The sequence below is a fragment of the Shewanella sp. QJM3NY_23 genome, assembly GCF_056173105.1.
Genome location: NZ_CM149657.1, coordinates 1,672,476 through 1,787,818 on the forward strand (window position 1 = coordinate 1,672,476; position 115,343 = coordinate 1,787,818).

103 protein-coding genes, 2 pseudogenes, 1 CRISPR repeat array and 1 riboswitch (2 of these 107 cut by a window edge) are annotated in these 115,343 nt (G+C 47.7%); of the genes and pseudogenes, 70 read left to right on the forward strand and 35 right to left on the reverse strand.

The features are described from left to right. Window positions 1-419, reverse strand: partial view of an adenosylmethionine--8-amino-7-oxononanoate transaminase gene (bioA, locus tag AC0VXX_RS07665; protein ID WP_475516616.1) — the 5' end (the start) only. Its footprint begins 919 nt before the window's first position; 419 of the gene's 1,338 nt are visible here — the first part of the coding sequence; it begins with the start codon at window positions 417-419; its stop codon lies off the left edge, out of view. Window positions 420-569: 150 nt separating this feature from the next. On the opposite strand from bioA, the gene bioB reads away from it, so the two are divergent. The 26 genes from bioB to AC0VXX_RS07795 all read left to right on the forward strand — a co-directional run bounded on the left by bioB (window position 570) and on the right by AC0VXX_RS07795 (window position 23,993). Continuing rightward, window positions 570-1,622 carry a biotin synthase BioB gene (bioB, locus tag AC0VXX_RS07670; protein ID WP_475516617.1) on the forward strand — a complete coding sequence of 351 codons (1,053 nt, stop codon included), beginning with the start codon at window positions 570-572 and terminating at the stop codon, window positions 1,620-1,622. Between the two features lie 39 nt (window positions 1,623-1,661). Beyond that, window positions 1,662-2,837, forward strand: a complete 1,176-nt coding sequence (locus tag AC0VXX_RS07675) for an 8-amino-7-oxononanoate synthase (RefSeq protein ID WP_475516618.1) — start codon at window positions 1,662-1,664, stop codon at window positions 2,835-2,837. Between the two features lie 230 nt (window positions 2,838-3,067). After that, complete coding sequence (locus AC0VXX_RS07680) at window positions 3,068-3,832, forward strand: methyltransferase domain-containing protein (RefSeq protein ID WP_475516619.1); 765 nt, start codon at window positions 3,068-3,070, stop codon at window positions 3,830-3,832. Between the two features lie 3 nt (window positions 3,833-3,835). Beyond that, a complete protein-coding gene (gene bioD / locus AC0VXX_RS07685; protein ID WP_475516620.1) occupies window positions 3,836-4,519 on the forward strand; it encodes a dethiobiotin synthase in 684 nt (227 codons plus the stop codon). Window positions 4,520-4,808: 289 nt separating this feature from the next. After that, complete coding sequence (gene htpX / locus AC0VXX_RS07690) at window positions 4,809-5,672, forward strand: protease HtpX (RefSeq protein ID WP_475516621.1); 864 nt, start codon at window positions 4,809-4,811, stop codon at window positions 5,670-5,672. A 406-nt stretch (window positions 5,673-6,078) separates the two neighbouring features. Next, the gene (cctA, locus tag AC0VXX_RS07695; protein WP_475516622.1) at window positions 6,079-6,429 is read left to right on the forward strand and encodes a tetraheme c-type cytochrome CctA; all 351 of its coding nucleotides are present in this window, start codon (window positions 6,079-6,081) and stop codon (window positions 6,427-6,429) included. 541 nt (window positions 6,430-6,970) lie between these two features. Further along, window positions 6,971-7,597, forward strand: a complete 627-nt coding sequence (locus AC0VXX_RS07700; protein ID WP_475516623.1) for a LuxR C-terminal-related transcriptional regulator — start codon at window positions 6,971-6,973, stop codon at window positions 7,595-7,597. 281 nt (window positions 7,598-7,878) lie between these two features. Beyond that, a complete protein-coding gene (hinT, locus tag AC0VXX_RS07705) occupies window positions 7,879-8,238 on the forward strand; it encodes a purine nucleoside phosphoramidase (RefSeq protein ID WP_110458119.1) in 360 nt (119 codons plus the stop codon). 18 nt (window positions 8,239-8,256) lie between these two features. After that, window positions 8,257-8,754 (forward strand): PaaI family thioesterase, encoded by a 498-nt coding sequence (locus AC0VXX_RS07710; RefSeq protein WP_475516624.1) that lies wholly within the window; start codon window positions 8,257-8,259, stop codon window positions 8,752-8,754. Then, entirely contained in the window at window positions 8,751-9,212 is a 462-nt protein-coding gene (locus tag AC0VXX_RS07715) for a PaaI family thioesterase (protein WP_475516625.1), read from the forward strand. The genes AC0VXX_RS07710 and AC0VXX_RS07715 overlap by 4 nt, the downstream gene beginning before the upstream one ends. Before the next feature lie 60 nt (window positions 9,213-9,272). Then, window positions 9,273-9,659, forward strand: a complete 387-nt coding sequence (locus AC0VXX_RS07720; protein ID WP_475516626.1) for a YcfL family putative periplasmic lipoprotein — start codon at window positions 9,273-9,275, stop codon at window positions 9,657-9,659. A gap of 170 nt (window positions 9,660-9,829) precedes the next feature. Next, window positions 9,830-9,966, forward strand: a riboswitch (TPP riboswitch). Between the two features lie 90 nt (window positions 9,967-10,056). Continuing rightward, complete coding sequence (locus tag AC0VXX_RS07725) at window positions 10,057-12,198, forward strand: TonB-dependent receptor (RefSeq protein WP_475516627.1); 2,142 nt, start codon at window positions 10,057-10,059, stop codon at window positions 12,196-12,198. A 128-nt stretch (window positions 12,199-12,326) separates the two neighbouring features. After that, window positions 12,327-12,587: a hypothetical protein gene (locus AC0VXX_RS07730; RefSeq protein ID WP_475516963.1), complete on the forward strand. Its 261-nt coding sequence runs from the start codon at window positions 12,327-12,329 to the stop codon at window positions 12,585-12,587. A 47-nt stretch (window positions 12,588-12,634) separates the two neighbouring features. Then, window positions 12,635-13,294 (forward strand): nicotinamide riboside transporter PnuC, encoded by a 660-nt coding sequence (gene pnuC / locus AC0VXX_RS07735; protein WP_475516628.1) that lies wholly within the window; start codon window positions 12,635-12,637, stop codon window positions 13,292-13,294. Window positions 13,295-13,303: 9 nt separating this feature from the next. Beyond that, the gene (locus AC0VXX_RS07740) at window positions 13,304-14,311 is read left to right on the forward strand and encodes a phosphotransferase (RefSeq protein ID WP_475516964.1); all 1,008 of its coding nucleotides are present in this window, start codon (window positions 13,304-13,306) and stop codon (window positions 14,309-14,311) included. Between the two features lie 158 nt (window positions 14,312-14,469). Continuing rightward, window positions 14,470-15,057, forward strand: a complete 588-nt coding sequence (locus AC0VXX_RS07745) for an HvfX family Cu-binding RiPP maturation protein (RefSeq protein ID WP_475516629.1) — start codon at window positions 14,470-14,472, stop codon at window positions 15,055-15,057. 106 nt (window positions 15,058-15,163) lie between these two features. After that, window positions 15,164-15,712: an NAD(P)H nitroreductase gene (locus AC0VXX_RS07750; protein WP_475516630.1), complete on the forward strand. Its 549-nt coding sequence runs from the start codon at window positions 15,164-15,166 to the stop codon at window positions 15,710-15,712. A 500-nt stretch (window positions 15,713-16,212) separates the two neighbouring features. Further along, window positions 16,213-16,806, forward strand: a complete 594-nt coding sequence (locus AC0VXX_RS07755) for a GNAT family N-acetyltransferase (RefSeq protein WP_475516631.1) — start codon at window positions 16,213-16,215, stop codon at window positions 16,804-16,806. A 100-nt stretch (window positions 16,807-16,906) separates the two neighbouring features. Continuing rightward, window positions 16,907-17,359, forward strand: a complete 453-nt coding sequence (locus tag AC0VXX_RS07760; protein WP_475516632.1) for a GNAT family N-acetyltransferase — start codon at window positions 16,907-16,909, stop codon at window positions 17,357-17,359. A gap of 53 nt (window positions 17,360-17,412) precedes the next feature. Further along, complete coding sequence (locus tag AC0VXX_RS07765) at window positions 17,413-17,826, forward strand: hypothetical protein (RefSeq protein ID WP_475516633.1); 414 nt, start codon at window positions 17,413-17,415, stop codon at window positions 17,824-17,826. Window positions 17,827-18,055: 229 nt separating this feature from the next. Beyond that, window positions 18,056-18,445: a hypothetical protein gene (locus tag AC0VXX_RS07770; RefSeq protein WP_475516634.1), complete on the forward strand. Its 390-nt coding sequence runs from the start codon at window positions 18,056-18,058 to the stop codon at window positions 18,443-18,445. Between the two features lie 199 nt (window positions 18,446-18,644). Next, on the forward strand, window positions 18,645-19,331 hold the full coding sequence (locus AC0VXX_RS07775) for an ABC transporter ATP-binding protein (RefSeq protein WP_475516635.1): 687 nt from the start codon (window positions 18,645-18,647) through the stop codon (window positions 19,329-19,331). Then, window positions 19,321-20,316, forward strand: coding sequence for an HlyD family secretion protein (locus AC0VXX_RS07780; protein WP_475516636.1), 996 nt, complete (start codon window positions 19,321-19,323; stop codon window positions 20,314-20,316). Before AC0VXX_RS07775 ends, AC0VXX_RS07780 begins: the two co-directional genes overlap by 11 nt. Next, the gene (locus AC0VXX_RS07785) at window positions 20,303-21,481 is read left to right on the forward strand and encodes an efflux RND transporter periplasmic adaptor subunit (RefSeq protein WP_475516637.1); all 1,179 of its coding nucleotides are present in this window, start codon (window positions 20,303-20,305) and stop codon (window positions 21,479-21,481) included. The genes AC0VXX_RS07780 and AC0VXX_RS07785 overlap by 14 nt, the downstream gene beginning before the upstream one ends. A 77-nt stretch (window positions 21,482-21,558) precedes the next feature. Next, on the forward strand, window positions 21,559-22,749 hold the full coding sequence (locus AC0VXX_RS07790) for an efflux RND transporter periplasmic adaptor subunit (RefSeq protein ID WP_475516965.1): 1,191 nt from the start codon (window positions 21,559-21,561) through the stop codon (window positions 22,747-22,749). After that, the gene (locus AC0VXX_RS07795; protein WP_475516638.1) at window positions 22,746-23,993 is read left to right on the forward strand and encodes an ABC transporter permease; all 1,248 of its coding nucleotides are present in this window, start codon (window positions 22,746-22,748) and stop codon (window positions 23,991-23,993) included. Before AC0VXX_RS07790 ends, AC0VXX_RS07795 begins: the two co-directional genes overlap by 4 nt. A gap of 95 nt (window positions 23,994-24,088) precedes the next feature. On the opposite strand, the gene AC0VXX_RS07800 is transcribed toward AC0VXX_RS07795, so the two are convergent. The 13 genes from AC0VXX_RS07800 to hyaA form a co-directional block, all read right to left on the reverse strand. Beyond that, window positions 24,089-24,331, reverse strand: coding sequence for a hypothetical protein (locus AC0VXX_RS07800; protein ID WP_475516639.1), 243 nt, complete (start codon window positions 24,329-24,331; stop codon window positions 24,089-24,091). Window positions 24,332-24,735: 404 nt separating this feature from the next. Continuing rightward, the gene (locus AC0VXX_RS07805; RefSeq protein ID WP_475516640.1) at window positions 24,736-24,900 is read right to left on the reverse strand and encodes a hypothetical protein; all 165 of its coding nucleotides are present in this window, start codon (window positions 24,898-24,900) and stop codon (window positions 24,736-24,738) included. 27 nt (window positions 24,901-24,927) lie between these two features. Then, a complete protein-coding gene (gene hypA / locus AC0VXX_RS07810; protein WP_475516641.1) occupies window positions 24,928-25,275 on the reverse strand; it encodes a hydrogenase maturation nickel metallochaperone HypA in 348 nt (115 codons plus the stop codon). After that, window positions 25,275-26,300, reverse strand: coding sequence for a hydrogenase expression/formation protein HypE (gene hypE / locus AC0VXX_RS07815; RefSeq protein WP_475516642.1), 1,026 nt, complete (start codon window positions 26,298-26,300; stop codon window positions 25,275-25,277). The genes hypA and hypE overlap by 1 nt, the downstream gene beginning before the upstream one ends. Before the next feature lie 3 nt (window positions 26,301-26,303). Then, window positions 26,304-27,419, reverse strand: a complete 1,116-nt coding sequence (hypD, locus tag AC0VXX_RS07820; RefSeq protein WP_475516643.1) for a hydrogenase formation protein HypD — start codon at window positions 27,417-27,419, stop codon at window positions 26,304-26,306. A gap of 2 nt (window positions 27,420-27,421) precedes the next feature. After that, entirely contained in the window at window positions 27,422-27,661 is a 240-nt protein-coding gene (locus tag AC0VXX_RS07825) for a HypC/HybG/HupF family hydrogenase formation chaperone (protein WP_110458100.1), read from the reverse strand. A 2-nt stretch (window positions 27,662-27,663) separates the two neighbouring features. Continuing rightward, window positions 27,664-28,467, reverse strand: a complete 804-nt coding sequence (hypB, locus tag AC0VXX_RS07830) for a hydrogenase nickel incorporation protein HypB (protein ID WP_475516644.1) — start codon at window positions 28,465-28,467, stop codon at window positions 27,664-27,666. A gap of 126 nt (window positions 28,468-28,593) precedes the next feature. Next, window positions 28,594-30,951 (reverse strand): carbamoyltransferase HypF, encoded by a 2,358-nt coding sequence (gene hypF, locus AC0VXX_RS07835; RefSeq protein WP_475516966.1) that lies wholly within the window; start codon window positions 30,949-30,951, stop codon window positions 28,594-28,596. A 7-nt stretch (window positions 30,952-30,958) separates the two neighbouring features. Continuing rightward, window positions 30,959-32,713, reverse strand: coding sequence for a NiFe hydrogenase (locus AC0VXX_RS07840; protein WP_475516645.1), 1,755 nt, complete (start codon window positions 32,711-32,713; stop codon window positions 30,959-30,961). Further along, a complete protein-coding gene (locus AC0VXX_RS07845; protein WP_475516646.1) occupies window positions 32,694-33,257 on the reverse strand; it encodes a HyaD/HybD family hydrogenase maturation endopeptidase in 564 nt (187 codons plus the stop codon). Before AC0VXX_RS07845 ends, AC0VXX_RS07840 begins: the two co-directional genes overlap by 20 nt. A gap of 10 nt (window positions 33,258-33,267) precedes the next feature. Continuing rightward, window positions 33,268-33,939 (reverse strand): Ni/Fe-hydrogenase, b-type cytochrome subunit, encoded by a 672-nt coding sequence (gene cybH / locus AC0VXX_RS07850; RefSeq protein ID WP_110458096.1) that lies wholly within the window; start codon window positions 33,937-33,939, stop codon window positions 33,268-33,270. 10 nt (window positions 33,940-33,949) lie between these two features. Beyond that, window positions 33,950-35,656 (reverse strand): nickel-dependent hydrogenase large subunit, encoded by a 1,707-nt coding sequence (gene hyaB / locus AC0VXX_RS07855; RefSeq protein WP_475516647.1) that lies wholly within the window; start codon window positions 35,654-35,656, stop codon window positions 33,950-33,952. Window positions 35,657-35,660: 4 nt separating this feature from the next. Next, on the reverse strand, window positions 35,661-36,797 hold the full coding sequence (hyaA, locus tag AC0VXX_RS07860; protein ID WP_475516648.1) for a nickel-dependent hydrogenase small subunit: 1,137 nt from the start codon (window positions 36,795-36,797) through the stop codon (window positions 35,661-35,663). Between the two features lie 613 nt (window positions 36,798-37,410). On the opposite strand from hyaA, the gene AC0VXX_RS07865 reads away from it, so the two are divergent. Next, window positions 37,411-37,827, forward strand: coding sequence for a CBS domain-containing protein (locus AC0VXX_RS07865; protein ID WP_475516649.1), 417 nt, complete (start codon window positions 37,411-37,413; stop codon window positions 37,825-37,827). 165 nt (window positions 37,828-37,992) lie between these two features. Beyond that, a complete protein-coding gene (gene hrpA, locus AC0VXX_RS07870) occupies window positions 37,993-41,868 on the forward strand; it encodes an ATP-dependent RNA helicase HrpA (RefSeq protein WP_475516650.1) in 3,876 nt (1,291 codons plus the stop codon). A 63-nt stretch (window positions 41,869-41,931) separates the two neighbouring features. Here hrpA and AC0VXX_RS07875 read toward each other — a convergent pair whose 3' ends face one another. Beyond that, window positions 41,932-43,221, reverse strand: coding sequence for an alpha/beta fold hydrolase (locus AC0VXX_RS07875; protein WP_475516651.1), 1,290 nt, complete (start codon window positions 43,219-43,221; stop codon window positions 41,932-41,934). Between the two features lie 160 nt (window positions 43,222-43,381). On the opposite strand from AC0VXX_RS07875, the gene AC0VXX_RS07880 reads away from it, so the two are divergent. The 5 genes from AC0VXX_RS07880 (at window position 43,382) to AC0VXX_RS07900 (ending at window position 48,902) form a co-directional block, all read left to right on the forward strand. Next, window positions 43,382-44,026, forward strand: a complete 645-nt coding sequence (locus AC0VXX_RS07880; RefSeq protein ID WP_475516652.1) for an MBL fold metallo-hydrolase — start codon at window positions 43,382-43,384, stop codon at window positions 44,024-44,026. A 361-nt stretch (window positions 44,027-44,387) separates the two neighbouring features. Continuing rightward, window positions 44,388-45,425 (forward strand): XdhC family protein, encoded by a 1,038-nt coding sequence (locus AC0VXX_RS07885; RefSeq protein WP_475516653.1) that lies wholly within the window; start codon window positions 44,388-44,390, stop codon window positions 45,423-45,425. After that, a complete protein-coding gene (locus AC0VXX_RS07890) occupies window positions 45,422-46,087 on the forward strand; it encodes a nucleotidyltransferase family protein (protein WP_475516654.1) in 666 nt (221 codons plus the stop codon). Before AC0VXX_RS07885 ends, AC0VXX_RS07890 begins: the two co-directional genes overlap by 4 nt. A 68-nt stretch (window positions 46,088-46,155) precedes the next feature. Then, complete coding sequence (locus AC0VXX_RS07895) at window positions 46,156-46,659, forward strand: (2Fe-2S)-binding protein (RefSeq protein ID WP_475516655.1); 504 nt, start codon at window positions 46,156-46,158, stop codon at window positions 46,657-46,659. Further along, window positions 46,656-48,902, forward strand: coding sequence for a xanthine dehydrogenase family protein molybdopterin-binding subunit (locus tag AC0VXX_RS07900; RefSeq protein ID WP_475516656.1), 2,247 nt, complete (start codon window positions 46,656-46,658; stop codon window positions 48,900-48,902). The genes AC0VXX_RS07895 and AC0VXX_RS07900 overlap by 4 nt, the downstream gene beginning before the upstream one ends. A gap of 108 nt (window positions 48,903-49,010) precedes the next feature. Here the strand turns inward: AC0VXX_RS07900 and AC0VXX_RS07905 are convergent, their stop codons facing one another. After that, window positions 49,011-49,136: a hypothetical protein gene (locus AC0VXX_RS07905; RefSeq protein WP_475516657.1), complete on the reverse strand. Its 126-nt coding sequence runs from the start codon at window positions 49,134-49,136 to the stop codon at window positions 49,011-49,013. A 311-nt stretch (window positions 49,137-49,447) separates the two neighbouring features. On the opposite strand from AC0VXX_RS07905, the gene AC0VXX_RS07910 reads away from it, so the two are divergent. Then, a complete protein-coding gene (locus AC0VXX_RS07910) occupies window positions 49,448-50,896 on the forward strand; it encodes a methyl-accepting chemotaxis protein (RefSeq protein ID WP_475516658.1) in 1,449 nt (482 codons plus the stop codon). A 313-nt stretch (window positions 50,897-51,209) separates the two neighbouring features. Here AC0VXX_RS07910 and xthA read toward each other — a convergent pair whose 3' ends face one another. The 7 genes from xthA to AC0VXX_RS07945 all read right to left on the reverse strand — a co-directional run bounded on the left by xthA (window position 51,210) and on the right by AC0VXX_RS07945 (window position 55,132). After that, window positions 51,210-52,016 carry an exodeoxyribonuclease III gene (gene xthA / locus AC0VXX_RS07915; protein WP_475516659.1) on the reverse strand — a complete coding sequence of 269 codons (807 nt, stop codon included), beginning with the start codon at window positions 52,014-52,016 and terminating at the stop codon, window positions 51,210-51,212. A gap of 20 nt (window positions 52,017-52,036) precedes the next feature. Continuing rightward, complete coding sequence (locus tag AC0VXX_RS07920; protein ID WP_475516660.1) at window positions 52,037-52,336, reverse strand: YciI family protein; 300 nt, start codon at window positions 52,334-52,336, stop codon at window positions 52,037-52,039. Next, the gene (locus AC0VXX_RS07925) at window positions 52,336-52,881 is read right to left on the reverse strand and encodes a septation protein A (RefSeq protein WP_475516661.1); all 546 of its coding nucleotides are present in this window, start codon (window positions 52,879-52,881) and stop codon (window positions 52,336-52,338) included. Before AC0VXX_RS07925 ends, AC0VXX_RS07920 begins: the two co-directional genes overlap by 1 nt. A gap of 186 nt (window positions 52,882-53,067) precedes the next feature. Then, window positions 53,068-53,790: a CIA30 family protein gene (locus tag AC0VXX_RS07930; protein WP_475516662.1), complete on the reverse strand. Its 723-nt coding sequence runs from the start codon at window positions 53,788-53,790 to the stop codon at window positions 53,068-53,070. Between the two features lie 97 nt (window positions 53,791-53,887). Continuing rightward, window positions 53,888-54,493 carry an HAD family hydrolase gene (locus AC0VXX_RS07935; protein ID WP_475516663.1) on the reverse strand — a complete coding sequence of 202 codons (606 nt, stop codon included), beginning with the start codon at window positions 54,491-54,493 and terminating at the stop codon, window positions 53,888-53,890. Between the two features lie 17 nt (window positions 54,494-54,510). Then, on the reverse strand, window positions 54,511-54,807 hold the full coding sequence (locus tag AC0VXX_RS07940; protein WP_475516664.1) for a DUF3081 family protein: 297 nt from the start codon (window positions 54,805-54,807) through the stop codon (window positions 54,511-54,513). Window positions 54,808-54,835: 28 nt separating this feature from the next. After that, window positions 54,836-55,132: a DUF6482 family protein gene (locus AC0VXX_RS07945; protein ID WP_475516665.1), complete on the reverse strand. Its 297-nt coding sequence runs from the start codon at window positions 55,130-55,132 to the stop codon at window positions 54,836-54,838. Between the two features lie 261 nt (window positions 55,133-55,393). Here AC0VXX_RS07945 and AC0VXX_RS07950 point away from each other — a divergent pair, with 261 nt between their 5' ends. Then, window positions 55,394-57,463 (forward strand): S9 family peptidase, encoded by a 2,070-nt coding sequence (locus AC0VXX_RS07950; protein ID WP_475516967.1) that lies wholly within the window; start codon window positions 55,394-55,396, stop codon window positions 57,461-57,463. 147 nt (window positions 57,464-57,610) lie between these two features. On the opposite strand, the gene trpA is transcribed toward AC0VXX_RS07950, so the two are convergent. From trpA to AC0VXX_RS07980, 6 genes are all read right to left on the reverse strand, one after another. Beyond that, window positions 57,611-58,420, reverse strand: a complete 810-nt coding sequence (gene trpA, locus AC0VXX_RS07955; protein WP_475516666.1) for a tryptophan synthase subunit alpha — start codon at window positions 58,418-58,420, stop codon at window positions 57,611-57,613. Then, a complete protein-coding gene (gene trpB / locus AC0VXX_RS07960; RefSeq protein WP_475516667.1) occupies window positions 58,413-59,624 on the reverse strand; it encodes a tryptophan synthase subunit beta in 1,212 nt (403 codons plus the stop codon). Before trpB ends, trpA begins: the two co-directional genes overlap by 8 nt. A 74-nt stretch (window positions 59,625-59,698) precedes the next feature. Further along, entirely contained in the window at window positions 59,699-61,144 is a 1,446-nt protein-coding gene (gene trpCF / locus AC0VXX_RS07965) for a bifunctional indole-3-glycerol-phosphate synthase TrpC/phosphoribosylanthranilate isomerase TrpF (RefSeq protein ID WP_475516668.1), read from the reverse strand. A 14-nt stretch (window positions 61,145-61,158) separates the two neighbouring features. Next, window positions 61,159-62,196, reverse strand: coding sequence for an anthranilate phosphoribosyltransferase (trpD, locus tag AC0VXX_RS07970; RefSeq protein ID WP_475516669.1), 1,038 nt, complete (start codon window positions 62,194-62,196; stop codon window positions 61,159-61,161). Continuing rightward, window positions 62,197-62,811 carry an aminodeoxychorismate/anthranilate synthase component II gene (locus AC0VXX_RS07975; RefSeq protein WP_475516670.1) on the reverse strand — a complete coding sequence of 205 codons (615 nt, stop codon included), beginning with the start codon at window positions 62,809-62,811 and terminating at the stop codon, window positions 62,197-62,199. Continuing rightward, window positions 62,808-64,361 carry an anthranilate synthase component 1 gene (locus AC0VXX_RS07980; RefSeq protein WP_475516671.1) on the reverse strand — a complete coding sequence of 518 codons (1,554 nt, stop codon included), beginning with the start codon at window positions 64,359-64,361 and terminating at the stop codon, window positions 62,808-62,810. Before AC0VXX_RS07980 ends, AC0VXX_RS07975 begins: the two co-directional genes overlap by 4 nt. 422 nt (window positions 64,362-64,783) lie before the next feature. Between AC0VXX_RS07980 and rnm the strand changes: the two genes are divergently transcribed. The 17 genes and pseudogenes from rnm (at window position 64,784) to AC0VXX_RS08065 (ending at window position 84,782) form a co-directional block, all read left to right on the forward strand. After that, entirely contained in the window at window positions 64,784-65,644 is an 861-nt protein-coding gene (gene rnm / locus AC0VXX_RS07985; protein ID WP_475516672.1) for an RNase RNM, read from the forward strand. Continuing rightward, on the forward strand, window positions 65,641-66,261 hold the full coding sequence (locus AC0VXX_RS07990; protein WP_110458066.1) for an L-threonylcarbamoyladenylate synthase: 621 nt from the start codon (window positions 65,641-65,643) through the stop codon (window positions 66,259-66,261). Before rnm ends, AC0VXX_RS07990 begins: the two co-directional genes overlap by 4 nt. A 121-nt stretch (window positions 66,262-66,382) precedes the next feature. Continuing rightward, entirely contained in the window at window positions 66,383-67,171 is a 789-nt protein-coding gene (locus AC0VXX_RS07995; protein ID WP_475516673.1) for a segregation and condensation protein A, read from the forward strand. Window positions 67,172-67,187: 16 nt separating this feature from the next. Beyond that, window positions 67,188-67,811, forward strand: coding sequence for an SMC-Scp complex subunit ScpB (scpB, locus tag AC0VXX_RS08000; protein WP_475516968.1), 624 nt, complete (start codon window positions 67,188-67,190; stop codon window positions 67,809-67,811). Between the two features lie 181 nt (window positions 67,812-67,992). Continuing rightward, on the forward strand, window positions 67,993-69,255 hold the full coding sequence (locus AC0VXX_RS08005; RefSeq protein WP_475516674.1) for a tyrosine-type recombinase/integrase: 1,263 nt from the start codon (window positions 67,993-67,995) through the stop codon (window positions 69,253-69,255). A gap of 178 nt (window positions 69,256-69,433) precedes the next feature. Then, window positions 69,434-69,964: pseudogene (locus tag AC0VXX_RS08010) on the forward strand (BrxR family helix-turn-helix transcriptional regulator); the annotation flags it as partial. Window positions 69,965-70,113: 149 nt separating this feature from the next. Further along, window positions 70,114-70,278: a BrxR family transcriptional regulator gene (locus tag AC0VXX_RS08015; protein WP_475516675.1), complete on the forward strand. Its 165-nt coding sequence runs from the start codon at window positions 70,114-70,116 to the stop codon at window positions 70,276-70,278. A gap of 121 nt (window positions 70,279-70,399) precedes the next feature. Next, the gene (gene cas3, locus AC0VXX_RS08020) at window positions 70,400-73,156 is read left to right on the forward strand and encodes a CRISPR-associated helicase Cas3' (RefSeq protein ID WP_475516676.1); all 2,757 of its coding nucleotides are present in this window, start codon (window positions 70,400-70,402) and stop codon (window positions 73,154-73,156) included. Then, window positions 73,153-74,733 (forward strand): type I-E CRISPR-associated protein Cse1/CasA, encoded by a 1,581-nt coding sequence (casA, locus tag AC0VXX_RS08025; protein ID WP_475516677.1) that lies wholly within the window; start codon window positions 73,153-73,155, stop codon window positions 74,731-74,733. The genes cas3 and casA overlap by 4 nt, the downstream gene beginning before the upstream one ends. Next, window positions 74,730-75,293, forward strand: coding sequence for a type I-E CRISPR-associated protein Cse2/CasB (gene casB / locus AC0VXX_RS08030; protein ID WP_475516678.1), 564 nt, complete (start codon window positions 74,730-74,732; stop codon window positions 75,291-75,293). The genes casA and casB overlap by 4 nt, the downstream gene beginning before the upstream one ends. 60 nt (window positions 75,294-75,353) lie before the next feature. Further along, window positions 75,354-76,388: a type I-E CRISPR-associated protein Cas7/Cse4/CasC gene (gene cas7e / locus AC0VXX_RS08035; RefSeq protein WP_475516679.1), complete on the forward strand. Its 1,035-nt coding sequence runs from the start codon at window positions 75,354-75,356 to the stop codon at window positions 76,386-76,388. A gap of 11 nt (window positions 76,389-76,399) precedes the next feature. Beyond that, window positions 76,400-77,152, forward strand: a complete 753-nt coding sequence (gene cas5e, locus AC0VXX_RS08040) for a type I-E CRISPR-associated protein Cas5/CasD (protein WP_475516680.1) — start codon at window positions 76,400-76,402, stop codon at window positions 77,150-77,152. Beyond that, complete coding sequence (gene cas6e / locus AC0VXX_RS08045; protein ID WP_475516681.1) at window positions 77,139-77,810, forward strand: type I-E CRISPR-associated protein Cas6/Cse3/CasE; 672 nt, start codon at window positions 77,139-77,141, stop codon at window positions 77,808-77,810. The genes cas5e and cas6e overlap by 14 nt, the downstream gene beginning before the upstream one ends. Window positions 77,811-77,820: 10 nt before the next feature. Beyond that, window positions 77,821-78,741: a type I-E CRISPR-associated endonuclease Cas1e gene (gene cas1e, locus AC0VXX_RS08050; protein WP_475516682.1), complete on the forward strand. Its 921-nt coding sequence runs from the start codon at window positions 77,821-77,823 to the stop codon at window positions 78,739-78,741. 9 nt (window positions 78,742-78,750) lie between these two features. Continuing rightward, entirely contained in the window at window positions 78,751-79,044 is a 294-nt protein-coding gene (gene cas2e / locus AC0VXX_RS08055; protein WP_475516683.1) for a type I-E CRISPR-associated endoribonuclease Cas2e, read from the forward strand. 104 nt (window positions 79,045-79,148) lie between these two features. After that, a CRISPR array of direct repeats spans window positions 79,149-81,923; the repeat unit is 29 nt; unit sequence GTGTTCCCCGTACCTACGGGGCTGAACCG. Between the two features lie 256 nt (window positions 81,924-82,179). Next, complete coding sequence (rluB, locus tag AC0VXX_RS08060; protein ID WP_110458064.1) at window positions 82,180-83,046, forward strand: 23S rRNA pseudouridine(2605) synthase RluB; 867 nt, start codon at window positions 82,180-82,182, stop codon at window positions 83,044-83,046. Between the two features lie 728 nt (window positions 83,047-83,774). Then, on the forward strand, window positions 83,775-84,782 hold the full coding sequence (locus AC0VXX_RS08065; RefSeq protein ID WP_475516684.1) for a sialidase family protein: 1,008 nt from the start codon (window positions 83,775-83,777) through the stop codon (window positions 84,780-84,782). A gap of 49 nt (window positions 84,783-84,831) precedes the next feature. Here AC0VXX_RS08065 and AC0VXX_RS08070 read toward each other — a convergent pair whose 3' ends face one another. Then, window positions 84,832-85,188 (reverse strand): TraR/DksA C4-type zinc finger protein, encoded by a 357-nt coding sequence (locus AC0VXX_RS08070; RefSeq protein ID WP_475516685.1) that lies wholly within the window; start codon window positions 85,186-85,188, stop codon window positions 84,832-84,834. 154 nt (window positions 85,189-85,342) lie between these two features. Next, entirely contained in the window at window positions 85,343-86,272 is a 930-nt protein-coding gene (dusC, locus tag AC0VXX_RS08075) for a tRNA dihydrouridine(16) synthase DusC (RefSeq protein ID WP_475516686.1), read from the reverse strand. A gap of 356 nt (window positions 86,273-86,628) precedes the next feature. On the opposite strand from dusC, the gene AC0VXX_RS08080 reads away from it, so the two are divergent. From AC0VXX_RS08080 to AC0VXX_RS08135, 12 genes are all read left to right on the forward strand, one after another. Further along, complete coding sequence (locus tag AC0VXX_RS08080; RefSeq protein WP_475516687.1) at window positions 86,629-87,084, forward strand: HvfA family oxazolone/thioamide-modified RiPP metallophore; 456 nt, start codon at window positions 86,629-86,631, stop codon at window positions 87,082-87,084. Window positions 87,085-87,316: 232 nt separating this feature from the next. Then, window positions 87,317-88,159: an HvfB family MNIO-type RiPP peptide maturase gene (locus AC0VXX_RS08085; protein WP_475516688.1), complete on the forward strand. Its 843-nt coding sequence runs from the start codon at window positions 87,317-87,319 to the stop codon at window positions 88,157-88,159. Beyond that, window positions 88,160-88,906 carry an HvfC family RiPP maturation protein gene (locus AC0VXX_RS08090; RefSeq protein WP_475516689.1) on the forward strand — a complete coding sequence of 249 codons (747 nt, stop codon included), beginning with the start codon at window positions 88,160-88,162 and terminating at the stop codon, window positions 88,904-88,906. Between the two features lie 285 nt (window positions 88,907-89,191). Further along, on the forward strand, window positions 89,192-89,560 hold the full coding sequence (locus AC0VXX_RS08095) for a YbaN family protein (RefSeq protein ID WP_475516690.1): 369 nt from the start codon (window positions 89,192-89,194) through the stop codon (window positions 89,558-89,560). 234 nt (window positions 89,561-89,794) lie between these two features. Next, window positions 89,795-90,349 (forward strand): adenine phosphoribosyltransferase, encoded by a 555-nt coding sequence (apt, locus tag AC0VXX_RS08100; protein ID WP_475516969.1) that lies wholly within the window; start codon window positions 89,795-89,797, stop codon window positions 90,347-90,349. Between the two features lie 271 nt (window positions 90,350-90,620). Further along, on the forward strand, window positions 90,621-93,500 hold the full coding sequence (dnaX, locus tag AC0VXX_RS08105) for a DNA polymerase III subunit gamma/tau (RefSeq protein WP_475516691.1): 2,880 nt from the start codon (window positions 90,621-90,623) through the stop codon (window positions 93,498-93,500). A 132-nt stretch (window positions 93,501-93,632) separates the two neighbouring features. Continuing rightward, entirely contained in the window at window positions 93,633-93,962 is a 330-nt protein-coding gene (locus AC0VXX_RS08110) for a YbaB/EbfC family nucleoid-associated protein (protein WP_069672062.1), read from the forward strand. Window positions 93,963-94,341: 379 nt separating this feature from the next. Beyond that, complete coding sequence (gene recR / locus AC0VXX_RS08115; RefSeq protein ID WP_475516692.1) at window positions 94,342-94,941, forward strand: recombination mediator RecR; 600 nt, start codon at window positions 94,342-94,344, stop codon at window positions 94,939-94,941. 162 nt (window positions 94,942-95,103) lie between these two features. Continuing rightward, window positions 95,104-97,023: a molecular chaperone HtpG gene (gene htpG / locus AC0VXX_RS08120; RefSeq protein ID WP_475516693.1), complete on the forward strand. Its 1,920-nt coding sequence runs from the start codon at window positions 95,104-95,106 to the stop codon at window positions 97,021-97,023. 71 nt (window positions 97,024-97,094) lie between these two features. Continuing rightward, on the forward strand, window positions 97,095-97,940 hold the full coding sequence (locus AC0VXX_RS08125; RefSeq protein ID WP_475516694.1) for a co-chaperone YbbN: 846 nt from the start codon (window positions 97,095-97,097) through the stop codon (window positions 97,938-97,940). Between the two features lie 220 nt (window positions 97,941-98,160). Beyond that, window positions 98,161-98,805 carry an adenylate kinase gene (gene adk, locus AC0VXX_RS08130; protein ID WP_475516695.1) on the forward strand — a complete coding sequence of 215 codons (645 nt, stop codon included), beginning with the start codon at window positions 98,161-98,163 and terminating at the stop codon, window positions 98,803-98,805. Between the two features lie 328 nt (window positions 98,806-99,133). Continuing rightward, the gene (locus AC0VXX_RS08135) at window positions 99,134-100,438 is read left to right on the forward strand and encodes an inosine/guanosine kinase (protein WP_475516696.1); all 1,305 of its coding nucleotides are present in this window, start codon (window positions 99,134-99,136) and stop codon (window positions 100,436-100,438) included. Between the two features lie 142 nt (window positions 100,439-100,580). Here the strand turns inward: AC0VXX_RS08135 and AC0VXX_RS08140 are convergent, their stop codons facing one another. Further along, window positions 100,581-101,900, reverse strand: a complete 1,320-nt coding sequence (locus AC0VXX_RS08140; protein ID WP_475516697.1) for a dicarboxylate/amino acid:cation symporter — start codon at window positions 101,898-101,900, stop codon at window positions 100,581-100,583. 265 nt (window positions 101,901-102,165) lie between these two features. Here AC0VXX_RS08140 and AC0VXX_RS08145 point away from each other — a divergent pair, with 265 nt between their 5' ends. After that, window positions 102,166-104,580, forward strand: a complete 2,415-nt coding sequence (locus AC0VXX_RS08145) for a hypothetical protein (protein WP_475516698.1) — start codon at window positions 102,166-102,168, stop codon at window positions 104,578-104,580. Window positions 104,581-104,692: 112 nt separating this feature from the next. Here AC0VXX_RS08145 and astB read toward each other — a convergent pair whose 3' ends face one another. Further along, window positions 104,693-106,030: an N-succinylarginine dihydrolase gene (astB, locus tag AC0VXX_RS08150; protein ID WP_475516699.1), complete on the reverse strand. Its 1,338-nt coding sequence runs from the start codon at window positions 106,028-106,030 to the stop codon at window positions 104,693-104,695. Window positions 106,031-106,378: 348 nt separating this feature from the next. Here astB and topA point away from each other — a divergent pair, with 348 nt between their 5' ends. The 5 genes from topA (at window position 106,379) to AC0VXX_RS08175 (ending at window position 111,779) form a co-directional block, all read left to right on the forward strand. Continuing rightward, on the forward strand, window positions 106,379-109,036 hold the full coding sequence (gene topA, locus AC0VXX_RS08155) for a type I DNA topoisomerase (protein WP_475516700.1): 2,658 nt from the start codon (window positions 106,379-106,381) through the stop codon (window positions 109,034-109,036). 159 nt (window positions 109,037-109,195) lie between these two features. Beyond that, on the forward strand, window positions 109,196-109,771 hold the full coding sequence (locus tag AC0VXX_RS08160) for a YceI family protein (protein ID WP_475516701.1): 576 nt from the start codon (window positions 109,196-109,198) through the stop codon (window positions 109,769-109,771). Window positions 109,772-109,890: 119 nt separating this feature from the next. Next, window positions 109,891-110,238 (forward strand): DUF3802 family protein, encoded by a 348-nt coding sequence (locus tag AC0VXX_RS08165; protein WP_110458045.1) that lies wholly within the window; start codon window positions 109,891-109,893, stop codon window positions 110,236-110,238. Window positions 110,239-110,469: 231 nt separating this feature from the next. Next, window positions 110,470-110,841 carry a SpoIIAA family protein gene (locus AC0VXX_RS08170; RefSeq protein WP_475516702.1) on the forward strand — a complete coding sequence of 124 codons (372 nt, stop codon included), beginning with the start codon at window positions 110,470-110,472 and terminating at the stop codon, window positions 110,839-110,841. Between the two features lie 68 nt (window positions 110,842-110,909). Further along, window positions 110,910-111,779 (forward strand): putative ATP-dependent zinc protease, encoded by an 870-nt coding sequence (locus tag AC0VXX_RS08175; protein ID WP_475516703.1) that lies wholly within the window; start codon window positions 110,910-110,912, stop codon window positions 111,777-111,779. A gap of 341 nt (window positions 111,780-112,120) precedes the next feature. Here AC0VXX_RS08175 and AC0VXX_RS08180 read toward each other — a convergent pair whose 3' ends face one another. Both AC0VXX_RS08180 and AC0VXX_RS08185 read right to left on the reverse strand, forming a co-directional pair. Then, window positions 112,121-114,772, reverse strand: a complete 2,652-nt coding sequence (locus tag AC0VXX_RS08180; RefSeq protein ID WP_475516704.1) for a PAS domain-containing protein — start codon at window positions 114,770-114,772, stop codon at window positions 112,121-112,123. 125 nt (window positions 114,773-114,897) lie between these two features. After that, window positions 114,898-115,343 (reverse strand): annotated as a pseudogene (locus tag AC0VXX_RS08185) (methyl-accepting chemotaxis protein); it runs 1,057 nt beyond the window's last position.

Consider the following 115,343-nt stretch of genomic DNA (forward strand, 5'->3'; position numbering starts at 1 on the left):
CGTTGCTTATTGGGCAGCTGCTGGCCTTGCCAATATTGCAGCGCCATTTTCATGGCAACTTCAACGGCAATCGAGCCAGAGTCGGCTAAAAACACCTTGGTTAAGTTATCACTGGTCAAATTGAGCAGCTTTTTACACACGTCGATGGCGCTGTGATGGGTGATCCCGCCAAACATAACATGGCTTAAGGTGTGCAGCTGCGCTTGCATCGCCTCAAGAATATAAGGGTGACTATAACCGTGGACACAGGCCCACCATGAGCTGGTGCCGTCGATCAGTTGCTGTCCATTGTCGAGGGTGAGTTCACAACCATCGGCTGACACTACGCCAAAGGTAGGCTGGGCGTGGGTCATAGAGGTATAAGGATGCCAGATGTGTTGTTTGTCAAAATCATAATCGATAGGGGGTGTCGCGGTCATAGCGTCTCCGTGGTTAATTGTTGACCATTAGTCAACTTGGCGCACTGGTTGGCGTTGACAGATTAAGACCTAAAGGTATGCTAAGCAACATAAATGTCGATGAATGGTATGACTTCATCGCGATCATATTCAGAGTAAGGGCCGCTATCAATGTCACAAATACCACTACGTCATGACTGGCAACGTGATGAAATAGAATCACTTTTTGCATTGCCGATGAACGACTTATTGTTTAAGGCCCACAGTATTCATCGTCAAGTGTACGATCCTAACGAAGTGCAGATCAGTCGTCTACTGTCAATTAAGACGGGGGCTTGCCCAGAAGACTGCAAATATTGTCCTCAGAGCGCCCGTTATGACACCGGACTTGAAAAAGAGCGGCTGATTGAAATTGATAAAGTCCTTACCGAGGCTCGCGCCGCGAAAGCCGCCGGTGCATCGCGCTTTTGTATGGGCGCGGCGTGGCGTAATCCCCATGAGCGCGATATGCCGTACCTTAAAGATATGGTGGCAGAAGTCAAAGCCATGGGTATGGAAACCTGCATGACGTTGGGGATGTTGTCGCCCTCGCAAGCGGAAGAACTGGCTGGGGCTGGGCTTGACTACTACAACCACAACTTAGACACCTCGCCAGAATATTATGGCGATATCATCACCACTCGTACCTACCAAGACAGATTAGACACCTTATCGAATGTGCGCGCCGCAGGCATGAAAGTGTGTTCTGGCGGTATTGTCGGCATGGGTGAGCAGGCGAGCGATCGCGCTGGCTTATTGCAGCAATTGGCGAACATGGAGCAGCACCCTGACTCTGTCCCTATCAATATGTTAGTGAAAGTGGCGGGCACGCCATTTGAGAATTTGGACGATCTTGATCCGTTAGAGTTTGTGCGCACCATTGCCGTTGCGCGCATTATTATGCCTCACTCACGTGTGCGTTTGTCGGCTGGACGCGAGAGCATGAGCGATGAGCTACAAGCCATGTGTTTCTTTGCCGGCGCCAACTCGATTTTTTACGGTTGCAAATTACTCACCACCAGCAACCCTGAAGAAAACGATGATATGGCGCTATTTAAACGTTTAGGCTTGCACCCAGAACAGGGTAAAGCGGCAACCATTGAAGAAGAAAAAGCGGTATTTGCCAAGGCCGAAGCCATCAAGGCCAAGCAGACACAGCCTTTTTATGATGCGGCGGCGCTCTAATTTAATGTTGAACGTGTTAAGTGCCTTGATGTTGGCCATATGAGTGCAGCCACACCTAAGGTGAGTCGACTGAGCCAAAAAATCGATACCCAGATGGCGCGCGCCCGTCACGCAGGGTTACTGCGTCAGCGCCGCGCCTTGGCAATCGCTAAGGCGGGCGATGAGACGCCAAATGAGTTTATGCTCGCAGGTGTCAGCTTTATTAATTTCAGCAGTAACGACTATTTAGGCCTGAGCCAAGCTTCTGTGCTGGTGGAGGCCATGAGCCAAGGTAGTCAGTTATATGGCGTGGGAAGCGGTGCATCTCCTTTAGTCACGGGCTACAGTGAGGCGCATCGTCAACTTGAACAGGCCTTGTGTGAGGCCAGCGGACATGAAGCTGCCTTGCTATTTTGCTCGGGCTTTAGCGCCAATAGTGCATTGATGAAAACCTTGTTTGACCGCCATGATACCGTGGTGGCCGATAAGTTGATCCATGCCTCACTTATCGATGGCTTACGCGATAGCGGCGCACATTTAAAGCGCTTTGCCCATAACGATATTGATGCGGCGGTTAAGCTTATTGCCACTCATCAGCCGCAAGCGGTGATCACCGAAAGTGTCTTTAGCATGGATGGTGACTGCGCGCCGTTGGGGGCGCTGTATCAAGCATGCCAACAGGCACAAAGCTGGCTTATCGTTGACGATGCCCACGGTTTTGGGGTGTTACCAGTGGCAAAGCAGCCGCGGGCGAGCGTTAGCAACTGCGACGTGCAGGTGGTCACTTTTGGCAAGGCGCTGGGGTGTCAGGGCGCAGCGATTTTAGGCTCGCAAGCGTGTATCGATTTTATGGTGGCCAATGCCCGCCATTACATCTATTCGACGGCGCTGTCTCCTGCTAATGCCTATGTTGCCTATCGCGCGGTCAAATGGCTTGGTGAGTCAAGCAAGGTCGCAGACACCTTGCACGGCATCATTGATGCCTTTAGGCGGCAATGTCAGCAAGCGGGGATCACGCTGAGCGACTCGGTTACGCCAATTCAACCCATAGTGATAGGCGAGCTTGAGCGCTTACAAGCGGTAACCGATGGGCTTAAAGCGCGAGGCATTTGGGTCGGGTCGATACGGCCGCCAACGGTGCCTAAAGGCAGTGCCCGCCTAAGAATTACCCTTAATGTGAATCACACTCAGGCGCAGCTTGACCACCTGATAGCCAGCTTGGTTGAAGTGCTATAACGCGCTAGCCAAACAATACTGCGCATGCGGTAATGCTAAGGTCTGTGTGGGTCAATCACCTTAATCCGAAATTTATAGCGCCTAAATTAAAAGTCTAAATTAAAAAGCTTAAATATTTAACGCGTCAGTCATTAATAAAGTGGTACAACAAACATGCTTATCTCCTCTCTCTCTGCTGCCTATAACTTGCCAAGCATAATGGGTCAGCGCTGCCCTCTGGCGATGATGTTATGACGCTGAATGTGAGTGCCGTCGATAAGATTGCCCAGCAGTTCTCCCACGCTGCGCAGCAATATCAGCAACATGATGTGTTGCAACGTATTACCGCCCAGGTACTGCAAGAGGCCATGGGCTCAACGTCGCGGCTGTTAGATATTGGCTGCGGCCCTGGCACCGATTTTTCATTTTTGGGGCCAATCAAGCAAGTGCTGGCGGTTGATATTGCACCAGGCATGTTGCAGCAGATGCGTACGCGCTACCCTGAGTATCTCAGTGTTTGCGGGGATGCTCAGTGTTTGCCCTTGCAAGATAACAGTGTTGATGCCATTTATTCGAATCTGGCGTTGCAATGGTGCGCCACACTCAATAGTGCAGTGCAAGAGATGGCCCGCGTGCTATCACCTAAGGGGGAGTGTTATTTGGCGATTGTTGTCGATGGCAGCTTGCAGCAACTTAAGCAGCTGGGGTTGCGGGTTAACCGCTTCCAGTCGGCAAAGGAGATCTTGGCCAGCTTTAACCATGAGCAGTGGCAGCTGCGGGAGCAACAGGTGATGCCTATCACGGTGCACTTTAACCACCTTAAACCTTTGCTCTATTCAATCAAAGGGGTTGGAGCGTCAGTGCGAGGCGAGGGCGATACTGGCCAAGCGCAGCCGCTTTTGCGCGGACGCCAAGATTGGCTGGCGCTCAATAGCCAAGCAGAGCAGATGCGCCAGAATGCGGGATTACCGCTCACCTATCAAATTTTGTTTATTCGCGCCAAATTAAAGGGGTAATTTATGCAGTATTTTGTCGCAGGGACCGATACCGATTGTGGTAAAACATTGATCGCCTCAGCCTTACTGTATCGGGCCAAGCAAACCGGCACGACCTTGGGGATAAAACCTGTGGCGTCAGGATGTGAGTTTACCCCTGATGGGCTGCGTAACAGCGATGCATTGAGCTTAATGGCACAATCGACACTTAAGTTGGCGTACTCGCAGGTTAATCCATTTGCTTTTGCCCCTGCCATCGCGCCCCATATTGCGGCGTTGCACAGTGGCGAAAACCTAACGGCGGCGGCTATTATCGAGCACTTGGCAGCGCTACCGTTAACAGATGTCGATTTTGCCATTGTCGAAGGCGCAGGAGGCTGGCGCTTACCTTTAAATCAAGAAGAGTTTTTATCTCAGGTGGTGCAGCGTTTATCTTTGCCTGTGATTTTAGTGGTGGGGGTGAAGCTGGGTTGTTTAAACCATGCCTTACTCACACAGGAGGCGATACTTGCTGATGGCGTGCAGATTGCTGGTTGGGTAGCTAATATGGTGGATCCGGCGATGAGTGTCGCACAGCAGAATCTCGACAGTTTACATCACCTTATGTCGAGCCCCTGTCTGGGCGTGGTGCCGCATTTATCAGCGCACGATACCCAAGAGCATGTCAGTCAGGCGGCCCGTTATTTGTCGCTTGATGCGCTCTGTTAATGGTTACTCGATAACATCATGGCTTACCAGTCAATATGATGTTTCACTTATTTGTTAATATTAACCAAGATTAATGCCATATCTTATTAAAAGTAGTGCAATATTAATTTTGGCTTAATACTCTCGCCCTAGACTGCGGCGACGGCCGTTGCGGGTGATTGATGCTCGATAACACACCGGATATTATTTTTTTACGTTTACCCCTTGATATCTGCTCTTTCAGACATATTATGTCATCAAGAGAGTTAAAGATGGCACCAAGGGTGTCTTACCGGAGCAGGAGATTAAAATGAAGCGTATTTTCCTATTGATAGCAACAAACATGGCAATATTGTTGGTTGCATCAATTGTTATGTCCCTTTTAGGGGTGAATACCTCAACCATGAGCGGCCTATTGGTGTTTGCCGCGATATTTGGTTTTGGCGGCGCGTTTATCAGCTTAGCTATCTCAAAATGGATGGCGAAGAAAACCATGGGTTGTGAAGTGATCACCACCCCAAGAGATCATACCGAACGTTGGTTGCTTGAAACCGTAGCACGCCAAGCAAAACAAGCGGGCATTAAGATGCCTGAAGTGGCGATTTATCAATCTCCAGAGCTCAATGCGTTTGCCACAGGCCCGAGCAAAGATAACTCGCTGGTTGCGGTCAGTAGCGGCTTGCTTTACGGCATGACGCAAGATGAAATTGAGGGGGTGTTAGCCCACGAAGTTAGCCATGTGGCCAACGGTGACATGGTGACCTTGACCTTAATCCAAGGTGTGGTGAATACCTTCGTTATTTTTGCCGCACGCGTAGTGGCAGGCATTATCAACACTTTTGTGTCGAGCAACGATGAAGAGGGTGAAGGTCTGGGTATGTTCGCCTATATGGCGGTGGTGTTTGTGCTCGATATGCTGTTTGGTATTTTAGCGTCAATCATTGTGGCGTACTTCTCACGTGTACGTGAGTTTAAAGCCGACGAAGGCGGCGCACGCTTAGCGGGCAAACACAAGATGATCGCGGCGTTAGACAGATTACGTCGTGGCCCAGAAACTGGTGCGATGCCAGCTCAAATGGCTGCATTTGGTATCAATGGTAAAAAATCGATGGCTGAATTACTCATGAGCCATCCACCGCTTGAAAAACGCATTGCCGCTTTACAAGCGAAATAATGACCTAGGGTATCTCTTAAGTCATAGCATGCAATAACACTGCGTAGATAAAACGGGAGCCTAAGGCTCCCGTTTTTTATGGGCCAATGTCGTAAATTGGCTAATACCGCTATACTGGTTAAGGATTGTTCACTTGTTGATGCCAAGTCGATTCCATTTTGCATAGACGGGGTGTGACAAGTGTCACTTTTGTCAGCTCGTAGGGTGTTTGGGCTATAGATATTTGATTCAGTGCACATTTTTAGTAATAAGCTGTTGTTACTATCGCCGCCACATAAAGCGTTGCTAATTTGTAAGGTCTCGGCTAGCTTAGGCTTGGTCACGTACAGACAAATTAGGACATGGGCAAGATGGGCCGTGATTAAAAACAAACACCCACTATGCCAACCATAAAGAGGATATGATTGTGAGCAATAAAATATTAAGCGCATTATTTGGTGCAGGCTTAGCCGCATTGGCATTATCGCCAGCGGCAATGGCTGAACCACAAGAATTAGCAGAAATGCATGCTGAAATGGATGGCTGTGAAGCATGCCATGCCGATGGCGAGCCATCGGCAGATGGTGCTTATGAGGTTGAGCAGTGCCAGAGCTGTCATGGTACCTTAGCCGAAATGGACGCAGTGCATAAGCCACATGATGGTAATTTGGTGTGCGTAGATTGTCATGCTCCCCATTCATCGAATGTGGGTGACAAGCCAGGTTGTGATAGCTGCCATGATGATGGCCGCACCGCAGAATCAGCGTTGAAGCAGTAATGTCATAGCGCATTATTTTCGTTAAAAACACCAGCAATATTGCTGGTGTTTTTTTATCTGTTTTTAACCTCAATATATTAGTGTTATCGAGTGCATTGATTAAGAGGAGGGCACAGTTACTCAATGGGGGAGTCGTGACGAGATGATAGTTCACCCAGATGTTTGCTGTAATGAGGCCGCGCTAGGCTAAAACAGACGATGAACTGGGCCTTTATTAATTGGAATAATTGTTCAGCATTGTTGAGTTATTAGTTGGATTGAGTAAAATGAGCGCTATCAAAGTCTCAAGCCCATCCCGATGTGGTCACAATGAGTGTTTTAGCCTAATAATCAACTGAAGCAATGCTACACATTTCACTTTATGCGTAAAAGCTGGTCTAATCTTGCCCATGTTCTATGATTACCCTTACTATTTACAGGCTTTTATGTGTAATAGGAGCAGGTCGGAGCAATCAGGGAGTTATTATTTGGTGTTTAAGTTGTTATCATAAACATTGGTTGAATGGAATACGCCATTGGTTGGCGACATGGAGTGTACAGGATGTTCAAAGTAATCAAGTGGGTAGTGGTTTCACGTTCGCAATTGTTGAATGATTTACTTGAAACACGTTGGCCGCAACAATTTTTAGTCAAACTCGCTAAAGTGGCGCCAGAAAGTCTAGAGGCGACCATGAATGAAAGTAGTTATTCACTGGTGGTGATTGATTTAGCCACTGTGGATGTGCAGCGAGCTTACCAACTACAGAAACAGATAAAAAAGCGTCATTCGGCACGAGTTGTTTTTTTGCATTATCCTGAGCAGATTGATGCACGCTTTTTGATTTCTCCCATCACGGCGGCGGTGTTCTTTCGTCATGCGAGTCTTGAACAGGTCGGCCAATCCTTAATCGATGTATTGAGGGGGCAGCGCATTATCCCTGCACAATTACTCTTGGCTGAGACCGATGCTACGCTCGATGATGGGAGCGATAATTTAACCATACGCGAGCGAGAAGTGCTGCAGGCATTGTTAAGCGGTAGCACCAATATCGATATTGCCAATCAGCTTTTTGTCAGTGAAAGTACCATTAAAACCCATCTTTATCGGGTGTTTCGTAAAATAGGCGTATCGAGTCGGGGGCAGGCTATCGCGTGGGCCCAGACTCACCTGCACGAAGTGCAGCAATAATATAACGGATACTTCTCTGGCCACCATTGCTGAGCGGCCAGAGAGGTTTTGCCATTTCCCACCTCTTTTACCCAAGTGTTATTACCATTTTCTTTGGCGATAGCGACTAATGTCTCTGTCTGCTGTGCTTACTCGATTTTTGCCATCTCACTTGCTAGGATTTTAGCGTTAGAGTTAGCTATAATCAGTCGCGTAAATAATAAGTGGTTGTTATAGATGCCGATCGCAAATCACTGATTTGTGGGTATACTGGCAGACCCAAATAGAGAGAGGACGCGAAGATGGCCGAAGAAACAATTTTTAGTAAAATCATTCGACGAGAAATTGCTGCAGATATTTTATATCAAGATGAGCTAGTCACAGCATTTCGCGATATTCAACCTAAAGCCCCAACGCATATTTTAATCATCCCTAATCACCTTATCCCGACGATTAACGATGTGAAATCATCTGATGAAAAAGCCTTAGGCCGGATGATAACAGTTGCCGCCAAACTTGCCACTGAAGCGGGCATTGCCGAAGATGGCTACCGATTAGTGATCAACTGTAATAAGCATGGTGGCCAAGAGGTTTTCCATATTCATATGCATCTGCTAGGTGGCCAATATTTAGGGCCATTAGTCACGCAGCCGCTAAGCTAACGCCTGATTGAGCATCTCATGAAAACGAATCCCGAGTTTTTTCCCTTAACGGATTTAGCCAGCCGCTTTGTGGATCAATTAGTACAATGTCGTCGGCTAAAGCTCAGTGTGTTAGAAGCCAGCGAACATCATGTGCTAATTGAGTTGCCATATAGCAAAGCGTTAATCGGCTATCCCGAAACGGGCGTCATTCATGGTGGAGTGATCACCACACTCATGGATACCGCCAGTGGTACTGCAGTGGTGTGCAGTATTTTCGATAAATACAAATCATTAGAACTGTCGCCGACGTTAGACTTGCGGGTCGACTATATGAAACCCGCCGCGCCCAATAAGAGCGTGTATGGTTTTGCTGAGTGCTACAAACTCTCGTCCAGTGTGGCTTTTACTCGTGCAATAGCTTATCAAGATTCCATTGATGACCCGATTGCCCATGCGGTGGGATCGTTTATGCGGATAAGCCCCGATATGGTTGGCGAGCCCTTTAGGCGGGCGCTGATGGGAGAGGTATCATGAGCGAAACGGATATCCCTAGCGGCGAATTAAATGTTAAAGATCTTGTTAAAAAAGCCACCGAGTTAAATGACTTTAGCCACTTACTCGAACATGTGCCTTATGCTCAGTTTATCGGCATGCAGGTGTCGCGCTTTGGCGATGAGTTAGTATTTCAACTGCCCGCTAAAGATGACAATATCGGTAATCCGACGTTGCCCGCATTGCATGGTGGCGTGATAGCTGGGTTTATGGAAATGTCGGCTATTTTGCAATTAATGGTATTTATGCAGGCGACCAAGGTGCCAAAGGTAGTTGATTTTTCAATTGATTACCTAAGAGCTGGTCATCACAAAGACAGTTTTGCTGAATGTAAAATAACCCGTCAAGGCAGACGGGTTGCCAATGTAAGTATTAACTGTTGGCAAACCAATCGAAAAGCCCTTATTGCCACGGCAAGGGCGCATTTTCTGATTGAATAATCATTAGGCTGAGATCATCGTGCGCCGAGGTCAATAGATCCTAAATTAAGCGAGGCGAGTATGAAAAAACGAATACTATTTACCGCGTTATTGATGTTAACGGCTTGCGCAAACCATACCGCAGGGGTGATGGCCAGCTCAACCGGCGAGGTGAGGGTCGACAACAACGCCTTTCATCGTCAAGTGACTGTCGATAATGTGCAAACGCGTTATGAGGGGGCGCAACTGACGGCTTCTGGCACCCTTACAAGCCAAGTGGCGACAGATGTTCGAGTACAATATAAATTCACTTGGTTTGATATTAATGGCTTTGCTATTGAAGATGAAGGCAGTAGTTGGAAGCCAGTCAAATTGCATGGCAAGCAGCAGTTACAGGTTCGCGCAGTAGCACCCAATAATACGGCAGTGCGCTGCCAGTTGTATGTGCGTGAGGCTTTTTCTAACTAAGATGTGCGTACGACGCTGCTCATCTAAGGTTAAGTTTGAGTATTGCTGTCGCTTGAGGCATGGATGCGATAAGAGTTATGGCTCACAGGTCTGATGACTCGTCATTATCATTAAAAATGGCCTAAATTAACGTTAAAGATGTCAAAGACTTGTATTGTTGATGTATAATGTTCGGCGCCAAGGGGTGTTAGTGACTTACGATCGGTTTTTATATTGATCCCATAGTTGACTCACTGAGATGTCTATCGACAAACCCTTAGAACCTGATCCGGCTAATACCGGCGTAGGAATGGGCCACACTAACTGCATTATATGATCTATCTGATTACTATAATCTCACTGTGCTTTCTTTCTCGCTTATTTAACTGCCGGATCTCAAAAATTTATTTGAGGTCCTATGTTTACAATAAAATCTTTATCTCCAATAGCGTTAGCGATCACTGCGGCGTTAACTCATTCAAGCCTTGCGGCAAACACGACTCCAATTGAAACCGATGAGATGGAAGTCATTGTCGTCACATCCGATTTTCGTCAATCAGCCCTAGATAAAATGCCGTCGAGCATCAGCGTCATCGATCAGCAACAGATCGAAGATGAAGGCGCACAGCATTTTGAAGATCTGCTCAATTCTATTGCCAACTTTAACTGGTCTGGTGGTAGCTCACGGGCAAAATATTTTCAGATCCGCGGCGTGGGTGAGCAAGAAGAGTATCAAGGCGCGCCCAATTCATCAGTCGGTTATATCATCGATGATATCGATATGTCGGGCTTGGGCATGGTCGCCAGCATGTATGATCTGCAGCAGGTAGAAGTACTCCGCGGCCCACAGGGCACAAGGTATGGCGCTAATGCCTTAGCGGGCTTAATCTACCTTAAAAGCAACGATCCCACGGCGATGTTTGAACATGGCGCCGAAGTATCGCTAGGTGACGATCAGCTGCGCACCTTTAGCGGCTTTAGTTCGGGACCTTTGACCGATTCAGGCACCTTGCTGTATCGGGTCTCGGTGCAGCAACATCAGCAAAACGGTTATCGCGATAATCTCTACACAGGCCAAGATGACAGCAATGGCCGTGATGAGCTAAACACCCGCCTTAAGCTGCGCTGGTACGCCAGTGACTCTCTCACGGTAGATTTTAATCTGATGCACGCCAATTTTGATAACGGCTACGATGCTTGGACGTTAGACAACAACGGTTTCGATACACTGACCGATGCTCCCGGTGTCGATAAACAGCGCACCACAGGCAGCTCACTTAAAATCACCTATTCGGGTTACGACACGTTTGAATTGGTGTCGTTAACATCAATGGCGCAGACCGATACTCATCATGGATACGATGGTGATTGGGCCAATCCCGATTATTGGCACGCAAGAGTGTGTGACGCAGCCCCGTGTGAGTATGACTATACCTGGGATAAAGTGGGCGATCGTCAAACGGTGTCACAAGAGTTTCGTCTCAGTTCGACCGATGCAGGAAAGCTGTTTAATGGCAGCACCGATTGGTTATTGGGCGCGTATGGTATGAAACTCGATGAAGATAATCACACCACAGAAGTGTACAACGGCTGGCCAGAAGCACTGGTTGCCGATTATAACGCCACCAATATGGCATTATTTGGTCAGCTTGATAGTGATTTGGGTGATGATTATGCCCTCTCAGTAGGGCTAAGAGTCGAGCGCAGAGAAAGCGATTATCAAGACAGCGCAGGAGATGGTTTTGACCCTTCAGAGACCATGTGGGGTGGGCATATTGCCTTGAGTAAGGCGCTCAGTGATGATCATCAAAGTTATATCCGCATCGCGCGAGGCTATAAAGCCGGTGGCTTTAATATGTCTCTGCCGGCAGAGCTCAGTGATAAAAAAGAGTATCAGGCCGAAACCCTGTACAACTATGAACTTGGGTTAAAATCGACTTGGCTTGAGGGTGATGTCAGTACCAATGTCAGCGTGTTTTATATGGATCGCAGCGATCAACAGGTCGCAGCATCGCAGCAAAATCCTGCTGAACCGCAAAAATTTATTCTGTATACCGAAAATGCCAGCAACTCCTATAACTATGGTGCAGAGTTTGAGGGGCGTTGGTATACCAGCGATCACTTAACGCTTTACGCCACCTTAGGTTGGCTAGAGACGGCTTATGGCGATTATCAATATCAAAATAAGTATGGTGAGCTTGTGGATTTAAGCGATCGTGAATTAGCCCACTCGCCAAACTTCACCCACAGCTTGGGGGCCACGTATCGTAGCGATAATGGGTGGTTTGCCAACCTGACGAGCAGCGGTAAGAGTGAGTTTTATTACTCGGACAGTAATGAATCTAAATCTGATCCTTACACCATTTTTAACGCCCGTATCGGTTATGAGACCGAGGTGTGGTCAGCCTATTTATGGGGCCGTAATCTCTTTGATGAGCACTATGGTGTACGCGGCTTCTATTTTGGTAATGAACCCGATTTAGGCTGGGCCGACAAGCAGTACATTCGCTATGGCGATCCACGTCAGCTAGGCTTAACCCTTAAGGTCAAATTGATGTAATGCCCATCGCATAGAGGATGAGGCTGCTGGCGACTCAGCGGCCTCGAATTCAAATTTATCAATAGCCTAGGCTATATTTTCAATAAAGCCTGCTCAGTATAGGATGAAATAAAATGCAATCAACCACGATGAAATTAACCGCTGAAATCAGCATGTATCCGTTTAAAGAAAATTATATCGAACCTATACAGTGGTTTATCGATCGTCTCGACAGCTATGAGCATATCGAGCGTAAGACCAATGCCATGGCAACGCAAATTTGTGGCGATTATGCCGCGGTGATGAATATGCTGGCGAATGAGATGCAAGCGGCCCATGAAAAATGGGGTAAAGCAGTGTTTGTGGTGAAATTTATTGGTGGCGAATTGGACTTGTCTCACACCCAATAATCTTGCTTACGGCTCAGCTGAGTTCACGATAAGAGTATGATATTAATATGATAGATCTTTGGACAGATTTACTGTCGACCGTATCTGGCGCACTGGCGCAGGCTCATCAATTGACGGGATGGGAGGGCGTAGCGGTCGTGCTGGCTATGGCGTATTTGATGTTGGCGATGCGTGGCAATATTTGGTGTTGGGCGGCGGCCTTTGTCAGTACCGCTATCTACACTGTGCTGTTTTGGGAAGTCTCTTTGCTAATGGAGTCGCTGCTCAATATCTACTATATGGCGATGGCGGGTTATGGCTATTGGTTGTGGACAAGAGGACGCGGTGGCGATAAAGGGGTCGATATTATCAGTTGGTCTGTGTCTCGCCACTTGCTGTTGATTGGCCTAACCAGTGTTATCTCCTTGCTGGTAGGGCACTTTATGGCGACGCAGACTCAGGCGTCTTATCCTTATCTCGATGCCGCGACGACCTGTTTTGCTGTGATGACCACTTATTTAGTCGCCAAAAAAGTACTGGAAAACTGGCTCTACTGGGTGGTTATCGATCTGGTGTCGATTTACCTGTACCTCAACAAGGGGCTGCTACTGACTAGTATCTTGTTTATTTTGTACGTTGGCATGGCGGTCGGTGGTTATTTTATCTGGCGCGCGAGCATGCGCGAGCAATCGATGAATCAGGTAAATCATTACGCTTATGAGTCTTAACTTGTGACCATGGCATCGCGCTTAGTGCATTCGTTACAGCAACAACTTTCTGCTGTCATCAAAGACGAACTGGCCGCCAAAGGCTGCAACCTTGCCCATGCCGTGCATATTGAGCGCTTGTCTCATGGTTTAAGTAATCAAAATTACCGTATTGTCACAGGCGAGGGGGAATTTGCGCTGCGCATTAACAGTGCAGCCAGTAATGCACTTTGCAGTCGTCACAGTGAAGTGCAACTTTGGCGCAGTGCCGCCAAGGCGTCGATTGCGCCACACTTATATTATGTCTCTGATGATTATCGATATTATCTCAGTGAATTTATTGTAACGACCGTGGATTGGGGCCAGTTAATGAGCGCCAATAGCAAGGCCCCGCAGCTTGAGCTTGCTGATGCGGTTTGTCCCACTGCCCATCAAGGGTTATTGTCCTTGCTGCAAGGGTTAAGTGCATTGCCCGTGCCCGATAATGCTATCTCGGTCGCCGAGCAGTGGCACGAGTATCTCGATAAATTAAGCTTGCTCAGTGGAAAGCTCGGGGGATCCTTGGACCTGTCGCCAGCTTGGTTGGCGCGTTTTGAGCTGTTAACCTGCCATGGGCCAAGAGTGCAGCAGTTACTCGATATCCTTGCAGATTGCATGGTGGCGCCGCAATTTAGTCATCGCGATCTCAATCCACATAATGTGCTGCTTAGCGGCGATAGACTCTGGTGTATTGATTATGAATATGCCTGCAGTTCACACCCCTTAGTTGACTTAGCCAGCGTATTAGCGACCCATAAGTTGTCAAGTTCGCAGCGCCAATGGCTGATAGCTCACTACCTTAAAGACCATAGCAAACTCAATGGCGCAGCGTTTAACGCTGTGCCTGCTGCGATTGAGCTCTACTGGTATTTTGCGCTCTGCTGGGCGTTATTAATGGCCTGTCATGCGAGCTCACCTACTCGCACCAATGCAGCATCTTATCTAGCAAGCGACTACCTTGAATATTTTGATGAATTCCTAACGTTTCTCGCATCTTAGTTGGCCATATATTGCCGCAAGGTATGGCTTGAGTGTGAGTTAGCCTTACGAGCTTGAAAAGTAATCAGAGGGCCATTTGCCATTAATTAATCGAGATGCGAAAGATTATCATCTTGGTAAGGGTCTATTTTATCAATCATGATAAAGAGGATTTTTTGATGCAGGTTATTCGCTTATACCAACAATGGCTCAAAGGCATATCACAGTTCGACGGCGTCGTCGCGTTAGGGCTACGCCTCTATTTAGCGCCCGTATTGATGCAGGCCGGGTACAATAAGTTAACTCACTTTAGCGATACCGCCGCTTGGTTTGGCGACCCTAACTGGGGCTTAGGCCTGCCTATGCCCGAGGTGATGGTGGCCCTTGCGGCGGGAACCGAGTTTTTTGGTGCCATCTTGTTACTCTTTGGATTAGCTACCCGTCTGGTGACCATTCCACTGAGTATTACTATGCTAGTGGCTGCATTGAGTGTGCATTGGCAAAATGGGTGGTTGGCGATTGCCGATCCCAACTCTTGGTTAGCCAATGAGCAGGTGGTCGCCTCTGGCGAGAAGTTACAAGCAGCTCAAGCGTTACTGCAACAATATGGTCATTATGAATGGTTAATATCATCAGGTAAGTTGGTGGTGCTCAATAATGGAATTGAATTTGCCATCACCTATTTATTAATGTTGTTGGCGTTAATGGTGATAGGGGGCGGGCGTTATACGAGTCTCGATTACCTGATTGCCAAACGGTACCAATGAATTTAATTGTCGCTGGGTAAGAGATAAGTCCTACTGTTTTAGTAGGATTTTAAGTGCCAATTTGCTACTCTTTGCTCGTTGATTTGCTCTATTACAGGATTATTTTGTGGACGCTCTCGAACTGCTATTAACACGTCAATCTTCACCCCGGTTAGTGGCTCCGGCCCCTGACGAGTCTCAACTTAACACCATTTTAAGTGCCGCGGTGCGCGCTCCAGATCATGCGGGATTAAATCCTTGGGAGTTCATTATTGCCAGTGGTGAGGGCCTCGACCGCTTAGGTGCGCTGTTTGTTGATGCAGCCGAAGCCGACGGCGGCGACGCGACCACTACGGATAAAGTGCGCAATATGCCACAACGTGCGCCTATGGTGATAACCGTGGTTGCTAAAGTGGTCGAGCATGCCAAAGTGCCCGCTTTAGAGCAGCACCTTGCGGTGGGCTGCGCCTGCATGGCGATGCAACAAGCGGCATTTGCCTTAGGCTTAGGCGGTATTTGGCGTACTGGTGGATTAGCATTTAATCGTCATTTACATCAAGCGTTAGCACTGGATGATGAGGCACAAATTATCGGTTTCTTGTATCTGGGCACCCCAGCGGTAAAGGCCCCGATAAAGCCTACGAAATCGGCGCAAGACTTTGTGCGCTATTTGTAGCGGTCAGTTATGCCCATTAACTTATGCTGTCGTTCGACTTTGGTCGGGTTTACACACAAGATGAAACTGGCACAGTGGGGTATGCCTGCCTCATACCCATGTACAGGTTTTCACCCTAAGTGATTATATTTGTGATTATATTGCCCGCTAAATTATAGCGGGCATTTTTTTGTGTTCTATACGGGGTTGCGCAGCGTATGCTTGGCTCATTGAGGTTGAATGTCGCTGCTTTATGTCAATCATCTTGCAAATGACTAGGCCTAGTCGCAGCAGATAAAAGTGCTATCCGCCTTCGGATATCCAGCAATGAACTTCGCTGCTTAATCGCCTTCATTGGCTTAGTTCACATATTGATGCTTGTTCAAGCAAGGCGATTGTTGTTAACTTAACTGCTTATATTATGAAAGCGCAGGCAGTTTATGCTAAAGCTGATACGTTGGTGCAATAAGAGAGCGAGTCATTAATAGATCATATTAAGTGGATATTATGCAGGAGCCATTATGAAGCAAGATGCGCGTGTAGGTTGGTTGCAAGGTGAGCGGGTAGTATTAGAACCCATGACGCAGGCCCATGTTGCAGCGTTAGCACTTGCTGTAAGCGATGGGAAATTATGGACATTATGGTATGCCAATGTGCCGCATCCCGATGAGATGAACGCCTATGTAACACAGGCGATGGCTGACGAGCAACGCGGTGAAGCGTTAGCCTTTGCAGTGCGTGATACCCTGTCGGGTCACATCGTTGGCGCAACTCGCATCATGAACTGGGAGCAAGCTCATCGCCGGCTAGAGATAGGTCACACTTGGTATAGCAAAAGTGCACAGCGCAGTGGTATCAACACCGAAGCTAAATACCTGTTGCTTAAATATGCCTTTGAAACCTTAGCGGTCATGGCGGTGGAGTTTCGCACCCACTGGCATAATCAAGCCTCACGCGAGGCGATAGCGCGTCTAGGCGCTAAGCAAGATGGGGTGTTACGTAACCATCGCCTGCTTAAAGATGGTACGGTCAGAGACACTGTGGTCTATTCGATTATTGACAGTGAGTGGCCAGAGGTGCAGCGGCAGTTACGCCAACGCATGGCTCAAGCCTAGCGAAGGTGATGGCTCAGGAGATAGAATGGCTAAGGAGAAAGCCGTGCAATCAGGAGTGTTGTCAGTTAAGTTTAGCGTTAGCACCATTCAAGGAGGATAGATGTCAGGTGAAATCAAGCGGGCGAGCCCCGGCGATATGCAGGTCGTTGCGCCATTATTCGATGAGTATCGCCAGTTTTATCATCAAGCAAGTGATATTGAATTGGCACAAGACTTTATGGCGGCACGCTTAACTAATCAAGATACGGTGATTTTTATTATTCAAGATGAACGGGGTAACGGCTTAGGTTTTTGCCAGCTTTATCCTAGTTTTAGCTCTATTTCTGCCCGTGCGACTTTGATATTGAGCGATCTGTACGTGACCCAACATGCTCGCTGTGTCGGGCTTGGGCGACGCTTACTCACTTGCGCCATTAACTATGCTAAGGCTAAAGGCGTGGTGTCAGTTGGCTTAACTACCCATCAAGATAATCATCAAGCTCAAGCCTTGTATAAGTCACTCGGGTTTGTACAACAACAAGATTTTTTAAGTTATAGTCTTGATATTGAGTGATATCTAAAGTAGAAATAACGCAATATTTATGCTTAATGCAAAGGAATTTCCATATGCGCTTTTACACTCCACTTTCTGCCGCGCTGCTTACTGTTTTTAGTTTGTCGGCCTCGGCAACCCAAGCGCCGGCCTCTGAAGCCGAAATCGCGTTTAATCAAGAGGTGGTGCAATGCGCTGCTTATTATCATATTGCATCCGATGCCATCAGCAATATGGATGCCCCACAAATGAAGCCTGTGGGTGAGCGGCTTAAACAGTCGGGGGAGGCGGCGTTGACACTGGCAAAACAGTATCAAAGTGAAGCGCAGGTCGAGCAATTATTGCAACAAGCCATTGCCAAGCAGCAGGCTAGCCTGCCCGACAATAAAAGTTTAGGCGGCCTGATGGGACGTTATAAAACCCCTTGTCAAAACCTGCTGGCTAATCCACAGCAACGCCTCGACTATTGGATAATGGCCACCATGTGATCACGATATCTATGACTTTAGTTTGTGGTTACTGAGGCAGTAGTCACCAGCTTTTACAGGTGTAATTAGGATAAAAAGTAAACTAAAAGAGTGCACTAGCACTCTTTTTTGTTTGGTGTTGAAACTTCATTCGGACTGATACGGTCTAGTTAGCTATCGTCTATTTAGAATAGATCCTGTATGTTTTGGGTTGTTCGCTAATGCGGCCAACAGTGATGTCGGAGAAGCCATGAATATCTACCTTTTGATTGCAGCAGTATTGGCCTCAATTACCTGTGTTGGCGATTTTGTGATGGCCAAGCCGCAATTTTTACGTCCCATGCTACAAGCCGATTTCGATCCCACGACTAAAACCCTAATGCACTGTGTATTTCACTATGTGTCGATATTTTTGGTGCTATCGACACTGGTGTTATTTGCCTGTGGTTTGCAACTGGTGTCAACGATGCAAACCTATGCCTTATCTTTGTTTATTAGCCTTAACTTTATGTTGTTTGCAATTTGGCAAATTTACATTGGCTATTTTGCCGAAGCTAAGAGTGCACGTCGCGTACAGTTTCAGTGGGTGTTTTTTATTATCATTAGTGTGTTTACCCTGTTAGGCGTGTTTACCGATTAAGCGATAACCTCAAAAGGTAGTTGATATTGGGCTGTGTAGCGTAAGAGTCTCAGTACAAATTTGTCTAAGTGTAATTGAGTGTAATATTATCTAAATTCAATTGCATAGTGCTGCGCTATTGAGGCACAGTGAACCATTAGTATTTTAGTCGACGGAACGGCTGCGGCGCTGTAAGCCTTGAGAGTGTGAGACTCACAACATGATAAATGTAAAACGATTAGTTAAATCCTACCAAATGGGAGAGTCGCCGGTATTGGCATTACGCGGGGTCGACTTTACCATACAAGCCAACGAGTTTGTAGCCATCATGGGACCCTCTGGTTCTGGTAAATCGACCTTAATGAATATTATTGGTTGCCTCGATAAACCTACCAGTGGCTCTTACTGCTTAAACGCGCAAGAGGTGAGTCAACTCGATGATGACGCCTTATCTGCAGTGCGTAACAAAGAGATAGGTTTTGTATTTCAAAGCTTTCATTTATTACCGCGTCTCAGTGCATTACAAAACGTATTATTACCACTGCGCTTTGGTGAGCATGCCGACGATAGCACGGATTATGCGCAGCAATTACTGGCACGAGTGGGCTTAAGCGATCGTCAAGATCATCGCCCCAACCAATTATCCGGTGGGCAGCGTCAACGAGTTGCGATTGCCAGAGCCTTGGTGAATCGACCCACCATTTTATTGGCCGATGAACCGACAGGTGCCTTAGACAGTAAAACCTCAGTGGAGATAATGGCGCTGTTTACCGAGCTCCACCAAGCGGGGCAAACCATCATTTTAGTGACCCATGAGGAGGAAGTCGCGGCTTATGCTCAGCGGATCATCCGTATGCGCGATGGCGATATCGTCAGCATTGAACAGCGAGGTGTACATGCCGCATAAGGTGTTTTTTGGCGGTTGCGCCGCATTGGCTGCTTGCATGATAAGCTTTTGCAGCTGGGCCGACGATAGTTTTCCCTCATTACTGTTAACGGGCAAAATCAGCTCGGTTGACTCACAAACCTTTACCGTACCTAAGGCCGGAGATGCTTGGCGCTATCAAATTCAGTGGATGCTGCCCGAAGGCACTTTAGCCCAGCCTGGGCAAAGTGTGGTGATTTTTGATAAAAGCCAATTGACCAATCAAATTGAGCAGCTAGAGGCCAGTTTATTGCGGGTCACGGCGCAAGAGCAAAGTACGGCTATCGAGCTAACGGGTGCGGTATTGCAAGCACAGTTTGATCTTAAGCAGCGCCAACTTGAGGTGGAAAAAGCCCAGCTTGATGCCGATGTGCCATTAGCCTATCTAGCGGCTAAACAGTATGCCGAAAACCAATTCAGTTTGATGCAGGCCCGCAGCGAGCTTGAAAAGGCGCAGCAGGCCTTAGTTGAGGCGTTAGATAAGCAAGATGCTAGCCGTCAACAGTTAGCCATAGATAAACGCAAAGCCCAGCTGGAGTTAAGCCAGGCGCTGCAAGGCATAGCGCAACTGGAATTAACCGCGCAATTTGCCGGCCCTCTCTTGTATGAGCGCCATCCATGGACAGAGACCAAATATGGCGTGGGCGACACAGTGCAGATAGGTCGTCAAGTGGCGACGATCCCAGCGCTAGATAAACTCGAAGTCGTTGCTTGGGTTAATGAGGTGGATGTTGACCGTCTAAGGCTTAAGCAAGCCGTTAGTCTGCAACTCGATGCCCATGTTGAAGTGACCTTCGATGGCACTATTGCATCTATTGGGAAGCAAGCGATGCCTCAACCAGCTTGGGGGCAGAGCAAATGGTTTAAGGTCGGCATCGATTTTGCCAAAGAAAATGCCCAAATTGAGTTAGTGCCGGGTATGAGTGTGCTGGTGGTGACCAAGGAGTTAGCTGATGCGCAAGGGTAATATGATGCAGGTGTGCTGCGCCTTATTCGTCAGTATGTTACTGGCAGGCTGCGGCCAACAGGCGTTGACACGCGTCGAACAAGGGGTATTGATCCAGCAAGTCGAGGTGACAGGTGAACTGGTGTCAGCCGATACCGTGGCGATGATGCCGCCGGCGCTCCGTCGTGTATGGCAATATCAAGTCAAACAGTTGGCTCCAGAGGGCAGCGAAGTGGCCAAAGGCGATGTGGTCGCCAGGTTAGATACCTCTGAGTTAACCCAACGCCTGTCGGTCAGCGCGGCGCGATTGGCGGCGACCAAGCAAGATATTGAAACCTCTAACCTGCGCAATGCCAAGCGGCTCGAACAACTGCGGCTCGATCTTGCCGAAGCCCAGATGAACCATGAAAAGGCGGAACGAAAATTTAAACTATCCGATGAAACCGTGGCGTTAATCGAGAAAGAAAAATACCAGCGTGATGCCATTATTGCCAAAGATAGAGTGGCATTGATTAAGCAAAAAATGGCACTAGAGTCCCAAGGCGCCGAGCAGCGTCAAGCCATGTTAGCCGGGGATGAGCAAAAGTTTGCTTCAGAAGTGGCAGCCTTAGAGAAGGGGATCGCGTCGATGACCTTAAAAGCACCTCGCGCGGGCATGGTGGTGTATGGCAACGATCCGCAAGGCAATAAAATTAAAGAGGGCCAATCGGTGTTTGCCGGTGACGCCGTGTTATCTATCCCTGATCTATCTCATATGCAAGTCAACATGACCGTGCCCGAAGTGGAAGCACAGCGGGTTAAACGCGGTCAAGTGATTAACATTCGTCTCGACGCCAATCCTGAGCGCGTGTTTAAGGGCAAAATAATTGAGTTGGGCGCGGTGTTTCGCAATAAGAATCAAGATGTCCCCATGGTGGTGTTCGATGCCGTCGCCAGTATCGATGAGCCCGACAGTGAGCTGATGCGACCTGGGATGACGGCCAAGATCAGTATTGATATTGCTCAGGCGAGCCCCTCGTTATTAGTGGCTAAAGAAGCGGTGAGCTTTGACGGTGGCCAAGCGTATGTACGCCAGCCCACTTGGCTGGGCGAACGTAAACAGCCAATTACTATTGGTGATATGGGGGCCGAGCGAATGGTGGTCAGTCAAGGTTTACGTGCCGGTGATGAGGTGTTACTGCCATGATGTTAGTGCATTTTTTTGATTGTTGTCGTCTTATGAAATCCTGCTTAGGCCAAGCTAAGCTGCGGTCATCTGATTTGATGAGCAGCGTACTTTGTAGCAGTCTACTGCTGCTTGGCTGCAGTCAACCCGAGCACGATGGGGTGTTAACCATGGAGGTTAAGCTGCGCGATTTTAATGTGCAGATCCCAGCGACCGGTGAGCTGGAGGCGAGCCAATCGACGGCGGTGACTGTGCCTTCAGGGGTGCGTGAACCGCAATCCCTAGCCTGGATTTTAGCCAACTTTAGTCTAGTCAAGGCGGGGGATGTAGTGGCGCGCATGGATCCCACACGCCAAGCCTATTTACTCGAAATGGAAGCGTTTGATTTTAATAAGCTGGATCTCGATAAACAGATGCAGCAACAAAAAGATAAAACCGTAAGCCAAGAGCTGCAGGTGGGTACGCAGGTCACCAGTGAAGAGCGAGACTTGGCCGAGCGTTTCTTCAGTGAAGATGAACGGGTCTACACCAAAATAGAGATCATTGAGCAGATGCGTAATCAAGATTATTTGGGTGCCAAGATGGACTATTTTGATTGGGGATTGTCCCAGCATGATGCACAGGCACAAGCCGAGCAGCAGCTTATCGAGCTTAAGCAGCAGGGGCATAAAGCGAAAATTGATCGCTATGAAAATAACCTCAAACAGATGGAGATCATCGCTCCCCATGATGGCCTATTTGTGTATCAGTCTGGCTGGGACGGTGCCATGCCAGTGGTCGGTGACATGATGTGGTCAGGGTTTACCATAGGCACCTTGCCCGACACCTCTGTGATGCAAGCTAAGCTGTTTGTGCTTGAGTCAGAGGCTGCAGGGCTTTCTGTGGGGCAACCAGCTCATGTCTATCTCGATGCTTACCCAGATAAACGTTTCAGCGGTAAGGTCAGTCAGCTCGATGCGTTAGCAAAACCCAAAGATAAAGACAGCCCAGTTAACTACTTTCAGTTTACCGTGAGTTTAGATGAGACCCTGCCGGCGATCATGCAACCGGGGCGACAGCTGAGCGCTAAAGTGGATGCGGTGTCACTCAATGAGGTGTTGACCGTGCCTAACCAAGCGCTATTTCAAAAAGAGGGCCGCTATTGGGTGTACCTCAAAACGGCAGAGGGTTTTATCGAGCAGGGGGTCGAGCCAGGACAACGCAGTATCGATATGACGCAAATTACCAGCGGACTTAACCAAGGTGATGTGATTGCCTTAACCACACCGCCCAAAAGGAGCCGCTTATGAAGGTGATTAAGGGATATGTTGAGGGCGTCATTCAAGCGTTTGACGAGATGCGCCATCATAAATTGCGCACCGCATTAACCTTGCTGGGGATGATATTTGGTGTGGGCGCGGTGATTGCGATGCTCAGCGTAGGCGAAGGCGCCGAGCGTGAAGCCTTGCGGATGATTGAGTCCATGGGAGTGAACAACATCGTCATCAATGCGCGGCCCGCCGATGGAGATGCGTTAAAATCTATCCGTGAACACAGCATCGGCTTAAGCCTGCGCGATGTGTCTAGTGCGGCCACCACCTTGCCTTTTGTTAAAGATTGGAGCGCGCAAAAGCAGGTGAAAACCTTTAGTTTATTTAGCCCGCAAGGGCGCAGTGATGCCACTGTGGTTGGGGTGACGCCCAGTTACTTTAATTTGAGTGCGCTCAAGGTGGCCAAAGGCCGCAGCTTGACCCAAGCCGATCAGAGTCATTATCGTCAAGTCGCCGTGCTGGGGCCCGAAGCCGCGCGCAGTTTATTTCCGCAAGATAAACCCGTTGGCGGACTGATTAAAGTTAACCATCAATGGTTTGAGGTGGTCGGCGTGCTGTCTGAAGGCGAGGCGGTGCAGTCTAAAATTCAAGGAGTTAAACTTGGCGGCGAACGTAATCAAGTGTTTATTCCACTGGCAACGGCATTAAAGAAGATGAACGTTAAACCGTTAGAGGATGAACTCGACTCGATTAAGTTGGCCATTGCCGATGGGGTTGAGCCTTCACTGGCAGCCAAAAGTTTAGGTCATCTATTTGAGCGGCGTCACGGTGGCGAGAAAGATTATGAGATCGTGGTACCTGCCGATCTATTAGCCCAACATCAAAAAACGCAGCAAATATTCAATATTGTGATGGCATGCGTGGCGGGGATCTCTTTGCTGGTGGGCGGCATAGGGATCATGAACATCATGTTGGCAACGATCATGGAGCGTACCGCTGAAATAGGCTTATTGCGTGCATTAGGGGCAAGACGTAAAGATATCGCGCGTCAATTTTTAATTGAGAGTATCGCTATCTCTGCCACGGGGGGCGTGATAGGCATAGTGGTTGGCCTGTTGTTAGCCTTAGTGATATCTGCCGCTGCGGGCTGGCCGGTGGCCTGGTCTCCCTTTGCCGTGCTGCTGTCGCTTGGGGTGTGTATGACCATAGGGATAGGTTTTGGGCTTTACCCAGCGCAAAAAGCCGCGCGTTTAGATCCCATCGTGGCGTTGCAACGTGATTAAAGCTGCGTTGTTTTGCAAGGTGAGCAAACCGTGAGTGATGTTACTCGGTAACTCATGATCTTGACGTTCTGACTGGCAGCTTAGCCCCTGCGAGTTTACTTTGCCGCCGTTATCGCGAATGAGTAACAGCCTTGGTCTGCCTGGCAATTGTCAGGCTTGGCCGAGCGAGTTAATAAAGGCTCTGCTGTGTCAGTGCTTGGCTGGTTATCGTCAAACAAGACTTGAGTCACACCACTTAACCAACCGACGTCAGAACTGTGGTTAACATAGGTGGAAACGTCGACAAAGGTCAGCCAAAAGGCATAGCCTACAATGGAGTAAATGGTTAAGCGGAACATGAAAGTACCTTGGTGGTTGCTAAATTAGAGACGCACTATACGCGCTAATTTTGTACAAATAAACTGTCAATGTTTTGCCGCGAAATAGTCATCATCCATTTTTTGTTAGATGCTGTTTTTATTGGTTTTTTGCCCGAAGAAGGCGCTGGAAAGTTTAAGGCGCCAAATAAAAAATCAGTGTCAGATTTTCGTTATAGCGTCAAAGTTTGAATACGTAAGGCATAATGCATAGTTGAGGTTCATCGTGGCTCGATGGTAGACAAGACAAAGAAACAACTCGCTTGATTTATAAGCGAGTCGTCAACTTAGTGCAATTCGTGCCAATTACTGGCATATTGCGTGGCACGAACTACACAAGATTCACTCTGTTGCTGTGGTGTGACTCTTGAAGTCAGCGGTTTACCTTAATGGTGTTTTTTCCACATCATGATCCCCGCGACAATTATCACTAATGCCACAAGCGGTAATATATCGTATAGATGGTGGAATAAGCCAATACCACTGTGTCCTCCGTGTGCCCACGCCGCTGCAGGTAATAAACTAACAAGTAGTAATAATGCTCTGTTCATGGTGATGCTCCATTTTAGGTATAATGATTAATTGGTTTCTAGCGCTAACTGCATCAGCAGCATCTCTTCACCGGCAACGATGCGCGTGTCAAAACTGTGGCATTTGGGGCAAATGACAGTGCGCTCGGCCACTTCGACAGTGGTGTTACATTGCTGGCAACTGAGTACGATGGCTTGATGCTCTATGGTGAGCACGGCCTCTTTGGCGCGTCCTTCTAGTTTAAAGGTATCAAATGCGGTGGCTAATAAGGCGGGTTCAACGCCACTTAGCACACCAATTTTTATCACCACTTCGGTTATCCTCGTGGCGTTATTGTCACTGGCATATTGCTCGCATTGCTCCAGCAGAGCGCCGACGATGGAATACTCGTGCATTAGCAGATCCTAGGTAATAATTCGCCTTGGGGGAGGTCGAGATAACGACTGCTACCCCACGGCGTGGTTAAGATCACCTTGCCATGATGATTATCCTCCACTTGTCCAATAATGGCAGCGGTTTGGCTATCACCATAGCGATTGATAATTTCAACCACCCCAGATGCGATGGCTTGTGGCACGGCCAAAATAAAGGTGCCTTCGTTGGCTAAATCATGGGGTTCAAAGCCATAGAGTTCACACAGACCTTTAACCTCATCACTGACGGGGATCTGTGACTCGGCCACACTAATGCCTACCTCTGATGCCTGCGCCCATTCATTGAGCACGGCTGCCAGGCCGCCACGGGTGGCGTCGCGCATGGCATGGATGGTAATATTTGCGGCGATCAGTTGTTCAACTACAGGCCATAAGTTAGCGCAATCACTGCGTAAATCTGACTCTAGGTTAAGCCCTTCGCGGGCCATCAATATGGCGGCGCCGTGCCGGCCAATGTCACCAGAGACAATGATGGCATCCCCTGGCTGCAAATTATTGACCGAAATATGGGGTTTGAGGATCCGCCCAACCCCTGAGGTGTTAATAAATAAACCATCGGCGCAGCCTTTGGGCACCACTTTAGTGTCGCCGCACACCACGCGAGTGCCGCTTTTATGCAGCTCACTTGCCATACTCGCAACAATCTGTTTGAGCGAGGCGATGGCAAATCCCTCTTCAATAATAAAGCTACAACTGAGATATTGTGGCTCCGCGCCCATCATCGCCAGATCGTTGACCGTGCCCGCCACGGCCAATTTGCCAATATCGCCGCCAGCAAAAAACAGCGGGCTCACGGTAAAAGAGTCGGTGGTAAAGGCGGTAGGCCCGTCTAAGTTGAGCACGGCAGCGTCTTCTTCACTGGTTAAAATTGGGTTAGCAAAGGCCTTAAAGAAGATAGACTTAATGAGGTTATTCATCTCTTTGCCGCCACCACCATGGCTAAGTTGAACGGCTTTTTCGGTGGGCAGCTTAATCTCTACAGACATGGGTTAGACTCCGTTATAGCGATAATACGCGTTGCAAGCCCCCTCGGAGCTCACCATGCAACTGCCTAAAGGGGACTCGGGCGTACAGCCACGGCCAAACACCTTGCAATCTTTAGGTTTGGCGATACCTCGTAAAATATCGCCACATTGACACGCTTTGTGATCGTCAATGTCGGCGACGTTAAGCTTTTCACTAAAAATACGTTCGGCGTCGCGGTGGGCGTATTCGGGCCGTAGCATCAATGCCGAATTGGCCACAGGCCCAAGGCCACGCCAACGAAATTGGGGGCGTATCATGAGGTATTGATTGACTTTTTGCTGGGCATGCAAGTTACCATCTTCACTAACCGCGCGGCTGTATTGCACATCCAACTCGGCTGTACCGGCTAACTTTTGTTTGACGATACGTAAAATAGATTCCATCACATCCACGGGTTCAAATCCGGCGACCACCACGGGGGTGTGGTAGCGCTCAACCGCAGGGCGATACAATTTAGCGCCACTTATCACGCTCACATGGGATGGGCCAATAAAGGCGTTCACTGTGGCTTTGGGATCGGCCATCACGGCATCGATGGCGGGTGGCACTAATACATGATTGATATGAAATAGCAGGTTATTAACCCCTTGCTGCTCAGCTTGTTCTATCAGTACCGCGGTCATCGGAGTGGATGTTTCAAAGCCGATAGCAAAGAAGATCACCGTTTTTTCAGGGTTCTCTTTGGCGATGGTGAGGGTATCGAGAGGATCATAAATGGGGCGAATATCGCAGCCTTGTGCCCTAAATTGCGCCAAGCTACCTTTAGAGCCTGGTACGCGGATCATGTCGCCTAACGTCACTAAAATCACATCGGGCTGGGAGGCTAAAATGGCGGCGTGGTCGATACGCTCTTTAGGCATAATGCACACAGGGCATCCGGGCCCATGGACAAATTCAATATTGGCGGGTAATAGCTGATTGAGGCCGTATTTCATTATGGTATGAGTATGGCCACCGCAGACCTCCATAATATTGATGTTCCCCGGATATTGGCTCGCTAAGGTTTGGATCTCTCGGGCCAAATTATGTATGGTCGTGGGATCTCTAAATCCTTGGTAAAGCTGACTTAGGTCAATCATGCTCAGTGCTCCTGCTCCATCTTGTCGACTATCTCTCGATAGAGTGCCAAGCTCTGCTCGGCATCAACCTTATCGATTTTATTCATGACAAAACCGATATGGATAAGCACATAATCATCCATGGCTAACGGCTCACTCATTAAGTGGCTAGATACTTTGCGTTTAACCCCCATGGTTTCAACCGTTACCGCTTGCTCATCTGGGTGAATCGCAACCACTTTTGAGGGGATTGATAAGCACATGCTTAGGCTCTCCTATGGTCATTGAGCCATTGTGCAAAGGCAAACATGCTGTCACTGTCTTTAACAGAAGTGATGAGCACCTCGGCCTTTGGATTGAGTTTTTTCACTTGGGCCTTGGCTTCCTCAACATCAAAATCAAAATGGGGCAGTAGATCGGCTTTGGTGATTAAAACCAAATCGGCTTTACGGAACATCACCGGATATTTTTCTACTTTATCATCGCCTTCCGGTACCGATACCAACACGATATTGAAGTGGGTGCCCACATCATAAGAGGCGGGGCAGACTAAGTTACCGACGTTCTCGACAAAGCATATATCCAGCGGATTAAGGTTCACATGATGCAAGGCACCGTGCACCATAAAAGCATCGAGGTGGCAGGCTGAGCCGGTTTGAATTTGGTAAGCGGGGATCCCTTTGGCAATTAAGCGGTCAGCATCGCGCGAGGTTTCTAAATCACCTTCAATCACGCCATAGTTGAGCGAGGTATACTCTTTTAAGTGTTCCAGCAAGGTGGTTTTGCCACTACCTGGGCTGCTCATCAAATTGAATGCGGTTATTTGATGGGCCTCAAAATGTTGCCGATTGTGGACCGCTTCATGATCGTTCTTATCGAGAATTTTGTGAATGACGGAGAGGGTTTTGCTGTCATTGAGTTGCGGGTTACTGTGCAACTCTTGATGGTCATGGCTGTGGCCGTGATGATGCTCATGCGCGTGGTGATGACCGTGGTGGTCCGCATGTTCTGCGCCACTGTCCAGGGTCGGTTCGTGTCGAGTGATAGAGCAGCCGCAATCTTTACACATGATGAACTCCATTTAATCTAATGCTAATAAACATTTTGCATGGTGACAGCATTAACTTCATTGATACGGGTCACTTTATTAACAAAATGTCAGTATTTTTATCAATCTTGCTGCACAGCTTGCAGCCTATTTTTGGCGGTGGATCTCATACCAGAGTTGGCCCATTGCGATGCCACCATCGTTGACGGGCACCTGCTTGGGGCTGAGCACTTGCTGGTTACGTTGTTTGATCCGCCGCCGAGTGTGTTTGAGTAAGTAACGGTTTTGAAATACGCCGCCTGTGAGTACCACAGGTAAGTGGGCGTGTTCACTGGCCAAGCTGTCGATGGCGTCTGCTAGACAATCCATAAAAGCGCGGGCAATCAGTCCTTGCCACAGGGGGGAATTATCGCGCAGTGACATGGCATCGAGGATCTGTTGCCATAGGTTATCGGTTTGCCACACACAGTCCACCAAGGGTAAGGTAAAGCGCAGCGGCGCAGGCTCATTAGTAACGCGATTGGCTGCCCTCTCCAGTAACATGCCCGCTTGCCCCTCAAATTGGGTGCGGGTCATTAAGCCCAGTAAACAGGCGAGGGCATCGAATAGCCGACCAATCGAGCTGGTCTGATGGATGGCGACGTCCTTGCGCCATAACTGATATAAGTTTTGTATCAGCCGCGGTGACATCCCTTGTATTACGGGCAAATTGAGCGCGGCGATCGCCTCGGGCGAATGCTGCTTAAACAGCAGGGCGAGCATGATCCGCCGCGGATCGGTAATCGCTTGCTCATGACCAATTAACGCCATGGGCTGTAGGTGCACGATGCGCCGATAACCCTTCACGTCGGCCAGCATCACTTCGCCACCCCATAACTGCTTATCATCCCCAAGGCCTGTGCCATCAAAGCTAAAACCCAGCACCTTACCTGTGTATTGCTGCGCCGCCATGACGCTGAGTATATGGGCGTAATGGTGCTGCACTTGGCTATGGTGACAAGCTTGCTCTGCTGCATAGTCACGTGCCCAGCGCGTCGGCGCGTAGTCAGGGTGGCGGTCGCTCACCACATAGCGGGGCGTAAACTGATATAGGCGGCTAAACGTGGCTAAGGTATCGGTAAAATAGTGTTCAGCCTCTAGGCTAAAGAGATCGCCGATATGTGGGCTTAACACCAGATTATGGCCAAAACCGAAGGCGAGGCTATTTTTTTGCTGCGCGCCGACGGCTAAGGTATGGTCTTTAACGCTGTGCTGCCAGTGGAGGGTCAATGGCGCGTAGCCCCGTGCTAGGCGGATCACTTGCAGCTCGTCATCTATCATCTGCACTACGCTGTCATCACAGCCATTTAAAATAGCGCGATCATGATCCAATATCGCATCGACCACGCCAGCCAGTTGGTTTTGAATACCAACGCTTTGGGTAATGATAGGCTCACCGCTTCGGTTGGCGCTGGTGGCCACTAGGGGCCGTTGCAACTGCGCCAATAACAGGTGATGTAAGGGGGTGTAGGGTAAAAACAGCCCTAACCGGTCAATATCGGGAGCGACACCCGGGCTGAGCAAACTGGGGTTATCGATGCGTTCGAGTAAGGTGATAGGCCGCTCGGCGCTGCACAGCAGTTGCCACTCAGCCTCACTTGCCTTGGCCAGGGTTTTGGCCATGTTAAGGTCACTGCACATTACGGCAAAGGGCTTGGCTGGACGCTGTTTACGGTCGCGCAGGCGCATCACGGCCTGATGATTGCTGGCATCGCATACTAGATGAAACCCGCCCAAGCCTTTGATCGCGACAATATCTCCTTGTTGCAACAAGGCAACGCAGCGATCTAGCGCGGCATCACTGTGGGCTATCGCTTGGCCATTGGGTGTGGTTAATGTCAGCTGCGGCCCGCAGTTAGGGCAACTGACAGGCTGAGCGTGGTAACGCCGGTTTAGCGGATCGCCATAAGCCTCGGCGCATTGCTCACACAGGCTAAATTTCGCCATCGAAGTATTGGGGCGATCATAAGGTAAAGCATTGATTAAGGTGTAACGCGGCCCGCAGTTGGTGCAATTGGTAAAGGGGTAGCGAAAGTGACGATTATGAGGATCTTTTATCTCATTGAGGCAATCTTCACAGCAGCTTTTGTCGGCTGATACCGCGACCTGCGCCCCCTCGCTAGCTTGACTCTGAATGATCTCAAAACTTTGACTATTAGAGAGTGGCGCCATGGTCTCTTGAGTCACACTGTCGATACGGGCGAGCGGAGGCGGCGTTTGAGTTAATGTCGCTATAAATTGCGTTAGCTGCGCGCTTGCCCCTTGCAGCTCAATGGTCACGCCCAGGCTATGGTTAAAGGTTAAGCCGCTCAAGCCTAATTCATGGGCTAGGCGGTAGACAAAGGGGCGAAATCCCACCCCTTGGACAATGCCCGTGACCAGTAGTTTAACCCGATGCAGTGATGCCTGTGGCGCTGCTTGCGGCTCAGCCGCTACGTGAGCCGAAGGCCGTTGAGATGGGGTGATAGTCACGCTATTTTCGCCGTTTTTTCAACAATAAAGCACCGATAGCATGATTATTACCGTCGATAGCCAATTGCTGATTGCATTTTATCGGAAAGTTTTTACCGACGCGCAGCACCACACGTTGGCACAATAGGGGATTTCCCCACTCGCTTCCCGCCAATGCCACTGAGCGGACGCCAATATTTTGGTCTAAATGCTCTATCCAGTTGGCGAGGTAATCGGCTAACGAGTCGTGCATGCCAAAGGCCAGCTTGCGGTTGTCTCTGTCATCGGCGAGGCGAAAACTCATTAGGGTGCCTAGTGTCTTGCACCAGTTTAAGCTGCGGTGTGCTTCTCCACGTGTAAGCGGGTAGTCGATACGTGGTGAGTTAGCGCCGCGGTGGGCTTGAGCCGCGGCCGTCAGCGCATCACTGAGGTCATTGACCTGCATCGAGCGACTTGGTAGACCCAATAAAATCGCACCAATGGCCCACAAGGTCGTGAGGTTATTATGTGGTGCGGGCAGTTTAAGATCGAGCAACCTGAGATAATCATCTGGGTATTGCTGTTTAAATTTCTCCAGCACCTTGCGCTGCGGACTCTGCTCTAACTGATGATAGATTTCATAGCCACTGTCTGGCAGGCTGGGCAAGGCGAAAAACAGTTCACTCTGGTGTTTAGCGTCGAGCGTTTGAATTTGGCCGCCGTGCTGCTGGCTAAAATAGATGATGGCGCTGTGTTTATCCACGCCATGCTCTAGATTTACGCTGTGTAAGGCCGATAGCCCATACTCTTGGGGCGTTAAGCTGATTAAAGCCGCTTGCTGTTGTGGCGTCGGTTCGCCAGTCACGCGTTCGACCCGATATTGCTGTTTGTCATGGCAGGCATAGTAAGTCTGCTCGCCGTTGTGCAGTAACACATCATCATGCAGTGCTGGCGTGGTGCGCCTAAGTTTGACAGGCGATTGATCGCTGCAATCGATATCGACCCAGGCACCATCGATAAAGGCCAGTGGCTCGCTGTGGCGAGGATCGTCAATATAGAGCCAGTCAACGCCATGTCTTCGCAGATGCTCAGTTAAAATCACCAATAAGCGGTTATAAGCAAAGCAGAGATCATACAGGGGGGCGTCGAGCTTAGGGTGATTATCTATGGCTCTGGCCGTGATCAGTGGCTTTTCGATGCTCGACAGGGCAAGCACTTGGCGATCCGTTAAGTGAAACTGGGCATTAAGGGTATTGGGATTGCACACCAATAATGTGGGACGACCCGTTGGACTCAGTGGTTTAAGGCTCAAGGTGACGGGGAGATCGCCTGTTAAGGTTAACGCTCCATGGGTGAGCAGTTCTGTGCTCAGCGCCGCAATATCGGCGCCGGTGAGTCCTTGATAGTGAGGATTGATGCTTCGCTCGCCGTGGCAACACTCGCACACCAAGCCCAAATCGCCAAACTGGGGGGATTGGTTATCGCCAAATTGCGGTGTACATTGCTGGCAAAACTCTTGGGTAATGGCCCCGCCTTTCAGTGGGGTGGTGCTGCCGCTTGGGCAATCGATTAAGGCGATGCGTGAATCGGTCAGCCATACCGAGATTAAAAAGTCGTGTGCGATGGCATCGGCTAACGTTTCTAGTTGCGGTTGCTCACCCTCGGCTTCGATAAAATAACAGCCTTTTTGGTAACCTACGCTGATCGTTAGCTCAGCGTAATTTAGGTATTGGTTACATAAGTGCGCGTACAGCGGCACCGGACGTGAGCAGGTAAATTCAAATCTGATTATTTTCATTTATGATGACACCACGCTTGTAAGAATCGGGAATGAGCTTATCGATAGCAATGTTGTTGATGCGAGTCACGGTAAACCCCAGTGAGCGTAAATGGTTCAGCGTGGTCGCTTCCATTAAAGGCACCGCGGCGGCGACGCTAGCGGTAAGGCCGAGGGTCATCGGCTCGATAAGGGTAGGGGTGCAACCGAGCACAAAGGTTTTTGGACGATCGCCAACCATCTCCATCATGGTCAAGGTTTGCAGCATCTCCACTTCGTGGGCACTGCCTTGCCAGTCTATTTCGCTTGGGGCTTTGTCAAAATCGAAAAAGTAAACTTCGCCAGGACCGACGCCATTAGCATTGACTGTGTCGACGACAATCAGATAATCATATTGGCAGATAATAGGAATAAGGCCTTGGGCCAAGGTTCCCCCATCCATGATATCGAGTTGATGGGTTGGATGGGTAAATTGATAGTTTTCTTGTAGGTAATTAACGAAGTGTACGCCGATACCCTCATCGGCGTACAACACATTACCAATACCAAGTAGCAGTATTTTCATGACATCCTTGTTAATGCTTTTTGGGGTGATAATCGTATCCAGACACGATAGAGTCAACCGAGTTATGTTTAAATCGAATACCAGTCCACACCGCCATATAGACGTGGATCACCACAAAGATGACAAACACCCAAGTAAAGTAGTGATGCCAAATACGCACTTGTGCTAAACCACCCATCTGCGCGGTTATCCATGCGGCAGGCTCCCACATGAGGCCACCGAGCCCCAGATGATAGACATTAGCATAGAGGACGAGACCTGTGATGCAGATTAACGCCGCAATGAGTGAAATCACTAAGTAGGTCACAAATTGCAATGGGCCATAAACGCCTTTTTTATCAAGGTGTCCCATCCACAGATAGGATTTGAGCTGCACAATCCAACTCTTGATACTGGTGACATCTTTAAAGGAGCGCCGCTCAATATCGCTCTTAGCAAAGAAGAACAGATAAGCTCGCACCACAGTGATGGCGCACAGTACAAAGCCAAACACGATGTGAGCAAAACGTATCCAGCCTTGCACCAGTACATCTGAGCTGCTGGGCGCAACCAAGAATGGCCAGGCGATATAGAACCCCGTAATGACAAGAACCAGTATGGCTAGCGCTCGCAACCAGTGAAAAATTCTGATCGCGGCGCTAAATATAAAGGCTCTCTCATAGGGTACAGTTGGTGTATCCATGAGTTGCTCCTTAGGTGTTACTGTTGGCATCGAGTCGGAATTCACCCAAATCTTGGCCTTTGTAATCCATTACATGGACAGAACACGCCATACAAGGGTCAAACGAGTGAATAATTCGGATCACTTCCAGCGGCTTAGTGGGATCTTCCAGTTGCAATCCGATGAGCGCCGCCTCATAGGGACCCACCTTACCTTCATTATCGACAGGGCCAGCATTCCACGTGGTGGGCACTACGGCTTGGTAATTTTCCACTAAGCCATTTTTAATGCGGATCCAGTGGCTGAGAGCCCCCCGCGGCGCCTCAATCATGGCGTGGCCGACATATTCACGGTCTGGGTCCATCTCGGGCTTCACATAGGTGCTTTCATCCACTTGAATGTTTTGGATAAGTGCCTCGAAGGTTTTTAAGCCCTCCTCGGCCACAATCAAGGTTTGTAGCATGCGCGCCGCGGTCCGCCCAAGGGTGGTAAACAAGGCTTCAACGGGTAGGCCGGTTGCTTCGAGTAACCCATTAACCGCCTTGACGACCACTTCGTTACCACGTGCGTAGCTGACCAACAGACAAGCCAGTGGGCCTACTTCAACGGGTTCACCTTGATAACGCGGTGATTTCACCCAAGAGTATTTACCGTCACCGTCTAGGGTGGGCAGTTTGCCGTATACCGTGTCGCGTTCAACAAAGCCGGTGTAGTTTGGGATGGTGGTGCCATCATAGGGATGTTGCGGTCCGTCAGCTTCATACCATGCATGGCTGACATCTTCCTTAATCAAGTCGGGATTGAGGTCGCTGACATTGGCTAAATCGCCATTCATGATCACCCCTTGGTCAAACAGGTATTCGCCATTGGCCAAAATAAAGTCATTGGTCGCCATGAAGTTTTTCACGTTGACCCCACCTAATACGCTTGGCTCGTTACCAAAGGCGTCGGCTGCCATGACGATATCGGCTTGATAGGCACGGCGAATAAAGTCCGTTACAGTGGCGTGTTTTTGCTTCCACTCTTGCAGGCGAGCAGGGCTTAACATATCACGTACCGAGGTCACGCCGCCGACCACTAAGGATTGTGGATGGGGCTGCTTACCACCGAAAATCGCCATCATTTCTGCGGCCACCCGCTGCACTTCAAGTGCTTTTAGGTAGTGCGATAGGGCGATCAGATTTTGCTCTGGGGTAAACTTATAAGTGCGGTTGCCCCAATAAGCGTTGGCAAAGGGGCCAAGCTTACCCGTTTCGACAAAGCCTTTAACCCGCTCTTGTACTGCTCTAAGTTCACCTTCACCGGCCGCAATTGGTTTATCGGTATACTTGAGTGCCACTTGGGCAGCCGCGGCAGGATCGGCGCTTAATGCCGAGACCACATCGACCCAATCTAGCCCATGTAGGTGATAGAAATGGACAATATGATCATGCATGTACAGTGATGTCAGCATTAAAGAACGCAGGTATTTGGCATTCAGTGGAATGGTTAATCCAAGCGCATTTTCAACCGCTTCTGTGCCGCAGCGGTAATGGGAATAGGTACACACACCACAGATGCGCTGTACGATGAGGCCGACATCCATGGGGGTACGTCCCTTGAGGATCACCTCAATACCGCGCCACAAGGTGGATGAGGACCAGGCCTTTTGAACAACATTATTTTCATCAACTTCAACTTCGACGCGTAAATGGCCTTCGATGCGAGTGATGGGGTCGATAACTACACGTTTGCTCATTTAACTAGTCCTCTTTCGAATTGGCAAATACGCTGGCAACTGCATGGGCGCCGATACCAATGGCTGTCGCCCCTAAAATAACGGCTCCGACAGTGTCGGCGGTGGCATCGAGTCCGTGAAGTAACTGTCTGCCTAGAGGCTTCTCAAAATCAGCCATATCATCCCAGAAGTTGGGCTCAGAGCAGCCCATACAGCCATGGCCGGCCAATACAGGCCAACTGGTGTGATGATTAAATCGTTCGGTAGGGCAGTTGTTGTAGGTGTACGGACCTTTACAACCCACCTTGTATAAACAGAAACCCTCTTTGGCCCCGCTGTCACCGAACTCTTCGACAAATTCACCAGCATCGAAACGACCACGACGTTCACAGTTATCGTGGACCCGAGCACCATAGGCCCACTTAGGCCGGTTAAACATGTCTAAGGCGGGTAATTGGCCAAACATGATGAAATACATCAGCGTTCCGACAATGTTTTTCTCACTGGGTGGGCAACCACCTAAGTTAACCACCGTCTTATTGACCACTTGGTCAACCCCTTTAGCGCCCGTTGGGTTAGGCGCTGCGGCCTGGACGCCACCAAAGGCTGCACAGGTGCCGACTGAGATAATGGCAGCGGCGCCTTCGGCGGCATGTTTAACAATGTGAAGTCCCGTATGGCCTTTACAGCCTACGGTGAGGCAGGCGCCATTATTGGCCGTGGGTATCGCCCCTTCAACCGCCAGCAGGTAGTTACCTTTATAGGCTTCTAGGGCATGCTCGAGGTTCTCTTCTGCTTGCCAGCCTGCTGCGGCCATTAAGGTTTCGTGGTATTCCAATGACACATGGTCAAAGATTAGTGAATCTAGGTTAGGGGTATCGGCGCGTATCAGTGATTCGGAGCAACCGGTACATTCGGCCATATGCAACCAAATCAGTGGCACTCTATCGGCCAGTTCGGCGGCTTCGGCCACTAAGGTGCTAAATGGAAGTGGTAAAGCCAGCATTGCAGTTACTGCAGCGCTCCACTTCATGAAGTCTCGGCGTGAAATGCCATGCTCTTCCATTTTGCTTTGCAAAGAATGGGCATGACGGGGTGATAAGCTGCGCAACATCTCGAGACGCGCTTGACCCTGTTGGTATAAGGCGGCATGTGTGTCCATGGTTGACCCTTTGTTGTCATTCTGATGCTGAAATGTGATGTATCGATTCGATAACTAAGTGTAGGCCGCAATTTAGGTATATTTGTTGATATGTATCAAGCTTTTGGGAAGTTGTGATCGAGTCGATACTTTTCAGTTAATTCGTATGAGGCAGATCATGTTTATGCTCACGTTTGGGACAAAATGTCGCGTTTTTTTGCGCTTATGTGAGCTAGCGCAGATCAGCGTGCCAGCTTATGTCATCAAGACGTCAGTCGTTGGTATTAGGTTGTGATGGTTTAAACTTAATGCACACAAACAGCGTGCAATCATGCGTCGCATCAAACAAGCCGCTCTTAAAAGTCCTTTAATAGGCCGCCGTTACATAAAAAGTTAAGCAAAATTCTCGGTTGATATTGCCAACCTTATATACACTTACTATGGCCAATCAAATAAATAAGTGGACTATTTTTGTTGATGATAAAAAAGCAGGCTTGCTTAGATCTGCTGATTTAAGTCAGGCATAAGTTGAGTTATTAAATTGATAAGCTCTTAGTAACGTAGGTTAGCCATTAAGAGTGATTTATTAATTCATGCGATTGGTATTAGTGCACACAATCCTAGGAGCTACACTATGGAATCGATGAAAGTCGTTGATTATATGGACCGTCAACCCGTGTTATTACATCCGGATATGACACTGGCCGCGGCGGTAGAAAAGCTGCTGACACAAAAAAAACTCGGGGCAGCTGTGGTGGATCATGGGGGCAATTTAGTGGGGTTTCTGTCGCAACAAGATTGTTTAGCTGTGATGTTAAAAAGCTCGTATCACTGTGATTTAACGGCTAATGTTAGCGATTGCATGCGCAGTGACGTATTAAGTGTTACCCAAGACACGCCAATCATCACCCTAGCGGAACAGATGTTACAGGCTAAACCCAAAATCTACCCAGTGGTAGAGCAGGGCAAGGTGGTCGGCATAGTCGATCGTAATGCGGTGCTCAAAGCGATAAATCTGTCGATGCAAGCCTGCTATCTCAAGCCTGCTTAGGCATTATTACTCCTTGCTTCTCGTCGCGTTATTTTAAAGGTGCGTGAATTAAAGTGACGCGAGGGTGAGGCTTATCTCCTGCAGAAATGCACCATTTGCCATACCAATAGCGTGCGTTAATTGGTAGGATCGCAGCCTTGTGTTTTTCTTTTATGGGTTTTGCATTTGAATTCGCCACTTCACCCCCTGTCTAATGCCTTCTTAAAGCAATGTTATCAAGCGGATGCCTCTAAAATTAGGCGTCGTCTCTTTCGCTTAAATAAGCAAGCCGATTCCGATAAGAAGCGGGATGAATTGGTCAAACTTGAAGCGCTGGCAGTTGCCGCTTGGGACAAGGTTGAGCAACGTCGCAGCGGTCGCCCGCAAATAGACTATCCCGAGGCGCTGCCTATCTCGCAAAAACGTGACGAAATAGCGCGGGCAATCGCGGGTCATCAGGTGGTGATTGTTGCGGGTGAAACTGGCTCAGGTAAAACGACGCAGCTGCCTAAAATCTGTTTAGAGCTGGGTCTGGGTTGTCGTGGACTTATCGGCCATACGCAGCCGCGTCGTCTGGCAGCGCGCAGTGTGGCAAGCCGAGTCGCTGAAGAGCTCAACAGTCCATTAGGTGAAGTGGTGGGCTTTAAGGTGCGCTTTGCCGATGCGATAAAACCCAGCTCGTACATTAAATTGATGACCGATGGTATTTTATTAGCTGAGCTGACGTCCGATAAATGGCTCGACCAATACGACACCATCATTATCGATGAGGCGCACGAGCGCAGCCTGAATATTGATTTCATTTTAGGTTATTTAAAAAATGTGCTGAAAAAGCGCCCCGATCTCAAAGTGATCATCACCTCAGCCACCATAGATGTAGAGCGTTTTTCCCAGCATTTTGATAATGCGCCTGTGATTGAAGTCTCTGGGCGAACCTATCCGGTTGAGACGCGTTATCGTCCTTTAGTGCGTGATCAAGACGAAGATTTAGATTTAACCGAGGGGATATTTGCCGCAGCAGAAGAGCTGATGGCCGAAGGCCCCGGTGATATTTTGATCTTTATGAACGGCGAGCGTGAAATTCGTGATGTGGCCGATCAGCTCAATAAACGCCAATATCGCGATACTGAGATCTTGCCCTTATACGCACGTCTCTCTTATGGCGAGCAGTCTAAGGTGTTTAAGAGCCACGTTGGCCGGCGTATCGTATTAGCAACCAATGTGGCCGAAACGTCGTTAACCGTGCCCGGAATTAAATACGTGATCGATCCCGGCACCGCCAGAATCAGTCGCTACAGTTACCGCACTAAGGTGCAACGCCTGCCCATTGAGCCCATCTCGCAGGCCAGCGCCAACCAACGTCTTGGCCGCTGTGGTCGTGTGGCGCCAGGTATCTGTATCCGTTTATATGATGAAACCGATTTTATTAATCGGCCCGAATTTACCGATCCCGAAATTTTACGCACCAACTTGGCGTCGGTTATTCTGCAGATGTTGGCCATTGGCCTTGGGGATATCGAAGGTTTTCCATTTATTCAGCCGCCAGATCCCCGTTACATCCGCGATGGTTTCTTGCTGCTCGAAGAACTGCAGTCGGTTAAAAAACACCAAGGTCAGCTGCAGCTGACGCCACTTGGGCGCCAATTGGCATCGATTCCGGTGGATCCCCGTTTAGCACGCATGGTAGTGCAGGCCAACGAGTATGGCTGTTTGCATGAGGTGCTGGTCATCGCCGCAGGCTTGTCGATACAAGATCCCCGTGAGCGCCCGATGGACAAAAAGCAGGCGGCGGACGAAGCCCATCGTCGCTTTAATGACAAACATTCTGATTTTGTGGGCTGGGTTAACTTGTGGAACCATGTCAAAACTGAGCAAAAAACCTTATCAGCTAGCCAGTTCCGTAAACTGTGTAAGCAGGAGTTTTTAGCTTACCTGCGAGTACGAGAGTGGCAAGACTTGTATGTTCAGCTGCGTCAAGCGGTGCATGATCTTAAATGGAAACTCAACAGCGAACCGGCCGAGTATCAACCCCTGCATCAAGCACTGTTAACCGGTTTGCTGAGCCATATCGGCTTTAAAGATAAAGACAACGAATATGTCGGCGCCCGTAACCGTAAGTTTTTTGTGTTTCCAGGCTCTCCTTTAGCCAAGAAAGGCCCTAAGTGGATCATGGCCGCCGAGATGACCGAAACCTCGCGCCTCTTTGCTCGCTGCTGCGCCAAAATTGAGCCTGAATGGATTGAACCCTTAGCTGGCCATTTAATTAAGAAAAGCTATGTTGAGCCCCATTTTGAGGCCAAGCAGGGCAGTGTCGTGGCCTTGGAAAATCAGCAGCTATATGGCCTGACCATAGTCAATCGTCGCCGGGTGCAATATGGGCCGATAGATCCCGTTGAAGCGCGTGAAATTTTTATTCGCAGCGCCTTAGCTGACGGAGAACTGCGTACCAATGAAGCGTTTTTCGTCAAAAATCGTCAGTTGCTGGAAGACATTGAGTCGTTAGAGCACAAGTCGCGTCGGCGCGACATTTTGGTCGATGAACAGGCACTGGTGGATTTTTACCAGAGCCGCATTCCCGCTGGTATTTATAACGCGCCCAAATTACTCAGTTGGTGGAAGCAGGAGAAAAAGGTTAATCCCGATCTCTTAGACTTTGAACGCTCACAGCTGATGAAACGCAGTGATGAGCATATCTCGGCGCTGGATTTTCCCGATCATTGGCATCAAGGCAATTTAACACTCTGCCTAAGTTACCACTTTGAACCTGCCGATGTTGATGATGGTGTCTCGGTGCACATTCCTGTGGCGTTATTAAATCAGATAGACAGTAACGGTTTTGACTGGCTGGTGCCGGGCTTGCGAGAAGAGAAGTGCATCGCGCTGATAAAGTCTTTGCCTAAAACCTTAAGGCGTAACTTTGTGCCCGCTCCCGATTATGCCAGAGCCTGCTTACAGGCGATGACATCGACCGAGGTGAGCCTGCTCGAGGCCATGTGCAAACAGTTACTGCGCATGAGCGGGGTGCGGGTCTCAATCGATGATTTTGATCTGTCGCAGTTACCTGCGCATTTGTTGATTAATTTTAAGGTCGAAGATGACCGCGGTAAGCTCATCGCCCAAGGCCGCAACCTAGAGGAGCTCAAGACCCAGCTGCAAGGCCAAGTCAGTCAGGCGATTCGCAATGTGGCCGACACAGGTATTGAGCAGCAAGCGTTGACCGAGTGGAGCTTTGGCGACCTGCCCAAGCAGTATCAGCAACGCAAAGGAAATTTTGAAGTCAAGGCGTTTCCAGCGCTGGTGGATGATAAAACCAGTGTCTCTATTGCTTTATTTGATGATGAAAATGAGGCCCAGCGCGCCCATCGAAATGGCCTGCAGCGCTTGTTGCTGCTTAACATGCCGTCGCCTGTGAAACATCTGCAACAAACCTTGCCCAATAAAGCCAAGTTGGCGATGTATTTTAATCCCTTTGGTCAGGTTAATGAGCTGATCGATGATATTTTATCGGCGGCAGTGCAGCAGTTACTGGACGAAAAAGGGCTGGATATTCGTAGCGCCGCGCAATTTGAACAAGCAAAAGAGTGGGTGCGCCAAGAGCTTAACCCCACAGCGGCCAAGATAGCCTTGCAGGTGGAAGAGATTTTAACCTTGTATCAAAAGGTGAAAAAACGCCTTAAGGGTAAAATTAGCTTCGATATCGCCTTTGCCATGAGTGATATTCAAGCGCAGCTCGACAAGTTGGTTTACAAAGGATTTGTTGAGCAGTGTGGCTGGCAACGATTAACCGATTTAGTTCGTTATATCAAAGCGATAGATAATCGTCTCGACAAGTTGCCGGTCGATCCCAATCGCGATCGTTTGCACCTGCAAAGCATTAATAATGTGCAGCAATTACTCGAGCAACAACTGGCTAAGGTACCGCGAACTGCGGCTATTCCTCAGGCGCTGCAAGATGCCCGCTGGATGATAGAAGAGTACCGAGTGTCCTGTTTTGCTCAGGTGCTGGGCACAGCCTATCCGATCTCAGAGAAGCGGATTATCAATCGGATTAACGAAGCGTAAATAGCGCTCAAGGTGGTTTGTCGCACACGGCCAGTAAACGAATGTCACTGGCCGTGATGCGCGTTAACGCAACTGCTGACGCCGATTAAGGGCAATAAGTTTATCTAGGATGCGCTCACCATCCATACGAATACCATTGTGTTCATATTCTGAGGTGAGCCAATAGGTTAGGTTACCCACTTGGGCTGAGGTTTCTAAACTGTAGGTCATCTCGACAAACATATCTTCGCTGTAAATGGCTGCCGCGACCGGCACCTGATTGCTTGCCAAAATATTAACATCGTACAGCATGGGCCAATCGGCTTTTTCGGCTAGCAGGTGCGCAGCATGTTTGAGTGGTTTAAGGTTAGTAAATTGCTCAAAAAACCAAGGGTATACCATTTCACCAGTAAATAAAAATGGACTATCGGCACGGTAGTTAAACTGTTCAAATTGGCCTCGTACGCGCTGCGCCGACCAGTTTGATGCGTGCTGCTGGCAGTAAATACTCTCGTGCAGCAAGGCAAAAATCGGGTTGGTATTAAAATCGAGTAACTGGCAAAAATGCGCTAAAAATAGCGGATTCATCTGCACGCCTTGGTCGGTCTCCATCAAGGCTTGCTCTAACAGGTAATATACGGCTTCGGGGCCTTGCTCCATGCCAATATTGATCCCCAGCAGTTGCAACATTTCTACCGTAAGTCGCTCGCCAGTGGCGATACGCACCTCATGGGTGCTGATATATTGTGCGAGGTTTTGTACTAATTGCTGCGCGTCGGGAAAGCGCGTGAAAAAGTCGTTATTTTTGCGCTGTACTCTTTGATAGGTAGCTTGATAGACCTCATCACAGCGGCGAGTGAGCGAGGGAATACCGCCAGTGATGTAGGCTTCTTCGAGGCCATGTGGGGCATCGTTGAGGTATTTAAGTACACAAAAGCCGCCAAAACTTTGCCCTAGAATACTCCATTTCTTGCCCGGACAAAGCTGCTGACGTATCGCTTCTGCATCGGCAATGATACTATCGGCGCGAAAATGGCTAAGGTACTCGGCTTGAGCGGCGGCGTCTAAATGGCCCAGCGATACTGCGTTAACGGGTGATGACAGCCCGGTACCGCGTTGGTCGAGGAGTAATACCCGATATTCTTGCAAGGCTCTTTTTATCCAGCCGCTGTTTGCGACAGGCCTTACGGCGCCAAATCCTGGGCCACCTTGAAAAAACACTAGGTAAGGCAGCGTTTTATCGCTGTGGCTGGGCGAGACGAGTTCGCGAGCAAACACACTGATGTGTGGCCCATTGGGCTGTTGGTGATCCAGTGGCAGCATAAAGGTGTGTTTAATGGATTGGATCCCAGACAGTATTTGGCGATTGCTCATGTGTATCCTTTTGATTTTTAGTGGATGTAGCCCGCAAGAATTGTATATAAAAACAATAGCGTGGCATAGATTATCCTAGATCAATATATTGATAACCGATATTAGTTAAAACTGACGTGTTATCCTAATCTATGCTTAATTGAAATAGTGGAAGTAGCAGATGAAATATCAAATTGTGCCGGTCACACCTTTTCAGCAAAACTGCAGTATTATTTGGTGTGAAAAAACCAAGTTAGCTGCGGTTGTCGATCCCGGTGGCGATATCGCTCGTATCGAGCAGCAATTGGCTCATCATGGTTTAACGATAGCGAAAATCTTGTTAACCCATGGTCATATCGATCATGTTGGCGGTGCAAAAGCGCTCAGTGAAGCCACTGGCGTTGATATTATTGGTCCCCATAAAGATGATGAGTTTTGGTTGACTTCGTTAGCGGAGCAGAGCAAACATTTTGGTTTTTTACCGGCGCAGCCTTTTGCCCCTCACCGTTACCTTGCGGCGGGCGATACCGTCTCGGTTGGCGAACAAACACTGCAAGTCTTGCATTGTCCCGGACATACCCCTGGGCATATTGTGTTTTTTCATCAGCAAGCTAAGTTGGCGTGGGTTGGCGATGTGCTATTTAAAGGCTCAATTGGTCGCACCGATTTCCCGCAGTCAAACCATCAACAGTTAGTCGAGTCGATAACCCAAAACTTATGGCCATTAGGCCGTGATGTGACCTTTATTCCTGGCCACGGACCTATCTCTAATTTTGGCGCCGAGCGCGAGCAAAATCCTTTTGTTGCCGACCAGTTATTAGCCTAAGCTTTCTCCTAACACTTTTGCCTTGCCGTTAGTCTATGCCGTCAGCATGACTAATGGCCTTTGGCGTTCCTTTGATTTTTCAAGCAATAATATTGGTTTCCTTATCTGTGCTTTGTTAGGCTAGGCCGATATGTACAGTGAAAACCTATCGATTGAATGGTTCCATTGAATGCTTGCTTGCCAAGCACGACAGGTGCTCGGCGGCATCATTTCATTTAATACCCGATGCTGAATGACAGCCTAAACTGAGAGGTGTCTCAGGCGAATGCCTCAGCGATATGAATCATTGCCTGATGACAAGTATGGCAATCGGTTGGGTCTTATCCTTAATTTATGCGTCACAAGCAGGAGGCACGCGGCGATGTCACATCATATTGAAGATCTCCTGAGCAGCTGGCAAGCGGCGCCCGATGATGACTGGGTGCTGGCAGCGATCACCCAAGTTGAAGGCTCGGCCTATCGAAAAGTGGGCGCCATGATGCTGATCCATTCTCTGGGTAAGAGCGTTGGGGTGATCAGCGGTGGCTGTTTAGAGGCCGATTTAAAACGTTACGCCCAAAAAGCATTACAAACCCAACAGGCGCTGAGTGTCTGTTACGACGCCAGTGACGAGTCTGACGCCAGCTATCAGCTGGGATGTGGCGGCGTGGTGCACTTGATGCTTATTCCACTGTGCCAGCAGAACCACTACCTTAATTTTCCCGCCCTGAGTCAGGCATTAAAGCAGGGAGGGCGGTGCTATTACCAGCTCAGCCTGTGTGATCCGAGTGCGCCGCAAGGGGCGATAACCACAGCGGTATGGGGCACTCAGGCACAAGTTGATAAACAAGCGCTTAGCTTACAGTTGAGTGATTTTAACCGAGCGGGCATTCACCAGAGCGAACAGACCACCTTAGTGATCCCGCTGCGCAGTCGCTACCGTATCGCCATTTTTGGCGGCGGTCTGGATGCCCAGCCGGTGTGTCGTATTGCCATGGAGTTAGGTTGGCAGGTTGATGTGATCGATGAACGCACCAGTTATGCGCGTAGTCATGATTTCGTCGGTGCCCGCGTGCTTAAGCAGCCAATCGAGGCGCTAGATGCGTCATTTTGGCACGGCCTCGATGGGGCGATTATTATGCACCACAATTTATCCCTCGACGCTCGGGCCTTGGCTTCGCTACATGGCAATGGCGTGAATATCGCTTACATTGCTCTGCTTGGCCCTAGGCATAGGCGCGATCGCGTGCTGGCGTTAGCCGAGCTCACCTCTGATGCGATTAAACCGTTTTTGTCTGCGCCGGCGGGCTTGGCCTTGGGCGGAGAGCTGCCCGCATCGATTGCGCTGAGCATCTTGTCTGAGTGCCATGGGGTGTTGCATCAGGCCAAACTTAGGGCGTTGCAAGAGGTGATGTTATGACGCACACAACTCAGTCGTCATCCCAAACTCAGTCGCCATTACAGATGATCGCCTTGCTGGCCGCAGGCGGGAGCCGCCGTTTTGGTGGGGCCAAATTAGCCGCCCCCATTAAGGCTGACAACTCAATTGATGACTCACATACGGGCCACAAACAGACGCTTCTTGGGGTCGTGTATGGGCGTTTATCCCAGGTCGCCAGCCATGTGGGCGCACAGTTAGTGGTGGTAGTCGGTGGGCATAGTGAGGCGGTGATCGACGGTTTACCTGCCGATGCCAAGGTATTGGATAACCCCCACTGGCAACAAGGGATGGCCAGCTCCATTGGCGTTGCGACTGAGTATGCGCAGGCGAAGGGCGCCGAGTCGTTAATGATAACCCTGGGCGATCAACTTGCCTTACAAGTTACTGATTACCTAACCCTGTATGGCGCCCGCGCGCAAGCCAGTACCCGTGTTAGTGCCTATTATGCCTCGGCCCCTGCGGTGCCCGCGATATTTCATCGTGATGACTATACTGAATTACTTAAATTAAAAGGGGATAGAGGGGCTAAGGCGCTGCTTAAACGCCGTTATCAAGAGGGCAAATTGATTGCTGCAAACTTACCCCGCGCCAAAGTTGATATCGATACCCCAGAACAACTGCATGATTTTTATAAGATATAGGTGCTCAGCACCTGTTTAACTATTCGTACACCCTGTAGTCGCTGTCGGGGTTATCAAGGAGAAATAAGATGTCCAATAATCCATTAGGACTCAAGATTAACGGCAAAGATTATACGTTGGATGCCGACCCCAATATGCCCGTGCTGTGGGCCATTCGCGATCTGGTCGGTCTCACCGGCACTAAATTTGGTTGCGGCGCAGGCTTATGTGGCGCCTGTACTATCCATGTTGATGGTCAACCTAAACGCGCCTGTTTAACTAGCCTAAAACAGGTACAAGGTAAGCAGGTTACCACCATCGAAGGCTTGGCATTTGAGCCGTTAAAACAGGCATGGCGTGAGCATAACGTGCCGCAGTGTGGTTATTGCCAAGCTGGGCAGTTGATGTCTGCTGCGGCCTTGCTAACTCAGACGGCGCAACCGACAGAAAGCCAAATAGATGATGCGATGGCAGGTAACCTGTGTCGCTGTGGCACTTATACGCGCATTAAGGCGGCGATTCAAACGGCGTCGGGTCAAAAAGTCAGCCAAGCCGACGCCCATAGCGAGTCTGAGCAGGAGGCACAAGTATGAGTCAATTCACTGCAGTACAAAATTTTAGTCGCCGCGACGTATTAAAGTTGTTTGGTGTTGCCGGAGGCGGATTAGCCTTAGGAGCCAGTGGTGTAAGTTGGAGCCCTATGGCGCTTGCACAGCAAGGCACGTCAGAGTCTCGGCTTAATCTGTTTATCGCTATCGGTGAAGATAATCAGGTGTATTTAACTTGTCATCGCTCAGAAATGGGCCAGGGGATCAGAACCGGGATCCCGCAAGTGTTGGCCGATGAGTTGGGCGCTAAATGGGATAATGTGGTGGTGGTACAAGGGCTGGCGGATGAGCGTTACGGCAGCCAAAATACCGATGGCTCACGCAGTATTCGCCGTGGTTTTGATAAGATGCGAGAGATGGGGGCGATGGCTCGTACCATGCTAGAACAAGCTGGCGCAGAGCGCCTTAAGGTGCCCGCCTCTGAGCTAAGCTGCATTGAAAATGAGGTAGTGCATTCTGCCTCTGGTCGACGCCTGAGTTTTGGTGAGCTCGCCTTAGCGGCCGCTGCGCTGCCTTTGCCCGATCCTGCTAGCTTAACGCTGAAATCGGCGCAGCAGTACACCCATATTGGTAAATCCCATGGGATTGTCGATATGGAGGATATTCTCACTGGCCAAGCAGAATTTGGTTACGATGTGCAGCTTGATGGGATGCTATATGCCAGCATTACACGCCCTCCCGTGGCAGGCAGCGTCCTAAATAATCTGGATGACACTAAGGCGCGTGCTACCGCTGGCGTGGTCGATGTGATCACCTTGCCGGCGCCTAAAGGTGCGCCGAGTTTCCAACCCCTAGGCGGCGTGGCGGTTGTTGCAACCAATAGCTGGAGCGCCATCGAAGGGCGCAAACAACTGAGTATCAGTTGGGGGAAATCGCCTAATGATGAGCATGACTCACAGCAGTATTTAGCCGAGCTCAGTGAGCGGGTGAAGCAACCCGGTAAAGTGGTTCGCCAGCAAGGACCTGTCAATACTGACTGGCCAGAAGAGCAGACCATTAGTGCGCTCTATACCGTGCCTTATCTGGCTCATGCCATGATGGAGCCCCCGACAGCTACCGCCAGAATGACAGCCGATGGTGTTGAGTTGTGGGCATCGACTCAGACCCCGCAAAGTGCGCAGCAAACCGTGGCCAATGCGCTGGGGCTCAAGGTTGATCAGGTGATCATACATGTGACCTTGCTCGGTGGGGGATTTGGCCGTAAGTCGAAACCCGATTTTTGTGTCGAGGCCGCCTTATTAGCCAAACAAACTGGTAAGCCGGTGAAGGTCAGTTGGAGCCGCGAAGATGAGCTGCAAAACGGTTATCTGCATGCCATTAGCGCCCAGTATTTTAAAGGCAAAGTGGGGGCCGATGGCGTCGAATCCATACTGCAACGCAGTGGTTTTCCAAGCATCAGTTCTACCTTTAACGCCAGTGTTGATGAGCCTAGCGCCTCAGAATTGGACATGGGCTTTGTCGATGTGCCGCTGAGTATCAACAGCTTACGCTGCGAATCAGTAAAAGCACAGGCACATACACGAATCGGGTGGCTGCGCTCGGTGTGTAATATTCAGCACGGTTTTGGGATCGGCTCATTTGTCGATGAATTGGCACATAAACGCGGCCTAGCCACAGTGCAAATGTGGCGCGAGCTGCTTGGCAGCGATAGGCACGAGACCTTTGAAAACCAAGGGTTTACCTATGGTAACTATGGTGACTCTCTGAGTCGTCATCCTGTGGATACGGCCCGCTTTAAAGGGGTGATTGATGCGGTAGAGCAGGCCATGACTCGTCAACCTAAGCCCACGTCGGGTCAAGGGTGGGGTTTTGCCGTGCACCGCAGTTTTACCGCGTTTGTTGCCACCGCCACCTTGGTTGAGGTGACGGATAATAAACTTAAGGTGCTTAAATCGATTATCGCTATTGATGCCGGTACGCTGGTTAACCCTGATCGCGTTCGCTCTCAGCTTGAAGGTGCGGTGATGTTTGGTTTGAGCCTGGCCTTAATGGGGAAAATCAGCTTTAAAGCGGGGCGGGTGCAGCAGTCGAATTTTCATGATTACCCATTGTTACGTATGTCACAGTGCCCAGAAATCGAGACGATAATAATCGCCTCGGATGCGGTGCCTGCAGGGGTGGGTGAGCCAGGCGTACCGCCTGTGGCGCCAAGTGTCGTCAATGCCATTTTTGCTGCAACAGGCAAACGCATTCGTCAGCTGCCGATTAACGCTCATATGTCGGTGTAATGCCACGTCAATTAACGGTTTCAGGTTAATTGGCTTGCTATGACGTAGCGTAACGTAGCGTAACGTAAACCCATGATCTGCTATAAGTTAAAGTGGGTTATTTCAGTGTTACTTGGGCACATCAGCAGATGTGCCCCATTTTTTAGCGTTATTGTTTAAAGAACTATCAGTCAAATCAGCAACGCCGCTTGAGTGTTGCATCACTTTTGTTATGGGTGTTAATATCGCCGCCATCTTACCTCCCTTGATTTTAGGTGCGCTCAGCCGTTTGGCATCATGCTGTTTTGACTCTGCGGGTATCTGCAACTGCTAACACATTGTTGTTCATGGTGTTAAGCCTCACAAGTTAATGTGGTTTAGCAGAGTATTCCCTAATACTCAATTCATCGTCGATGTCACATTTTCTATCGATACTCATACAGTAATATGTTGCCTGGCCGATATAAATCTTAGACATCGCCAAGTCATTCTGCTGCTAATGCGGAAACGTTAGTCGGTGAAACTGCTCGTGGCTCATCTCGTCGTATAAAAATAAGTGGACTCCCATGAAAGCAAGCGAATTTAGAAAGATAGATGCATTAATGATTAAGTTAAGCCTCAATGGTAAATTTTGGGTGGTGTGCGCTATGGTCAGCGTCATAACCTTAAGTATTGCCCTGCTTAATCTCAATCAACTCACCCAATATGCCCACAGCAGCTCTGTTGCACGGGCGCAGGCCAGTCTCGACGCTTATGCCAACATTGCCAAGTCACAACAGCTCACAGGCGCAACACTTGCGCAGTTTGCCACGCAGCACGGCTTGAGTTTAGCCAATCGCGGCGTCAATACACGTCAGGGCGATAATGTCACCGTCAGCGCCCCAATCGCTGGTCAATTTTTACAGGCTAACACCAATGTTGCCCAGTGGGAGCAAGAGGTTAAGGGCGATGGCTGGTGGATGTTTTGGTTGGCGTTAATAGGTTTATATCCGCTGTATCAACTGAGTTACTGGATCTCAACTTCACTTGGTGCTGGCTTGTGGGACATGTATGCTGCCATTAAGCGTTTAGCGGACGGTGATCTATCATTTAGGCTTAACTTTTTTGGTACCGATGACTTCAGTCTGATAGCTCGTGAAATCGATCGCAGCGCCGATAATATGAGTGAAATGGTCACCGCTATAAGCAATAATGCGGCCACGCTGGCCGATGCCGCCGATGAATTTAATCAACAGGCGCAGCAAAATGATGAACTGGCTAAATTTCAGCGGCAGTTTCTCGACACGGTGGCGGTGGCGATGGATCAAATGACTGCTGCCATTAGTGAAGTATCTCAAAATGCAGCCAATGCCTCTGATCATACTAAACAAAATGCCGATGCGGCGGCCGACAGCAAATTACGCATCACCGAAGCGATGGCGCGTATCGGCCAGCTTACCCAGCAAATCGCCTCAGCGTCCAGCGCAGTAGATGCATTGTCAACCAATGCCACCGAGATTGGCGCTGTGGTCACCACCATTAATGGTATTTCAGAGCAGACCAACTTATTAGCATTGAATGCGGCCATTGAGGCGGCGCGTGCAGGTGAACAAGGCCGCGGTTTTGCCGTGGTGGCTGATGAGGTGAGAACCTTAGCTGGGCGCACCCAGCAGGCGACGGTTGAAATCCAGTCAATGATTGAAGGCTTGCAAACCGGCTCTGGTCAGTTAGCTAATATTACTCATGAGATTGTTGAGCAGGCCGAACTTGGCCGAGGAGCCATAGAAACGGTTGGCGCTGATATTGATAATATGGCTGACTCAATCGATCATGTTTTTGATATGAATTCACAAATTGCGGCATCTGCCGAACAGCAAAGTGTGTCGGCTCGTGATATTGCTGGCCAGTTAAATGATATCCGCCAGCAGTCGCAAACCATTAAAGAAACCGCCGAACGCTCAGTGGTTCTGGCCACCTCACTTAAGCAGTCATCGACTGAACTTGAGGGGATTTTAAGCCAATATCGTTTAAGTTAATGCCGCTAATTAGGCTGTAAGCCGTTACGTACAGAATAAAAAAACAGTACAAAAAAGGTTCAATAACGTCCTTTCTAAGACGATATTGAACCTTTTTTATGGGGCACTTTACTGGTGCAGTGCTTAATGACTCATTAGCCAAACAGGCCGTTATGGCTCTAACTCCAAAGCTTCTCTAACAGCTAACGTGTCTCACAAGCAAGGTCTGGCATTGGCGTGCGTCAACACACTGTTAGCACAAATGAACTTGAGATGGCATACGCACATACGGCACATTTATCTCGAGTTATCTCATCTGTAGTTTAAGCTGTGGTTATTTAAAGGTACTCCAAATCGGCGCATGATCCGACGGCTTTTCGATACCGCGCAGGTTGTAGTCGACATCAGATTCGATTAAGCGCTCAGCCAGTGATGGCGTGGCTAAAATCACGTCGATACGCAGACCGCGGTTATCATCAAATCCCTTGCTGCGATAATCAAACCATGAATAGCGTTCACTGCGAGTGGGGTGTAATTGACGGAAAGTATCGACTAAGCCCCAGTCGAGTAGCGTGCTGAGCCATTGACGCTCTTCTGGCTGAAAACTGCACTTGCCGGTTTTTAACCAACGTTTAGCGTTCACTTCACCGATACCAATATCCAAATCGATGGGAGAAATATTGATATCCCCGATGATGGCGATATCATCTCCTGGATGGCAATGGGTATTGAGATACTGCATTAAATCTTGATAAAACTTACGTTTAGCTGGATATTTCGTTTCATGGCTAATGTTTTCGCCCTGTGGAAAATATCCATTTATCACGGTTAACGGTCTACCATTGTCTTGGTCAAAGGTGGCGATGATCATGCGGCGCTGAGCATCGTCCTCGTCGGTAGGAAAGCCTTTTTGTACACTGAGCGGCTCCCGCTTAGACAGCATGGCTACCCCATAGTGCGCTTTGCCACCGTGGTAGTGCACCTTATAGCCCATAGTCTCGACGTCAGCGAGTGGAAACGCTTCATCATGGACCTTAGTCTCTTGTAAGCCGATAATATCGGGGGCATGGGTATCGATAAGGGCTTGAAGTTGGTGCAGTCTAGCTCTGAGGCCATTGATGTTAAATGATACGATTTTCAATGTGTTTGATCCTATCAATTTTATGGCAATACGCGTTTAAACGGTTTGATAATCACCTTGGCATAGACACCTGCGGCAACGTATGGATCTTGATCTGCCCAGGCTTGTGCGGCTTCCAGTGAGTCAAATTCAGCCACTACAAGTGACCCAGTAAAACCAGCTTCGCCAGGGTTTTCATTATCAATAGCAGGATGGGGACCGGCCAGCATCAGCCGACCTTCATCGGATAACTCTTGCAGCCGCGCTACATGTGCAGGACGCACTGATAAGCGTTTTTCTAAGCTATTTTCAATATCTTGAGATGAGATCATATACCACATTATTTGAGTTCCTTTTTATGTTCTTCTGGCATGTGTTTGTAGAGATATACCACAGTAACCACAGTGTTAAGTAGGGTAAGGGCTGTAAGGCCAAACACTTTAAAGTTAACCCACGTCTCTTGGGGTAGGCTAAAGGCGACATAGATGTTAAGCAGAGCACAGCCCACAAAAAACAGCACCCAATACCAAGTGACATGGGCCCATATTTTATCCGCGACAATCAACTCTTTACCTAACATGCCCTTTAAAATAGGCTTATTAATGAATTGGCTGACGGCTAAGGCGAGTGCAAATAGCGCATACACCACGGTCACTTTCCATTTGATAAAGGCATCATCATGAAACACTAAGGTCAATGTGCCGAAAAAACTGACCATGGCGAAGGTGATAAGGTGCATCTTTTCGATTTTTTTGTACATCAGATAGGTGATGATCAGCTGTAACGCCGTCGCCGCTATCAGGGCGCCACTGGCGATATAGATATCGAAAAATTTGTACACTGCGAAGAAGATCACTAACGGCAAAAAGTCGAGCAGTTGTTTCATAAGTTTGGTTTCAATCAGTCAATAAACATAATGGCCGAAGTGTAGCACGCATGCTATGGGTGAAAAAGATATCCAATGGGCACAAGCGGATAATTAGCCATGAATTTAAATTAATGGGAGCCAGCAAACATGTATTAGGCTTAGGCGTTGCTAAATGTACCGCTGCCACGGGGATGGCGACTTTCCTTATTCAAGTTGTAACTGCAGTGAGTGCACTTCGAGTTGGAAATCCCCCGCTTGCTTGTCGCTAATTAAGATCCCCACTGCACTTAGTTGATTAAAGTCGGGTTTAGGACGCGTAGGGTAGTCGCGGCCACGAAAGGTTTCGATAAACTGTTGCGGGGTAAATTGCCATTGCTGCAGTTCCCCGTTTAATGGTGTAAAACCGGTTTTATAGGTGGTTTGGGCCATGCCATCCCCCGTTTTTATCCTCAGTTGATAGCGCTTACCGTCACCTTTTGCCGTAAGAATAATGCGGTTAGCGGCTCTTTTTTGCGCCACAAGTGGGTCGGATGATGGCTCTTCAAGCTTCAGTTGCCATGGCGTTAACGGCTGATTGATGGAGGCAAAACCGCCATTGTTTTCCAGTGAAACCGTGCCAGAAAACAGCAAGACGTTGCCATTATTATTTATCCGGCTGCTTGAGCGCCCGCCCATCACGCCGTCATTAACTATGCGCCACTGCGATTGTGACGTGTCATCGAGATTCAGTAGATCAATACTGTGCATGTGAGTTCCTGCGTTGGCTGTTATGGAGGCGATAAGTGATGTTAGCAGCATGGCTGAGACACCTCCTAGTTTGAGCATACTGCGATACGCTAATAATGGCTGCCATAATGACAGTGCTGCCAACAGAGTGAATCGTTGCAACGCCTCTTGATGATGGTCACGACAATGGGTTAGCAGCATGGGGGGACTCCTTATGATTATCAATACGTTATCTCAACACATCGGCATTGATATCATCAACATGAGTATCATGGGTACCAATTTAACCCATGACGATTTAAGCGCACAGCGAAATCAACGGCATCGCCTGTAACAACTGCTGTAAATCACGGTACACAAAACGTGCCTGATCTTCATAAGCTTTGTGCTCGTCAAAGGTTAACAGCACCGATTGCATGCCAGCGCGATTAGCCGCATCGACGTCATAATGATGGTCACCGACAAAGGCAATTTTATCCGCCGCTAACCCCCATAAAGCCGCCACATGTTTAAGGCTGCTGGGGTCGGGTTTGGCTGGGCCATCTTCGCGGCTCAGAATAAGGTCAATGGGGAGATTGTTTTGCGCTACTTTTTGCATCGCCGCCGCTTTGCTGTTGCGGGTCACAATTGCCATAGGGATCTGCTGCATCAACAGGAAATCCAATAAGGCCTCGGTGCCATTGAGCAGCCGTGCTTGCTGCGCATCAAGCTGCTCGGCTTGTTCAATAATCTTATGGGCGTGGGTCGCTTGTGCAGCTGGTAGGCTTGCAATAAAGTGCAAAATATCTTGTTCGCTAGGGCACTTAATCGCCTGGCGTAATGCGCTAAAATTCAAATTAGAGCTGACTAACGTGCCATCTAAATCAAAAATCACGCCTTGAAAGCTGTTGGTAAAACGTTGCATCTTGTTCCTTATTCGACCTAATTGGCCAGCTTATTCAGTTTCTTGATAAACGCAGCTAACTTGGCGTCGCTTGGGTAGTCGAGCAAATATTTACCATGAAATAACAACGTAAGAGTAACCTGATTATATTTCAGGTAGGCGGTATAACCGTCAAAATCGCTCCATGCCAGCATATCTTGATAGTAATAGCCGTCGTTACCCTCGGTGCTAAGTTGTTGCGCGGGGGCGCTCTTTGAGTCTTGGACTTTAGTGCCTTTATCGATCACCAGTCCATAGACTCGTAGCGCTTGGGTCATATTAATTGCGTGATTCATTGGGCTTCCATTTAACTGCTGTATTGAGTTAGAGGGATAATTCAATACTGGTTTTGTTATCGAGTTGGGGAGCCACGCCAATCATCTCATCGTAGGCGGTATAGAGCTCAAAGGTGGCTTTACACACGCCCATCTGTTTCAGCTGAACTTTGGCTTGATCAAGAGACTGACACTGCATTGGGCTGAGATCGTCATGGGTTAACTGATAAAAATTACCTTGGGGATCTTCACCGCCGACAAGGTAGCGGGTGGCATCTGCAGTATTAATGATGGTGGGTGAAAGGTGCTTTGCTTTAAAGAGTTCAATCAATTCATCTTGCGTCATGTCCAACTCCCGAAACCATAATGGTCATGGTATTACGCCAGCCTTACTTTAATCGATCACTTTCATCGACACTTGTTACTGTCATCGGCACCTCTGTCCTAAAGCATTACGCAAAGGTACTCGTTCACATCTGTGCATTATAGTCTCCTCTTTGGGTTAACAATCTGCTTAAGGTACTTTTGTTTTGTTAACAAAAACCTATAATGGCAGGGCAGATCAAGATAAAAACAATAAAATGAACAGATTGGAGTGATGTTGATGATGATTAAACAGTTAAATACTGTTAAGCAGGCGATAGCGTTATCGCTAGGGATATTGAGCTTTAGCAGCAGCGCCGCTGATGTGCTGACTGCCGAGGAGGTCATCGGCCTGCAGCAGGTGGCGCAGGCGCAAGTGAGCCCATCGGGTGAAAATGTGGCGTTTACGCGCTATGTGCCTCGACAATTATACAAAGAAGAAAATGGGGCCCACTGGGCCGAACTGTACTTGGTAGATGGTAAGGGCGTTGAGCGCCCTTATATTACTGGGCAGGTGACCATTACGAATATTCAGTGGTCAGCCGATGGCTCGTTAGTCTATTTCTTAGCAAAGATGGGTGAAGATAAACACACCGCCCTGTATCGCATCCCCTTTAATGGGGGGCAAGCGGTTAAGACCTTGTCGCTTAAAGGAACCGATGTCGTTGATTATGCCCTGAGCCATAACGCAAAGCAGGTGGCTTTAATCGCTAAACCAGCCAAAGATAGCAGTGTCGATGAGTTAAAAAAACTCGGCTTTATGGCCGAGGTCTACGAAGAAGACTTACCCCGTCAGCAACTATTTGTGCTTGAACTGGCCGTGAATGATGAACCGCTAACGCCAGTCGCTTGGCAAATAGATGATGTGGTGTCTGCAGTGCAGTGGTCGGCAGATGACAGCCAGTTATTGGTAAAGACTCAGCCTAGCGCATTAATTGACGATCAATACATGAAATCCCAATGGCACATTGTCGATGCCAACAAACAACAGGTCATGACCTCTTTTATCACCGAAGGTAAATTAGGCGCGGCAGAGTTTTCCTATGATGGCCAATATGTGGCAATTATTGGTGCGCAAGATAAACACGATCCAGCGTTAGGCCGCCTCTATCTGGCCGAGACGAAAACAGGCAAGATCAGCTCATGGTTACCCAATCACTTGGGCCATGTGAGTGATTTTGAATGGAAGAACAAGAGTAACGAGCTGTATTTTATCAGCAACATCAATACCGACTCTTTAGTTGGTTTACTCAAACCGGGTAGCAGTGATTACCGCACCGTGGTCAAACCTGGGCAACTCATCGCCTCACAATTGAGTTTATCAGACTCAGACAACACCTTGGTGATGCGTGCCAATACCGCTAAGCACCCTAATGAGGTCTATCAACTCAGTAGCGCTGCATCTAGCGCGACTCGTTTGAGCAATTCTAACCCTTGGCTAGACAGCAAACGCTTTGCCAAGCAAGAATCCATTTCATTTAACACCAGTGATGGCGTCGAGATTGGCGGCATACTCATCTACCCACTGGATTATAAAAAGGGCCAGCGTTACCCCTTAATCATGTCAGTACATGGGGGGCCAGAGAGCCATGATAAGGACGGTTGGTTAACCAACTACTCCCGTCCAGGGCAGCTGGCAGCGGCGCAAGGCTACGCGGTGTTTTACCCCAATTACCGTGGTAGTACAGGCAAGGGGGTTGATTACTCCAAGCTTGGGCAAAACGATTATGCTGGCAAGGAGTTTGACGATTTAGTCAGCTTTAAAGACCACCTTGTGGATATGGGGCTGGTGGATGCCAAAAGAGTCGGCATCACCGGCGGCTCCTACGGCGGTTACGCCTCTGCGTGGGCGGCGACTAAGTTAACTGAGCATTTTGCTGCCAGTGTGATGTTTGTTGGCGTGAGCAATCAACTGTCAAAGTTTGGTACCACAGATATCTCCAACGAGATGCATCTAGTGCATGCACGCTCATACCCATGGGAAAAATGGCAATGGTATTTAGAGCGCAGCCCCATTTATTGGGCGGGTCAGTCTAAAACGCCTCTGCTAATCATGCATGGTAAAGAGGATCCGCGAGTGCATCCGGCGCAGTCGATGGAGCTGTATCGCTACATGAAAGTGCAAGGTAAAGCGGTGCGCTTGGTGTATTACCCTGGCGAAGGTCATGGTAACCGTAAAGCGGCCGCCCAATATGATTATCATCTGCGTTTGATGCGTTGGATGGATCATTATCTTAAGCAAGGTGCAACCAGCTTGCCTAGCTTCGAGTTAGATCATAAAGCTAAGCTAGAGGCGGTAAAAAACCAAGCTTAAAGCATGGCGTGTGCGCTTGATTGACGCTCAATTAAGTCAGCATTAATCATCATTACCTTGATAAAAAAGCGCCTGTTATTAGGCGCTTTTTTGTTGAGTCATACTTTGATAACTTGTGTCGATTAGGCTTGGTTACATTCAGCTTGGTTACATTAAGGTGGCGGCTTTCATATTACGGGTAAATTCGGCTAATGTGGCCAGTAACCTTGCAGGATCTTCTTGATGCTCGGCGATGATCTTAACCACGGCTGAGCCTGAAATCGCCCCAACAGCGCCGGCAATAATGGCCTCGCGCACCTGCGCAGGCTCGGCAATACCAAATCCCAGCAGAGGCGGCGCGCCGTTAAAGGCCTTTAAGCGGGTTAGAATATCGGCGATGGGCATACCTGCCTTCGACTCTGTGCCCGTTACGCCTGCACGAGACAACAGATAGGTATAACCTTTGCCGTGCTCACTCACCAGTTGCAGGGTGTCGCTATCGGCGTTGGGCGGCGCAATAAAAATGGGCGCTATGCCATGGTGCGTTGCCGCCTCGATAAAGGGTTTGGCTTCCTCCACGGGCACGTCGGCAATTAGCACCGAATCGACACCGGCCGCCTTGGCCTTGGCATAAAAAGTGTCGATGCCATTGCTAAAGACTAAGTTAGCGTACAGTAACAGGCCGATGGGTAAATCGGGATACTTGTTCCGGATCTGGCGCAACATATCAAAGCAGATACTGGCGGTGGTGCCACTTGCCAGCGAGCGCAGGTTCGCGCCTTGGATCACTGGGCCATCGGCGAGCGGATCGGAAAACGGGAACCCCAGCTCTAAGGCATCGGCGCCATTATCGACCAAGGTGTCGATTATCTGTAGCGACAATTCAGGGCTTGGATCACCCAAGGTGACGAAGGGGACAAAAGCGCCCTGATTGTTGGCCTTAAGGGCGCTAAACGTGGCGTCATAACGGTTACTCATTGCCGCTCTCCTGTGGTGCTGACTTAACTTGTTGTTCGAGAATGTCGGCGACGGTGAAGATATCTTTATCACCTCGCCCCGACAGGTTAACCACGAGAAGGGTCTCTTTGGTGGCTTGTTTGGCCAATTTAACGGCGTAGGCGAGTGCATGAGCCGACTCCAACGCCGGAATAATGCCCTCACAACGCGCTAATTGTTGAAACGCTTCTAAGGCTTCATCATCGGTAGCAGACTCATAGGTGGCTCGCCCAGTTGCCGCCAAATGGGCGTGCTGTGGCCCTACCGAGGGGAAATCCAGCCCTGCCGAGATAGAGTAAGACTCCTCAATTTGGCCCTCTTTATCCTGCATCAATGGCGCCTTCATACCAAAGAAAATGCCAGTTTTACCGTGTTTAAGCGGCGCGCCGTGCATCGGCGTGTCTATGCCTAAGCCCGCGGGCTCGACACCGATAAGCTGCACCGAGGGTTCATCGATAAAGTCGGCGAACATCCCTATAGCGTTTGACCCGCCGCCGACGCAGGCAATGACGGCATCGGGCAGGCGTCCTTCGCGCTCGAGGATCTGTTTTTTGGTTTCGGCGCCGATCATCCGCTGAAATTCACGCACTATGGTAGGGAACGGATGCGGCCCTGCCGCTGTGCCTAATAAATAGTGGGCTTTGTCATAGCTGCCAGACCAGTCACGCATGGCTTCGTTACAGGCATCTTTTAAGGTGCTAGAGCCTGACGTCACCGGAATGACTTCGGCGCCCATCAGTTTCATCCGAAACACGTTCGGTGATTGACGTTCGACATCTTTGGCACCCATATACACCTTGCATTTTAACCCCAGCAGGGCGCAAGCCAGGGCGGTGGCGACGCCGTGTTGGCCTGCCCCTGTCTCGGCGATGATCTCTTTTTTGCCCATGCGTTTAGCCAGTAAAGCTTGACCTAACACTTGGTTTGTTTTGTGGGCGCCGCCATGGAGTAAATCTTCACGCTTTAGGTAGATTTTGACTAAAGGGTTGGGACTTAAATTACGGGTTAAGGTTAAGGCGGTAGGACGCCCGGCATAGTTTTTCAGCAGGTCGTTAAATTCGGCTTGAAAGGCTTCATCTTGCTGCGCATCGACAAAGGCCGACTCCAGTTGCTTCAATGCTGGCATCAATATTTGTGGTACATACATACCGCCATATTCGCCAAAGTAAGGGTCAAGCTTAGTCATAATCGTGTCCTAATGTGTTGCCCAGAGTGAGTGCTGGGCGAAATGTCAATAAATAAACGGATTGTGTGATTAACTTAATACTGTCTCAAGGCCTTAAAGGCGGCGCTCAGTTTATGGCTATCTTTTAGCCCAGGCGCGCTTTCAAGGCCGGAGTTAAAGTCCAAGCCGAAAAATCCTTGTGTTGCCGCGTGCGCTGCGTTTTGGTCATTGAGCCCGCCAGCTAACATGGCCTGTGCTTTATAGGGCAGGGCCAACTGCCAATTAAAACACCGCCCGGTGCCGCCAAATTGGCCAGCGTTATCGACTTGTTTGTTAAGCCGTTGGCTGTCATACAGTAGTCGATCGATTTTGGGGGGCACTTCGATGTTAAGGTTTGCTGTGCCGCTATCGACGCTAATGGGGAGCGCTTTCCATATCTGCGCGTTGCAATCGAGAGCCTTGAGTGCCTGTTGCAGCGTAGCGATATCTTCGGGGGTTTCCTTGCCATGTAATTGCACCGCAAACAGGTTAAGCGAGGCCGCAATCGCGGCAATAACCTCAGTGGCCTCATTGACAAAAACCCCGACAAATCGCAGCGCTTTACCTCTGCCGCGTTGGCGCTGTACTAGCTCAAGTGCGCGCGCTGGGCTGATATAACGGGGAGATTTGGGGGCAAAAATCAGCCCGCCGTAGACGGCACCGACGTCGGTTGCAGCTTGTATATCAGCATCACGTGTCAACCCACACACCTTGTTGTGTCCTAGTGTCAACGCGCGGCACGCGATATCTAAATCGTCCTCGGCCATCAAGGAGCTGCCCACCAAAAAACCATCGACTAACGGGCTCAAGCGGCGTACCTGAGCATGCTGGTAAATGCCTGACTCACTGATGATCACCCGATCTTGCGGTATGGCGGGAGCGAGCGCCTCTGTGGTGGCTAAATCGGTGGATAGATCGCGAAGATTGCGATTGTTTATGCCAATAATGGCGGCATCGAGCGCGATGGCTCGCTGCAGCTCGGCTTCATTGCTCACCTCGGTCAGGATATCAAGCTGATAGACCTGCGCTTGCTGAGCCAGAGTACGATACTGCGCATCATCGAGTACAGATAACATCAGCAAAATTGCATCGGCACCTTGATGCGCCGCCAGTTTGATTTGATAAGTGTCGACAAAAAAGTCTTTACACAAAATCGGTTGTGCAACGCGCGCCCGCACCTTAGGGATATAATCCATATCCCCTTGAAAAAACTGCTCATCGGTCAGTACCGATATTGCCGCAGCGTAATGGGCGTAAACATCGGCAATGGCTTCAACATCAAAGTCTTGGCGAATTAGCCCTTTAGACGGACTGGCTTTTTTGCATTCAAAGATAAAACCAGCATTAGGCGCTTTTAATGCATCAAATAGACTGCGATCCGACTGCTTGGGCTGAAGTGATGCTTCAGGAAAACGCAACTTGAGCGCGGCAATATGTGCCGCTTTGGTCGCAACAATACGGGTTAATACGTTACTTTGGCTTGGCGCTGCTTGATTACTCACAATGACTCCTCGTATTAATTGGCGGGGCGGCTGGCGTTGGCGAGCTGCTCAAGTAAGGTGAAGGCTTTGCCACTGTCGAGTATGGCTAACGCCTGCTTTACCCCCTCGAGGGGAGTGTCGCTGTTGCCCGAAATATAGAGCGCGCACCCTGCATTGACGGCCACAGCATTGCGATGTGCTTGGCTGCCTTGCCCCTGTAAAATGGCGCGCGTGATGGCGGCATTTTCAGCTGGGGTGCCACCTTCAAGCTCGGCTAATGTCGCTTGCTCAACCCCTAATGCCGATGGGGTAAGGGTATATTGGGAGAGCTGCTTGTCTTTGAGCTCGCACACTAAGGTGTCACCATGCACGGCCACTTCATCTAAGCCACTGCCATGCACCACCATGGCCCGTTTGAGTCCTAATGTGTTAAGCACATTTGCGATAGGTTCAACTAACTCACGGCTATACACGCCCAGTACAATATAATCTGGGTTAGCAGGGTTGATAAGCGGACCTAACAGGTTAAATAGGGTGCGGGTTTTTAATGATTGGCGCACCGGCACGGCATGACGTACTCCGCCATGGTAATGGGGCGCAAATAAAAAGCATAACCCCAACTCATCGAGGCAGTCGCGTGCGGTCTCTGGCGCCATGGTTAAGTCGATACCAAATTGCGATAGTAGATCCGATGAGCCTGATTTACTCGATACGCTGCGATTACCATGTTTAGCCACTTTGGCGCCAGCGGCGGCGGCCACAAAGGCTGCGGTGGTGGAGATATTGATGGTGTTATGGCCATCGCCGCCGGTGCCGACTATGTCGACTATCCCTTGGCTGCGGGTGGTGGCATTGGGTATCGGAAACACCTTGGCGGCGGCGCGTAGCGCGTCGGCGGCACCGGAGATCTCATCGATGGTTTCACCGCGCATCTTCATCGCGACCAACATGCCAGCCATAGTGGCTTCACCCATTTCACCTTGAATTATGGCGCTAAAGAGCAAGTTAGCTTGGTCGCGACTGACGCTCTGACCTAAATACAACTTATCGATAATCGCTTGTAGGTCGCTCATTTACAGTGCTCCTTTATCAGTACTTAACCCGAGTTTGTCACCTGTTAGATAGTCCAATGTTTGGGTTAACAACTGGCTGCCTAAGGTGGTCAAAATTGATTCGGGGTGGAATTGAAAGCCAATGGCTTTGAATTCCTTATGGCTAATAGCCATCGGTATGGTGTCTGTGGTGGCTATCACCGCTAAACAGTCGGGTACTTGGGTGGCGACTAAACTGTGATAGCGGGCTACCGGCAGCGGCGAGGGCAGTCCGTGGAAGATCCCTTGCCCTGAGTGTATGGTTGGGCTGGCCTTACCGTGTACCACCTGTGTGGCGCGCTCAACTTTACCGCCAAAGTGTTCAACCATAGCTTGATGGCCTAGGCAGATCCCCAACATTGGGACTTTGCCTGCCAGCAGGCCAATAAGCGCCATTAAGCAGCCTGCTTCATGGGGTGCACCAGGGCCTGGTGATAAGATTAACGCCACGGGTTCGGTTTCACTGAGCAGCTTATCGGCGATAAAGCTTGCCGCCACATCGTTACGGTAAATAATCACTTCACAACCTAGGCTGCGAAATTGATCCACCAGGTTGTAGGTAAATGAATCGAAATTATCCAGCAGATACAGTTTCATTGTCCGCCTCCCATCTTGATGGCTGTAATGACCGCTTGTGCTTTTTGGCGGGTTTCATCGGCTTCGGCCTGGGGATCGGAGTCAAACACAACCCCTGCGCCAGCTTGAATATGCGCCGTTCCCTGTTTAACAAAGGCTGCGCGGATCACTATGCAGGTATCCATATCGCCTAGGCCATTAATGTAGCCAACGGCGCCGCCATAGCTGCCGCGCCTCGCTTGCTCTGCGCCGCGGATCAATTGGGCTGCACTGACTTTTGGGGCGCCCGTTAAGGTGCCCATATTCATGCAGGCTTGGTAAGCGTGTAGGGCATCGAGGTCGCTGCGCAGTTGGCCGGTTACGCGGCTGACTAAATGCATCACATGGGAGTAGCGATCCACTTTAAGTAACTCGGGCACTTGGCGACTGCCGCTTTGGCTAATTCGTGCGATATCGTTACGGGCAAGATCCACCAACATCAAATGTTCAGAGAGCTCTTTTTTGTCCAGTCTTAGCTCCAGTTCGATACGGCTGTCTAGATCGAAATCGATGTCACCATTGGCTTTTTTGCCACGTTTACGTGTGCCAGCAATGGGATAAATTTCCACTTGATTGGTTGCCGCCTCATATTTAAGGGCGCTTTCGGGGGAGGCGCCAAACAAGGTGAAATCGTCGCCTCGAAAATAAAACATATAAGGGCTGGGATTGGTAAGGCGCAGTGCGCGGTATGCCCCTAATGTGTTCGGGCAAGGCAGGCTAAAGCTGCGTGAGGGCACCACTTGAAAAATATCACCAGCAATAATATGTTCTTTTAAGTCGTTGACTATGTCGATAAAGGCTTCGTCGTTAATATTAACTTGGGTTGGCGCATCAATTGGGATTAAGGCATCGATAGGGTTGAGTGTGTGACAGGCACTTTTTAGGGTCTCAGCACGCGCTGCCAGCGCTGCTTTAACACTCGGTTGCTGGCTAAAATCATGGGTTATCAAGTTGGCAGTTTGCTGCTGATGATCGACTAAAATGAGGGTTTCAGCTAGATAGAATAGGTAATCAGGACAGCTATTTTCACTCTCTGATACCGAGGGCAGTGGCTCGACGGTATCGATAAGATCATAGGCTAATACGCCGCCTAGAAATAACGACTCAAACCCTACATCATCACCGCAATCGATATGTTGCACTAAGACTCTAAGGCCATCTAAAGCGGAGGTGGCTTTGAGTCTGGCGTCTTCATCGAGCTGGGTTGGCGCTTGATTGAGCGTCAGGATTAAGCGATTGTCGTTAAGCTCGGCATTGTCGAGGTTAAAAAAAGCCTTAATGGGCGCTAACAGTGACTGTCCATTAGTATTGAGTGCAGTAAAGATCAGGCGAAATCCTTCACAACGTATCATCATCGCGGCGTGCGTCATCACGATACTTTTTAGGTGGTCTTTACTGTCTATCTCTGCTGATTCGAGCAACATGGTGTGCGGCGCATTTTGGGTAAGCTGTTGATACAAGTTGAGTGGATCGTCTTGGTAAGTGATCCGCTCCTTTACTGTGTTGACTCTTGCCAGAGAGGGTAACGCCATGTGTCTGCTCCTGCGCCGATCAAATCGTTAATTTGATTGGTATTAATTAATAAAATACGTTAATAAAATTAAAGCCTTAAATGCAAAAAGCCCGCATTTAATGCGGGCTTTTTGTTTAAATCTAGTCTCTTTTACATGAGCACAGAATTTCACACCACCCGCTATGTTGGGAAGTGCCACCACCAAATGATGTGATTAAATTGCTGTGTCATAAAATTGTGTCTCTAAAAGTCATGTAAAAGTTAAATTATGTCGTTGGCTATATAAAAACATCAGCATGGTAGTGATGTCAATGGAATATTTTTCTATTTCTAAAAATAGTGATTAATGCCAAGGCACAGCGTTATTTGACCATCAATGTTTGTGTAAATAAGTTAAGCCAATTAGATGTTTCTAATGGCAAACTCGAGTAGAATATGCGGATGACAGATGAAACGCTTTTAATCGATCTACACAGCCACACCACCGCATCTGATGGTCAATTAACGCCATCAGAATTAGTCGCTCGTGCCCTTGAAAAAGGGGTGCAGGTGTTGGCCATTACTGATCACGATACGACGGCGGGCCTCGATGAGGCGCACCATTTTAACAATGCGCAGCCTGAGCCGCTAAAATTGGTGGATGGCACCGAGATATCGACTCGTTGGAATAACTTTGATATTCATATTGTTGCCTTAAACATCGATAGAACAAACGCCACGCTTGATGGGTTTCTCTGTCAGCAACGAACCCTGCGCGAAACCCGCGCTAAAGAGATAGGCCTTAGGTTAGAAAAAGCCGGTATCGAAGGGGCTTACGAAGGCGCAAAAGCGTTCGCGGGTGGCGCGGCATTAAGTCGTGGCCATTATGCGAGATGGCTGGCAGAACATGGCTATGCGGTCAATCAGGCGTCGGTATTTAAGAAATACCTTGCCCGAGGTAAAACAGGCTATGTACCTAATAATTGGTCCGACATGGCCAGCGCCATTGAGATTATTCATCAGGCTGGCGGCGTTGCGGTATTAGCGCATCCAAGTGGCTATAAGTTGTCGGCTAAATGGCTAAAGCGTTTAGTGCGCGACTTTAAAGCGGCCGGCGGCGATGCCATGGAAGTGGTGCTGGGTCAGCAAACCTTAGATGACCGCAATAATTTAATTGCCCTTAGCAAACTTAATCAGCTATTCGCGTCCCTTGGCAGTGATTTCCACTTTCCGGGTAGCTGGATTGAGTTGGGTAAAAATATGTTCCAACCCCAGGGGGTCGACTGGGTTTGGCAAATGGATAAATGGATGGAAAGCCGATGAGTCAATTTTTTTATGTTCATGAGGAAAACCCACAAACGCGTTTGATTAACCAAGCGGCGCAACTGATTAAACAAGGTGGAGTGGTAGTTTACCCCACCGATTCTGGTTACGCCTTAGGGTGTTTATTGGGTGAAAAGGAGGCGATGACGCGTATTGCGCGCATTCGTCAGATTGATAACGATCACGATTTTTCCTTGATGGTGCGTGACCAGTCTGAGCTGGCAACCTACGCCCGCGTCGATAACCAAGCTTATCGTGTGCTTAAAAACAACACACCGGGGCCGTTTACCTTTATTTTTAAGGCGACCAAAGAGGTGCCTAAACGTCTGCAAAACCCGAAAAAGAAGACCATAGGTATTCGGGTTCCCGACAATATTATCGCGCTGGCCTTACTTGAAGCGTTGGATGCACCGCTGATGTCGACCAGTTTGATCATGCCAGGAGAAGAGTTTACCGAGTCTGATCCCGAGCATATTCGCGATATTTTAGAGCACCAAGTGGATGTGATTATTCATGGTGGATACCTAGGACAGAAACCCACCACGGTGATCGACCTGTCTGAAGGCGAGATTGAGATATTGCGTGTTGGGGCTGGCGATGTGAGTCAGTTTGGTTAATTTCCTGTCTATTGGGTGATTAAGCAGGTATAATCGCGCGTTTGATAAAAGCCATACCGTTAAAATGGTGCTGGTGGCTATCGTTTTACCCTTTGAAAAATAAGGGATATTGGGAGAGCGGATGCAGGGTACACAGCAAAGTTTACCTTTAGCCGTGGTACGCGGTGAAGTGGTTAAACACTTACCCGCCGATCTTTTTATTCCTCCCGAAGCGCTCGAAGTATTTCTTGAGTCGTTTGAAGGTCCGCTCGACCTGCTGCTGTATTTGATCCGCAAGCAGAAACTCGATGTGGTGGATTTGGCCATTTCGCCTGTGACGGATCAATATCTTGAATATATTGAACTGCTGCAAGGGGCTAGGGTTGAATTAGCCGCCGATTATCTGGTGATGGCAGCAACCTTGGCCGAGATTAAGTCTCGGCTTTTGCTGCCTAAACCGGATGTTGAAGATGAAGAAGAGGAAGACCCTCGCGCGCAATTGATTAGGCAATTAAAAGCCTATGAAGTGATCAAAGAGGCGCAGCAGCGCCTGGATGAGTTACCCCGTTTAGAGCGTGATATTTTTCAAGCCAGAGCCTTACCTGCTGCCGATATTAAGCCGGTGTTGGTACCGCCTTCGGTATCGTTAGTGGAGTTAGCTGGCGCGTTTGCCGCGGTGCTTAAACGGGTTGAAGCGACTGAGCACCATCAAGTTCACCGGGAAACCTTGTCTACACGTGAACGCATGATCCAGATCTTGGCTATGCTAGAAGGTAAGTCCTACGTCCCGTTTGAACACCTGTTTGATGTTGCCGAAGGGCGCAGTGGTGTGGTGGTGAGTTTTCTGGCGCTGATGGAGTTGGTCAAAGAGTTACTGGTTGACGTCATTCAGGCCGAGCCGTTGTCGACCATTCACGTTAGGGCGTATTGAATTGTCGAAAAATAAACTGCAAATCAATCCAGAACAACTTAAGCAGCTGATTGAGGCGAGCTTATTTGTGATGGCGAAAACGGTATCGATAAAACATTTAAGCGAGAGCGTACTGGCCAATTTTAACGTTTCACGGGTTAAAATTAAGGCGGCAATTGACGCTTTGCAGCAAGACTATCAAGGCCGCGGCGTTGAATTGGTTAAAGTGGCTGGGGGCTATCGTTTTCAGACCATTGAAACCTTAAGTCCTTATTTACAACGTTTATGGCAAGAGAAAGCGCCGCGCTATTCAAGAGCGACGCTAGAAACCTTGGCGGTGATAGCCTACCGTCAACCTGTGACACGTGGCGATATTGAGTTTGTCCGCGGTGTAGCAGTCGGTAGCCATATTATTAAGAGTTTATCCGATAGACATTGGATAAAGATTGTAGGCCATAAAGAGGTGCCGGGACGGCCCGCTCTGTATGCGACTACAAATGAATTTTTAGCCTATTTTGGCTTAGATACGATAGCAGATCTTCCTGCTTTATCTGATGCTGAGTCATTAGCGGCGCTGTTTTCTGGTGTGACCCGTCCTGAGACGGACATAGACGCGCCAGAGTCCGCGCCCAAAACTACAGAAGAGTCTACTAATGAGTGATTCTAAACCAGCCGTTTCAGATGCTTTCACTACCGTTCGTTTTGTGCGTGTTAAGTGCTGAAAACATAAGCTAAAGTCACTTTTTCAGTAAAAATTTATTCGATTCCATTCAGAACCTACCTCGAGATTTGTGTACATAATCGCGTACATAATTTCGCTATGTACACAGTGGTGAAAGGATATGGCGTTAACTGATTCGTGGTTAAAAGCAAACTTAAACAAAGAGAGTGCTAAAGCTTTCGAGCGTACTGATCGTGACGGACTAAGTGTTAGGGTTACCGCTAAAGGCGCTATCACATTTCAAATGCGCTATCGATGGAATGATAAAGCGGCTCGCATCGATATCGGCCCTTATCCTTTAATGACACTTAAAGAGGCAAGGGATTCCTGCGACGAACAGCGTAAGCTGTTGCTCAATGATATCGATCCGCGTGAAGCTAAGCGAGAGAAAGCGGCAAAAGCCAATGCTGATGATGGCACAGTAGAGAGTGTTTTTCGTGCCTGGCATAACTCGCAATTTGGTGAAGGCCGCTCAAACGTCAAAGAGCAAACGGCAAAAGAATACCTGCGCGCGCTCGAGATAAACGTATTCCCAACGCTCGGACAGAAACAGGTCGACAAGGTGACGCTTCACCAATGGCTCGATCTGCTTGAGTCGCTTGCCGCCAAGAAGCCTACTATTACCAACCTAGTGTTAACCGTTAGCCGCCGTGCGTTAAAGTGGGCCGTTCGCCGCCGCTTAATTAAGTCGAATGAGTTAGCTGGTATCGAGTCAAAAGAAGATTTAAACATCTCATTAGGTAGCCGTTCACGCATCCTGAGTAATGATGAATTAGCGATTTTGCTGCAAGGTATAGAGCACGCTAATCGTCAGCGATTGGGTAATCGCATCCTTGTCTTTTTAGCGTTGTTCTATGGTTGCCGCGTCGGCGAGCTGCGCCTTGCTAAGAAAGCACATTTTGATTTAGATAAAATGGTGTGGACGGTACCTGTTGAGAACCACAAGACAGGCTACAAGATGAAGCGTGCATTACTGCGCCCGATCATAGAAGAAGTGAAGCCCGTTATCGAGCTTGCTATGTCATTAAGCGATGGCGATCTGATGTTCCCTACCAAAGACGGTGAGGTATATTCTCAAGCTGTTGTCACTCGCATGGCTAAGCCAATTATCACTTGGTCTATTAAGAACGGTACGCCGCTTGGTGATGATTGGACTATGCACGATTTGCGCAGAACGCAGCGCACTAACATGAGTAAAATCACTACGACGGAAGTCGCTGAAACCATGTTGGGGCATAAGCTGGATGGCGTGCAGTCAATCTATGATCATCACGATTATATAGAAGAACAAGCGAAAGCGTATAAGGCGTGGTGGCATAAGCTGCAGCAACTTAAAGATCCTGCAGCTTATGAGAATGTGGTGGAGCTTAAGGCCGCGCAATAGTCGCCTTATTTTTTATTCGCATGCACTCATCAAAAAAATTCCAAGTCTAAAATATATCACGATATTACAGTGATATATTTAATTTTTAAATAGAGGGATAAAGCCTAATATCTAGACATTATTTGGTGAATAAGATATATAAAAGTAGTGTGTCAGTTAATGTCCTAAGGAGAGGGATATGGTGACTGGGAACGTAATACAAAGATTTTACTTTATTGAATTGTTGGCATGGTGGAAGGGAAACATTGGCAACAAGCAACTCATCAATCAATTTGCCATTAGCCGTCAACAAGCCTATCAAGATTTAAAAAGTTACCTCGACCGCTATCCCAATAGCTTAGTTCGTACAGCGAAGGCATATGACCCCTCATCCGAATTTGTACCGTACTTTATTGCGTCGACTGCAACTTCAATAGACAGAAATAATTACCTCCAATGGTTCGTAACCAAGCAATTGCATTTTTCCTCACCGGTATACTTGAATGTAAGCTTGTTAACGTTGCCACATCGAACTGTATCGGCAAACGTAATCCGCGTATTAGTACAAGCCATTCATCAACAAAAGCGCATGGAAGTTAATTATGTTTCTATAACTAATCCAGAAAGTGATGGTCGGATCTTCCATCCTTACACCCTAGTTAATACGGGGTTGAGATGGCATGTCAGAGGCTATTATGAAAAGTCTCAAGGTTATCGCGATCTAGTATTAAGTCGTTTTCTTGGTTATGCCGAATTGCTCGATGGTCATTATCGAGGTGTCGACGCTGATTTTGCCTGGCAAACTACTATTCTACTCTTACTACAACCTGATCAACGTCTTTCTCAAGAAAAACAAGCTGTGTTAGCCAATGATCACAAATGGAAGGTGGCCAGCCTATTCTTCACATCCGTGCAGCACTTGCTAATTACCTACTGCACGAAATGCGGGTTAACACCAAAATGCTTGATGGCATTCCGGAAACCCAGCAACTGGTATTGGTCAATCAACATGATATAAAACAGTGGCTCTTAGTGCTTAATTGAACGGAAAATAACAAATCGCCAATGTAAGGTAAAGTCGCTTTACCTTAGTTTTTAACCAGTGTTGTGATGCGCTTTGAACACAGTAAAGTGGTCGCGACTGAGCGAATAACAAGGGAGTCAAGTGAGTAGGGAAATGGACACCGATGAAGTAAGTTATTTTCAATATTGGGGTAAGGCCAGAAAGGCTTCTTTACAAATGGAGGCTGATTACCACCTGCTGGCTTATCACTGTTTAGATGTGGCTGCTGTTGGTCATTGCTTATTAGATGACAATAGAGTGCTTACGAAAGATCTCGCAAATTTTTTAGAGCTTACACCTAAGCAAGTGCAAAGTTTATTGGTATTTTTTCTTGTTCTTCACGACCTAGGGAAATTCGCATCGGCCTTTCAGCAACTGTTTAGCATTGATAATGAGTGCTTATTAAAAGTAGATCATTGCACTCAATACGACGGTAAATCTTTCCGTCATGATCGTATGGGTCTTTATTTCTGGCAACAATTAGAATTTCTCGTTTTCAATGAGTTGTTTTCAATACCAAAATTAAACAAAAGAGATCGACAGCACTTAGAGATAAAAAAATCGTTAATGGTGATCATGGATTGCATGCTTGGCCACCATGGGCAACCCGTTGATACAAAAGATCCGGGTGCCATTAAGGCTTTTACAGAGCTAGCCAATATGATTGCAGTAGAAGAATATTTCCGTGATGTGGTGGATTGCTTGCAACCAGAGCTGCCTATTGAAAAATTTAGCTCAAAGGAATGGCGAAAAAAACTAGAGCAAGTGAGTTGGCAAATCGCAGGGCTTGCGGTGTTAGCTGATTGGGTTGGCTCGGACAGTCGCTTTTTTACCTACCAATCTGAACCTATTGCACTTAAAGAGTATTGGTTACAGGCGCAACAAATTGCTAAAAGCGCTTTAGCTGCAACGGATCTCAATAAAGCGCCGATCATAAAACCGTTTCAATCTATCCAAGCGCATTATGGTTATGCCCCAACGCCGCTGCAACGCTGGGCCGAAACTGTCGAAATCAACAATCAACCCCAATTATTTATACTTGAAGATGTTACCGGTGCAGGTAAAACCGAAGCCGCATTAGCGTTAACCCATAGGCTAATGGAAGCCGGTGCAGCAGAAGGTTTTTATTTTGGTTTACCGACCATGGCTACATCCAATGCCATGTTTGCTCGCGTTGCTAAACATTACCAGCAAATGCTAACAAGTGAAGGATCACAGCCAAGCATTGTATTGGCACACGGTGCACGGGAAATGAACGATATATTTCGTGAGGCAGTACTAGCATCAGGTAGTACAGACACCAATTATCACCAAACAGACAGTACGGCTACGGCACAATGCAACCAATGGCTAGCCGACTCCAAGAAAAAAGCCTTATTAGCACCCGTTGGTGTAGGCACTATTGACCAAGCTTTATTAACCGTACTACCTCGACGTCATCAATCATTGCGCTTATTAGGGTTAAATAGAAAAGTGCTAATTTTTGATGAAGTACACGCTGCCGATGAGTTCATGTTTGAATTACTGGAAAGCTTATTAGCCCTGCATTTACATCAAGGTGGTTCAGCCATTTTGCTTACCGCAACCTTGTCATTAAAGCAGCGCCAGCGTTTAGTCAATGTATGGCTAAATGCTGGTCAACTTCCGAGCTACCCATTACAGCAGCAAGCGTTTCCACTAGCCACAAAAGTCGCATTACAACAACAGTCGGTGCTAGAGCAACCATTGGCAAGTCGTAAAGATGTCAGTAGAGAGGTCGCGATTACCACGCTCAATACCCTTGATGCGTGCATCGACACCATATTAACCGCTGTAGCTCAAGGGCGGTGTGTAGTGTGGGTGCGCAATACAGTGGATGATGCCTTAGCTGCATTTAAAAACTTACAAGAGCAATTGGAAAACCCAGAAGACTGTTTATTGTTCCACAGTCGTTTTGTCTTGGCTGATAGAAAAAGCATTGAAAATAAAGTGTTGAGCATTTTCGGTAAGCAAGGTGATAACACTGTCCGTAAAGGCAAAGTACTGATAGCAACGCAAGTGTTTCAAGAATCATTAGATGCAGACGCCGACATCATGATCACCGACATATGTCCTATTGATGATTTAATACAACGTGCAGGCCGTTTGCACCGCCATACTCGTGATCATCAAGGGCGACACCAAGCTAACATTCAAGATGCACGTACTCCAGCTACCCTCTATATCCATGCGCCTGAATTTACCGCTACGCCTATGAGTGACTGGCTAAGTAAAGACTTCCTCAATACGCAATATGTTTACCGTTCACCGGGGCGTTTATGGTTAGGCTTACGTGAGTTATTAACGTTAGGGGCTATTCGCATGCCGAGTGAGGCGCGCCAACTGATAGAGGCTGTTTACAGCGACGACGCTTATAACACCATTCCTGCAACACTCACTAACCAAGAAAATCAATTAATTGGTGAGGAGCGCAGTAAAGCCGCTAAAGCTAAATCCCAATTATTACAATGGCAGCAATTTGGCTACAGCGCAGAAAGCGCCAGTGGTTGGTATGAAGATAACAGCGACATTAGTACCAGGCACAGCGATATTGAAACGGTTGACGTGTTGTTATTAAAACAAAATGAAGCAGGCCAACTGGCTCCTTGGATAGATGATGAAAAGTTTGCCGTGCCGTTAAGCACGGTGAAAATGTCAAAACATAAATTCGCCGATAAATTACAACCCGTCCCTGCGACCTTTGCAAACACCATCAGTAACTTAGAGCAACAATACCAACAAATAAAATACCTACAACTTTGGTTACCAGAGTTAGAGGAAAACTATACCTACCACTCAACAACTGGTTTTTGTCAGGTACAAAAACAGGAGGTGTTATGAACCTAGTTAAAGACCCATGGCTACCATTTAAATTGCGAGACGGCAGTGAACAAACCTTACCCATGTCAGCCATTAGCCGTGCGGACATAGTCGACTTTGCCCTACCTCGTGCTGATTTTCAGGGGGCGGCTTATCAATTTGCCATCGGGCTATTACAAACCGTGTTGGCGCCAGAGGATGAAATTGCTTGGATTGAAAATTTTGAGCAAGCGCCCACTGAAGATGAGCTAGTACTAGCATTTAATAAAGTACAGCATGCCTTCAATGCAACGGGTGTTGGGCCGCTATTTATGCAAGATTTCGAGCAGTTGATTGAACAAAAGCCCACAACAGTTGCTGGTTTACTAATAGAAGCGCCCGGTGCTAATGGTATAAAACTCAATACCGATCATTTCATTAAACGCGGTATAGGCAATCAAATGTCGCTAGAAATGGCGATGTTAGCGCTCTTCACTCTGCAAATAAATGCGCCCTCTGGTGGCGCAGGCCATCGAGTTGGTTTGCGAGGTGGTGGGCCACTCACTACTTTAGTTATGCCACAAGATGAAAACGCTAATTTATGGCAAAAACTCTGGCTTAACGTCATCAATCGCGATCATTGGCGGTATTCCGCCCCCAATTTTCACGATGGCTCGGTTTTCCCTTGGTTAGAAAAAACCAAAACAAGCGATAAAAAAGCCACTGAAATTTATGCACCCAATGTGCATCCATTGCATATGTATTGGGCAATGCCACGGCGAATGCGCTTAATGGTCGAAAGCAAAGCTGCTGAATGTCAAATCTCAGGTTTGCCGACAGAGCAAGTCGTTAGCGAATACCGTACCCAAAATTATGGACACAATTATTCTGGCACTTGGGCACACCCCTTTACTCCCTATAAGTGGAATCCTAAAAAGCCCGAAGAAGAACACTTATCTGCCAAAGGCCAACCCGGTGGAATTACATATAAAACATGGGACAACCTGACCTATACCAATGACGTTGATGGTCAGCGTTGCGCCACTGTCGTAGAGCATTTTTATACAATTGCCGATATGTTGGCCGAAAAGCAAAGTGCTATTCCCCGCCTATGGGTATTTGGTTACGACATGGACAATATGAAAGCACGTTGCTGGTATTCCACATCAATGCCGCTATTTGCGATACCAGCTGAAAAACAAGAGAAGGCATTAAGGGAGATTAAGCAGTTACAAGCAATTTGTAATAATGCACTTTGGCATTGCCGTAGCCAAATAAAAGCCGCTTGGTTTGATAAACCGGGCGATGCAAAAGGGGATACGTCCTTTATTGATACCGCCTTTTGGCAACGCAGTGAAGCTGCATTTTTTACCGCGGTTGCGGCACTCATTTCTCATCCCGAATGTCCTCCAGATGTTGCTAAAACATGGTTGCAAACACTCCGTAATATTTGCGTAGATTTATTCGATGAATACGCCTTATCAGAACTGGGTAATGCCCGTGCCATGGCTAAACGCATTCAAGCGCGCCAAGCATTAGTTGGTTGGTTATTTGGCGGCAAAGAAATTAAAGCCTTTATGGCCAACCATCAAATTGACGTTAAAAAGGACATAGCATGAGTAGTCTCTCTCCAGAATTAAGTTGTTTACGCTGGTGGCAAACGATGTTCTTGCCTGCTGAACAATTAAAAGAATATGGCTTGCAAACAGCGCCCACATTATACAAAGCCCAGCTAAAACGTTGCGAAAGCTTAAGCGCCATTATGCTAACCGAAGGTTTCCGAGCTTTATGGTTGAGCTTACCGCCAGAAATCATCGAAAAGGCAACCGAAAAAGACTTTGAATGTTGGGCAACGCTTGCAGGTGTCTTGGTCTATGTAAAAAGTGATAGTAAACAGAAGCTTGCCCAAGCAGCTGGCAGTAAAAGTGATGGCGATAAGTCAGTCGTCAGCGAGTTACGATTTGCCCAGCTGCAAGATGCGAGTACCGCCGAAGAGTTATTGCGTCGCATGCGCCGAATTTTGCAGCAAGTCAACAATGAGGTTGCTGTAACAGCATTGATTAAAGACGTACAAAAATGGTTTTCTGAGCACCATAACTTTCGCCCGGAGCGAGCAGAAAAACGCATTGCCGTGCAATGGGCCATGGAGTATTACCGTGCTGCATCAGCGAAAAATTAACTTAATTTAAAACAGATATTCAATAACCTAATCAAATAAATTTAAAACTAAGGAATGAACATGAGCCAATTTATCCAATTACATTTATTAACCTCGTATGCTCCTGCTAACTTGAACCGTGATGATTTAGGCCGGCCAAAAACTGCCAAAATGGGTGGTTTTGAGCGCCTGCGAGTGAGTTCACAAAGTTTAAAACGCAACTGGCGCGTATCTGAATTATTTGAAGAAGCCATGGCGGGTAAAATTGGTACACGTACCAAGCGATTTGGTGAAGAAATTTTCAATGCGTTAATAGCTAAAGATGTCAAAGAAAAAGAAGCAAAAGAATGGGCTACAACAATTGCAGGTGTCTTTGGTAAAAACAAAAAAGACTCATTAGATATTGAGCAACTTGCCCATATTAGCCCTGCCGAACGTGATGCAGCCTTGACTTTAGTGGCCATCTTAGCAGAGCAAAACCGTGCACCCACCGAAGCAGAGTTAGCGTTACTAAAAAATGAGCATACTGCAGTCGATATTGCTTTATTTGGTCGTATGTTGGCATCAAGCCCCGCGTTTAATGTAGAAGCGGCTTGCCAAGTGGCACATGCTATTAGTGTACACAGCGTAGTGGTCGAAGATGATTACTTTACCGCAGTGGATGATTTAAACGATGGTAAAACTGATGCAGGCTCAGCACATATCGGTGAATCTGGTTTTGCCGCCGCCTTGTTTTATAGCTATATCTGCATTAATAAAACCCAACTAATTGAAAACTTAGCTGGTAATGAAGAATTAGCCAACGCTGCGATACGCGCATTAACCGAAGCCGCGGTGAAAGTGTCACCAACAGGTAAACAAAATAGTTTTGCATCTCGTGCTTATGCCAGTTTTGCCCTTGCCGAGAAAGGAAAGCAGCAACCACGCCAACTTTCAGTAGCCTTTTTAAAGCCAGTCAATGATGCAGATCAAGCCGGTGCTGCCATTGCGGCATTAACTAAGCAAGTGACAAATTTTGATAAAGTTTACGGTGAGTGTGCTGATACCCGCTGCCAGTTTAATGCCATGAGCGGCGAAGGCTCATTAGCCGAGTTACTTGATTTTGTCGCTAAATAAAGGGAGGCGGCATGAAAGATTATTTGGTATTTCGACTCTATGCCCCCCTTGCCAGTTGGGGGCAAGCCGCAGTAGGCGGTGATAGGCCCACAGGCTTACAACCTACTCGTTCGGCTATTTTAGGGTTGCTTGGTGCAGCCCTGGGTATTCAGCGCGACCAACGCGAGCAGCTTGAAGCTTTGCAGCAATCGGTATTAACCGCTGTTAAGCAAACGGTACCTAGTACTTTGCTACGTGATTACCACACGGCGCAAGTGCCTAGTGCAAGTAATAAAGTGGTGTTTCGCACACGCAAAAGTGAGTTGAGGGAACCGAATTCTAAATTGAATACGATTTTATCAAGCCGTGATTACCGCTGTGATGGTGTGTGGATAGTGGCGATATCGCTATCTAAAGACGCTAAATATACCTTAGCCATGTTGCAACAAGCATTGCTAAAACCAGTGTACAGCCTAAGTTTAGGCCGAAAATCGTGCCCGCCAGCGTTACCACTTAAGCCAACATTGGTGCAAACAGCTGCGCTGAAACAGGCACTAGATACGGAGTTCCCGGCGCTGACCCGCTCGCTCAAAGAAGATAATTTATGGTTAAAGGCCAATGGTTGGGTCAGTTATTTTTGGGAAGGGGATAAGGCCGAGTTTACCAGTGATGCCGTATTAACGACGCACCCATGGGATGACCCAATTAGCCGAGAACGCTGGCAATTCAAACAACGTGAAATGCATCAAATTTCACTAAAGGAGGACGTGAATGTACCTATCTAAAGTGCAGTTACTGCCTACTGTGCAGGCGGGTGCTGAATTGGCTAAGTTAAGCCAAAATGGGGTATATGCTTCGCATCAATTGCTTTGGCAATTATTTCCTAACGAAAAGGAAAGGGAATTTGTGTATCGAGAAGAGCAGGATGATTTTGGTCAACCACAGTTTTTTGTTTTATCTAAAAAACAACCCACTCCCACACCGTTATTTACCATTGAGAGTAAAGCCTTTACACCGCAATTAATGGCTGGCAGCCGTTTGGCGTTTAAATTGCGGGTTAATCCAACCATTTGTATTACGCCAAAAGAGGGCAAAAGCCAGCGCCATGACGTATTAATGCATGCTAAACGACAAAACCAACATCATGCGAAAAATGCTGAACAGCTTAAAAGTATAATGGATCACGCCGCTATCCATTGGCTTGCTGATGAAAAACGCTTAGCACAATGGGGGGTAGCGCTTGATAGCCTGCCTCATATCATGGCCTATAACCGGCACCATAGTAATAAACGCTCAGGCCTGAAAATACAATTCTCAAGTGTTGATTTTGAAGGGTTATTAACGGTGAAAGATCCTGAAGTATTTATGCAACAATACCAAAAGGGGTTTGGCCGGGCAAAAGCCATGGGCTGCGGTTTGATGTTGATCCGCCGGATTAGCTAAGGCGTTAATCATGGCTTTTATTCCTTTAAAACCCATACCAATCAAAGACCGCCACTCTATGATATTTGTTGGTATGGGGCGCATAGATGTTCGAGATGGTGCTTTTGTAGTTATTGATGAAGTTAACGGTGAGCGTATGCATATTCCTGTTGGTTCAGTTGTTTGCATCATGCTTGAACCGGGAACTCGAATCAGTCACGCTGCGGTTAAATTGGCTGCGACTACTGGTACATTATTGATTTGGGTGGGTGAAGCGGGCGTGAGGCTTTATTCGGTAGGGCAACCCGGAGGTGCACGTTCAGACAAATTACTTTACCAAGCAAAATTAGCATTGGATGAAAATTTAAGGCTCAAGGTGGTGCGTAAAATGTTTGAGCTACGGTTTGGTGAACCTGCACCTGAACGAAGGAGTGTGGATCAGCTGCGTGGCATTGAAGGTGCGAGGGTTCGCAAAACTTATGAGCTACTAGCCAAGCAATATGAAATTGAGTGGCAGGGAAGGCGGTATAACCCTAAAGATTGGCAAGCCGGAGATGTAATTAATCAATGTATCAGTGCCGCAACATCGTGTTTATATGGCGTAACTGAAGCAGCGATATTGGCCGCGGGATATGCTCCCGCGATTGGCTTTTTACATTCAGGCAAGCCACTTTCGTTTGTTTATGATATTGCTGACATTATCAAGTTTGACACCGTAGTACCTGCGGCATTTAAAGTCGCCAGCAAAAGGCCTAAACAGCCAGATAGAGAAGTTCGTATCGCATGTCGTGAAGCTTTTAGAAAAGATAGAACATTACAGCGACTTATCCCCTTAATAGAAGAAGTATTAAATGCGGGAGAGATAGTCCCTCCAAAGCCATATGAAGATGCGCAACCACCAGCTTTGCCAGAACCAACGTCATTTGGTGATGAGGGGCATCGTACAAGTTAAGGAATTCTAATGAGTATGTGTATTGTCGTAACAGAAGCTGTTCCACCAAGACTAAGGGGACGCTTAGCGGTATGGTTACTTGAGATAAGAGCTGGTGTATATGTTGGCGATGTAGGCCGCAGAATTAGAGAAATGATTTGGCATCAGGTCACTGAATTGGCTGAACAAGGTAATGCAGTGATGGCATGGGCAACGAACACAGAATCGGGCTTTGATTTTATTACTTATGGCGAAAATCGTAGAGAGTCGATTGATTTTGATGGATTAAGGCTAGTTAAATTTAAAGTAGAAGAAGCTAAATGAAAGGCTAAATAGAGCTTTTTGTGAACTATCTTGACGTTCTTTAAAAATATGGTGGATTTTTGTAAGGATGATTTTTTCTTTGGAAACAATCATGTATATTTAGAGTGTTCCCCGTACCTACGGGGCTGAACCGTAACCGGTGAAGTGCCAGATTTAACCACGGCCGTGTTCCCCGTACCTACGGGGCTGAACCGCATATAGTGAGTTGTATGGTAGCTGTGATGCTGTGTTCCCCGTACCTACGGGGCTGAACCGCCAGCTAAGAAACCTGAGATAGCACTAGCACCGTGTTCCCCGTACCTACGGGGCTGAACCGTGACTCAGCAGCTCTTACTGAATCTAATTGCTGTGTTCCCCGTACCTACGGGGCTGAACCTTCTCTCAACAGGCAGCCACTGAGTGCTTCTCAGTGTTCCCCGTACCTACGGGGCTGAACCGTCACTATCACAGGCACAAAAGCTTGCCAATAAGTGTTCCCCGTACCTACGGGGCTGAACCGCTTGGAAAAATGATGTAAAACAACTCATTAGTGTGTTCCCCGTACCTACGGGGCTGAACCGTCGGGTGATGGACCAGGAAAAGGCGCTGATTCGTGTTCCCCGTACCTACGGGGCTGAACCGTCGGGTGATGGATCAGGAAAAGGCGCTGATTCGTGTTCCCCGTACCTACGGGGCTGAACCGATTGCCATTTATTGCAGAGGCAATCTGTGGATGTGTTCCCCGTACCTACGGGGCTGAACCGCTGTTTAGCCTGAAAAAGACCGAGGTCTTTAAGTGTTCCCCGTACCTACGGGGCTGAACCGCTCATTAGCAATCTAAAAGAGTTGTCGGCTAAGTGTTCCCCGTACCTACGGGGCTGAACCGTCTATCTAAATCGGCAAAAGCAAAAAAGGTTAGTGTTCCCCGTACCTACGGGGCTGAACCGCGCACGCGGAATTATTGCAGAGGTTCACACCTGTGTTCCCCGTACCTACGGGGCTGAACCGGAAGTGTCAGAGGTAATTGCAGCGAGGGAGTCGTGTTCCCCGTACCTACGGGGCTGAACCGGGATCGCAGACGTTAAAAACGAAATAAAGGTTGTGTTCCCCGTACCTACGGGGCTGAACCGATGACGTAAAACAACTCATTAGTGAACTTTGCGTGTTCCCCGTACCTACGGGGCTGAACCGAGGGCTAAATATGTATAGATCGCTATCTGCCGGTGTTCCCCGTACCTACGGGGCTGAACCGCGGTTAGTGTTGAGGGTACGGGCACTATTTTAGTGTTCCCCGTACCTACGGGGCTGAACCGGCGTTATTCGCCACCGCACCCAAACATGAGCTGTGTTCCCCGTACCTACGGGGCTGAACCAGATACATGACCAATAATCCAGTTGAGTTATTCCGTGTTCCCCGTACCTACGGGGCTGAACCGTTAGGGCATTTAGCATTGTCGCCGTCGGTGAAGTGTTCCCCGTACCTACGGGGCTGAACCGGCCGAGACTGTTTTATCTGAAACGCAATTAGAGTGTTCCCCGTACCTACGGGGCTGAACCGCATGTGAAGCTGAAAAAGCAGCGGTTGATTAAGTGTTCCCCGTACCTACGGGGCTGAACCGCCATCTATGTAATCTGCCAAATCATTCACATGGTGTTCCCCGTACCTACGGGGCTGAACCGCCCATTATGCTGCCTCCTTCAACTGGGTAATCGTGTTCCCCGTACCTACGGGGCTGAACCGTCTTTTACCTAAAAACACTTTTTACCGCCATCGTGTTCCCCGTACCTACGGGGCTGAACCGCTGAAATAACATGGAAAATAAGGAAATATTTAGTGTTCCCCGTACCTACGGGGCTGAACCGTTTTGCGCTGACTGTAGCGAATCAGAATAGCCGTGTTCCCCGTACCTACGGGGCTGAACCGTTTTACGAGATCAATTGCATGATTTAGAAACCGTGTTCCCCGTACCTACGGGGCTGAACCGGGTCTTGGCTGTCATGGGCGGTTTGAGCTAAGGTGTTCCCCGTACCTACGGGGCTGAACCGCTATCTTGTAGTAATTGTCAGCTTTGATTATTGTGTTCCCCGTACCTACGGGGCTGAACCGTCTTAGTGCTAATACCGTATGTTTGAGCCACTGTGTTCCCCGTACCTACGGGGCTGAACCGCGTTGAACAGTTCAATGAATTCATAAAAGACAGTGTTCCCCGTACCTACGGGGCTGAACCGTAGGACTTCGATGCTAGTCACCCAATACATTAGTGTTCCCCGTACCTACGGGGCTGAACCGCCATGCAACTGTTATATCTAATGGTATCGCAAGTGTTCCCCGTACCTACGGGGCTGAACCGCCGTCTGAATTTATCAACAAACCCTTGCTTACGTGTTCCCCGTACCTACGGGGCTGAACCGTCTTAGTGCTAATACCGTATGTTTGAGCCACTGTGTTCCCCGTACCTACGGGGCTGAACCGCGTTGAACAGTTCAATGAATTCATAAAAGACAGTGTTCCCCGTACCTACGGGGCTGAACCGCCATGCAACTGTTATATCTAATGGTATCGCAAGTGTTCCCCGTACCTACGGGGCTGAACCGCCGTCTGAATTTATCAACAAACCCTTGCTTACGTGTTCCCCGTACCTACGGGGCTGAACCGCAGCTTAGAAAATTCTAATATACGCTGATCGCGTGTTCCCCGTACCTACGGGGCTGAACCGGTTACCCACCTTTGCCTTCATGGCCTTAACCAGTGTTCCCCGTACCTACGGGGCTGAACCGCACTCGTCCGCGCTATCTACTGACTCAATATGGTGTTCCCCGTACCTACGGGGCTGAACCGTAATCGGGGCAACCATAAATTTGCTGCACCGGGTGTTCCCCGTACCTACGGGGCTGAACCGCCCTCGAAATATGAAATATGAGGCCGTATATATCGCTACAAGCAATACAAACAATAGTATCGGCTCTTTACACGGTTAAATGCTTTGAAATTAAACGGTCGTTTAACATTGTTATTTTGCGTGTCAGAAACTTAGCACGTATAATTAGACCACTTTTGAAATTGTGTACATCAGTGTGTACATGGCAACAGAATATACAATAGTGAGGTGGTATAACTCCTTGCTTTAAAAATACAATTTAATAAAGAGTCTACTAATGAGTGAAAAATTGCAGAAAGTCTTGGCCCGTGCAGGCCATGGCTCCCGTCGTGAGATGGAGGCATGGATTGCTGCAGGTCGAGTTAGTATTGACGGTGAAATTGCCAAGCTTGGCGATCGTATCGAAGCTGATGCCAAAGTGCGTATCGATGGCCGCAGCGTATCGGTTAAATCTGAAGAAGATTTAGTCTGTCGTGTGATTGCTTATCATAAGCCTGAAGGTGAGATTTGCAGTCGTAAAGATCCCGAAGGACGTCCAACGGTATTTGACCGTTTGCCTCGTACGCGTGATTCACGTTGGGTGGCAGTGGGTCGTTTAGATATCAACACCTCTGGGTTGTTGCTGTTTACTTCTGACGGTGAATTGGCTAATCGCCTCATGCATCCGTCACACGAAGTTGAGCGTGAATATGCGGTGCGTACTTTTGGTGAAGTGTCTGACGCTGTTATTCAGCGCCTTCGTAATGGGGTGACTCTTGAAGACGGCCCTGCTCACTTTGATAAAGTAAAGCCTGCGGGCGGCGAAGGCATGAATAAGTGGTGGCATGTGTCACTGGCTGAAGGCCGTAACCGTGAAGTGCGCCGCTTGTGGGAATCTCAAGAGGTGCAGGTTAGCCGTTTGATCCGTATTCGTTACGGTATGATTGAGCTGCCAAAGACACTGCCACGTGGTGGTTGGGTAGAATTGCCGATTGAACAGGTTAACTACCTACGTAAATTAGCCGGTCTCGAAGAAGAGACCCGTACCTTAATGGGTACCGATAAACACAGTGTTGCCCGCTCTAAAGTGAAAAGCGCCAAGATCCGCCGTGCGGTGCGCAAGCACAAGACCACTGCGGGTAAGACACCTCGCCAACGCACTTAAAGTGAGCTGGTGAGCACTGAGGCATAATGACGAGCCTCACACTATGTCGTGTGACTGAATGTACGCCGTTTGGGTGTATATTCAGTCGCTTGGCTATATTGTTGAATTATGATGTTTTTACATTTAGTGTGTTGTTTATAAAATTTTTTATATATGACACATGCTTGAAAAGCATTTTTACTATTTCACTTATGGCCTAACAACATTCATCATAATTGCGTTATTTTGCTTTATATAAAATATGCAGCATAAGACGCTTACAAAAAGCCGCCTACGCGGCTTTTTTTGTACTTGCCATGTGGCATCAGCCCATTAACCCTGATGCTGGTCATCATTCCACTCATCATTCCACTCATCATTTCATTCCTCCTTTAATTCATGATTCGATTGTGATGACTTCACTTAGTCTTTTACTTGCTGATTCAACTTTATTCAGCTGAGTTGCTGGTCGTTCTGCATAGTCATCAGCTTGCAAATAGAGTTTCGCCTGGACCTTGCTAAGCCGTTTCATGGTGCATTTTTTTACCGCGTTATTTTTACCATTCTATGCTTACCATTTTATGTTTGAACGATAAAAATTCACTCATGCGGCTTTATCACTCATGCAGGTATATCTATGAGATTTAGGTATGAGGTTTAGGCAGCTTGAGGGGCAAGCTTGAGCAGTCGTGGTGATGGCGTGACGTTTACTATCTTGGCATCTATTTGCCTGTGCCGTTGAGTCGGTGATGGTTGCACTTATCGCGCGGTTCACGCTTAATGGTGGACGTGATAAAGGTAATGAAGGGTATGCCATGGCGATGAGATTAAATTGGGTCAAGAACATCTGGGACAAGGGATCACATAATGCCTTTAGCGACCTCACCTTGTTTAAACAGCGGCTGTATTGTGCCTTTAGAGAGGGCAGTGCACATGTCTCGCCCGATGGCATGATTCGGGTGTTAGCATCACCTGATGCAGGTGTCACTTGGAACTTAGTGGCAACATTAACCCATAGCGATGCCGATCTACGTGATGCCAAGTTGGTGGTGTTTGAGGGGCAACTGTATCTGTTTAGCGGTGCGACCTTCGCCAAAGGCAGCTCGCCGCGCATTCAATCTTATTATTGGTATTCTCATGATGGCAGCACTTGGTCTAAGCCCGTGGCTGTGGGCGGTCAAGATGAATGGTTATGGCGCATTACTGCCCATCAACATCGCTTACTTGGCATTGCCTATTATGCCGATGAACATGATGGTTATGTACGGCTTTACCAAGCACAGCTTGCCGAGGATGCATTGCTCGACTGGCAACCCTTAGTTAGTCACTTGAGTCGGGCTGGATATGTCAATGAGGCGGGATTAAGCATTGATGAACAAGGCGTTGCCTACTGCTTATTACGCCGAGATCCACTGTGGCAAACCGATGAACGGGCGTTGTTAGGGCAATCAACAGCGCCCTATACTCACTGGCAGTGGCGGGTATTAGACAAACGTGTAGGCGGACCAGTAAGTTTTATCTACCGGCAGCGGTTGTACGCCATTGTGCGTCTATATGACAACCTAGTGCGGACATCGTTGGTGGAAATTGAATTAAATACAGGCACTGTGGTTGAGCGTTTGAGGTTTCCATCGGGTGGTGATACCAGTTATGCTGGCATTGTGCAGCAAGGTGATGAGTTATTGGTCAGTTACTACTCATCCCATGAAGGAAAATGCGCCATCTATTTTGCCAATGTGACGCTTGGTTCGAGCTAAAATAGCAGGCTGAAAAAGTAGCGCTAACATTTGGTTAACGCTAATGTTGTCAGTGAGTTAGCCTGAGCTCGTGACGATGTTCGTGGGCGTGTTCTGCCGCACATTGTTGACAACGCTGCTCCAGCGGGTTGAGGGTTAAGCGCTGCGCTTCTATGTCTGCCTCACAGTCGGCGCATAAGCCATAGAGACCAATATCGAGCTGGCAAATTGCCGCATCGAGCTGGGTAAGTTGTATAAATAATGGCTCATCACAGAGTTTTGCTGCGGTTAAGGCATCGATCAATGCCGATAACGAGAGTGTCTCACTATCAATCGATAGCTGGTGTAGCGCTAGCAGTTGGCCTAACTCTTCCCTGAGATTAGCTTCAAGCTCTGACAGTTCATGTCTGATATAGGATCTGCTCACAAATCATTGCCTAGTTTAATCGTGTTAGGTAACCAGTCTAAACCGCTGACTCAACTTGACTATGACGAAGATCAAAAGTGAGTGATATTTTGTTAAATATCGACACTAATCGAGCGCGCTGTATCTGTCGTTGCCAGCTTACCTGTGGATCACGCTAGCTGCTACGCAGTAGCGATAGGATTTCAGCAGTATTTTTTAGCACTCTAACCTGTAAAAATAAGGCTTCACCTTCTACGTAATGACGGGCAATAAATCTCAGCCACTGTTTTATGCGAGCGGGGTAATATTTCTCTTTTTCGCTGACAATTTCAAACTCTGAATATTGGATCAGTAGCGCTTTTACCTCGGGCCATGTCATTGGTAATTGGTTGCCTTTAACAACATGGGCCAGATTGGGCACAGTCAATGCTCCGCGGCCAAGCATCACATCATCACAACCACTGGCCTCTTTGCAATTAAGGTAATCTTCACGGCTCCAAATTTCGCCATTGGCGATAATGGGCAGGGTAGTCGCCTGTTTGATTTTTTGAATATAGTGCCAATGCGCAGGAGGTCGGTATGCCTCCTCTTTAGTGCGAGCGTGTATTGTGAGCTCGGTAGCGCCAGCGGCTTCAATGGCCTGTGCAATCTCAATACAACGGCTTTTATCATCCCAGCCCAGACGGATCTTAGCCGATACCGGTTTATCTAACGGCACCGCGTCTCGCACCGCTTTCGTCACCTGATAAATGGTTTCGGGCTCTTTTAAGAGCGCGGCGCCGCCATTGCTGCGGTTAACCATAGGCGCAGGACAGCCATAGTTAATATCGACACCACGAGAGCCCAGTTCAATGGCCCTAAGCGCATTTTCAGCCATCCAATTAGGGTGTTGCCCCAATAGTTGTAACCTCACAGGCGTACCCGCTTCGGTATGACATTGATATTTTAATTCGGCGCACAGTCGATAGAACACTTTTTCTGGCAGCAGTTGGTCGACGACGCGAATAAACTCGCTTATCACCATGTCATAGCCGCCTACAGCTGTAAGTAACGCACGCATAGGTGCATCAGCAACACCTTCCATAGGGGCCAAAATTACTCGCATTGACTCGGTTCTCTCTCTTATGAGCATCGTATTAAGGATGTTACAGGTGGCATGGTTTGGTACCAGTGCCGGTTGTTATTCCGCCACGTGAGCATCAATGGTACGCAGCAGTTTAAAGGGCGCTCATTCTACGCCATGGCTAGGGGAGTTACAAAAATAAAGCGAGCATGCCCAACTGTGATTATATTTAAGTGGTGATAAATTGAGCTGTACTAGCATAGCATTTGTATCATAACTGTGATGCATGATAAGTTTTTGCAATAAAATGCGATGGTGTCAGGTCATATGATACGAGCCGGCAACATTATGGAGTTGGCAACCAATTGCATACCATTGGATGAAGGAAGGAAAAGATTATGAAATTAGTTAAACAAACTGCGGTCGCTGTTGCTTTAGGTACTGTTTGTGTCGGTTCAGCTTTTGCGGCGCAAGCACAAGCTAATCCATTTGGTTATAGCGAAATGCAGGCTGGTTACCAACTTCTCGACGGTGAAGGCAAATGCGGTGAAGGTAAATGTGGTGAAAACATGAAGAAAGCCGTTAAAGAAGGTAAAAGCGATGAAAGCATGAATAAAACCATGCAAGAGGGCAAGTGTGGCGAGAACGGCAACAAAGCTATGAAAGAGGGCAAGTGTGGCGAGAACGTCAACAAGGCTATGAAAGAGGGTAAATGCGGCGAAAGCATGAATAAAACCATGCAAGAAGGCAAATGTGGTGAAGGTCGATATGGCGCCGAAAAGAAAGCCATGAAAGAAGGTAAGTGTGGGGGCGAGACCAAAACTAAAGAAGGTAAATGTGGTGGCAATAAGTAATTATTGTCTTAGTTGATTTATAGGTTTTTTATAAAGCATTACTTTGATGTAGCTTGGGCGGTAGTTAGTGTCAAAGGTGAGTGGTAAAGGGGTTCACTGCATTAGGATGTTGATACGCTCAACGGCAGCGGTTACGCCCATCTTTGCTATAAATTACTAGGCCAGTCTTTTACTGGCCTAGTTTCTTTAATGCACAGACGTTATATATGAGTTTAATGATAAAGAGGAGCTTATGGCTCAACTAGCAATAGCAAGCGTTGGTTTAGGCTTACGCCGAGAGATGCTTAATGAATTTTGCCAATCGGTACCGAGTGGGATCAATTTTTTTGAGGTTGCGCCTGAAAACTGGATGACCTTAGGCGGTAAGTTTGGGCGTCAATTTAGGCAGTTGACAGAGCAACACCCATTTTTCTGCCATGGATTATCACTCTCAATTGGTAGCCCTGCGCCGCTGGATACCGATTTTGTGCAACAGGTTAAACGGTTTTTAGACTTGCACCAAATCGAGACTTATTCTGAGCATTTAAGTTACTGCTCTGGCAGTGGTCACCTGTATGATTTAATGCCAATCCCCTTTACTGATGAAGCGGTTATTCATGTGGCTAGGCGTATTAAGCAAGTGGAGTCGATACTCGAGCGGCCATTTATTCTTGAAAATGTCTCCTTTTATGCCGCCCCTGGCAGTCAAATGAGTGAACTTGAGTTTGTCAAAGCTGTATTAAGCGAGGCGGATTGTCAGTTATTACTCGATGTAAATAACATTTATGTTAATTCGATTAACCACCAATATGATGCCCTATCCTTTTTACAGGCGATGCCCACCGAGCGTATCGCTTATTTGCACATTGCCGGACATTACCAAGAGGCGGTTGATTTAATGGTAGATACCCATGGCAGCGATGTTATCACACCCGTGTGGCAGCTACTGCAACAATGCTATGCCCACCACGGGGTCTTTCCAACGCTATTAGAGCGCGATTTTAATATCCCCAAGACAGAAATATTGATGCAGGAGATTAACCAAATACACGCTTATCAAGCGGCGGCCTTGTCACAACAGGAGCTGCGTGCGTAAATGAATTTTATAACGGTGCAGCAATCCTTTATCGATTACATTCGTGATCCCGCTTTACCTTTACCGCCGGGGACTGATAAACGCCGGATGCGTATTTATAGAGAGCTATTTTTCAATAATATTAAGGGATTTGTGTCGAGTGGCTTTCCGGTACTTTGCTCTTTATATGATGAGGATGACTGGAATACGCTGGTGCAGGATTTTTTTGTGCATCATGATTGTCAAACACCGATCTTTATTGAAATTGCACAAGAGTTTTTGCTGTTTTTACAGCATGAATATCAACCTAAGAAGCATGACGCGCCCTTTATGTTGGAGCTTGCACACTATGAATGGCTTGAGCTGCTGGTGGCGACAGTGCCTTCGCTGCCTGTGCAATGCTCATTTAGCCCAGCAAAGCTTGATGATGAGACTCTGTGCCTGAATGTCGCGGCGCAAGTGGCGCAATATCACTATGATGTGCAGCATATCAGCCCCAATTATCGCCCGTTAAGTCCGAGTACCCAGCCCCATTTTTTCTGCATCTACCGTGATTTACAAGATGAGGTGTGCTTTTTACACCTAAATCCATTAACTGCACAGGTATTGGCTTACATAGACCAGAGTAATTGTGTGACTTTTAGTGAAGTCTGTCAGTGGCTTAAACAGACTTTTAATCAGATGGATGGTGATATGTTGGTCAATGGCAGTCGGCAGATGTTAATCGAGATGATTGATAAAAACATTATCTTAGCCCTGCGTGGTTAATTTGTTGCTCATAAGACTTTCTATCGAGGGCACATCTCACTATAATGGCCGCGAAAATTGATCTAGATCAATATAAGTCATTAATCTCGAGTGAGGAAGTCATGAGTCAGCCGTTTAAAGACCCGTTTAATATTGTTTATTTTGTTGGATTTTTGCTCGTATTAATGCTGCCAACATTACCAGCCACCTTATCTTGGTTGAAGCACCTACAACTGCTGTAGTCTCAATTCTGAACTCAGGTATACTAACCACTCATTGTTGAGTGGTTTTTTATGTGAGGGGTTAATGGCGCTAAAGCGTGGTTTTTTGTTATTAGTTGGCCTGATAAGTTTGTTATTAGGGGTTATTGGTATTGTCGTACCTTTATTACCAACGGTGCCATTTATCCTACTCGCAGCGTTTTGTTTTGCCCGCTCGAGCAGTCGTTTACACGCATGGTTAATGTGCCACCCTTGGTTTGCTGATGCTTTGCGAGATTGGGAAAGCAAACGCGCTATGCGCAGGGGATTGAAGCGTAAAGCGTATGTGGCAACTAGCATAAGTTTTGCCATCAGCATTGCCATAGTGCCACTGCTGTGGGTGAAAGTGATGTTGCTGTGTATGGTGACGTTATTACTGCTTTATTTACGCCAGATCCCTGAGTTGGAAGAGTAACCCTAGTAAGCTTTATTGCGTCATGGGGCAACGACATTATTTTGGTTAGTTTGCAGCAAAGTCGCATAAAACAGAGCTTAAATGGCGAATGGTGATATGGCGCGCCAGTCTTGACCGCGCTTTGTGACGTCCGTTGTTGCAACCCTTTGCAAAGGGGCTTAAGCTTTAGCCGAAAATTCTTATCTAACTGGCCTTATGGTCAGTTTTTCCCGTAAAGGGGTTTAATTGACAAAGATGGTAGCAATGAATATAGACAAGTTAGCCTTGATCAAAGAGAGCATTAAAACAATTCCTGATTATCCCAAACCAGGCATCATGTTTCGTGATGTAACCAGCTTGATGGAAGATCATGATGCCTATCAAGCAACCATTGAAATGTTTGTACAACAGTACAAAGACAGTGGATTTACCAAGGTTGTCGGCACTGAGGCTCGTGGCTTTTTATTTGGGGCTCCCCTGGCATTAGAACTTGGCTTAGGATTTGTGCCAGTACGTAAACCGGGCAAATTACCGCGTGAAACCATTTCAGAAAGCTATGAGCTTGAATATGGTCACGACATGTTAGAGATCCACACCGACGCGATTAACGCCGGTGATAAGGTATTAGTGGTCGATGATTTATTAGCCACAGGTGGCACTATCGAAGCTACGGTAAAACTTATCCGTAAGCTCGGTGGTGAAGTGAGCCACGCTGCCTTTGTGATCTCCTTACCCGATTTGGGCGGTGAGCAACGCTTAATTGATTTAGGCCTTGAGCTAATGACGTTATGTGAGTTTGACGGCGAATAATATCCTGATTATCTCCTTCTAAATGCTACGATACGCTGACGTATTCGTAGCATTTTTGTTTTTTAATACCATATTTATCTGATTGATTTTCAAACACTCATTACGACTTTTTAACGTTATCGATTAAACATGCTGCGACGGTGGCGTAATGGTTAAAAATAACCATAACCAAGGCCGCTGCTTGCTAGCGAGTTACGCCTTAGCGTGTTATTGTTTGCCCATTGTCGGAAGCGAGTTCCGTTATTGATTGATGACACAGTTGGGGAGTTCCATGTCATATCAGGTGTTAGCCAGAAAGTGGCGCCCTGCCAAGTTCGAGCAAGTTGTCGGCCAGTCACATGTTTTACATGCTTTGACCAACGCCTTGACACAAAACCGCTTACATCATGCTTACCTGTTTTCAGGCACCCGAGGTGTCGGTAAGACCAGTTTAGCGCGGTTATTTGCTAAGGGACTCAACTGTGAGCAAGGGATCACGGCCACGCCATGCGGCGAATGCAGCAGCTGTGTTGAAATTGCCCAGGGGCGCTTTGTCGATCTCATCGAAGTCGATGCGGCGTCGCGTACTAAAGTTGACGATACTCGTGAACTGCTCGATAACGTGCAATATCGGCCATCACGTGGTCGCTATAAAGTCTACCTTATTGATGAAGTGCACATGTTGTCTCGCAGCAGTTTTAATGCGCTGCTTAAAACCCTAGAAGAGCCACCAGAACATGTGAAATTTTTGCTGGCAACGACCGATCCTCAGCGACTGCCTGTTACCGTATTATCGCGCTGCCTGCAATTTAACTTAAAAAGTTTAACACTCGATGAGATCTGCCAGCAGCTTGCTACTATTTTGGCTCAAGAAGATATCGCGTTTGATGATGGCGCGATAAAACTGCTGGCCAAGGCAGCCAACGGCAGTATGCGTGATGCCTTAAGTCTGGCCGATCAAGCTATTGCCTTTGGTGCAGGTCAGGTGCAACTGAACCAAGTGCAAACCATGCTCGGCACCATAGACGAGCACTATGTCATTGTATTACTCAATGCATTGTGTGATGGCGATGTGGCTAATTTGATGCAGGTGACTGATGAAGTACTCTCTTATGGCGCCGATCCGTTTGAGGTGTTACGCAGCTTACTGGAGTTGTTGCACCAAATTACCTTAACCCAATTTGCCCCCGCCGCCGCGCAATTATCTCGTTATGCCGAGCAGATCAAGGCGTTTGCCGAGCAGCTACGCCCTGAGCAAGTGCAGCTTTACTATCAGTTACTCTTAACTGGGCGTAAAGATCTGCCCCATGCACCGGATCCTAAATCAGGATTAGAGATGGCGTTACTGCGCGCTATCGCTTTTGTCCCAGAAGCGCCAGTGAAACGCTGGCAAGTGGAAGCTAATCATAAGGTTATTTTACCGACCAGTGTTGCTAACGCTGCTGAAGTGGCGACAAGTGAGGTGCGTGATGATAGTCAAGCTAAGCATGACCATGTTAGCAGTAATGATACAAGCCAAGCGTTAGCCAGTCAGCCCAGTGTTGAGGTGAGCAAACCTGCCCTTGATACTGCCGATAAGGCGGGCGATGAGCAGAATAAACATCAGCCCAATGGCCGCGATATCGATGAGGCCAGTGAGCCTACTCAAGCAGAGGAGCAGGGTAATATCGATTGTGATGACACCGCCTTGCTTGCAGAACAAGCGCTTATTTTAAGCCAAGCACAAAGCCAAGGGCTGCCTGTTGCCGCTGAAGTGACTGATGATTTACCAAGCATCGAACTAACTAGCTCTACTGCCGCTGATTTGCCAAACGGGCAATACGAAACGGCGGCACAATACCGTGGGCAGCAAAGCGCTAGCAAGTCACATTCGGCTGACGCTTTATCCGAGCCGGAGATTGATGTTGCCGTGGCGCCGTCAATGGGGCATCAAGCTGTTGATGATTATTCGATGCCACAAGAGTATTTGGATGATGTTTACGAGGTGAATGACGCCGATCCTAGCGATTATGAAGCCTACCTTGCTAGCCAAATGCAGGCCAATGACAGTGGTCAAACGGCAGTGGCTGACGCGTATCAAACGCCTTATGGCACAACACATGAGCCAGTCAGTTCAGCCAACGATGAAGCAGGCGCTAAAGCTGACTTACCGTTAGACAAGGCACCAGAGCAAGAAGCTGGCCTATTTTCAGATGATGATGTACTCGATGCCGTTCTTTCTGCGAGGCAATCATTGCTCAGCGACTTAGATGAAACCTCGTCTAAGGAGAGTGACACAAAAAAGCCTGAAGCGGGGCGACAGGCCTTCGTGCCGCCTAAGCGCGAAGCGCCATCATCTCAAGCTGATGAGCAAGTGGCAGTCGTAAGCGAGGCAGCCTCTTTACTTCATAAAAGTGATCAAGCCTCTGCCCTTGAGCATACGGCTAGCAATAGCGTAATGGTTGATGAGCTTGATGATAGGCCACCATGGGAAGCGCCTGTACAGGCTCAAGCTCCAACCGCAGACGATAAAGCGTTGTCGACGCCGGACACGTCACATGAGCCAGAGTCGCAGTTAACCCAGGCTCAGTCGTCAGCTGCCGCTGGTGCAACACAGACAATGATGTCCCAGCAAGCTGAGCCTGAAAATATTCAAGCTGATCAAGACAGTATGCAGATGCCTGAGGCAAGTGAACAGACTCACTTGCCCACGCTTACTGCTGACATTAGTGGTAATGAAATCGATCTGCAATGGTACCGACTCATGTCGGCACTCGACATTGGGGGCAGGGTACGGCAATTAGCGGTTAACTCAGTATGTCAGCAATTTGTTGACCCGTTGCCGCTCGTATTAAAACCCAACCAAAAGCATTTGGCGGCGCCTGGCGCGGTGCAGCAATTGGAAGCGGCGCTATCCAAAGCCTTAGAGGGGGAATGCACGGTTACCATTACCGTTGGCATGGAGCCCAATCGTGAGACTCCGCTTGAGATCAGGCAGCGTTTTCACCGAGAACTGTTAGGCTTAGCGCATCATGAATTGCTTAATGATGATAACATTCGCTGGTTGAGTGAGACCATGAATGCGCAGATGGAGCCTGATAGTTTAAGCTATGCCCCTGAGCGATTAGGCCAACGTGGCAAGACGATTGCGCTTATTAATAAATCGAACTTTATTGCTAAAGCAGAGTCATAATGGCAATCGTGATGTGTATTAAGTTCGTGGGTATTTAGATCATAAGTTTGTAGATTGGTGATCAGCATTGATTGCTTCTTGGTGCTAATTAAGTAAGATTAGCCAGTTTTTTAATATTGAAGAGAACTCGATATGTTTGGAAAAGGCGGTATGGGTAACCTGATGAAACAGGCCCAAATGATGCAAGACAAGATGGCCAAAGTGCAAGAAGAGATTGCACGTATGGAAGTGACGGGTGAAGCCGGCGCGGGTCTTGTAAAAGTCACTATGACAGGCTCTCACAGTGTTCGTAAGGTTGACATCGATCCTAGCCTGCTAGAAGACGATAAAGAGATGCTAGAAGATCTGATCGCAGCAGCCTGCAATGATGCAGCGCGCCGTGTTGAAGAAAATCAAAAAGAGAAGATGGCTGAAGTGACTGGCGGTATGCAACTACCACCAGGCATGAAGATGCCATTTTAAGCTAGCATCATGATGTAATCGCTGTTTATGGCAGCTCTCCGTTTACGAGTAAATAGGGATGCAATAGATAGTAATGCACTAAAAGCCTAAGCACGCCTTAGGCTTTTTTGTTGCTGAAAATCGATAAACCCAATTTTATAGCAATTGTATTCGCTAATTAATGGATCTTATTCAAGCTGTTAACATCGGTGAAATGGCCTTGGGTAACATAAGTCAATTGACCGGTTGAGTTTGGCATTAATTAGGGCTCATCATGCCGATGATTTATGATAATATTCTGCGCATAATTTGATGAGAACTCATTGGTCATGTCAATGAACTACTTATCACTATAGCCAATAACGCTTTATGTTTTAACCAGTAGGATGCCCGCTTAATTATGAAATTTAGTCCCTTGGTCGATGAGCTAATTCAGTCATTACGCTGTTTACCCGGTGTCGGTCCTAAGTCGGCGCAGCGCATGGCGTTTCAGTTGTTGGAGCGTAATCGCAAAGCGGGGCAGACCTTAGCGCAGGCGCTGGCCAGTGCCATGAGTGATGTGGGTCACTGCAGCGCGTGCCGTACTTTTACTGAAGAGACCTTGTGTCCTATTTGCGCCAGTAGCCGACGCGGCCAGTCCGATCTTATCTGTGTGGTGGAAACCCCAGCGGATGTGTTAGCCATTGAGGCAGGCGGGTATTTTTCTGGTCGTTATTTTGTGCTCTTAGGGCATTTATCGCCCCTCGATGGCGTCGGGCCCGAAGAGTTAGGCCTCAGTCTACTTGAGCAGCATCTGGCCAGCGGTGAGATTAGCGAGTTAATTTTAGCGACTAATCCAACAGTTGAGGGCGATGCAACGGCACATTTTATTGCCGACATGGCGCGGCAACATGCTGTAAATGTCAGTCGCATTGCCCATGGTGTGCCAGTGGGGGGCGAACTCGAATATGTCGATAGCACCACATTAGCCTTGTCATTCAACGGGCGCTTACCTCTGTAATTATCATAGGTTTATCGTGACTCTTTTAAATCCAGCACCTTGATGCTGGATTTTTTTTGAGCAAATGAACCGCTCTGACAACTTTAAACTTGAAAAGCAAAATTCTAACCCCATCTCTTAAGCCATAGAGCGTCATTTGTGAAATTTAAGAAGGAATAATCGATGTCACAACAAGAAACCCATGGCTTTCAAACTGAAGTCAAACAATTACTTAATTTGATGATCCACTCTTTGTACTCTAACAAAGAGATTTTCTTGCGTGAATTGGTCTCCAACGCCGCCGATGCTGCCGATAAGCTCAGATACCAAGCATTGACCAATAATGATCTGTACGAAGGTGACGGTGAGTTACGCGTACGTGTGAGTGCCGACAGTGAAAAGGGCACCATCACCATTGAAGATAATGGTATTGGTATGACTCGCGATGGCGTGATTGAGCACTTAGGTACCATCGCTAAATCAGGCACCGCGGAGTTTTTTAAAAACCTATCTGGCGATGAGTCAAAAGATTCACAGCTTATTGGTCAATTCGGTGTGGGCTTCTACTCTGCCTTTATCGTGGCCGACAAGGTAACCGTACGCACGCGCGCTGCCGGTCATGCTGCCGATGAAGCTGTGCAGTGGGAATCAGCTGGCGAAGGTGAATTTACCGTTGAAAACATAATAAAAGAGACTCGCGGTACAGAGGTTATCTTGCATCTTCGTGAAGAGGAAAAAGAGTTTGCCAATGATTACCGTTTGCGCTCAATCATCACTAAATACTCAGATCATATCTCTGTCCCTGTAGAGATGTGGCAAGAGGGAACGCCAGCGCAAGAAGCGACAGAAGAAGGTGGCGAGGCCATTCCAGCTACCGAGGGTTACTGGAAGCCGATGAACAAAGCCACCGCGCTTTGGACTCGTAATAAGAGCGACGTGACTGACGAAGAATACCAAGAGTTTTACAAACATATTTCCCATGACTTTGTTGATCCACTCATGTGGAGCCACAACCGCGTAGAAGGTAAGCAAGAGTACACCAGCTTGCTGTATATCCCTGCAAAAGCGCCGTGGGATCTATGGAATCGTGATCGTAAACATGGTTTAAAACTGTTTGTGCAGCGCGTGTTTGTGATGGATGATGCCGAGCAGTTTATGCCAAGCTACTTGCGCTTTGTGCAAGGTCTGATTGACTCTAACGATCTGCCGCTCAACGTATCGCGCGAGATCTTGCAAGACAACAAGATAACCACCGCACTGCGCACTGCTGTGACCAAGCGTGTATTAAGTATGCTTGAGAAACTGGCAAAAAATGAGCCTGAAAAGTATCAAACTTTCTGGGCAGAGTTTGGCCAAGTGCTTAAAGAAGGCCCAGCTGAAGATTTTGCCAACAAAGATCGTATCGCTGGTTTGCTGCGTTTTGCATCGACTCACACTAATGAAGCTGCACATACCGTATCGCTCAGTGATTACGTGAGCCGCATGAAAGAGGGCCAAAGCAAGATTTATTATATTGTTGCTGACAGCCATGAAGCGGCCGTGAATAGCCCACATCTTGAGTTGCTTCGCAAGAAAGGGATTGAAGTGCTATTGATGTCCGAGCGCATCGATGAGTGGTTAATTAACCACTTAACCGAGTTCGAGGGCAAGCAGTTGCACTCGGTCACTCGTGGTGACTTAGAGTTAGGCGATCTTGAAGATGCCGAGGAAAAAGAAGCGCAGAAAAAACTGGAAACGGAATCTGAAGGCTTGATCAAGCGAGTGAAGGCCGCGTTGGGTGACAAGGTTTCTGACGTTAAAGTCACCACGCGTTTGACCGATACCCCAGCTTGTGTGGTTGCAGGTGAAGGCGAAATGTCATCGCAGATGATTAAACTGATGCAAGCCGCTGGCCAAGCAGTGCCTGAAAGCAAGCCCGTGTTTGAACTTAATCCAGAACACCCGCTGGTCGCACGTTTAGATAACGAGCAAGATGACGAGGTGTTTGGCCAATGGTCTGAGCTATTATTACAACAGGCGCAATTGTCTGAAAAAGGCAGCCTAGCCGACCCATCGGCATTCATTAAGTTAATGAACAAGATGTTGCTGGCGGGCATGAAGTAATTAGCCGTCAAACGCAAGAGGCAGTTTAACTGCCTCTTCTTATATGCACTTAATCTATGCGAAGGGATCTTATGGATACGGTATTGGATTTAACTAAAGAGAACATCCAACAAGTGGTTGATGCGTCAATGCAACAGGTGGTGGTGTTGACTTTTTGGAGTCAGCAAAGCCCTGAAAGCATGACATTGGTACAGACACTAGAGCAAATGGCCAGCGCACAGGCGGGTCGTTTTGTACTCGCGAAGGTCAATTGCGATGCAGAGCTGGAAATTGCGAATTATTTCCAAATCCAGAGTGTGCCGACGACCTTGCTGCTGCGCGATGGTAAACCAATCGATGGCTTTGCTGGCGTTCAAGAGCCTGCCCAAATTGAAGCCATGTTTGAGCCGCATTTGCCACAGGTTTGGCAATTACAACTGGCAGAGGCGAAAACCTTACTCGCCACAAATGACGTTGAGCAAGCCTTACCGCTATTGCAGCAGGCCTATCAAGCCAATCAACAAGCGGAAGTTGCCTTGGTCTATGCCGATGCGCTATTAACCCTTGGTAATATCAATCAAGCTCAAGTGCTTCTCGATGGCGTAGGGCTGGCAGATCAAGATGGCTATTATCAAAGCTTGCGAGCGAAATTAACCCTCGCGCTCGATGCTGCCGACACACCTGAAATTCGTCAATTGATGGACAATGTCGAGGCCAATCCACAAGACTTGAGTTTACTGCTCTCTTTGGCAAAAGCCCTGCATGGTGCTAACCGAGATGAAGAGGCACTGGAAAGGTTATTTGCTGTGTTGCGACAAGACATCGGCGCACATAACGGTGAGTTGAAGCAGTTATTTATGGATATTTTGACGGCGATGGGTCAAAGTAATTCGATTGCTAATCAATATCGACGCAAGTTATACAGCTTGCTGTACTAATCATTGTGCTTTTTTTATCTGCTGTTTGGCTTTTAGTGCTACTTAATGACTAAAGGCCAGTTGATTTAACTGTATCAGCCTAAAGTCGAACTAAAACCGCGGTTTCTTCACTTCAAAAGGGCGGCCATATGTGCGAAGATCGCCGCCCAATGATAAAAATAATTCCAATTGAATCATCAAAACTAATAATCAACTCTATGCGAAATAAGAGGACTCTCAGATGCGCATTATGCTATTAGGTGCCCCAGGTGCCGGTAAAGGTACTCAGGCCCAGTTCATCATGGAAAAATATGGTGTGCCACAAATTTCAACGGGTGACATGTTACGTGCCGCGGTTAAGGCGGGAACGCCACTTGGCCTTGAAGCAAAAAAAGTGATGGATGCAGGACAATTGGTGTCTGATGAGCTGATTATTGGCTTAGTTAAGGAGCGTGTTGCACAAGACGATTGTGCAAAAGGTTTCCTGTTGGACGGCTTCCCACGCACTATTCCACAAGCCGATGCTATGGCGGCTAGTGGCATCGAAATCGATCATGTGATTGAAATCGATGTGCCAGATGAAGAGATCGTTAAGCGCATGAGCGGACGTCGTGTTCACCCAGGTTCTGGCCGTGTTTATCACGTGGTGTTTAATCCACCTAAAGTGGAAGACAAAGACGATGTGACGGGTGAAGACTTGGCCATTCGCCCTGATGATGAAGAGAGCACTGTGCGTAAGCGTCTTGCGATTTATCATGAGCAAACTAAGCCATTGATTGAATATTATGGCGCCCTCGCAGTTAAAGGTGGCTTGACTTACAATAAGTTTGACGGCACCCAAAGCGTTGCCTCTGTCAGTGATGCCATTGTTAAGGCGATCGGCTAATTAGTCTTGATTAGCGGCAGTGTACTTACAGTCGCTTACAGATGTAATACAGTATAAAAGCTCACTTCGGTGGGCTTTTTGCGTTTAAGTCTCTATGGTTACGATTTAGCCGTGTCCTTTGGTTGTTTTGTTAGTCATTCAATGTCATTACCGTAGTATAAATCACTGCTTAGTCGCATTTTATATGGTAAAATCTGCCGCCATTTTAGTAGGGTAAGGGCTGTGGTCGTTTTCATCGACTCAGTTCTGTAAATAGTGAATTAAGAGGGTCTGGTTTACTATTTACTTCAATTCGATTTTGCATGGATGCGACACAAGTGAGTTAGGTATGAAGTTTCCTGGTCAACGTAAGTCTAAGCATTACTTTCCAGTTAAAAATCGCGATCCATTACTGGCGCAGTTAACCCTGCAACCACAACATATTACTACCCATATCAGTGGTATCGATCAAACCTTGGTCGATATCGAAGCTAAAGTTGAAGATGAGCTGCTTAGCCGCTATGGATTGCCTAAAGGTAATTCGACGCTTATTGACGATGATAAGGCGCACCAACTTTATACTGAACTCAAACAATCAAACATGATTAGTGATGAGTTTGCTGGCGGTACGATAGGCAATACCGTCCACAACTACTCTATTTTAGCTGATGATCGTTCGGTGTTGTTTGGGGTAATGAGTAACAACATAGAAGTGGGCAGTTATGCGTATCGTTATCTCTGTAATACCTCTTCAAAAGTAGATTTAAATTACCTACAACCGGTTGATGGCCCTATTGGTCGCTGTTTTACCTTGATCTCTGCTTGTGGTGAACGCACCTTTGCTATTAGCAAAGGCTCAATGGACAAATTGACTCCGGAGTTTATCGATAAAGAGGTGATCCAAACCTCATCGGCGTTAGTGTTAACGGCTTATTTGATGCGCGCCAGCGGTGGCGATCAGATAACGGATGCGGCGTTAACGGCCATCAAATACGCCAAAGAGGCCGATGTGCCTGTGGTGTTGACATTAGGGACGCGCTTTTTAATTGAAGAAGATCCACAGTGGTGGATCAATTTCATCAAAGACAATGTCTCTATTTTAGCGATGAATGAAGATGAAGGCGAAGCGTTAACCGGTTTTCGCGATCCGTTAAGCGCTAGCGATGCCGCGTTAGAATGGTGTGATTTGGTGCTCACCACAGCGGGTCCGTTAGGCTTGTATATGGCAGGCCATACGGAAGATTCTGAAAAGCGTGAAACCAGCCATACTTTGCTTCCGGGCATTATTCCTGAGTTTAATCGTTATGAGTTTTCTAGACCCAAACTTAAAAACGATTGTGATACCCCAATTAAAGTATTTGCGCACATTCCACCTTATATGGGCGGGCCGGAAGTGATCCGCAATACTAATGGTGCCGGTGATGGTGCTTTGGCTGCATTACTCCATGATTTGGCCTCAAATACCTACCATAAAGCCAATGTGCCAGGTTCGAGTAAACATAAGCGCGACGGGTTATGTTACTCCTCGTTTTCACAGGTCTGTAAGTACGCTAACCGGGTCGCTTATGAGGTGCTAGCCCAGCACAGCCCACGTCTTTCTCGTGGCTTACCAGAAAAAGAAGACAGTTTAGAAGAGGCATACTGGGAGCGTTGAATTCCCAAGTAGCATAGAAATCAAAAAGGCGTCCATTGGACGCCTTTTTTCATTTTCGTTTGCTTTTATCAAGCCGCTGTAACATCCACTTACTTGCATGAGCCGCTGTTATGTATCATTGCCCATGCATCGGGAAATCAGCTTAGTCTTTGACCTCTGCATTGACTTGGTCAACAAAGCTACCAGCAGTTTTACCCGCTTGAGTATCATGAAACACCACTTCGTTAAATGCGCCTTCTGATTTTGCAATCACCAATGTCGCCACTGAATCGCCAGTTACGTTGACGGCTGTTCGTACCATATCTAGAAGACGATCAACCCCCATAATGAGCGCGATCCCTTCAACAGGCAGACCCACCTGATTAAGTACCATAGCGAGCATAATTAAGCCCACTCCAGGCACCCCTGCAGTACCGATGGAGGCCAGCGTTGCGGTGACGACGACCATGGCATAATCGGTAATGGTTAAATCGATACCAAAAACTTGCGCGATAAATACGGTCGCCACCCCTTGCATAATAGCCGTGCCGTCCATGTTGATGGTCGCGCCCAGTGGCAAGGTAAACGACGCCACTTTATTGTCGACACCAAGACGATGTTCACAGGTTTCAATGGTCACGGGCAGTGTTGCATTTGAACTGGCAGTACTGAAAGCAAACAGTTGCACATCACGCATTTTACGAATAAACAGCAGAGGGCTTAAACCTGAGAACACTTTCAGCAGTGTGGGATAAACAATAAAGGCATGGATCAGCAATACGCCTAATACCACAAAGAAGTACTTAACTACGCTTTCGAAGGTCTCTAAACCGAGTGTTAATGCCAGTTTGGCCATCAAGGCGAAAATACCATAAGGCGCTAACTGCATAATTAAGGTGACAACGCGCATGATCACTTCATTTAAATCAGTAAATAATGCGGCAACGCGTTTACCTCTTTCACCAATGTGAGAAACCGCAAAACCAAAAATAACGGCAAAGATAATAATTTGCAGCATGTTACCTTCAGTCATTGCTTGTATTGGATTACGAGGAACTAAGTTGATCAATACATTGGCAAGGCTGGGCGCTTCCTTGACGCTGTATTGCATATTTTCTGTCGCCAAGGAGGCATTACCTGGGTGAATAAGCAATGCAATAAGAATCGCCATACTAAGCGCGATAGCGGTGGTAAATAAATAAAATGCAATGGTTTTTCCACCCAGACGTCCTAGAGTCGATGGATCGCTTAAAGAGCAGGTACCGCAGACCAGTGAAATAAACACCAGGGGAACCACGAGCATTTGTAAGCTGGAGATAAAGATAGTGCCAATAACATTTAAGATCCCATCAGTAATATAATCTTGAAGAAATTGACTTTCGGAAAAAAAGTAGCGAAGTAGCAGACCAAATAAAATCCCAGTCCCCATACCAATGAGTATCTTACCGGTTAAACCAAGCTTCTTTTGTTGAGTTTGCACCATAGTGTGTCCTGTATTATTTTTATACTTCTCATTTAGCCATAAAGCCTAGCAAGAAAAGAAAAACGAGGAAATGGCTATATTGATACTATTTAGGTTACGTGTGTAAAAATAAGTGCGAATAATCTCTAAAAGGTTACAATAAAGTTTTACTAGCTGTAACAGTAAGTAACGCGCTTATGTTAGCAGTAATAATTATAGTGATAAACTGAGTAACAGGGAGTCTGACAATGAAGTCAGCGTATAAAGTTTTACCTCATATTTATTTTTGTTTTTTATCGTAGCTTGTAGTGGTGGTGGAGGCACTGATGGTGGCTCGGGCGGTGAGACACCTCCGGCAGTTGATGATGTTTATAGCCTGACATTAGTATTAACGGATGCCACTGGACAGGTCATTAACGATATTTCTAATGCTACACCTGGTAAATTAAAAGCCACACTGTCTAAAAATGGTAGTTCACTATCTGGTGGGCGTATTGTATTTACCCTTGAAGGAGAAGGGGCTTTAACGCCTGATAGTGGAGTATCCGATAGCGCAGGTCAGGTAACTGTTGATGTATTGCCTGGTGATAAATTGGGTTCAGGCAGTGTGACTGCCACTTATAATTCTACGAATGGAGATACTGTAACGGCCTTGGTCTCCTTTAATACATTGGGAGATGGCGGCGCACCAACCGATGGTGCTCAAATATCCCTCATTTTAGTTGACGATCCTGTCAGTCAAAAGTCTATCGACACTATTTCATCATTAGCATCTGGTTATTTAGTGGCAACCGTATCTGGTATCTCTAAAACTACGATTGTGCAGTTCTCCAGCACCTTGGGCGAGATCCCAATCGATACCGCTGCCACAGACAATGGCAAAGCTTATGTGCAAATTTTAGCTGGCACCACACCTGGTGCGGGTACTGCAACAGCGACCTTGTTGTCTGGTGAAAAAACGGATTTAGTCTTTAAAATCGGTGCAACTAATGTTGAGATGGGCAGTGGCACACCGTTTCAAGCTGGAGTCGCTTCAGTTTCGCCAGCAGAAGTCTCAGCCGGTGGTACGGCCAGTATTTCAGTATCACTGCAAGATGATACTGGAGCCGTATTTACTGAGCCTGTGGAAGTGAATTTTTCATCTACATGTTCAACTAAATCAGAAGCTGAAATTAGTTCGCCGGTATTGGCGATCAATGGTGTGGCAACCACGACCTATTTGGCTAAAGGGTGCGTGGGAGATGATGCGATAAATGTCAGTGCTAATGTGGGAGGGAAATCACTTTCAGCCAGTGCTTTGGTGAATGTGTTGCCTGCAAGTGTCGGCAGTATTGCATTTGTCGAAGCCTTGCCAGAGGTGATTAATCTTAAAGGTACCGGTGGGGTTGAGTCCTCAACAGTCAAATTTAAAGTATCAGATAAAAACGGTATTCCCGTCAGTAATCAAAAGGTTCTTTTCTCTTTAAATACCGATACTGGCGATGTGGAATTAGATCCTGATTTTGCAACTACTAATGCTCAAGGTATCGCTCAGACAGTGGTTAATTCAGGTACGGTGTCTACATCAGTCAGAGTCACCGCGATTGTGGATGGCAGCTCGCCTGAAATATCGAGCCAATCTAAACTATTGGTTGTCTCAACTGGGTTACCAGATCAAGACAGTTTTTCTCTGTCTGCCGATAACCTTAATCCTGAGGGGTGGGATTATGACGGTGTTGAGGTGAATGTGACGGCGCGCTTAGCCGATGCCTTTAATAACCCTGTGCCAGATGGTACCGCCGTGACCTTTACCGCAGAAGGCGGTGTCATTGACCCGTCATGTGTCACTGTCAATGGTGTGTGCTCGGTTAAATGGACCAGCCAAAACCCAAGACCTACAGGTAAAACCTTATTCGATTTGGCTCAAGAGCCATCTCTAGATGCAGATATAGGTCAGCCCTATGGTGGACGGGTAACCATTTTAGCCAGAGCCATTGGTGAAGAGTCGTTTCCTGATCTCAATGGTAATGGTCGCTTCGATGCCAATGAAGTCGTCAATTTTAGAACCAAGCTTAATGTTTCAGGTAAACCTTATGATCTAGATGAGGCATTTGTCGATCATAATGAAGACTCGTTGTTTAACCCAAGATTTACCGGTGAAGCGGGTGGTGACGCAGAGACCTTTGTTGATTTTAACAATAACAAGGTATTTGATATTGCTGATAACTTATATAACGGCAGTCTATGTACGTTAGATGCCAATGGCGACGGGCACGATGGCTGTTCAAGCGTTAAAAAGTCACTCAATGTGCGTGCATCGATTGTCCTAGTGATGGCGGGTAGTGATGCGGTGTCATCGACACCAGTTATCGAAGATAGCTGCATAGATGACAAAAACGTAGTGGATCCGTGTGACGGGTTTAACGATAACCAGACCTTGGATATTATCGGTAAATCAACCGGTGGCGTATCTATCATTATTGGCGATTTGCATAATCAGCCTTTACCAGCAGGCACTAAGATAACCTTTACGCCGTCAGCAGGCAGCCTTGCGAGCAAAGGTGAATTTATTGTCGAATCGACTAATGATAACCGTGCGGGTATTTACAGCGTGGTGATTAAAGGCGCTGATCAAGCTGATTCTGGAACATTAGTGATTGAGGCTGTCACACCGAAAGGAAAACTAAGTCAAGTGGCTACCATCCCTGTGATTATCCACTAGATAGCATAAGGCTGAAGCTCATCAAGCTCAGTTAAAGGGACAGTAAAGTCAGTAAAAAAAGCGCACTTTAACGTGCGCTTTTTTATTGATTATTTAGGATTCAGGTTTTAGCTTATTGTTGAAATTGATAGACACTACCCAGTTTCATAATTTGCGTTAGTTCATCAAGGGCGGTACGCGATTCGATAACAAGCTGAGGATCGGCAAGATCATCAACGGCCAGCTCATCACGATAATGCTTATCGACCCACAGATTAAGGCGAGCGTAAAGCGCATCACTCATTAATGTATGCTGGTTTACGGCTGCCACTTCCATCTCATTCATGGCCACACGTAAACGCAGGCAAGCTGGGCCACCGCCATTTTGCATACTCTGCTTCACATCGAAGTAATGGACCTGCTTAATGGGGGTGCCTAAGGTAACGACTTCATCAAGATAAGCTGAAACTGCTGGATTATCTTGGCAATTTGTGGGGGCAATAATGGCCATTTCACCGCTGGGTAGCGTAATGATTTGAGTATTAAAAAGGTAGCTTTTAACCGCATCATCAATGCTGACCTTGGCGGTGGGCACCTCAATAAAGTGCAGTTCTTGACCATTAAATTTACGCTGGATCTCGGCGATTTTCGCTTGGGTGTCGACAAACGCTTGCTGATGATAAAACAGCACATTTTGGTTACCCACGGCGATGACATCGTTATGAAACACCCCTTGATCAATCACATCAGGATTTTGCTGGATAAATACCGCGCTGTCATCATCGAGTTGGTGTAAGCGTGCTATCGCTTGTGACGCTTCTAGGGTTTGCCTAGCGGGGAAAAGCTTAGGCTTGGCCGCTAAAGGGTTGGTCGCTTCTTGGCCGTAGACAAAAAGCTCGAGCCCAGCATGACCATATTCACTGCATAAACGGGTATGGTTAGCCGCGCCTTCATCACCAAAACTGGCCTGTTCTGGTAGATGTTGGTGGTGGCTAAAATAGCGAGAGTTATTAAACGTGGCCTTAAGAATGTTGCCTGTGGTGATTGGTTCTATGCTGCGGTGTAATTTATCGACTAAGTTAGCGGGAGTAAAATGTAACTTACCATCGTGGGTATCGGCACTGGGCGAGACCGTGGCCGCATTTGCCGTCCACATGCTTGAAGCGCTGCAACATGCTCTAAGGACCGCAGGGGCTTGCTTAGCCGCTTTACTTAATACTTGCGCATCAGTGCCAGAAAAACCAATTCGACGCAGTGTATGTAGGTCTGGTCGCTCCTGAGGGGCCAGTATGCCTTGAACCATTCCCATATCAGCAAGCGCTTTGGCTTTTTTCAAGCCTTGTTTAGCGGCCGACTTTGGGCTTGAGGTCGACGCGGCATTGTTTAGTGAGGCGACATTGCCAAAGGAGAGTCCTGCATAGTTGTGTGTTGGTCCAACGAGTCCATCAAAATTCGCTTCGTAATGCTTCATTCCCTTTCCTTCAATATCATTATTATTGTAGGCAAATCATTATATGGTACTTGATGATTTGCTGAATTTGGGCACCAGTATACGTAAGGTGACGTGCTTAACAAGTTGGCACTTTAGGCAAGTGAGTGGCGATAGGGTTATAAGTGCATAAGTATCACTTATGAGTGCACAATAATGGAAAATTAGCATGTTATGGCGAAATATTATTTTTTACATTTTTTTAAGAAATGGTTAAAAATTGGCTGTCTGTGACAAATAAAACAGGGATTTGCTTGAAACTCGGAGTACAACACTCTATATATGGAGCCAATTTACAGAATTTTGAGACTTTTTGGCGCAGATCATTCTATGGGTAAATCGCTAGTTATTGTCGAATCACCGGCCAAAGCCAAGACTATTAATAAATATCTCGGCAAAGATTACATCGTGAAATCGAGTGTAGGGCACATTCGTGACCTACCAACATCTTCCACCAGTGAGGCGAAGTCTTTGACGAAAACGCCCGCTGAAGTGCGCAAGATGTCTCCTGAAGAAAAGGCAATTTATAAAGCCGCAAAAGCCAAGCAAGCTCTCGTCGCTCGCATGGGGGTAGATCCTGAAAATGGCTGGAAAGCCCAGTATCAAATTCTGCCCGGTAAAGAAAAAGTCGTCAAAGAATTACAATCTCTTGCTGAAAATGCCGACCATATCTTTCTCGCAACCGATTTGGATAGAGAAGGAGAGGCGATCGCCTGGCATTTACAAGAAGTGATTGGTGGGGATCCGGCGCGCTATCAGCGCGTTGTGTTTAATGAGATCACCAAAACTGCCATTCAAGAGGCCTTCAGCCATCCCTCTAGTCTAGATACCAATATGGTTAATGCTCAACAAGCACGTCGTTTCCTCGACCGTGTTGTTGGCTTTATGGTATCGCCGCTGTTGTGGAAAAAAGTGGCCAGAGGCTTATCTGCGGGTCGTGTGCAATCGGTTGCGACTCGCTTAGTGGTTGAACGCGAAAGCGAAATTAAAGCCTTTGTGCCAGAAGAATTTTGGGACATTCATGCTCAGCTAAACACGCTCAGTAATGAATCGCTTAAAATGCAGGTCAATAAGTACAAAGGCGATGCCTTCAATCCGGTAAATGAAGCTCAAGCCATGGCGGCAGTGGCGACCTTATCTGGTGCCACTTTTGTGGTGAGCGATCGCGAGGATAAAGGCACGTCGAGTAAACCGTCTGCGCCCTATATTACTTCGACCTTGCAACAAGCGGCGAGCACCCGATTGGGTTTTGGCGTAAAGAAAACCATGATGATGGCGCAGCGTCTCTATGAAGCTGGTCATATTACCTATATGCGTACCGATTCAACCAACTTGAGTCAAGAAGCGTTAGATAATGTTCGAGAAATGATCGCCAATGATTTTGGTGATAAGTATTTACCCGAAGCCCCGATTCGATACGGTAGCAAGGAAGGCGCACAAGAGGCCCACGAAGCGATTCGTCCCTCCAACGTAAAAGTGACGGCTGCGAGCCTTTCTGACATGGAGCGTGATGCTCAGCGTCTTTATGAGCTGATTTGGCGTCAGTTTGTGGCCTGTCAGATGACACCTGCTAAATACGATGCTACTCGCTTAACGGTATCTGCTGCCGATTACGAATTAAAGGCGACTGGTCGTACGCTTAAATTTGATGGTTGGACGCGCGTACAAACCGCCATCAAGAAGAAAAACGAAGAAGATAACACCTTGCCGTTTGTCGCTAAAGGTGACAATTTGGCACTAGAAGAGTTGCTACCCAAACAGCATTTCACCAAGCCGCCAGCGCGTTACAGCGAAGCGTCATTGGTGAAAGAGTTAGAAAAACGCGGAATTGGTCGTCCATCGACCTATGCCACGATCATCTCAACCATCCAAGACCGTGGTTACGTCAAGGTGGAAAATCGTCGTTTCTACGCCGAGAAAATGGGTGAAATCGTGAGCGAAAGCCTCGTGGGCAGTTTCGAAGAGTTAATGAGTTACGACTTTACCGCGGGCATGGAGCAAACGCTCGATAACGTGGCCCAAGGTCAGCTTGATTGGAAAAAAGTACTCGACAACTTCTACAAAGATTTAACGGCGCAATTAGAAAAAGCCGAGTTACCACCAGAAGAGGGCGGCATGCGTCCTAACGAGATGGTGCTAACTGATATTCAATGCCCGACTTGTCAGCGTCCTATGGGTATCCGCACTGGCACCACTGGGGTGTTCTTGGGGTGTTCTGGTTATGCCTTGCCGCCTAAAGAGCGTTGCAAAACCACCATGAACTTGACCCCAGGTGAAGAGGCTGTGAGTGAAAATAGCGAAGATGCCGAGACGGATGCGCTGCGGGCTAAACATCGCTGTGGTGTCTGTGGCACGGCCATGGATAGCTACTTAATTGATGAGAAGCGTAAGCTGCATGTGTGTGGTAATAACCCTATGTGCGGCGGCTATGAAGTCGAACAAGGCCAATTTAAGATTAAAGGATATGAAGGTCCTATCTTAGAGTGTGACCGCTGCGGTAATGACATGGAGCTTAAAAACGGCCGATTTGGTAAATATTTCGGTTGTACTAATAGCGAATGTAAAAATACCCGTAAACTGCTTAAAAGCGGTGAAGCGGCGCCACCAAAAGAAGATCCGATCCATCTACCCGAGCTCAAGTGTACCAAGTCTGATGGTTACTTTGTATTACGTGATGGTGCAGCGGGTATTTTTATGGCGGCCAGTACTTTCCCTAAATCACGTGAAACTCGTGCTCCCTTAGTAGAAGAGTTGGTTAAATACCGCGAACTATTATGGCCTAAGTATCAGTATCTTGCCGATGCACCAGTGGCAGATGATGACGGGAATAAGGCGTTCGTGCGCTTTAGTCGTAAGACCAAAGAGCAGTATGTCGCTACCGAAGTTGATGGTAAGGCTACAGGTTGGACCGCTAAATATATCGATGGTAAATGGGTGACAGAGGCCAAGCCTAAAGCGAAACCCAAGGTTAAGCCAAAAGCAAAATAGCTTGTGATAATAAAAAAGCCCTAACCTTGTTAGGGCTTTTTTTATGGCGATTAACTTCGCGATTCAACGCATTTTATAATAGGCTAATATAGAGATAACCATCAGTGTAATAGCTTGATATTGGTTAATGGAATTACAGCTAACTCAATGGAGCGTGAAATGAAAACAGTATTATTAGGTATATGGGCCGCCGTTATGAGCCTGAGTGTGTTTGCCTCAAATTGGCAAGTGAATAATCAAGACTCAGTGGTCAATTTTATGTCGTTTAAAAATGGCGATATTGCAGAGATCCATAAGTTTACTCAGATCACCGGTGAGTTAGCTGCTAATGGCGATTTTTCTTTATCGATTCCATTAACCAGTGTATGGACCAATATCGATATCCGCGATGAGCGCATGAAGCAGGTATTATTTGAAACAGCGCAGTTTCCAAGCTTGTCATTAACCGCCGCTATTGATGCTCAGGCCTTAGATAAGCTGGCTGTGGGCAGCATGGACACCATGGCTATCCCAGCTAAGGTTATGTTACACGGTCAATCTAAAACGCTGGATATTACGGTACGGGTTGCCAAACTTAATCAAAACACCTTGTTGGTTACCAGTGAAATGCCTCTTATCATCAATGCTGCCGATTTCGACTTAGCAGCAGGGGTCGAGAAACTGCGTGAATTGGCCGGCTTAAGTGCTATCAGCAAGGCGGTGCCAGTATCATTTGTGTTAACTTTAAACCGTTAACCAAAAACGTGCACTTTAGACGAGACTGACTACGCGATTTGTACCATAATAGCGGCAATTACCGAATTAAGGGCATGGGTGAGAGCATGCTCTTTAATTAATGTTTGTTAAGGCTAATCATGGTTACAGATAAAGACGGATATATCCATCTCATACAATATCTCACCGAGCATCTGGGGCTTTTTGAGTCGTCAGATAGCACCATAATTGGCGGCGACACTGTGATGGAGTTGTTTGAAGAGCAGCTTGCGGCGCAGATCATCATGGTGTGTGGTCAAAACCCCGCATTAACCTTTGCTCAGCGTAATACCGTTATACGAGAAGTCGATGCGATTGTTTATGATCTAGAAGAGATTTTGGCTAAAGTTGCGCATCATAATGCCACCTCTGAGCAAACGCTGTTTATTACTGAGTTTTCAGGCTTAATCAAAAATTTATTCGACCAAGAAATTGCAAAGTTACAGTAATGTCCTTTGAGCGGCTTGCCTTACCGATCCCTGATAAACTGACCAAACAATGATTTGTCAAAGTAGCACCGCTGCTTGAGAGGTTGCTAGAGGCAAGAAACCATGAGTTTTTGACCTTGTAGAAGACGTTAATCTTCGCCATAAGTCAGTGGTTATAGCCGGTTGCTCTTTGCATGTGCATTTATCGAATAGGGCCATTTAATCGGCACTTGATTAGACAAGGAGTAAGCAATGATCGAGTTACTCGATGGATTCAGTCATGAAGTGATAGCAATGAAGGTGGATGGCGTGCTAACTAGTGATGATTATAATCAACGGTTATTGCCTGCTATCGAAACCAAGCTAAAAGATCATGCAACGATTAAGCTATGGTATGAGTTGGGTGAAGACTTTGAAGGGGTATCGGTTGAGACACTTTGGGATGATGCAAAATTAGCTTTTTTTCATTTGACTGACTTTTCACGAGTTGTCATCATCACTGGGCGTGATGCACGTATGGCTTCAGTGTTAGCCTGCATGGTGCCTTGTCCTGTTAAAGTCTTTGCGCGTGACGATAGGCATGCAGCGCGTCAGTGGTTAGCCGACCAAGAGGTCACCGAGTAAAAACAATATATTGCCATTAAGCCGACTCAAATTGTCGGCTTTTTAATTGATTAGATATGAGGTGTTAAATGCTTAAAGTCATTTGTTTTTGTGCCATCTTGCTTACCATGCCAAGCTGGGCTGCACAAAAAGAGATCATAGGACAAACGGCTCCATTATCTGTTGAAGAGGTGGGCCTCATCTACGACGCACGTATGGACACGGGAGCGGCAAATACCTCACTACATGCCACCGATCTTGAGATTGAAGGCGGTAGCGCGGCCAAAATGAAAGATAACATCGGCAAAACCCTTTGGTTTACGACACAAAATGAAGTCGGTGAAGCACGGCGCTTAAGCGCCAAAATTGTCAAAGTGTCCACAGTGAAAAATTCACAGGGAAGAGAAACGCGCTATATGGTGTCATTGAATGTTGGTTTCGATGGCAAGGAGCGGCAAGTGAAAGTGAACCTGCGCGATCGTAGCCATATGGATTACCGTTTACTGGTTGGTCGTAATTGGCTTAAAGATCACTATATTGTCGATGTTGCTGAAAAGCAGCTGATAGGTCCAGTGGCAACGATTAATATCGTGGAAGCAGGATTAGGGTATAAGACTCGTATTGATACGGGAGCGGTTGAAAATTCACTGCATGCCGTTGATCTTAAGGTCGAAGGCGGCGTCGAGGATATGGAAAAAAATGTCGGTAAGATGATCGCTTTCACCACCGAAAATGAGCAGGGTGAAAGACAGCGGATGCGTAGCCGCATCGTGGAAACAACATTGATTCGAAACGCCCAAGGCAGCGAGATCCGCTATATGGTTGAGCTTAACGTGGGCGAGCCAGGTAAAGAGTATAAAACCAAGGTGAATTTACGTGATCGCTCAAAAATGACCAATAAACTGCTTATTGGGCGCAATTGGTTGCAGGGGCATTACATGGTCGATGTCTCTCGCTAGTATACTTTCAAGACGGTATACCGTTTTACTTTGACTAGCTTGTGCGCCCTTTGTGCGTCTATTTATTTGTCTGTCGATACATAGCTATCAATCCAAATCGCTTTCAAATGGACATCGATACGGTAACTGCCGCTGCTCAACTTTAGCCTCATGTTTAATCGCTACATTATCGCGGTGTCAATCAGAGTAAGATCAGCCTCTAGCCGAGTGAACTTTAGTTGCCAGGGCTAGAGTTGTCAGTACTTGTTTCAGCTGGTGCACGTCGCTATAAAAATAGCCAATATGTGGCAGTTATCACGAAGCGTAAGCCTTATACCTGTTTGTGGCTGAGTTGAGCAATATTAACAGCAATGTATTTGCTGGTTACTCAAGGGGATCTGGCAACGTATCTCAGTAAATTGACGGGCCAGCGATGTGATACTTATTTCGCCCTCATAATGGGTGGCTAACCAACGGTTAAGTGTTACTAAGGTGCCATAACCTTCATGGTTAGTCAGTTGTGCTTGTAATTTAGTTAAGGCACTGCTTGAGAGCCCAATACCATTATCGCGCAGTGTGATTGTGAGTTTGCCATCCTGGTAGCTCACATCAAGATGTAACGTTTTTGGACTGTCGAAAGGGACTTCATTGGGAAAAGCGTGTACTAGTGTATTATTGATTAAGCGGTAACTTAGATAAAACAGGTGCCAAGAGGGCAGAGACACCGCCAGTGATTGTTCGCTGTTCACCTGCCACTGCACTTGTTTCTGTTTCAGTTGCGGCGCAAGCATCGCCAACATATCTTGTAAATATTGTTCAATTTGGATGGATTTTGTTTCTTGATGCTCGTTAAGCAGTAGTGGTTGCGTATGACGTAAGATATCAATCTGCTCGGCTAGTTCGTCTATTAGGTGTTCATTTGTGCCGCTTTGATTAGTTGCGCCGGTAGCGGTTCTTTGCAGCCGAGTAAATAGATGTTCGAGTGCGGTTAATTGTTGCTTATTAAGTTGCTGCACTAAGTGCAATAAGAGCTGTTGCTGCTCGTGTTCGCTATTAGCCGTTGCAATGGATGAGTTATTTGCTGCAAAGGTGTGGCTATTAGCGGTTGTGGCTGTTGTTTGTAATTGATTCTGTTGCTGCGCCAAATTGAGCGCTTGTTGTAACTGTGCATGTTGTTGGGTTAGCGTTTGAATGCGCGTATCTAGCTCTAGCTGACGTGATTTTAAACTACTGATATCCATAGCCATGGCGCCCAGAGCCATGAGATTCCCGTCGGCATCGTTGATAGGGTACTTAGTCACTAAATAGGTTAACTCACCATGTACGGTGGGAATGGGTTGTTCGAAGCTCTGCGCGTTGTCATTATTTTTGATAATGGCATCATGGTGCGCCACTATCTCTGCGATATGCGGTGGGTAAATATCACTGTCTTTTGCGCCCAGTATCTGCTCGCGCTCTAAGCCTAATATTTCACAAAACTTGTCATTGACTAAAGTGTATCTACCGCTCATGTCTTTGATGCAAATTAGGTTCTGGGATGCATTTAGCAGCGAATTAATCAGCTCTTTTTTATTTTCCAACTCAGCTTGAGCCTGTTGTTGCATCGATAATTGTTGCTCCAGTGCAAGGTTGCTGGCATCTAGGCTGGCGTAGGCTATCTCTAATTGGTTACTGCGGGCTACAAAGGCCTTCGCGAGCTGACCAATTTCGTCTTGACGTGTGTTGGCATCGAGGGCCAGCCAGCCTAAATTGCCACTTTGTAAGGCTGATGATATTTGAAAGATAGGCCGAATAAACAGCTTATGCTGAAAGATAAATAAAATGATCAACGCCACCAGTTGTGACAGTAACAAAAATGCTCCAATCTTCACCGCGATTGCGTTGGCTTGCTGTGATAACCCTGAGATAGGGGTAACTAGAATAATCTTCCATAAGGTCTCTTCCATGGTGAGGATCGAGATCAATACGGGTTTGTTGAGTAGTGGGCCTGAGTCAAGCTCTAAGGTGACCACAGATTGTGTAATGGCTTTAGGTTGCAGCGAGGCGTTGATAACCGCTACGAGTCTGTCATGCTGCGCTTTAGCGGTGTGATCCAGTAATGGTTGTAACTGTGCACTTTGATAAGCGGGTTTAGCCATGACTTGTTGATAAAACTGCTTATCCATCTGCTCAATAGCCGCGCCAAGTGGGGCGAGAGCAGGGTAATGGCTCACTAAATCGGTAAAGGATTTGCCTAAATGTTGCGACTCATTGGCGTGGTTTTTAAATGGGTCGCTTAACAGATTATTATAGGCATCTAAAGCGATAATATAACCTTTAGAGAGCGGGTTTTGATCTGAAAAAGTAAATTGTTTATCGATTCCGCTCAATGCCATATCCACTGACGCGGCGCCGATAAATTGATGGTTAACGCGCATCGGAACGGTAGCGGTGATCATCAATTGTTGGGTGTAAGGGTCGATGTAGGATTGCGACCAATGGGTATGGCTATCTTGTAAATATTTCGCAGGAGTATACCAGCTCGTTTCATCGTACCTTGGCCCATCGCCCGTTTGATTATAGCCATTAACTTGCCGAAAATGCAGGGTGTCATCTTTAGCCCAGAAAAAACCATTTAATGACGCTGCCCCTGTCGCTTTTTGAGGCTCAGGCCAAATGCCGCCGCTGACAATCAGTTGCTGATCATCTTCCATCGTCAGCAGTGGCGGAATTAACTTATTAATTTGTGCCGCTTGGCCTTGGTAAGTTTCACCGACTGTGCCGAGTGAACGGGCTAAGGTTTCCACTTTAGAGGTCACTTGTTGTAATTGAGCGATAACAGCGTGGGCATAGCTTTGGCTTAAGGAGAGCTGGGTGTCGATATGATGCTTTTTTTCAGCGGTAAAAATAAACCAAGTACTGGAGGCAATAATGAGTGCGGCAACGACAAATTGAACGAAAGTAAATTTAACCGTCAGGCTGTTTTTCCATCGGGTATTGCGCATTGTTGTATTGTGTTTAGTGTGAATAGCCATTTTCAGTAGCAGTTCCTTTTACCCAACGCGATGTGATCGAGTTTAATCAAAACAGACTGAGATTAAATAGTAAAGCAAAACAGTGCGCTAGCCTTATAGTTAATAAGACTAGCGCCACTTGGATATTAAACTTTTAGGCCGATGAGCAGCTGATCTAATTGCTCTGCGGTGGCGTGTAATTCATCACAACCTGATACAGATTGGTTGGCTGATGTCTCAACCTCATGGGATTGATTGCGTATTTCCATGAGGTTTGTGGCTATTTCGTTAGCCACCGCAGATTGCTGTTCTGCAGAGGTCGCGATCATGACGCTCATCTCGTACACCTTTTCACTATGGTGGGAGATGGCTTTCAAGTCATTACCGGTATCGAGTACATGTTGCTTCCCATTTTGCGCCATCTCCACGGTGCGCTGCATCACTTGAGTTAAATTTTGCGAGCCGTTTTGTAACGCTTCAATCATGGTTTTAATTTCGATGGTAGCGGCTTGAGTTCGCCCAGCCAAGGTACGCACTTCATCGGCGACCACGGCAAAGCCTCATCCTTGTTCACCAGCGCGAGCAGCTTCAA

What these genes read in the sequence shown, in the direction of transcription:
- bioB (WP_475516617.1), top strand. Translation starts at nt 570, where the DNA reads ATGTCACAAATACCACTACGTCATGACTGGCAACGTGATGAAATAGAA.
- AC0VXX_RS07675 (WP_475516618.1), top strand. Translation starts at nt 1,662, where the DNA reads ATGAGTGCAGCCACACCTAAGGTGAGTCGACTGAGCCAAAAAATCGAT.
- AC0VXX_RS07680 (WP_475516619.1), top strand. Translation starts at nt 3,068, where the DNA reads ATGACGCTGAATGTGAGTGCCGTCGATAAGATTGCCCAGCAGTTCTCC.
- bioD (WP_475516620.1), top strand. Translation starts at nt 3,836, where the DNA reads ATGCAGTATTTTGTCGCAGGGACCGATACCGATTGTGGTAAAACATTG.
- htpX (WP_475516621.1), top strand. Translation starts at nt 4,809, where the DNA reads ATGAAGCGTATTTTCCTATTGATAGCAACAAACATGGCAATATTGTTG.
- AC0VXX_RS07700 (WP_475516623.1), top strand. Translation starts at nt 6,971, where the DNA reads ATGTTCAAAGTAATCAAGTGGGTAGTGGTTTCACGTTCGCAATTGTTG.
- hinT (WP_110458119.1), top strand. Translation starts at nt 7,879, where the DNA reads ATGGCCGAAGAAACAATTTTTAGTAAAATCATTCGACGAGAAATTGCT.
- AC0VXX_RS07710 (WP_475516624.1), top strand. Translation starts at nt 8,257, where the DNA reads ATGAAAACGAATCCCGAGTTTTTTCCCTTAACGGATTTAGCCAGCCGC.
- AC0VXX_RS07715 (WP_475516625.1), top strand. Translation starts at nt 8,751, where the DNA reads ATGAGCGAAACGGATATCCCTAGCGGCGAATTAAATGTTAAAGATCTT.
- AC0VXX_RS07720 (WP_475516626.1), top strand. Translation starts at nt 9,273, where the DNA reads ATGAAAAAACGAATACTATTTACCGCGTTATTGATGTTAACGGCTTGC.
- AC0VXX_RS07725 (WP_475516627.1), top strand. Translation starts at nt 10,057, where the DNA reads ATGTTTACAATAAAATCTTTATCTCCAATAGCGTTAGCGATCACTGCG.
- AC0VXX_RS07730 (WP_475516963.1), top strand. Translation starts at nt 12,327, where the DNA reads ATGAAATTAACCGCTGAAATCAGCATGTATCCGTTTAAAGAAAATTAT.
- pnuC (WP_475516628.1), top strand. Translation starts at nt 12,635, where the DNA reads ATGATAGATCTTTGGACAGATTTACTGTCGACCGTATCTGGCGCACTG.
- AC0VXX_RS07740 (WP_475516964.1), top strand. Translation starts at nt 13,304, where the DNA reads ATGGCATCGCGCTTAGTGCATTCGTTACAGCAACAACTTTCTGCTGTC.
- AC0VXX_RS07745 (WP_475516629.1), top strand. Translation starts at nt 14,470, where the DNA reads ATGCAGGTTATTCGCTTATACCAACAATGGCTCAAAGGCATATCACAG.
- AC0VXX_RS07755 (WP_475516631.1), top strand. Translation starts at nt 16,213, where the DNA reads ATGAAGCAAGATGCGCGTGTAGGTTGGTTGCAAGGTGAGCGGGTAGTA.
- AC0VXX_RS07760 (WP_475516632.1), top strand. Translation starts at nt 16,907, where the DNA reads ATGTCAGGTGAAATCAAGCGGGCGAGCCCCGGCGATATGCAGGTCGTT.
- AC0VXX_RS07765 (WP_475516633.1), top strand. Translation starts at nt 17,413, where the DNA reads ATGCGCTTTTACACTCCACTTTCTGCCGCGCTGCTTACTGTTTTTAGT.
- AC0VXX_RS07770 (WP_475516634.1), top strand. Translation starts at nt 18,056, where the DNA reads ATGAATATCTACCTTTTGATTGCAGCAGTATTGGCCTCAATTACCTGT.
- AC0VXX_RS07775 (WP_475516635.1), top strand. Translation starts at nt 18,645, where the DNA reads ATGATAAATGTAAAACGATTAGTTAAATCCTACCAAATGGGAGAGTCG.
- AC0VXX_RS07780 (WP_475516636.1), top strand. Translation starts at nt 19,321, where the DNA reads ATGCCGCATAAGGTGTTTTTTGGCGGTTGCGCCGCATTGGCTGCTTGC.
- AC0VXX_RS07785 (WP_475516637.1), top strand. Translation starts at nt 20,303, where the DNA reads ATGCGCAAGGGTAATATGATGCAGGTGTGCTGCGCCTTATTCGTCAGT.
- AC0VXX_RS07790 (WP_475516965.1), top strand. Translation starts at nt 21,559, where the DNA reads ATGAGCAGCGTACTTTGTAGCAGTCTACTGCTGCTTGGCTGCAGTCAA.
- AC0VXX_RS07795 (WP_475516638.1), top strand. Translation starts at nt 22,746, where the DNA reads ATGAAGGTGATTAAGGGATATGTTGAGGGCGTCATTCAAGCGTTTGAC.
- AC0VXX_RS07800 (WP_475516639.1), bottom strand. Translation starts at nt 24,331, where the DNA reads ATGTTCCGCTTAACCATTTACTCCATTGTAGGCTATGCCTTTTGGCTG.
- AC0VXX_RS07805 (WP_475516640.1), bottom strand. Translation starts at nt 24,900, where the DNA reads ATGAACAGAGCATTATTACTACTTGTTAGTTTATTACCTGCAGCGGCG.
- hypA (WP_475516641.1), bottom strand. Translation starts at nt 25,275, where the DNA reads ATGCACGAGTATTCCATCGTCGGCGCTCTGCTGGAGCAATGCGAGCAA.
- hypE (WP_475516642.1), bottom strand. Translation starts at nt 26,300, where the DNA reads ATGTCTGTAGAGATTAAGCTGCCCACCGAAAAAGCCGTTCAACTTAGC.
- hypD (WP_475516643.1), bottom strand. Translation starts at nt 27,419, where the DNA reads ATGATTGACCTAAGTCAGCTTTACCAAGGATTTAGAGATCCCACGACC.
- AC0VXX_RS07825 (WP_110458100.1), bottom strand. Translation starts at nt 27,661, where the DNA reads ATGTGCTTATCAATCCCCTCAAAAGTGGTTGCGATTCACCCAGATGAG.
- hypB (WP_475516644.1), bottom strand. Translation starts at nt 28,467, where the DNA reads ATGTGTAAAGATTGCGGCTGCTCTATCACTCGACACGAACCGACCCTG.
- AC0VXX_RS07840 (WP_475516645.1), bottom strand. Translation starts at nt 32,713, where the DNA reads ATGAAAATAATCAGATTTGAATTTACCTGCTCACGTCCGGTGCCGCTG.
- AC0VXX_RS07845 (WP_475516646.1), bottom strand. Translation starts at nt 33,257, where the DNA reads ATGAAAATACTGCTACTTGGTATTGGTAATGTGTTGTACGCCGATGAG.
- cybH (WP_110458096.1), bottom strand. Translation starts at nt 33,939, where the DNA reads ATGGATACACCAACTGTACCCTATGAGAGAGCCTTTATATTTAGCGCC.
- hyaB (WP_475516647.1), bottom strand. Translation starts at nt 35,656, where the DNA reads ATGAGCAAACGTGTAGTTATCGACCCCATCACTCGCATCGAAGGCCAT.
- hyaA (WP_475516648.1), bottom strand. Translation starts at nt 36,797, where the DNA reads ATGGACACACATGCCGCCTTATACCAACAGGGTCAAGCGCGTCTCGAG.
- AC0VXX_RS07865 (WP_475516649.1), top strand. Translation starts at nt 37,411, where the DNA reads ATGGAATCGATGAAAGTCGTTGATTATATGGACCGTCAACCCGTGTTA.
- AC0VXX_RS07875 (WP_475516651.1), bottom strand. Translation starts at nt 43,221, where the DNA reads ATGAGCAATCGCCAAATACTGTCTGGGATCCAATCCATTAAACACACC.
- AC0VXX_RS07880 (WP_475516652.1), top strand. Translation starts at nt 43,382, where the DNA reads ATGAAATATCAAATTGTGCCGGTCACACCTTTTCAGCAAAACTGCAGT.
- AC0VXX_RS07885 (WP_475516653.1), top strand. Translation starts at nt 44,388, where the DNA reads ATGTCACATCATATTGAAGATCTCCTGAGCAGCTGGCAAGCGGCGCCC.
- AC0VXX_RS07890 (WP_475516654.1), top strand. Translation starts at nt 45,422, where the DNA reads ATGACGCACACAACTCAGTCGTCATCCCAAACTCAGTCGCCATTACAG.
- AC0VXX_RS07895 (WP_475516655.1), top strand. Translation starts at nt 46,156, where the DNA reads ATGTCCAATAATCCATTAGGACTCAAGATTAACGGCAAAGATTATACG.
- AC0VXX_RS07900 (WP_475516656.1), top strand. Translation starts at nt 46,656, where the DNA reads ATGAGTCAATTCACTGCAGTACAAAATTTTAGTCGCCGCGACGTATTA.
- AC0VXX_RS07905 (WP_475516657.1), bottom strand. Translation starts at nt 49,136, where the DNA reads ATGGCGGCGATATTAACACCCATAACAAAAGTGATGCAACACTCAAGC.
- AC0VXX_RS07910 (WP_475516658.1), top strand. Translation starts at nt 49,448, where the DNA reads ATGAAAGCAAGCGAATTTAGAAAGATAGATGCATTAATGATTAAGTTA.
- AC0VXX_RS07920 (WP_475516660.1), bottom strand. Translation starts at nt 52,336, where the DNA reads ATGTGGTATATGATCTCATCTCAAGATATTGAAAATAGCTTAGAAAAA.
- AC0VXX_RS07925 (WP_475516661.1), bottom strand. Translation starts at nt 52,881, where the DNA reads ATGAAACAACTGCTCGACTTTTTGCCGTTAGTGATCTTCTTCGCAGTG.
- AC0VXX_RS07930 (WP_475516662.1), bottom strand. Translation starts at nt 53,790, where the DNA reads ATGCTGCTAACCCATTGTCGTGACCATCATCAAGAGGCGTTGCAACGA.
- AC0VXX_RS07935 (WP_475516663.1), bottom strand. Translation starts at nt 54,493, where the DNA reads ATGCAACGTTTTACCAACAGCTTTCAAGGCGTGATTTTTGATTTAGAT.
- AC0VXX_RS07940 (WP_475516664.1), bottom strand. Translation starts at nt 54,807, where the DNA reads ATGAATCACGCAATTAATATGACCCAAGCGCTACGAGTCTATGGACTG.
- AC0VXX_RS07945 (WP_475516665.1), bottom strand. Translation starts at nt 55,132, where the DNA reads ATGACGCAAGATGAATTGATTGAACTCTTTAAAGCAAAGCACCTTTCA.
- AC0VXX_RS07950 (WP_475516967.1), top strand. Translation starts at nt 55,394, where the DNA reads ATGATTAAACAGTTAAATACTGTTAAGCAGGCGATAGCGTTATCGCTA.
- trpA (WP_475516666.1), bottom strand. Translation starts at nt 58,420, where the DNA reads ATGAGTAACCGTTATGACGCCACGTTTAGCGCCCTTAAGGCCAACAAT.
- trpB (WP_475516667.1), bottom strand. Translation starts at nt 59,624, where the DNA reads ATGACTAAGCTTGACCCTTACTTTGGCGAATATGGCGGTATGTATGTA.
- trpD (WP_475516669.1), bottom strand. Translation starts at nt 62,196, where the DNA reads ATGAGCGACCTACAAGCGATTATCGATAAGTTGTATTTAGGTCAGAGC.
- AC0VXX_RS07975 (WP_475516670.1), bottom strand. Translation starts at nt 62,811, where the DNA reads ATGAAACTGTATCTGCTGGATAATTTCGATTCATTTACCTACAACCTG.
- AC0VXX_RS07980 (WP_475516671.1), bottom strand. Translation starts at nt 64,361, where the DNA reads ATGGCGTTACCCTCTCTGGCAAGAGTCAACACAGTAAAGGAGCGGATC.
- rnm (WP_475516672.1), top strand. Translation starts at nt 64,784, where the DNA reads ATGACAGATGAAACGCTTTTAATCGATCTACACAGCCACACCACCGCA.
- AC0VXX_RS07990 (WP_110458066.1), top strand. Translation starts at nt 65,641, where the DNA reads ATGAGTCAATTTTTTTATGTTCATGAGGAAAACCCACAAACGCGTTTG.
- AC0VXX_RS07995 (WP_475516673.1), top strand. Translation starts at nt 66,383, where the DNA reads ATGCAGGGTACACAGCAAAGTTTACCTTTAGCCGTGGTACGCGGTGAA.
- AC0VXX_RS08005 (WP_475516674.1), top strand. Translation starts at nt 67,993, where the DNA reads ATGGCGTTAACTGATTCGTGGTTAAAAGCAAACTTAAACAAAGAGAGT.
- AC0VXX_RS08015 (WP_475516675.1), top strand. Translation starts at nt 70,114, where the DNA reads ATGGAAGGTGGCCAGCCTATTCTTCACATCCGTGCAGCACTTGCTAAT.
- casA (WP_475516677.1), top strand. Translation starts at nt 73,153, where the DNA reads ATGAACCTAGTTAAAGACCCATGGCTACCATTTAAATTGCGAGACGGC.
- casB (WP_475516678.1), top strand. Translation starts at nt 74,730, where the DNA reads ATGAGTAGTCTCTCTCCAGAATTAAGTTGTTTACGCTGGTGGCAAACG.
- cas7e (WP_475516679.1), top strand. Translation starts at nt 75,354, where the DNA reads ATGAGCCAATTTATCCAATTACATTTATTAACCTCGTATGCTCCTGCT.
- cas5e (WP_475516680.1), top strand. Translation starts at nt 76,400, where the DNA reads ATGAAAGATTATTTGGTATTTCGACTCTATGCCCCCCTTGCCAGTTGG.
- cas6e (WP_475516681.1), top strand. Translation starts at nt 77,139, where the DNA reads ATGTACCTATCTAAAGTGCAGTTACTGCCTACTGTGCAGGCGGGTGCT.
- cas1e (WP_475516682.1), top strand. Translation starts at nt 77,821, where the DNA reads ATGGCTTTTATTCCTTTAAAACCCATACCAATCAAAGACCGCCACTCT.
- cas2e (WP_475516683.1), top strand. Translation starts at nt 78,751, where the DNA reads ATGAGTATGTGTATTGTCGTAACAGAAGCTGTTCCACCAAGACTAAGG.
- rluB (WP_110458064.1), top strand. Translation starts at nt 82,180, where the DNA reads ATGAGTGAAAAATTGCAGAAAGTCTTGGCCCGTGCAGGCCATGGCTCC.
- AC0VXX_RS08065 (WP_475516684.1), top strand. Translation starts at nt 83,775, where the DNA reads ATGGTTGCACTTATCGCGCGGTTCACGCTTAATGGTGGACGTGATAAA.
- dusC (WP_475516686.1), bottom strand. Translation starts at nt 86,272, where the DNA reads ATGCGAGTAATTTTGGCCCCTATGGAAGGTGTTGCTGATGCACCTATG.
- AC0VXX_RS08080 (WP_475516687.1), top strand. Translation starts at nt 86,629, where the DNA reads ATGAAATTAGTTAAACAAACTGCGGTCGCTGTTGCTTTAGGTACTGTT.
- AC0VXX_RS08085 (WP_475516688.1), top strand. Translation starts at nt 87,317, where the DNA reads ATGGCTCAACTAGCAATAGCAAGCGTTGGTTTAGGCTTACGCCGAGAG.
- AC0VXX_RS08090 (WP_475516689.1), top strand. Translation starts at nt 88,160, where the DNA reads ATGAATTTTATAACGGTGCAGCAATCCTTTATCGATTACATTCGTGAT.
- AC0VXX_RS08095 (WP_475516690.1), top strand. Translation starts at nt 89,192, where the DNA reads ATGGCGCTAAAGCGTGGTTTTTTGTTATTAGTTGGCCTGATAAGTTTG.
- apt (WP_475516969.1), top strand. Translation starts at nt 89,795, where the DNA reads ATGGTAGCAATGAATATAGACAAGTTAGCCTTGATCAAAGAGAGCATT.
- dnaX (WP_475516691.1), top strand. Translation starts at nt 90,621, where the DNA reads ATGTCATATCAGGTGTTAGCCAGAAAGTGGCGCCCTGCCAAGTTCGAG.
- AC0VXX_RS08110 (WP_069672062.1), top strand. Translation starts at nt 93,633, where the DNA reads ATGTTTGGAAAAGGCGGTATGGGTAACCTGATGAAACAGGCCCAAATG.
- recR (WP_475516692.1), top strand. Translation starts at nt 94,342, where the DNA reads ATGAAATTTAGTCCCTTGGTCGATGAGCTAATTCAGTCATTACGCTGT.
- htpG (WP_475516693.1), top strand. Translation starts at nt 95,104, where the DNA reads ATGTCACAACAAGAAACCCATGGCTTTCAAACTGAAGTCAAACAATTA.
- AC0VXX_RS08125 (WP_475516694.1), top strand. Translation starts at nt 97,095, where the DNA reads ATGGATACGGTATTGGATTTAACTAAAGAGAACATCCAACAAGTGGTT.
- adk (WP_475516695.1), top strand. Translation starts at nt 98,161, where the DNA reads ATGCGCATTATGCTATTAGGTGCCCCAGGTGCCGGTAAAGGTACTCAG.
- AC0VXX_RS08135 (WP_475516696.1), top strand. Translation starts at nt 99,134, where the DNA reads ATGAAGTTTCCTGGTCAACGTAAGTCTAAGCATTACTTTCCAGTTAAA.
- AC0VXX_RS08140 (WP_475516697.1), bottom strand. Translation starts at nt 101,900, where the DNA reads ATGGTGCAAACTCAACAAAAGAAGCTTGGTTTAACCGGTAAGATACTC.
- astB (WP_475516699.1), bottom strand. Translation starts at nt 106,030, where the DNA reads ATGAAGCATTACGAAGCGAATTTTGATGGACTCGTTGGACCAACACAC.
- topA (WP_475516700.1), top strand. Translation starts at nt 106,379, where the DNA reads ATGGGTAAATCGCTAGTTATTGTCGAATCACCGGCCAAAGCCAAGACT.
- AC0VXX_RS08160 (WP_475516701.1), top strand. Translation starts at nt 109,196, where the DNA reads ATGAAAACAGTATTATTAGGTATATGGGCCGCCGTTATGAGCCTGAGT.
- AC0VXX_RS08165 (WP_110458045.1), top strand. Translation starts at nt 109,891, where the DNA reads ATGGTTACAGATAAAGACGGATATATCCATCTCATACAATATCTCACC.
- AC0VXX_RS08170 (WP_475516702.1), top strand. Translation starts at nt 110,470, where the DNA reads ATGATCGAGTTACTCGATGGATTCAGTCATGAAGTGATAGCAATGAAG.
- AC0VXX_RS08175 (WP_475516703.1), top strand. Translation starts at nt 110,910, where the DNA reads ATGCTTAAAGTCATTTGTTTTTGTGCCATCTTGCTTACCATGCCAAGC.
- AC0VXX_RS08180 (WP_475516704.1), bottom strand. Translation starts at nt 114,772, where the DNA reads ATGGCTATTCACACTAAACACAATACAACAATGCGCAATACCCGATGG.